Source organism: Reichenbachiella sp. MALMAid0571, assembly GCF_040151475.1.
Classification (GTDB): Bacteria; Bacteroidota; Bacteroidia; order Cytophagales; family Cyclobacteriaceae; genus CAXBNB01.
Window position 1 is genome coordinate 57,672 of record NZ_JBDKWG010000146.1, and the last position, 115,343, is coordinate 173,014.

The following is a 115,343-nucleotide window of genomic DNA, read 5'->3' on the forward strand; positions in this document are numbered from 1 at the left end:
CGTTGTATCTGGCCTGATTATAGTTGAGCTTGGCATTAAGTAAATTTAACTGAGCCTGACGAAATTCCAGCGATGTTATTTGTCCTAACGATTGTTGTTCGGAAGTTCGGCTAAAATTACGCTCGTTGGTTGAAAGGTTTTTTTCTTCTGCTTTTAACACAAACAATGCCGTTTGATAAACAGACCAGGCGTTGTTCACATCTCTGTTTAAATTCAGTTTAAGCCGATCCATACTCAGTTTTTGATTCTCAAGTGAAATTCGGCTGTTTTGTTTTCTTGTGCTGGTCAGGCCTCCATCAAAAATATTCCAACTTACAGATGCACCATAGGTCAAAGCCGTTTGATTTTGGGAATCAAAGATCGATGTTTTACCCAGATTGTTTTGATTCCATCCGTAAGAAGTATTTAAACCTACTGTCGGCAAGTTTGAAGCACTATTTATTTTAATATCGTATTCGGCATTTCTGTAAGCACCATTTTGTTGAAGAATAGCTACGTTGTTGGACATTGTATTGGCCAATATTTCTTCTAAAGATAAGTTTTCATCATAGGTCAATGTGGTGTCAACTGAAAAAGGGGTGTTGACATCTCTTCCCAAAAACAGGTTCAGGTTACGTTTTTGATTGTCCAGCTCCTGAATGATGTTGAGGTAATTGATGCTGTCATTGTTATAGTCCACTTCTGCGTTGAGTACATCCAGTTGAGTATTTTGCCCGTAATCGAAACTGTATTTTGCCCGTAGCAATCTTTCTCTGGAAATATCCAAAGTCTCTTTTTGATTGATTTCGTTTTGGGTCAAACGAGCTACTTCATAATACACATTGAAAATATTTAAGACAACATTTTCTATAATCGAACGAGATTGAAGTTCGCTTAAATTCAGGCTTTCCTGTAGCTTTTTAAAATTGAATTTTCTACTTTGACCATTATAAATGGTATAATTCACCCCTAAAGATGCACTGTACCTCTCCGTCTGAACACCCGTCACTGACTGTACCTCTCCGGTGTTTAAAATATTTTCTGAATTGGTTGAGGAAAAATTGGCACTTCCTGAAGCAGCGACAGTCGGCAAAAAACCACTATTTTTAATGTCAGCATTGTTTAAAGCTATCTCGCTGTTATTACCAGCCTCTCTGATATCAAAATTGTGTTCCAGCGCTAATGTAATGGCATCTGTTTTTCTTAATATCTCCTGTGCCAATAGTTGGTTACCACTTATTAATATTATTAATATTATTACAACTTTACATTTCATTCGTTACTCTTTTATATTTTTCTCAGAATAGAAAGGTTAAAAATGTGACTCTTCCAGTTCTGCTTTTTGTTCAATAATAGCGCGTTCTACTTCTTCTCTGGTCGGTTTTTCTCCGTTAACCAACCACTTCCAATACACCTTGATGATATTTCCGGTGGACAACATTAAAGGTAGCATTACCAATGTGAGAATAGTAGCCAATACGATTCCATAAGCGATAGAAATAGCCATTGGGATAAGAAACTGTGCCTGACGACTGGTCTCAAATATCAGTGGAGCGAGACCCGCAACAGTGGTTACACTTGTGAGAAATATGGCTCTGAACCTGGACTTCCCTGCTGCAAACAGGGCATCATCATATTTCATTCCTTCTTTCAAATATCCATTGAACTTGCTGATCAAAACCAATCCGTCGTTAACTACAATTCCTATAAGAGCAATAATACCGAGAAAAGAAAGCACATTAATTGAAAAACCGTGTATCCAATGACCCCATGCCACACCGATCAAACTAAACGGCACCATGAGCAATAACAATAGTGGTTGACTAAATGACCTAAAGGTAAATGCTATGATGACAAAGATCATAAATACGATTATCGGCAGTACTGCTTTGGCAGAATCCGTAGTTTTATTTGCTTCTCTGTTTTGCCCTTCAAAAACAGCAGTAACATTGGGAAATTGCTCTCTCATTAGGGGTAACATTTCCGTTTTTATGTCAGTCATTATCTCAGTGGCACTATTGTTTGGATCTTTGAGATCACCATCTACTCTTATCTCTCTTTTTCCATCTAAATGGTTGATGGCAATTTCTCCCCTTTGGATTTCATAATCTGCGATTTCCCGGAGGGGAACCCTTTCCCCGGTAGGACTGACTATTCGCATGTCGTCCAGATTTTTGATCGATGAACGCTGCTCTTTTTCATAGCGCACCCATACCCTGATTTCATCTCGTCTTCTTTGAAACCTTTGCGCCTGATTACCAAAAAAACCGCTTCTAACCTGACTGATTACATTGTTTAGTTGAAAACCCATAGCATAGGCACTTTCCTTCAATGTAATCTTAATCTCCTTTATTCCCGCAGGGTCATTATCGGTAATGTCCTTCAACAAAGAATTCTTAATCAGGTTACTTTTGAGAAACTGTTTGGCAGCTTTTAGTTCGCTGATGTCGTTGCTCAATAGTGAAACCGATATAGGGTTGCCTCCAAAGTTGCTCCCCGACCCAAACTCAATGCTCTCAGCTCCGGGAATATTACCTGCTTCTTCGTTGATGGCTGTAGAAATGGCAAATGAAGGAAAATCTCTTTCTTCACCGGGTAATAAATTGATAAATAATGAGGCTGCAGAGGATCCCGGGCCTATTCTCTTGGTTATGTTTTCAATCACACTTTTATTACCTGACTGTCGGGCAGTAAAATCTTCATTTACCTTCCAGGCTGCTTTTTCTATTTCCGAAATAATAGAATCTGTGATCGTCTCATGCGTACCTTGTGGCATTCTCAAAATAATAGATACCCTGTCACTAGCTACATTAGGAAAAAATGTAAAGCGGATTGTTCCTCCGCCTATTGCCCCAATGGTTAACACCAACAAAGTGATGGGTATAGCAAAACCCAGAAATTTGTTTTTGATGAAAAACTTTAGAAATGGTGCATAAACACGATCTCTCATCCATCCCATTAATCGGTCTGCATAGATATTAAACCAATACGATTTTTGTTTACTGGTAATGGCTTTGGAATGTGCCACATGAGCCGGCAGTATGATCAATGCTTCTATCAGTGAAATACTCAATGTCAGAATTACTATAATGGCCACCTCGCTAAAAAACTCACCTATCCTGCCATCAAGAAAAAAGAAAGTAGAGAATGCCACCAGAGTAGTCAATATAGCAGAGGTGATTGCTGGTAGCACTTCCATTGTTCCATCTATCGCTGCTCTCACGGGACTCTTCCCTTTTTGGTGCTGATCGTAAATATTTTCAGCTATTACAATCCCATCATCAACCAGAATTCCAATCACTATGATCATGCCAAACAGAGACAGCACATTGATAGTGACTCCCAGTTGTCCTGCAAAAATAAACATGCCCAAAAATGATATTGGAAGACCAAAAGCAACCCAAAATGCAAGTCTTGGTTTCAGAAAAAGTGCAAGAAAAAACATTACCAGGGCCATACCCTGAATACCATTTCTGATTAATAATTCCGTTCGCTGAACAATTACTATTGAAGCATCCCTGGTTATGCTTAGCTGCACATTGTCATGTGTTGCATTATATGTTTCTATGTACTCTTTTGTTTTGTCTGCTACATCAATAAGGTCTTCGGAATTGGTCGTATTTACCTGAATTCTGACTGAAGGTTTTCCATTAAAATATGATCGGTCGGGGGTTTCTGACCATCTGTCTCTTACCACAGCCAGATCTCTCAATCGGATTTTGTTACCGGACTCTTCCGCTTTTACAATAATATGATCCAATTCACTGCCATGATAAACCCTGTTGTTGACACGAATCAGGTACTCTTCATGCGCTGTTTTAATAGATCCTCCGGTTACAAGAATGTTGGTAGAGGCGACTGCATTGGCAACCTCCTGAAAAGTGAGATTATACGCCTTAAGCTTTTCTTCATCTACTGCTATTTCTATCTCCTCTGCCGGATATCCGGAAACTTCTACCTGTGAAATACCATCAATGGCTCTCAAATCAGTTTCAACTTCCCGAGCAATACCCTTCAAAGACAGGAGGGGAACATTATCCCCACTTACCACAAAGCTTACGGCTTCTGTCCTGAAGATTTCCTTAGATATGACAGGAGGCTCCATACCAACGGGAAAAGAAGGCACTTTATCAACAGCATTTTTGATGTCAGCCAAAACAGCATCAATGTCCTCGCCTTTCAATATTTCTACTAATATCGTTGCGGAATTTTCGCTGGATGTAGATGTGAAACGATCAATTCCAATCAGGCCTCTTAAATTGTCCTCTATTTTCAGGACAATACCTTCCTCCATTTCTTGAGGAGAAGCCCCCGGATAGGATACATTAATACTAACATTCCGAGATTCATTCAGTGGAAAATACGATGATTTCAAGGAATACATTCCTATGACACCAAACACAAAAAATCCAAGAATGACTATGTTTGCTAATACCGGGTACTTAATAAAATGCGCAATTATATTTTTCATATTGAATTACCCATTTATTATTGAAACAGCCATCCCGGAAAAAGCATTCGGAACTATTTTGGAAACCAGCTGTGTACCATCTTTCAAACCAGAGACAATTACCGTTTTTTGATTTTCATGTAAAATTTTTATAGGTATCAACTCCAATACTCCTCCTTTCACCACATAAACCTGTGACTCACCTACAACCAGACTTCTGGATATTTCTATCGCATTTGTTTCTGGTTTTCCTTCAATTTTTGCTTCCAGATACATTCCTTCTTTCAGTTCTTTTCCTTTCAAATCGATAAATATTTGAACTGTCTGAGTTGTAGTATTGACTTTTCCGTTAATTCTCGCAATCGTTCCTTTCCATATTTTGGTCATGTCTTTGGCATCAACCACTTCAACATCTTTTCCAACAGATATGGACGGTAATGTTGATTTGCTAATGGCTACTTCCAATTCAAAATTGGTAGGATCTATGAATTCACCCAGCTTCTGTCCGGGCCTTACTACAGTCCCCGGATTTACCACTGCATCTGTTAGTATTCCATCAAACGGTGCAGTCAAATTGTATTTTTGATATATGATCTCCAGGTTTTTGGTGTTGTAATACGTGGTGTAAATATTCTTACCAGTGATAAAATATTTTTCTTTATCAGAAGATGTTTTAGGCAAATCTGCTATTGGTTTGCTCATGTCAAAGTCTTGTAAATAACGATCCCATTTTTTATAGGCATCCGGATAATCGAGCCTCAAATCAGGGATAACACTCGTGATCAGATTCTGTAGTACACTTTTTTGTGCCTGAAGATTGGCATAATAATCATTACTTCGAACCCTGACCATTGTTTCTCCTTTTTTATATCTTGAACCTGGCTTAAATTCTTTTGCAGTACGTTCCATAACCCCCTGAACTTCAGAATATATTTCCATTCTGTTTTTGGCAACCAGCCGTCCACTTTCATAGATTCTGATAGGTATATCTTTGTTTTTCACGGGTTCAACAAAAACTGCCTGGACAATCTTTTCTTTCACGGGTTTCTTCTTTTCATTGCTTTCAATTACTGACTTGGCGATGAAAACTCCTCCTGCCAACAACAGCACTCCCAATACGATCGTAATGTAATTTCTCATGTATATTTAATGGTTCAATGGAGCAGTAAGCTCGTCTGCATTTACGTTTTTACTTATTTTTTTCAACACGCTGATAGTTTGTTCTATTTCTTCTTTTGTAATTCCTTTTTGTATTTCTTCCACCGCTTTTTTAACTATTGGAACAGCAGCTTTCAGCAAACCCTGTCCGTTTTGGGTAATATAGATATGATTAATTCTCTTGTCGTCTTTGGATTGCACCCGTGTGACTAATTTTTTCCTCTCCATAGTATTGATCAGCCGGGTCAGAGATGTTTTGTCTCTTTTGGCTAAAAAAGCCAGATTTTGTTGAGGTTGTCCGTCGTTTTTTGAAAGTATTCGCAGAATGATCAATTGAGTTTTAGTCAATTCCAATCCACAGGCATGAAAATAATCCAAGACGAAAAAATCAATGCTTTTCATAGCCCTACCCAGCCATGGCAGCATTGTATTCTCTAAATCTGCTAATACATCTTTCATTTATTTTTATTAATAAACTTTGAACAATACGGATAGCATAAAAATTAGTTGTATATGCAATTAATTTTTTTCAAAATCACTGAATCCTGCATCAGGGTTGTTACATCTATTGTTAAAAAAAACTGGAAACAAACGTATTATTTAATATAATTACTGATCAACATCACTTTCTTTAGGCTGTCTGGTCATTGAATGAAAGTTTACTTCGTATGATTTTTGTATATTCTATTGAAAATTGAAATAATGACAGAAGAATTGATCAAAACACAGGAAAAAACAGTTTGCTACCATTGTGGCGACCCATGCGATTCTGATGTCATCCGTTTTGAAGAAAAAGATTTTTGCTGTCATGGTTGCAAAACAGTCTTTCAAATTTTGGATGAAAACGGACTTTGCAATTATTATCACTTAGATGAATCCGCCGGAATATCCCTAAAATCCAAAGATTTCGGTGATAAATATAGTTTCTTGGACAATGTGCAGATTGTGGATCAACTTTTGGAATTCAAAAATGAAAAGTTCCAAAAAGTGACATTAACTATCCCCTCCATTCACTGTAGTTCATGTATTTGGTTACTTGAAAATCTGCACAAAATACAAGAAGAAATAAATTCATCAAGGGTAAATTTTGCCAAAAAGGAAATCAGCCTTATTTATAATGGAGACCGTATCAGCTTACGGAAAATTGTAGAATTACTTTCTACGCTGGGATATGAACCTCAGATCACACTTAAGTCCAAAGATCAGGCTGCACCGAATAAGTCAAACACGGTAATTATCAAGTTGGGAGTAGCCGGATTTTGTTTTGGAAATATTATGCTACTGAGTTTTCCCGAATATTTTGGAATAGAAGCATCTTCCGACGAAACATTCATTTTCCTCTTCAACTGGCTAAACCTGCTGTTAGTATTGCCTGTCATTTTTTATAGTGGACTGGATTATATCACCTCAGCATTCAAAAGCATCCAACAAAAATACCTCAATATAGACGTACCCATTACATTGGGTATTTTCGCCTTGTTTGTACAAAGCCTTTACGAAATATTCACCAAAACCGGAGCTGGCTACCTGGATTCCCTGTCAGGATTAATTTTCTTTTTATTGATTGGCAAATGGTTTCAATCCAAAACGTATGAGAACCTTGCTTTCAACCGTGATTACAAATCATATTTTCCACTAGGCATAATTAAACTCGTCAATGATGAAAGGATTCCAATTCCCATAAAAGAAGCCCAAAAAGGGGATCAATTACTTATTAGAAACAAGGAACTAATCCCAGTGGATTGTCTTTTGATTTCAGAAAATGCCGATATTGATTATAGCTTCGTAACGGGTGAAGCTACACTGGAGAAGAAAAAAAGTGGAGACACTTTATATGCCGGAGGTAAACAGATTGGTGGTTCCATTATTGTATTGGTAGAGGAAGAAGTTTCTCAAAGCAAACTGGTCAAGTTATGGAATCAAGATGCTTTTCAGCAAAATGAAAGTGTTTCCTTTCATTTTGTCGATAATATTTCCAGGTACTTTACACCTACTATTTTGGTGATTGCTGCTATTTCCAGTATCTACTGGATGCTTGCCGGATCTGATCTAGCCGTAAAAGTATTTGCATCTGTATTGATCGTGGCATGCCCTTGTGCCCTGGCACTTGCTTCTCCTTTTACTTACGGTTCGGTATTACGTGTATTGGGTCGTTCCAGTATGTACCTCAAAAATGCCAGCGTAGTTGAGAAGATTATGCCCCTACAACACATTGTATTTGACAAAACCGGAACCCTAACCAATAAAGAAAATACCGGCATTCGATTCTCAGGAGAATTGACAGAGAAGGAAAAAGCCATGGTTTGGTCTTGTTTGGGGAATTCCACGCACATTTTGAGTGTGAAAATTTACGATTACCTAAGTCAAAGTCATCCAGAACTTATGAAAATCAATGAGTTTGAAGAAAAAGAAGGAAAAGGAATTCAAGGAAAAATTGGTGGGCATGATGTAAAAATTGGTTCGGCTTCATTTCTAAATGTTGATACCAGCGAACAATTACATCATATTGGAACAAAGGTATTTGTTAAGATCAACGGACAGTTAAAAGGATATTTTACCATTGACCAACAATTCCGCTCTGAGCTCACGGCAGTGATTTCAAATTTGAGTAAAAAGTACAGTTTATCTCTCTTATCCGGTGACAATGACGATCAGAAAAAAAGCTGGGAAGAATTATTTCCACCTAAAACGGAATTATTATTTAACCAGTCTCCGGAGGATAAACTCAATTACATCCGGTCATTGCAAAATTCCGGAATGAGTGTAATGATGGTAGGAGACGGGCTCAATGATGCCGGTGCTTTGAAGCAGGCAAATGTAGGCATTGCTATTACAGACGACATTGCAACATTTACACCTTCCAGTGATGGCATATTGGCTGGAAGCAATTTCAACCGGTTACCAGAGCTTCTGAAATTTGCCAATGATTCTAAAAAAGTAGTGATAGGTGCTTTTGGCATTTCATTTTTGTACAATCTTGTTGGCTTGTCTTTGGCAGTAACGGGCAACCTGGAGCCAGTATATGCTGCGATTCTTATGCCATTAAGTAGCATTACTGTAGTTGGCTTTACCACAATAGCTGTAAATTTGATGGGAAGAAAAATCTGATAACTATGTCCGTAATCATCATATTAATTGGAATCAGCATTTTAGTTGCCTCAGCTTTCCTTATATCATTTATCTGGGCAATGAAAGACGGACAATACGACGATACCTATTCCCCTTCGATCAGGATGCTCTTTGAAGATGAGGTAAAAGAAACGAAATCAGAAAAAAGAGATAAGAACAAAAAGCAGTCTTAATTACCAACTAATCCGCTCTCCAATTTTTTACCGTATCAATAAAGCACTTGACTTTATCAGGTTCTATATCCGGATATACGCCATGGCCTAGGTTAGCAATATGTTTGTACCCACCAAATTTTGTGAGCATTTCTTTCGTTGCTTTTTCTATTTGGCTAAAAGAGCCATAAAGCGAACAAGGATCGAGGTTTCCCTGAAGTGTTTTGGTATTTCCAATCAACCTTCGTGATGCCTCAATACTCATATTCCAGTCCAACCCAATGGTTTCACAATTCAACTGACCCATTCCCCTTCTTGCAAAAAATGCACCTTTAGCAAATACAGTGACTGGTACTTCGTTGATGGCATCACAGATTTTAGAAATATATTTCAATCCAAACTCATCATATTGGTTGGGGGGTAATATCCCAGCCCAGGAGTCAAATACCTGCACCAAATCGGCTCCAGCCTTAATCTGCATTTTCAGATATTTGATGGTGCTCTCCGTGATCATATCCAGCAACTTATGAGATAACTCTGGTTGTGTATATAGCATTCTTCTAGCTTTGGAGAAAGTTTTGCTCCCAGATCCTTCAACCATGTATGAAAATATAGTCCATGGAGCTCCGGCAAATCCTATCAATGGCACTCTTCCATTCAATTCCCTTTTTGTGATTTTTATAGCATCATTAACATATGCAAGATCAGATTCAGGGTCAGCTATTTTGATTTTCTTTAAATCCGCCTCAGAATTTATTGTATTTTCAAACCAGGGCCCTTTTTGCTCAATCATCTGATAAGGTAGTCCCATGGCTTCAGGTATCACCAAAATATCCGAGAATATTATGGCAGCATCTACACCAAGTATGTCAACAGGCTGCAAGGTTACTTCTGCTGCCAACTCTGGTGTCGTACACAGCTCAATAAATCCACTCAATTTATTTCTTACAGCACGATACTCAGGTAAAATTCTACCTGCCTGCCTCATTACCCATACGGGCACTCTTTCTGTCTTTTCTCCTCTGGCTGCTTTTAGCAATAGATCATTTTTCAACATCATAAATGGATTTTTATATTGGGAAGCAAAGATAAGTTGGTGAAATATAAATAAGAGGTTCAGTCTATAATTAGATGCAAAAAATGAAAACAAAAGAGGCTGATCATAGATCAGCCTCTTCCAATTATTGAATTTTGCCTTTCAGCAAACAATTACTTCAAAAATTCATATACTCCTGCTACTCCCTGACCTCCACCAACACATGCAGTCACTACACCATATTTTTGTTTTCGCCTTCTCATTTCATTGATCAACTGAATGGAAAGCTTTGCACCTGTACATCCAAGTGGATGACCCAGTGCTACAGCACCTCCATTCACATTTACTATATCAGGATTAAGACCTGCTTCTTTTATCACTGCCAAGGCTTGTGTAGCAAATGCTTCATTCAATTCGAATTGTTCTATGTCATCAAGTTTCAATCCGGCTTGCTTCAGTGCTTTTGGAATAGCAGCCACAGGACCGATTCCCATAATTCGGGGACTCACACCAGCTGCAGCATAAGTAACTAATCTTGCTATTGGTTCCAGATTCAATTCTTTTACCATTTTTTCTGACATTACCATTACAAATGCCGCTCCGTCCGATGTTTGCGAAGAATTACCAGCTGTAACCATACCTCCCATTTTAAAAGCAGGTCTTAATTGAGAGAGACCTTCCATAGAAGTACCCGGTCTTGGCCCTTCATCCGTATCCACCAGATATTCTCGTACTTCCTTCTTACCCTTAGAATTCACAAATGTTTCACTCACCGTTATTGGTACGATTTCATCTTTGAATTTACCTTCCTTTATGGCTGCAATCGCCTTGTTGTGAGAATCCACCGAAAACTGATCTGCCTGTTCACGGGTGATACCATAATCGTTAGCTATTTCCTCCGCAGTAATACCCATAGACAAATAATACTCTGGGTTTTGCTCTGCTATTTTCCAGTTGAGGGCAGTTTTATAACCCATCATAGGAACCAATGACATTGATTCTGTTCCTCCAGCTATAATACACTCAGCCATTCCGGCTTTGATTTTTGCGGTAGCCATTGCTATCGTTTCAAGGCCAGAGCCACAATATCGGTTGACAATTAGACCAGGAACTTCCATCGGCAATGCCAATAGTGAGATCATTCGTCCCATTTGCATTCCTTGTTCTGCTTCAGGAATTGCATTTCCCACGATCAAATCGTCTATCCTTTTAGGATCCAATTCGGGAATATCGCTTACCAAATGTTTGATAACATCAGCAGCCAGGTCATCCGGTCTTGTAAACCGAAAACCTCCTTTTTTAGATTTACCTACTGCTGACCTATATCCTTTTACTATATATGCTTCCATTTTTTTGTAGATTAATGATTTTAAAAAATCAGTATTCAAAATATTTTAATTGAAAAAAACCTAGTTTCTGAGTGGTTTGCCCTTGAATAATATACTGTGAATTCTTTCCAAAGTTTTTGGTTCTCCGCACAAACTCAAAAAGCACTCCCGCTCCAGGTCAAGTAGATATTTTTCAGAAACCAAAGTCGGATAAGATAAATCACCTCCATTCATTACCCAGGATATTTTTCTGGCTATTTTCATATCATGTTCGGAAATATAATTTCCGTATTTCATGCCAACCAGACCAGCTTCAAACATTGCAAGGCCTACTTTTCCTTGAACTTTGATATCCGTTCTCTGTGTCTGTTCAGTATAACCGGAATTTGCCAACTCCAATGCTTTCGCTTTGGCATCTGCTAAGAGTCTTGACCTGTTTAAAGTAAATTCGTCAGACGGTCTGATAAAACCAATATTTTTTGCCTCTTGTGCTGAAGTACTCACTTTAGCTGTAGCTATGGTCATAAAATGATCCTGAAGTTTATTCAACTCCGAATCACCGGGAAAATATGAGTCTGATGCACGAAGTGTCATTTCTTTGGTTCCACCTCCACCTGGTATTAACCCAACACCAACTTCTACCAGACCCATATACGTTTCTGTATGTGCTTGTATAGCATCCGAATGTAATGACAGTTCACAGCCTCCCCCAAGTGCCATGCCTGAAGTGGCCACCACTACCGGAATTGATGAGTATCTTGCCCGCATCATCGTGTTTTGAAACTGAGCAATCATCATATTGATCTCATCAAATTCCTGATCTCCGGCGTACATAAAGAGCATTGCCAGATTTGCTCCGGCAGAAAAGTTTTGCCCTTCATTTCCAATTACCAATCCACGAAAATCTTTCTCTGCAGTACTGATACCAGTATTTATTCCTTCAAGAACTTCCTGACCAAGAGAGTTCATTTTTGAGTGAAATTCCAAGTTCAAAATGCCATCTCCAACATCATACAATGTAGCTCCAGAATTTTCCCAAACTTTATTGTTTTCTTTGAATGCATCCAGAATAATCAACCCTTCGGTTCCCGGAACTACTTTATACGTTTTTGACGGAATGTCATAATAAAGCTGTTTCCCCTTTTCGAATTTATAAAAGCTCTCGTTACCTCCGGAAAGCATTTCATCTACCCAAGGAGCTGGTGCTAATCCGGCATCTTTCATTTTCTGTGCCGTCTCTCGTACACCCAAAGCATCCCATGTTTCAAAAGGTCCCATTTCCCATGCGAACCCAGCAGCTACCGCCTGATCGATTCGAAACAGTTCATCTGCTATTTCCGGGATACGGTTAGTGCAATACCGGAACATGTCATAGAATGTGGCTCGGTAAAACTCGCCCGCTTTGTCATCATAGTTAACCAGAATGGAAATTCTTTCTTTTAGATTCTCTATGTCTTTAACTGCACCTACAGAATCAAAATTTGCCTTTGATCTTGAGCCATATTCATAGGTTTTCAAATCTATCTCCAGAATGTCTTTTTTCCCTTCAGGTGAAACCGTTTTTTTGAAATAACCCTGTTTGGTTTTATCACCAAGCCATTTCCTGTCATACATTTCTTTTACAATTCCCGGCAGTTTAAATCCTTCTCTGGACTCATCATCTGGCAAACCTTCATAAAGATTGTTAGCAACGTTCACTGTTGTATCCAAGCCAACAACATCCATTGTCCGAAAAGTTGCGGACTTTGCGTGCCCAACGATTGGGCCTGTTAGTTTATCAACTTCTCCGACAGTCAATCCCATTTTTTCTACGGTATGCATTGTAGAAAGAATGGAATAAATACCTATCCTATTGGCAATAAATGCCGGAGTATCTTTACAAAGCACTGTTTCTTTACCCAGAAAAAGGTCACCATAGTACATTAGAAATTCCACTATTTTCGGATCAGTAGATTCCGTAGGAATTATTTCCAATAAGCGCAAATACCTTGGAGGATTAAAAAAGTGGGTGCCACAAAAGTGTTTTTTAAAGTCCTCACTTCTTCCTTCGGCCATAAGATGAATAGGAATTCCAGAGGTATTTGAAGTAACCAATGTTCCAGGTTTTCTAAACTGCTCTACTTTATCATAAACCAATTTTTTGATTTTCAGATTTTCGACCACCACTTCGATTACCCAATCATAATCTGCAATTTTCGGGAAATCATCGTCAAAATTACCGAGGGTAATTAATGCTGAATCTTTGCTATTGTAAAGTGATGCCGGCTTTTGTTTCAATGTCGTTTGAAATGCGTTGTTCACAATTCTGTTTCTTACGGCCTTGTCATTAAGAGTTAATCCTTTCTGAGTTTCCTCCTCCGTCAACTCATTTGGCACTATATCTAAGAGCAAAACTTCAACTCCAATATTTGCGAAATGACATGCTATCCGGGAACCCATAATCCCCGAACCAAGTACTGCAATTTTTTTAATGGGTCTGTTCATTTTCTATAATTTCGATTTGATCCAAAACTTTATTTTCTTCAATTGTATTGTTGATAGTATTCATTACTTTAAAAAAGATATCCAGCTCCTGTTCGGATACATTTTCTCTTACTTTCTCATTAAAATATATAACGGCATTGCGAGAAAACCTTCTCTTTTTTTTACCTTCTTCCGTCAGGTGTATGAGAACTGATCTTTTATCCGACTTATCTTGTACTTTATATATGAACCCGTTGGCTTCCAGATTTTTCAACATTCTGGTCAGGCTTCTGGCTTCCATGCCAAGCATTGGTGCTATTTTAGTTGCAGGCGTACCGTTTTCCATGTCAATATTCAAAAGGACAAATCCAATAGAAGCGGTTATCCCTCTTGCAGATGCTCCCTGGTTGTACATTCTTGAAATTGCATGCCATACGGATTTAATGTGATAGTCAACAGTCTCTTCCTTTTTCATATAGAATAGTATTGGTTTTCAAATATACATAAATATGTTATGCGCGCATAACATATTTTGATTTTAAATTAGAACCTTGCAAAGCACAATTGAGTATCACACTACATAACGATTTACAGCAAACAAGGCTAATTCACTTTCAGTTATTCACTATATTTAAGGCCGTTATTACTCCAATTTGAAATCATCAAAAGACATATTATATCAGTCATTTCATCCCATAGTTTCCAAATGGTTTATTGATACATTTGGTAAACCTACAGAAGTACAGAATGAAGCCTGGCCCGCAATCAAGGAAGGAAGACATGCACTTATTTCTGCCCCAACAGGATCAGGAAAAACCCTTGCTGCTTTTTTCTCGGCAATTGATGAGTTGATAAAGGAATCCGAAAATGGTGGACTTCCTCAAGAAAACAGGGTGCTTTACATATCACCACTTAAAGCCCTGAGCAACGATATCCACAGAAATCTGGAAGTTCCATTACGGGAAATTCAACAAAATTTTGTGATGCAGGGCAAAAGTGTACCAGAAATAAAAGTTGCTGTACGTACTGGTGATACCCCTGCTTCTGCCCGAACGGCTATGGTAAAAAAACCTCCTCATATTTTAGTCACTACACCCGAATCATTGTATTTGCTGCTAACCAGCGACGGAGGAAGAAAAATGCTCAGCACTACGAAAACTATTATCATTGACGAAATCCACGCCATGTTGGGTGATAAGCGAGGATCTCATCTTTCTCTTTCCATAGAGCGGTTACAGTCATTGGTAGGTGGTAAGCTACAGCGTATAGGACTGAGTGCCACACAAAAGCCAATAGATATGGTAGCAAAATATTTAGTAGGAAACAACAACATCAAAAACGGTGTGCCCAATTGTACCATCATCAATACCGGAAACAAAAGAAATCTGGATTTAACCATTGAAGTACCGGAATCGCCACTTTCCGCTGTAATGGAAAATGAGGTTTGGGGGCAACTCTATGAGCGGTTGGTTAAGTTGGTAAAAAACCATACTACCACACTCATATTTGTCAACAATAGGCGTCTGGCAGAACGGCTTGCCGTTGCGTTAGGTGAAATGCTGGGAGAAGAACATGTGACTTCACACCACGGCAGCATGAGCAAGGAACACAGGCACCAGGCAGAACAAAAACTCAAAGCCGGATTACTGAAAGTATTGGTCGCCACCGCCAGCATGGAGTTGGGAATTGATATTGGTTCGGTTAGCCTGATCATCCAAATTGCATCTCCTAAAAGTATAGCAGCTTTTATCCAAAGAGTAGGACGGAGCAATCACCACGTAGGCGGTATTCCAAAGGGTATTATGTTTCCCTTGACCCGAGATGAGCTAGCAGAAAGTGTGGCATTGTTTGACAGCATTCGTAGAAATGAACTGGATAAAATCATTATGCCTGTTGCTCCACTGGATATCCTCAGCCAACAAATAGTGGCTGAAGTAGGCAATGCCGACTGGGAAGTAAATGAGCTTTTCGAACTCTTCAAAAATGCCTATCCCTACCGCAGTTTGACGAAAAATACCTTTATGGAAATCATCAAAATGCAATCGGAAGGGTTTTCAACCAGAAGAGGCAGAAGGGGTTCTCATATCCATTTTGATGCTATCAATGGTATAGTACGTGGCAGAAAAGGAGCAAGACTGATGGCTTTGACCAATGGCGGATCCATACCGGATATGTTTGAATACGACGTAATGCTTGATCCACAAAATATAAAAGTAGGCACTATCGGAGAAGATTATGCACTTGAATCCCTTCCTGGAGACACTATAACATTAGGAACCCATACGTGGCAAATATTAGGAATCGAAGGACTGACCATGAAGGTAAAGGATGCCACAGGCATGCCGCCAACTATTCCATTCTGGCTTGGCGAAGGACCAGGGAGAACATTGGAGTTGAGCGAATCTGTCTCAAGACTGAGGACAAAGCTGGATGAATTGCTGGAGCAAGACCCTTTGCCACGAATGAAAGAACAACAGACTCTCGATATTAGCGAGAACCTGGCATTGCGCTGGTTGATCGATGAGGTTGGAATTGGAGAGGCTCCTGCTGAACAACTGGTAAATTATTATTATGCCGGAAAAGTTGGTCTTGGGGTGATGCCCACAAGAGACACAATCGTATTAGAGCGGTTTTTTGACGATGTGGGTGATATGCATTTGGTCGTTCATTCTCCGTATGGAAGCCGGCTGAACAGAGGATGGGGCTTAAGTTTGAGGAAAAAATTCTGCCAAAGCTTCAACTTCGAACTACAAGCTGCCGCCAACGAAGATGCCATCATTCTTTCCTTGAGTAGCTCACATAGTTTTCCTCTTGAAGGCGTTTACAAATATTTGAACAGTAAAATTATACGGGAAACCTTAATTCAGGCGATGCTTGATGCGCCAATGTTTGAAGTACGCTGGAGGTGGAATGCCACCAGAGCTTTGGCAATCCAACGCAATAGAAACGGCAAGCGTGTGCCACCACAATTCCAGCGCATGAATGCCGAAGATTTAATTGCACAGGTGTTTCCGGATCAAATCGCCTGTTTTGAAAATATTGATGGGGAAAGAGAAGTCCCGGATCATCCTTTGGTGAACCAAGCCATCCATGATTGCCTCACTGAAGCAATGGACATAGATGAGCTGGAAGAATTGATGGGGAAAATCGAGCGCAAAGAACTGAGACTAGAAACCCGTGACTCACGGGAACCTTCACCTTTTGCCCAAGAGATTATCAATGCCAAACCTTATGCTTTTCTGGATGACACAGAATTTGCCGAAAGGCGTGTACAAGCAATAAGAAACAGAAGTTGGCTCGATCCAACAGAAGCCAATGATCTGAGCCGGCTTGACCCGGATGCCATCCAACGGGTGAAAGAGGAAGCTTGGCCTCATGCCGATTCCCCGGATGAATTACACGATGTATTGAGCATTCATGGTTTTGTAACAGCGATAGAGGGCAAGAAAAACAGCTGGGAAAAATACTTTGACCTATTGCGGATAGAAAACCGGGCAACATTTATCCCAGCTCAGAAATTATGGATTGCAGCAGAGCGAACACCGTATTTCAATGTCATTTTTCCAAATGGAAAATACGAGCCTAACATTCAACTTCCTGAAGTTTTCAAAAAAGAGGAATGGACTTTTGAAAATGCCTTAAAAGAAGTTGTGAGAGGAAGACTGGAAGCATTGTCAATAGTTACTTCCAAACGACTTTCTGAAGAAATTCAAATTCCTGTAAATCAAATAGAATTGGCACTGATCGCTCTTGAGGTCGAGGGGTTTGTCTTTAGAGGAAAGTTTACTCCCAACACAGAAACCGAAGAATGGTGTGAAAGGCGATTGCTGCACAGGATACATAAATATACAATCGAAAGCCTTCGCAAAAGCATAGAGCCTGCTTCAAAAGAAGACTACATGCGCTTCTTGTTTGACCACCATGGTTTGAACGAAAAGAAAGAAAGTGCACAAGCCCTGGAAAAAATGCTGGAAAAGCTGGAAGGTTTTGAAGCACCTGCCGCTGCTTGGGAAACGGACATCATTCCTGCCAGAATTGAAAACTATGACCCAATATGGCTGGATGTTTTATGCCTGTCTGGCAAGTTGATTTGGGGAAGATTTAATCAACCAAAAAATAGCAATAAAAAAACATCGGGAACTATAAAAAGTTCTCCTATCTGCCTTATAGAAAGAAACAACACAGATATGTGGCGAATTATGTCCACACATTATCCTACTGACCCAGAGCTCTCTTCGACTGCCGAAAAAATCTATCAGGTATTAAGAGACAAAGGTGCTTCTTTTTTTGCAGATATTTCTACCGAAACCAAGTTGCTCAACAATCAGGTAGAAAATGGCATTTCTGAATTGGTAGCCCATGGGCTGGTCAACTCTGATAGTTTTATCGGACTAAGAGCCTTACTTACACCAAATTACAATAAACCCTCAGAATCAAACCGTCGGAAAAAACAAACAACTTTTTCGATAGAACATGCCGGAAGGTGGGCAGTAATTCCTCCATTTACCGGCACGGATCAGGACAAGCTAAATTTTGAATACCTGGAAAAACTCATATTCATTTATGTAAAAAGATATGGAGTGATTTTTAGAAAAGTGTTGGAGAAAGAGGGTTTTGCTCCACCGTGGAGGGTTTTGATCAGGGTATTAAGACGGCTGGAATTGCAAGGAAAGCTTCGGGGAGGTAGATTTATTTCGGGTGTATCAGGAGAACAATTTGCAACCCCGGAAGTGGTAAAGGAACTTCGCAAAATCAAGAACAAACCCAAAACAGATCAGTTGGTGGTTTTAAGTGCAACAGACCCTGTTAATCTACTTGGCCTGATACTACCTACAGGAAAAGTCAGCAATATCACAAACAACAGGATACTGTTTTTAGATGGCATTCCTATTGCGGTTTTGGAAAATAAAGAGGTCAAATTTCTCAAGCAATTTGACAAAAAGACAGAATGGAAATTACAAAATGCCTTAATCCAGCGGTCATTCCCTCCCAAACTTAGGGCCTATTTGGGGAAGAATTATAAGTAAAAACACTTAATCAGAAGATGCATTTATGGCATATGCTGTTTTATTAAGCATATTTTACCGATCTTTGCAAACGAGTCAGGATTGTAAAAAAATAAATTATAAATAATTGACTGTTTTTGTCACAAAAGGCAATCGCACCTGTCTTAGTTATAAATAGAATCGTAAAAAAATTATGGAAATAGCAATTTTTATGTTCGTGCTGTGGTATGGCGGACTGTTCTTTCAGACTTTCTTTCTGCACAGGTACGCAGCGCATCAAGCGTTTACAATGTCAAAAACTACGGAAAAAGTGTTTTTCGTTTTAACATGGATATTTCAAGGATCAAACTATCTGAGTGCATACGGTTATGGCATCATGCACAGAATGCACCATGCATTTGCAGATACTCCTGAAGACCCTCACTCTCCAAAATATGACGAGAGTATCATGAAAATGATGTGGAAGACCAAAACAATATATTCCGGGATTACCAGCAAAACTATAGAGGTTGACAAGAGATTTACTCAAGATGTACCGGAATGGCCTGCATTCGACAAGTTTGCGAGATCATGGGTATCAAGATTGGCCTGGGGTGCTTCTTATTTTTTCTTTATCAATCATTTTGCAACTGCATGGTGGCAATACCTTTTGTTGCCAGTGGCCTGGTTGATGGCTCCTATTCATGGAGTAATAATCAATTGGTTTGCTCATATTTACGGATATGTTAATTATAAAGTAGGAGACACTTCTAAGAACCTGCTGCCATTCGATTTTTTGATGATGGGAGAAAGCTATCACAACAACCACCACAAACATGGTACACGTCCAAACTTTGGTGGTGTGAGATGGCACGAAATTGATCCTACCTATATCATAATCCTCTTGCTAGATAAAATTGGAGTAATTAAGTTGAAACCTCAAATGGCTGTAGCCAGAGATCAGGTCAAAAAAGCAGCATAAAAAAATACTATAGCATTATTAAAAAAAGGGTTGAAAACTTTTCAACCCTTTTTTATGCTTAAATTTTATCTTTATGGATTATAATTTAACTCTCAACAAATAGCTATGAGCAGTCATATACAAGTACTTGTAATCTGCTGAAAATGTACAGTTAGCAGTAGCCTGACCCGTTTTTATTTTCCCCAGCAACTTACCTTGTGGTGAAAATATCCAAACTCCTCCAGGCCCGGTAGCAAACAGGTTCCCAGATTTATCGACAGCCATTCCATCAGGCAATCCGGGTGATTCTGCTACACTGGTAGTAGCATCATAAAATATACGACCATTGGCGAAGCTTCCTTCTTCGGTTAAGTCAAACACGATCCAATATGCTTTTTTAGGGTCTGAATTGGCTACATATACGTACTTTTCGTCAGGAGAAAGTGCAATCCCGTTTGGCCGGGTCAAATCCTGAAACATCAACGTTGTGGTACTGTCTTTAGCAGACCAGCGATAAACACCCTGAAAGTCTATCTCCTTTAGTGGGTCTTTAACGTTAAACTCCAACCCATAAGGCGGATCAGTAAAATAGATATCCCCACCAGAGTGAACCGCAAGGTCATTTGGGCTGTTCAGTTTTTTGCCATCATACCCGTCCGACAATGTAATGAAGTCAGGCTTTGGATCTGACAATTCAGCATTCATAACCGCTATTTGCCGATTGCCATGTTGGCACAAAAACAATTGTTTTTCAGCATTTAGCATCAACCCGTTTGATCCCGTCTCCCCTCCTCTTTCTTTTTCGCCAGTATAACCGGATGGAGTCAGATACACACTTATACCTTCCCCCTCTTTCCATTTATGAATGGTATTTTTAGGAATGTCGCAAAAAAGCAAATAATCTTCTTCTGGTATCCAGACTGGCCCTTCTGTCCACATAAACCCTTCTCCCAACACGTCTATAGAAGCATCTTCATTGATCATCTTTTTAAAAGCCGGATCAATTATTTCAATACTGCCCTTTGAAGGGTGAAAAGTGTTTTCTTTCCCTGGCTCTTCTTTTTTGTTCTTAGCAGTAGGAGAACAATAAGTAAGAGCAATAATTGAGACTAAAGACAAAAAATAGTGAATGATTTTATTAGTAATCATGATTTGTATAGTTGAGTGACTTATTATCCCATTTGTAATTTAATCTTATTGTACAAATCATCTGGATCAAAAGGCTTAGTAATATAGTCATTCATCCCACAGCTGAATACTTTATCGCCTACATCCAACATCACAGATGCAGTAAGCGCAACTATTGGGGTCTTCAAACCTTGTTTTCTCAATTCCGATGAAGCATCATATCCGTCCATTACCGGCATTTGCAAATCCATTAGGATCAAATCATATTTAGAAGAGGCTGTTTTTTCAATGGCTTCCCTTCCGTTTTCTGCTACATCTACATTGATTTTCCATTTGGACAAAAACCTTTTGGCCACCATCACATTTACCGGATTATCTTCTACCAAAAGTACATTTTTGCCTGCTAAATCTACTTTTTCTTCTACTTCAGTAGCTGATGGCAGCACCTGAATTTCACTAATCTCAAACGCCTGTGTAAAATAAAATCGTGACCCTTTCGATTCCTGACTAAATAAGTTGATTTTGATGTTTTGTAAATCAAGTATCCGCTTGGTGATCGCCAGACCAAGACCTGTGCCACCAAACTCTCGTGTGGTAGAAGAAGATGCCTGAGAGAAACTATCAAAAATTGAAGATTGTTTATCTTTCGGAATACCAATACCAGTATCTTCTACCAAAAATTTTATAGCTACTTTTCTCATAGAACTGGTCACCCTGAGTAATGACAAAGTAACACCTCCTGTGCTCGTAAACTTTATTGCATTTCCTATTAAATTGGTCAGAATCTGGCTCAATCTCAAGCCATCTGTTATTATTCTATTTGGAATTTTATCGTCAAAATTCAATTTCAGATAAATTCCTTTTTCTATCGCTTTGGATTCAAATGCCCGAATAATATTCTCTGCCAATTGGCGGATATTAACGTCGCGCATTTCAAACTCAATTTTACCAGCATCGAGTTTGCTATAGTCAAGTACATCATTGATTAATACATGAAGGTGCTCTGCAGAAAATTTCAATGTTCTCAAATCCTCTACATGACCTTCTTTAGGTTTGTCACTTATTAAATAGTTGGTAAGCCCGATAACAGCATTTAAAGGGGTTCTGATTTCATGAGAAATCATGGACAAAAAGTCTGAGCGAGACTGAGCGGCTCTTTCGGCTTTCTTTTTAGCCAGCTCCAGATTTAATGTGTATCGGTAAAATAAAATAATAGACTGAAAAAAGAAGAACTGTTGAAAACCAATAAAATATAGTGTTCGTACAGGCTCTGTAATTCCCAAATATGCAAGTATGGTATGTGATATAGTCAGAAATAAAAACAATGTACTGACTAGAGAAAGTTTGGATCCTATTCTATGGTATGCCGTAGCGAGAACGTAAGTGTAAAACAAATATATAAATGAGAGTAAGACATAAATGCTATAAGGTGTAGCAAAATTGGTGAATACAGATGGTGGAAAGAATAAAGAAATTATTATCAGAGTCACTCCTAAACCCAAACTGACCTTCACAAACAGCCTTGAGGTTTCCGCCTTGTATAAGTGATACGAATAGAACACAAAAAAAACAGCACTCAGATACATGGTAATGTATTCCAACCGTAAAGTCAAAATCCAGGGAATATCCGGTACCAGATAGTGCAATGTATAAGTGTCCGAACCTATGGATCGGTAACTATAAAAAAGTGAAAAAAGGGAAAAGTATAATATTTGTTTTTCATGCCTGCCAAACCAATACAAAACCATGAAAAACAAGCCTATAAAAAACAAGCTGGATCCCATGATCAAATCAAAAGCCTGAGTTCTTTTGTTTACCGACTGAAGGAAATCTTTTGTTCCAATAGCAAGATTTTTTGAGGCTCCACCTTTGCTATGGCGAAAATTTGCTATTTGTAATATGATATCTAACGTATCGCTCGTTACACGCAGGTCATTCGTTTGGGGTTGCCAGTGAGGCAAGGATGTTTCTTTTGAGACACCCACATGTCCATTCGAAGTAACAAAGTCTCCATTGATAAACAAAAAATACGAACTATAAAGCTGTGGAATTGAAATAGATAATTCAGGAGTAATAGAACTGAGTATTACTTTTAACCTATGGGTAGCATATCCTTCTGGGGTAATAAGGTTTCCTCCTACAGAATCATTTTGCCACAATTTCGGAAATTGACGATAAACTTTGCTCTCTTGACGGCTTTCTATATCTTCCAGGCTCAGGTATTCTTTCCAGTAAAATTCCCATTCTCCTTCTAAGTTGATCGCCGGCTGCTCAGAAAAATTCCAACCCCTTAGATCCAAAATCCCTTTTTTTGCAATAGGGATTTCTTTTCCAAATGCATTGATGGTTACTCCCAAAGAAATGATCAATACGAAAGGAAGAGTAAAAAAAAATTTAAAAGATGAAGTCGAAATTCTGTTCATTAAGATACATTATCCAATGATTGAATATGATGAAAAAATAGATAGAATACAAGTCAGATTACTTCTCATTCCTACTAACCCGACAATAATTACTGATTTCTAAGAAAGCCGCAGTGCGGATGATTCTTTAATAAACCGTTCTTTATCTATAGGAACTACACCCAGATATTCACAAACAAGCCCTCCTCCAAGGTTGGCAAGTTCAGCGATGAGATTGTCCGAAAGCCCCAAAGCTAAACATAAGCCAGCAATACTTACCACTGTATCTCCTGCTCCCGATACATCTGCAATTTTACGCAGGTGAGCAGGAATAATATGGCTTTTAGACGACCCTTTGATATATATTCCTTTTTCCGAGAGTGTAATCATCACATTTCTGTGGCCATACTTTTCCATAAAAGATTCTATGGTTTTGTCCAAAGAGACCTGAGAAGTTGGGTCAACTTCTGTTTTCAAACCATCATTAAGCTCTTTCAGGTTTGGTTTGAATAATGTTGAATTACTATAATGCTTAAAGTTTTTCTTTTTCGGGTCAACTATGGTTGGTTTTCCCTGATCGTTAGCCAGTTTAATGGTTTCAGAAATTACCCTTTTGTTGAGCGTACCTTTGTCGTAATCTTCAAAAATTACCAGATCAACCTCTTTCAACAAATTAGTAATATGGTCGATTAGAGTATTTTCTTCTATTGTATTTAATGAGTTGTCTGATTCTTCATCGATTCTTAGCATTTGCTGAGAGCCAGCCAACACCCGATGTTTAATCGTTGTAATTCTATTTCCGCTTTGTATAATCCCTTTTGATGAAATGTTTTGCTTTTGCAAAAGCTTAACAAACTTCTTTCCATCTTCATCATCACCAATCACCGAACAAAGTATAGGTTCAGCACCCAGTGCCTGTATGTTTAAGGCAACATTAGCTGCTCCGCCAAGTCTTTTTTCTTTTCTTTTGACCCGGACAACAGGCACAGGTGCTTCAGGAGATATTCTTTCTGCAGAGCCATAGATATATGCGTCGATCATCACATCACCAATGATCAACACCTTTAATTTCTTAAAAGCTTCAAATACCTCCTCTATAGAATTATAAACCATTAATTAAATGCTGAAAGCGCATCAGTAATCCTGGTGATTGCTTCTCTCAAATTTTCTTCCGAGGCTGCATAGGACAACCTGATACAATTTGGATCTCCAAATGCATCTCCCGTTACCAGGGATACATGGGCTTTATCCAGCAAATACAAGCAAAGATCTGATGCATCGTTGATGGTTGTTTCGCCATTTGACTTTCCAAAATAAGAACTTACATCAGGGAAGAAATAAAATGCTCCTTCAGGCATATTGGTTTTAAATCCAGGTACTTTATTGAGCAGGTCATATACCAAATCCCTACGCCTTTTATACTCTTTGGTCATTTCTACAGTAGGCCCAAGGTCTGTGGTCAGAGCTGTCAATGTTGCACGTTGAGCAATAGAGCAGTTAGCTGAAGTCAACTGACCCTGAATTTTGTTACAAGCCTTAGCCACCCATGTTGGTGCTCCTATATATCCAACTCTCCAGCCTGTCATCGCAAATCCTTTTGCCATTCCGTTGATGGTAATGGTACGGTCTATCATGCCAGGTATTGCACCAATACTTGCGTGTGCTCCCGAGTAATTGATGTGTTCATAAATCTCATCCGACATTACCATAAGTCCTTCATGCGCCAATACTACCTCAGCTATTTTTTCCAATTCTTCTTTAGTAAAAACTGATCCCGTTGGGTTACATGGTGAAGAGAAAATTATGGCTTTAGTTTTAGGCGTAATCGCTTCTTTCAACTGCTCGGCGGTAGCTTTAAAATCATCCTCAATTGATCCTTTAATCAATACTGGTATTCCTTCTGCCAACTCTATTGCAGCTGTATAACTCACCCAATATGGTGAAAATACAATGACCTCATCTCCCGGGTTAATCAGAGAAAGCATCACATTTATAATAGACTGCTTGGCTCCATTGGACACCACAATCTGATCCGGAGTATAGTCCAGGTTGTTTTCTTTTTTAAACTTATCACATATCGCTTTTCTCAAATCCAAATATCCATTTACAGGAGGGTAAGCGAAATATTTGTTTTCATCAATTGCTGCCTTTGCACCTTCCTGAATATGTTTTGGTGTTTTGAAGTCAGGTTCGCCTAAGCTCAAGCTTATAACATCAATACCATTTTCTTTGAATTCTCTTGCTTTTGCAGCCATTGCCAGAGTTGCTGACTCTGACATGTTCTTAATCCTGTCTGATAAGTTTTCCATGTAAATATAGTTTTGAGCCGCAAAATTAAGAACTTCGCTCAATTTGTCTAAATTATTTAAAAATTAATACTTTGACTGAATCCAACTGATTACATCAATACATTGTCTTAGTATATGTTAAATTTATAATAGAAGGATAAATACTTTGAACTTATGAAAAACTACAAAATCACTATTGTTACCTTGATCCTGTTGATGCAACCTCTTTTTGTTTTTTCTCAAAAAAGTGAAAACTTCTCATGGATGGGATATTTGGACGCCTATTTCGCATATGACTTTAATAAGCCTGTAAGTCATGATCGGCAATATTCTAATATGGCAGCCAGACACAATGAATTCAATATCAATCAGGCTTATTTTTTAGGGTCTTTTGAAAATGAAAAAATCAGAAGTGAAATAGGATTGCAAATCGGCACTTATGCTGATTTTAACTATGCCGCCGAGCCCTCTGATCTTTACAGATTGATATATAAAGCTTATGCAGGAGTTAAACTTTCTGAAGGAATATGGTTGGATGTAGGTGTTTTCCCCGGACATACCGGATATGAATCGGTAGAATCTCTGAGCAATGAAATATATACCAGAGCATTATCTACAGAATACACTCCTTACTACGAAACAGGAGCAAGGTTAACTGCTGAACTCTCCGAAAAAATTACCTTAACAGGAGTGGTATTGAACGGCTGGCAAAACATTGGTGAAACCAATAAATCAAAAGCATTTGGAATGAACATCAACTTCAAACCCCGTAATGATATTGAATTAAACTATGGCAACTATTTTGGAGATGAGGGGACAAGGTTTACGAGTTCGAAATACAGGGTTTACAATCATTTTTATTTCAGGCATCAAACAACCGACAAGTTTCATTACATGACAGGTTTTGACTATGGTACGCAAGAGCCTATTTCTTCCAACCAAACAGAATCCTTTTATTTTCTTACTTTCATAGCACAACATCGGGTGTCAGAAAAATTCAGCATTGCATTCCGTTTTGAGCAAGTCGATGACAGCCATCAAATACTAATCCCAACCAATGCAGCCAGTGGCTTCAACGGTCAGGTATATGCCATCAATTTTAACTACCACGTTTCCGAAAATGCGATGTTTAGAATAGAAGGAAAATATTACGACACCAAAGACATAATATTTACCGAAGGCCCGGAAAACAAATCAAGTAACGAGCTGATTGTTGGAGCTCTTGCGGTAAGGTTTTAGGATCAAAGCAAACGCATTTAAAAACAAATCCTCCTTACCGCACCAGTTGCGGTATATTTTAAAGTCACCGTTTACCCTAAGAGACCCCTGAACTAGTCCGGGGATAACAGGAATTTTTAAATGCGTTTACTTTGGTTTTAAGGCTGAAGGTACTTTCAATTAACTTTTTCATTGTTAAATTACACTTTCAAAAAAATATCTATTATGGCAACTATAACACTAAAAGGAAATACTATACACACCATTGGTGACTTACCTTCTGTAGGATCAAAAGCACCAGGGTTTGAATTGATAAAATCTGATCTGTCAAAATCCTCTTTGAATGATTACGCCGGATCAAAAGTTATACTCAATATTTTTCCAAGTATAGATACAGGGACATGCGCTACTTCTGTTCGCAAATTCAATCAGGAAGCATCTTCTTTGGACAATGTAAAGGTACTCTGCATCTCCAGAGATTTGCCATTTGCACACGGACGTTTTTGTGGTGCGGAAGGAATCGAAAATGTAATTACCTTGTCTGATTTTGTGGATGGTTCATTCGGAAAATCATACAACTTGCTGTTTGCAGATGGTCCTTTAGCAGGGCTGGATTCCAGAGCGGTGATCGTATTGGATGAAAATCAAAACATAATCTATACGGAACAAGTAGCAGAAACTACAGAAGAACCTAACTATGAAGCAGCCCTTGCTTCATTGAAATAATATTTGAAAACACTTTGCTGGTACTAGCTATCAGCAAAGTGTTTTTCACTCTCCTAATTATCCTTTCTATTATCAGGGCAAACGCATTTAAAAATTCTACTCTCCCCAGACTGGTTCTGGGGTCTGTTAGAGTTGCCTGTAATTTCAAGGGATACCGTAACTGGTACGGTAAGGAGGATTTATTTTTAAATGCATTGCCCTGTATCTATTATTAGTTAATTTGTTTGTAATCAGATTTTGCCCTATTTTGTACGGTTTTAGTAGAGCTATACACTATACAAATGACTGAAAATAACCCTTATGTATTGAATTCCGATTCAATACAAGAACCTCCTGTTTCATTAATTGACAAACTCAAATACCTCGGACCCGGTTTTATCCTTTCTGCTTCTATTGTTGGATCCGGTGAACTAATTGCCACAACGAGCCTGGGTGCCAAAGCTGGTTTCGTTACTTTTTGGGTGATTATAGTAAGCTGTCTGGTGAAAGTAGCCATTCAGGTCGAGTTTGGAAAATATGCCATCTATTCAGGTGAGACGACAATGAAAGCATTCAACCGATTGCCCGGCTTTAAAATAGGGAAAGCTCACTGGACAATCTGGACATGGCTGGGCTTGATGATCATCAAGTTTTTACAAATGGGTGGTATTGTTGGAGGAGCAGCACTTATTTTGAATATAGCCTTTCCTGATGTCTCTGTAATAGTATGGAGTTTTCTTTCTGCTATCTCCGTTTCTTTATTGATCTACAAAGGATATTATAAATTCATAGAGCAAATTTCGGTAGTGTTGATTGCAGCATTTACAATATTAACACTTGTATCAGTTGGTTTTGTACAGTACACGCCTTATGCTATTTCTTTGGATGAGTTTTTGAGTGGGCTAACGTTTAGTTTGCCTAAAGAAATGGTAATCGTTGCTTTTGGAGCATTTGGCATCACTGGGATCGGGGGAGACGAAATAATGTCTTACAACTACTGGCTTATCGAAAAAGGATATGCTGCCTACACAGGACCCCGAGAGGAAACCGAAAACTGGCGAAACAGAGCAAAAGGCTGGATAAAAATAATGTATCTGGATGCAGTAGTTTCAATGATTATTTACACCCTATCCACTGCTGCCTTTTACCTGCTGGGAGCTACGATCCTCAACCGGCAAGGATTACTTCCTGAAGGGATGGAATTGATAAAAACCCTTACCAGCCTTTATACTGAAAGCCTTGGCCCCTGGGCAAATATCATTTTTCTAATCGCAGCATTTATCGTTTTATATTCTACGCTGTTTGGTGCTTTGGCTATTTGGACAAGGCTTTTTCCTGATGCCTTCAGTCAAATTGGTTGGATAGATTTTACAAATACAAAACAACGCAAAAAAATCATTGCCATACTCGCCTGGTCATTTCCCTTTATCTGGGCTTCTCTGTTTTTACTTATGAAAGCTCCGGCCTTGATGGTACTCATTGGCGGGCTTACAACCTCAGTAATTTTGCTTATTGTCGTATATGCTTCGCTTTATTTCAGGTATAAATTTTTACCCGACTTTTTAAAACCAGGTCTTGCATACGACATGCTGTTTTGGACAAGTGTACTGTCAATACTTATTGTAGGAGCATACGGCATTTATCAGATCATTTGATAGAAAATTCAATCAAATGAAGCTGCAAAATTTAGTCTTTCGCCAGAATTTTCAATAGAGTTGTCAACTTGGTTTTCAGGTTTCTTCTATCTACAATGAAATCCAAAAAGCCATGCTCCAATACAAACTCTGAGCTTTGAAATCCTTTTGGAAGGTCTTTGCCGATCGTTTCCCTGATTACCCTGGGGCCTGCAAAACCTATCAATGCTCCCGGTTCGGCAATATTGAAATCACCTAACATGGCATAAGATGCGGTGACTCCTCCCGTTGTAGGGTCAGTCAATAGTGAGATATAAGGAATTTTTGCTTCTGAAAGCAATGCCAGTTTCGCCGATGTTTTAGCCATTTGCATGAGTGAAAAACCAGCTTCCATCATTCTGGCTCCTCCGGATTTGGAGATCATCAAAAATGGAATATTATTTTTCAAAGAGTAATCAATAGCTCTGGCGATTTTTTCACCAACAACAGAACCCATAGAACCACCTATGAAACCAAAATCCATACATGACACCACCAGGCTTCTTCCATTCATTTTGCCTACAGCACTTCTTACAGCATCTTTCAATCCGGATTTAGCCTGCGAGGCTACAATTCTGTCTGGATACGCTTTGGTATCAACGAATTTCAATGGATCACCAGACGAAAGGTTGGCATCAAGCTCCTCAAACTTGTTGTTATCAAACAATATTTCGAAGTATTCTGCCGATCCGATTCTTACATGGTAGTCGTCCCCAGGGGAAACATAAGCATTACTTTTAAGCTCCCTCATGTGGACAATGTTTCCACTTGGTGTCTTATACCACAATCCGTCTGGTGCTTCTTTCTTCGATGATGTTGGCGTTTGAATGCCTTTGTCTTTTCGGTTAAACCAAGCCATGTAATGATTTCTGTTTTAAGGGGAGCAAAGATATTGAGAAAATTACCTTTAATTCAAGGATTAACATTTTTATGATTTGAAGTTCTGAATTAAACACCGTAATAATACGCTTTCTTATCTGTGTCTGAATTTATTCTTTGCCATCTACATAATCTTGTAAATAAGCATATTCAGGTCTCAATTGACCATTTTCAGCAATAGTAGCCCTTTTGATAATATCATCTTTATCCTCACCTACAAGGTTTGGCAGCACATTAGCTAACAACTCTTTTCCAAAATCTTCAGAAGCATTTCGTGGCAACTCACAAGGCAGATTGTCCACAGCCATGACTGTTATGTTACCTTCATCAGACAATGGAGGTGCCACTTTATCCTGTGTTGGGTCAAAATCATAAATAGGATCCTCAATGGTTGCCGGGCGTTTCGTACTGGGAATAGATCCCTCAATATCACAGGTAATATCTGCAATTACTTTTATTTTGAAATCCCTGCCCAACATTTCTTCTCTGGTGAATAACACCGGAGCGTTCGGATTCCAGAATGCTGCTGCAATTAATATGTCAGCACTTTGATAGAAGTCTTTGAAGTCAGATTCAAATGCTTCAGGGTTCGAGAAAAATTCTCCCCGATTAAATAATTTCCCGTCTCTGTGTTTGTTGTAATCACGATTGTTAAGTTGGGTATAAACCGGTTCGTCAAAATATTTTGAAATAAACTCAGCCGGACTTACATTTCGAATACCTATGCCGTTCAGCACTTCCATAGCACCTTTGGCTACCCTACCTCCTCCGGTTACTACTATCTTAATTTTAGGAAGCTTTACTTTTTTATATTCAGTCTGTAAGTCTTCCAGATCAAAACATTCACTGGCCCGCCTGATATGAAAAAGGTTGTACCTTTTGCCATACGTCCAGATACCATTGTATGCTCCTACTATTCCCGCATATCTTCCAAAAGCAATTATCCTTTGAGAATTGATATTGGTGAGGCATTCATAGTCTATAAGCCGGATATTGTTTTTGAGCACTGCCCTAAGCAATTCCCGGTTGTATTCTTGTTTTTTTATGGTATGAGAAAAAAAGAAATACGTCTTATCGGGAATGAGTTGTGCAATGGGTACTTCTTTCACTCCAAACAATACATCACATGAACTTACATCATCGGTAAGTTCTATTCCATGAGAACTATAGTTTTCATCTTCGAAACACCGGACATTACTTTTCTGGCACACTACATTTACATCAGGAAAGGAGGATGCTATGCTATTTGCCTGAGCAGGAGTGATGGGTACTCTATGATCTACAGGTACTTTCCCTTCTTTTAGGATTCCTATTTTTATCTTTGGCATGAAATTATTACAGACTAAAATATGTATGCAAATATAATAGTAACGGTGCTACTCTGGACAATCTATTTTTTCCTACATAGCTTTCTTGCTGCCAGCAAGGTGAAAAAATTTGTTTGTCAAAATAATCCTTTGATAGCAGACTATTACCGAATAATGTATAGCATAGTATCCATTCTGGGTTTGATCCCAATTTTCTATTTCCTTGCTGTTACCCGATCTGCGTTTTTGGTCAAACAGACAGAAGTGTTGAAATATGTTTCCATGGCATTAAGTACCTGGGGTGTTATTGTGATCAAGCAATCATTCAAAGGTTACTCTATCCAAGAATTTCTGGGTATAAAAAATCAAAAAGAACAACTTTTGATAAAATCAGGATTACTTAAATACGTTCGTCATCCATTATATTCCGGTACCATTCTGCTATGTTTGGGATTTTGGCTCTTCATTCCAAACACATTGAATCTGGTAAGTATTATTTCTATTTTTATCTACCTCTTTATTGGAATCAGACTGGAAGAAATAAAATTGGTGAAAGAGTTTGGTGAAGAATATATTGCATACAGGCAAGAAGTTCCATCAATTCTTCCGGATGTTAAGCGCATTTGGGATGCAAGCCAACACTCAAATTCTTAAGTCTGCCAACAAAATATGTCACCTCGTGGATTTACAATTTAAGTCTCGGTTTTAATGCAATAACCTTGTGTTGTATTTAAAATAAATAAACTATTTTCAAAATGACACAAAATACCAAAGCAGAATTCGGATTCTTGTTAGACATGGATGGGGTTCTATACCGAGGTAAAGAATTAATAGATGGAGCAGCAAATTTTATCAACAACTTATTGGATCAGGACATTCCGTTCCTATTTCTGACCAACAACAGCTCACCTACTCCAAAAGACCTTAAAGTAAAATTGAAAAAATATGGTCTGGAAGTAGATGAAAGTCATTTCTATACCTGTGCTATGGCCACTGTTGATTTTCTTTCACTGAACAAACCTGAGGGAACAGCCTATGTAATTGGTGAAGGAGGCATTTTGACAGCTCTTTATAAAGCCGGTTACGGAATCACAAGCCACGATCCTGACTATGTTATAGTAGCTGAAGGTCGTACCATCAACTACGAAAGTCTGGAAGTAGCTCAAAATATGATTCTAAATGGAGCACACCTGATAGCTACCAATATGGATGAAACCTGCCCTACATCAGATGGTCACAGGCCAGGTTGCGGTGCATTGGTAGCCTGTTTGGAAAAGGCCACTTTCAAAAAAGCATATTCTGTAGGGAAACCCAGTCCATTTATGATGAGAGCTGCCAGAAAAAAACTGAATTTACAAACGGCACAAACCATCATGATTGGTGACACGATGGAAACTGATATCAAAGGTGCTGTAGAATTAGGATTTAATTCCATATTGGTGCTCAGCGGAAATACCTCTGAAATAGATTTGATTCACTATCCTTACAAACCAAAGTTCGTATTTAAGAATCTGGGAGAAATAAATTTAGATAAATTATTTTACCAGCTAGGTGGAAAACCGAAAATGATGGAAGTGGTTAATGCCTAAAAGTAAACCAATTCCCATTTTCCGGTAATAAGGCTGTTTCAAATGAATAACTGAAGCAGCCTTTTTTCTTATTTTCAAGTAAAAATGAATCATTACATTACTGGTATTTTCTCCTTATTCACAACAATGGGAATATTAATGGAAAAATGTGTTCCTCGTTGATTCACTGAAGTATCCACTTCCAAATCCCCATGAATAAGGTTGGTTCTTGATCGGATGTTTTTCCAGCCATTTCCTTTGCTTTCCGTAAGCTTCGACAGTTCAAAACCCATTCCATCGTCTTCGATGGTTAGGGTCACTTCCTGCTCATCTTTTGTCAATTGAATAGTCACTCTTTGGGCATCACTATATTTCATTATATTGTTGACCCACTCTTGTACTATCCTGTAAATTGATATTTCCTGAAGCTCTGTCAATCTTTCGTTCAAATCAAAAACAAGGACTTCAACGATCAATTTTTCCGAAGCATTCACTTTCTCGGCAAACTCTTTGAGTGATGGTTCCAGACCAAATTTCACCAAACTTTGTGGCATTAGATTGAAACATATATTTTTCAACTCATTATACATTTCATTCAGTATGGAAATGGATTTATCATAAATAGTACTTCTCTTCTCCAGATCATTTTGTTTCTCAATGCTCTCCACATTGAGCTTTAGGATAGAAATGAGCTGACCAAACCCATCGTGCAAATCCGTAGCAAAACGACTTCTTTCTTTTTCCTGACTGTCTATTGCAGCATTCAATTGCAATTCTTTGTTTTCTATGTCTTTTTGTTGGAGCCTGAGAAGCTGCTTTTTTTCCATCCGATTTTTCAGCAACATCCCTATGACCACCAACAGCACCAAACTGATTACCAGACCAACTATGATCGCTAAATTTCTCCCATTAATAGCAGTTTGTTTATCCAAAGCTATTTTTTGCGTAGCTATCTGGTTTTCTTTCTTTTCTGTTTCGTATTGGGTCTGTAGCTCGAATATATTTTTAGTCTTGGTTTCTTCAAACAACTCATTTTGGAGGTCGATATACTTTTCTTTGAAAATGTAGGCTGATTTGTATGACCCTCTTGCAAATTCAATTTGAGCATTTGCATTATAAGCATCCTTCAACATTTCTTTCGCATCTATTTCTTGGGCAAGATTTATGGCCGTCAATGCGTATTCAGATGCTTTAGGATAATTTTTTAATTTAAGAAGTAGAAAAGCCAGGTTTTTGGCATTGTAAGCTGCTTCGTATTTATTATCAAAAGAAACGTGCCTGTTGTAAGCGTCTGTATAATACGACTTTGCTTCTTGCATATTTCCAAGGCTGTCGTAAGCTATACCAATATTACCCAGCGAATAAGGCACATACCTTAGGTATCCCAATTTTTCATATCCGGCAATGGCATTCAACGAATTTTCTATGGATTCATCATATGCACCGGTTTGCAGCATGACAGAGCCAATGTTGCCAGAAGTAACTGTGATGCCAAATTCATGGTCAAGTTTCTGATAGATTTCCAATGAGCGCTGGTAATATTCCAGTACTTTCTTTGGCTCCTTTTGTTTTTTATATACAATTCCAATGTTTCCCAAAATATGTGCCTGCAATCCCATCTGTGAGGTCGATTCAGCAACACGCAAGCCTAAAAAATAAAATTTGAGTGCTTCCTGATAACTCCCTTTTTCGTCGTAAATGATTCCAATGTTGTTATACACTCTGGACAATTCTGAAGAATCATTTTTTGATAAATAAATTTCTGCCGACTTGTTTAAGATCTGAAGTGCTGTATCGTATTCACCTTTTACACGATAGTTGTCACCATTGCTGTTAAGTGAGGCTGCTATCAATTGTTTGTTTCCCAATTTTTGAGCCAGGAGATAAGCCTGCTGAGAATATGCCAATGCAGAATCTATATTGCTGTTTTTGTAGTTCCAACTCAATTCATTTAGAACCAACACAGCGGTGGAATCTGGAGCTGACACCAGTACATGCTGCAGACTGTCTATTACATTCTGTTGAGCATAGGCTTTATCATTTTTTATAAGAAAGAAAAAGAAAAGAAAAGCAATCAGTAATATTCGCCTCATAAGTCACACTATAGATAGAAAACAGCAGTAAATATAAAATACTAATCATTAATGACCGGATTAATGAACTCACTCTTATTTTTTAGTTTTCCTCACATAACACTCGTAAGAAAAACCGAATTGATTTATCATTTGAATATTATGCTTTGAAATTAACATTTAACCTCTAACTTTGACCCATTATTAAGGGGTGCTCTATAAAACGGGCTGAGATTATACCCATTGAACCTGATCCGGGTAATGCCGGCGAAGGGAGGTATGGTAAAACTAAAAGACAGGGGTCGGCCCCTTGGTTTCTGTCATGTTTAACCAAATTATTACAAGTTTTTTTATGAAAAAGAATGTATTGCTGATATCAGCCGTTGCGCTGTTGTCACATGGACTGTTGGCGCAAACCAAACAACAGAAAGATTCCATTAAAACGATTGGTTTGAAAGAGATCATTGTATCTACTACTCGTGCCGGAGACAAAACTCCGGTAGCTTATTCAAATTTAAACAAGGAAGAAATTGAAACCCGGAATATTGGCCAGGATTTACCGTACCTGCTCAATTTCACTCCTTCTCTGGTTGCCACTTCCGATGCAGGTGCCGGCGTAGGTTATACAGGCATGCGCATCCGTGGTAGTGATGCATCCCGGGTGAACATTACCATCAACGGCATTCCTTTCAATGATCCGGAATCGCAGGGATCGTTTTTGGTAAACGTTCCTGACCTTTCTTCGTCAGTAAATTCAATCCAAATCCAACGAGGAGTGGGAACATCTACCAACGGATCAGGAGCTTTTGGTGCATCTGTCAATCTGGAAACCAGTGCTCCTTCTCAGGATGCTTTTGCCGAAATCAACAATTCTTTTGGTTCGTTTGGCACCAGAAAACACAATGTTATTTTGAATTCCGGATTGATAAATGACAAGTGGTCGTTTGAAGGCAGGCTTTCTAAAATAGCCTCGGATGGTTATGTGGACAGGTCAGCTTCTAACCTCAAATCATACTATTTATCCGGCTCTTACCTTGCAAATAAAACCACCATTAAAGCATTGGTTTTTGGAGGAAAAGAAATCACTCATCAGGCATGGTATGGCACTCCGGAGGCAATATTGAACAATGATGCCGATGGTATAGAAGCGGTGATTGCAAACAACGGCGTAACAGAAGAACAAGCCAACAACATGAGAAATGATGGCCGGACTTTCAACTGGTACACTTACGAAAACGAGGTGGACGATTACACACAAGATCATTATCAATTGCACCTTAATCAGGAAATAAGTGACAAATGGTCGTTAAATCTATCAGGACATTATACCTATGGACGAGGATACTTCGAACAGTTTAAAAATGATGATAATTTCTCGGACTATGGTTTGGACAACATTACTGTTGGTTCTGAAACCATCGAATCTTCGGACATTATTCGCAGAAGATGGTTGGACAATGATTTTTATGGCTTTACCTACGGACTAAACTTTAATACCTCAAAATTAAGCACCATACTCGGTGGCGGATATCATTACTTTTCGGGCGATCATTTTGGAGAAATAATATGGGCGCAATATGCAGCCAATATGAGCCTTGGTGACCGATATTATGACAATGTAGGTGTGAAAAAAGACTTTAATACTTTCCTTAAAGCCAATTACCAAATCAATGATAAATTCAATCTGTTTGGAGACCTCCAGCTAAGAAAGGTAAATTATCATACTGTTGGCATAGATAGTGATCAAAGGGTTATCGCTACCGGAGATAATTACTCTTTTTTCAACCCAAAATTTGGATTGACTTATCAGCTAAGTGACAATGCCAATTTGTATGCTTCATACGCCATTAGCAACAGAGAGCCTGAGAGAAATGATTTTATTGACAATTCTGAACTGCCAAAACATGAAAGCATGAGAGATCTGGAAGTAGGTTATAAAAGGAACACAAAAAACTATGCAGTAGAATTGAATTTTTACAACATGAGCTACGACAATCAGCTGGTATTGACCGGAGCACTCAATGATGTGGGCAGCAATGTCCGTACTAATGTGGCCAAAAGCTACCGCAGAGGAATAGAGTTGAATGGAGGAATAAAGTTGAGCCAACAGTTTGACTGGAATGCAAATGTTACTTTCAGCCAAAACAAGATTGAAAACTTCACGGAAGTGCTTTATGACTATGGTGCCGCATGGGATGAATACAATGTGGTTGAAAACGGGTACAAGGATTCTGATATCGCTTTTTCACCAAACGTAATTGCAGGATCCAATTTCAGCTATTCCCCAATTGAGGCGTTTAAGATATCGTTGCTATCAAAATATGTAGGCAAGCAATATCTGGACAATACATCAAACGATGACAGAACAATAGATGCATATTTTGTAAATAATCTTCAGTTTACCTTCAATTTCAAAACAAAATTGATCAAAGACATAGGACTTAACTTGTTGGTAAACAACCTACTGGATTATGAGTATGAGTCTAATGGATATACCTTTGGATATTCTGCCGGATCAGATTATGTAGTACGTGAGAATTATCTTTACCCTCAGGCTGGTAGAAATTTCCTGCTGGCATTGAAGTTAAGATTCTAAAATAAATAAATCAGGTCTGATGCACCTTTCATCAGGCCTGATTTTTCTAGAACAGTTGGAGGTATTTTTCGAAGTAAGCCTTACCAGAAATTTTGTCATTTCCTGCAATAGAAAGTTGAACGTCTGGAAACGGTAAAGAGAAAAAAGCAAAGGAAAAACGTTCCGAATTTCTGTTTTCTGAAAGTCTTACCCGATGGTTAAGGGCTTTGATTTTACCATCAGTAGCTAATTCCATGAGATACCCTGAAAAACCAACGATGTGATCTGTTGGAGTCATGGTTTTCCATGAGCCATCAGCCGTTTGATATTCCAAATCTCCATCTACTCCAAAAGGAAATATAGTGAGCAGGGATACATCGGGATGGGCTGATAATCGGGTGTTTTCTGCGGCGGAATGACGGAATTGCGTTTGAGCGGGGTAATAGTTGCAAGAAACCATGTGACCCATGTCCGAATGGATTTCTTTGATATTGGAATTATTTATTACTGAAATTATTTTCCGTTCGAGTTTGAAAATACATGTCAAGAGTTCTTTCCATTCTTGTTCCAAAAACGGAGAGAATTCCATAGGGTATTTTTCTTTTGGAAAAAAGTTCGAGAAAACGAAGGTTTCCAGCAGATCATCATAAGCCTGGTTACTGCTGTCTTTTTGACCATAATAGGAGTATCCATCGAATGCATAACCATAGTGTTTTTGAAGGTGTTTTTTTCGATATTCTTCTTTTTGGCTTAAAAATGTACGGAAACAACTTTTGAGCACATGATTGGAAAAAGCAGGTATATTGGTTTTGAAAATACCATCCTCTATCATGACTTTCACCTCTTCACTGATTTGATTCATGAGGCTAAATTATAATAAAGTTGAAAACCATTTAAATAAAGAAAACATTGACTTTTGACCTGACGACAAATAAGATCCTCGAAATATTAGGAATAAGCTTAAGCCTGGCTTACTCAGTAGGATTGATGTTTCAAAAAAAATGGGGGTGGCCGCTCGGGATTATAGGCTCATTCATCAGCATTTTCCTTTTCATAGATGTAAAACTGTACTCAGAAGCAATTTTGTACGGCTTCTATGTTCTTTTTGGTTTTTACGGTTGGTACAATTGGTCCAAAGGAAAAGGACAATCCGAACTAAAAGTAATTGTAAAAGGAGCAATATGGCATGTCTTGTTTTTTGCTATGGGAATAGTAGGGTCACTTGGCTTAGGATATTTCTTTCAATCCACTACTGATGCCAACAATCCATTCGAAGATGCCTTTTCAACCACTTTTAGTTTTATCGCTACTTACTTCGAAACTCAAAAAATATTATCCAGCTGGTTGTACTGGATGGTATTGAATGCTTTTTCGGTTTACCTTTATTACATCAGAGGATTGGAAATCTATGGCTCTTTAATGATTGTTTATTTCGCTCTTTCCATTTGGGGATTTCTGGAGTGGCGAAAGAGCTATCGGGCCTCATTAGAAGTGACGTAGAGTAAAAACTATTTTACAAAAGATGAAATACTCTTTCAAAAATTAACTCCTTATAGTCAGACATGATTAGCTTCGGTAGTATTAAGAAGGTGTTTTGAGATCTTTCGCTAAGCTCAAGATGACAACACCAACACAAGAGCAAAACACAAAAATTTCCTTGTCATTCTGAACGCAGTGAAGAATCTTTTACTGGAAACCAAAGTCATTAACTTAACAGTCTTCAACTTCATGATTTTGTGTCTTCTAAAATCATTGTTCCAACCCGTGAGGATATAGAACGGGGCGAGATAGAGATTTTGTTTTAAATTTGTAATGTTATGTGTTTTTCTAATAGGTCAAAAAAACAGAACACCTACCATTTCTTTTTAGACTTGTTTTGGTTTTTGTCTCCTCGTCTTTGAGGTTTTTTATACTTTTTGGCCAACTTTATCTTGTAGGATCCTCCGAGATTCTCTTTCCGGTTCTTTTCCTTTTTTTCCTCATCTACCGGAGCAGGGTTCTTTTTTTTCAAATTTCGGTTGTAATTACTTTCCGCTATTTTAGGCCTTTCTTCCGGAATCAATTCATTGGATATTTCAACCTCCTCCGGAAATGCAACCTGTGGAATTTGATATGACATCAAACCTTCTATAGCCGCTTTATATTCTCCTTCCTTTTCAGTGTAAAACAATATGGTTTTACCTGCCTGCTCTGCTCTACCAGTCCTTCCTATTCGGTGCATATAGTTTTCAGGATAATTGGGCGCATCGAAATTGATAACGTGTGAAATCTTATCCAAATCCAACCCACGAGCGATTACATCTGTAGCGATCAGTATTCTTTTCGCTCCTTCTTCAAACTCCTGAACAGATCGTATCCGATAGTTTTGAGATTTGTTGGAGTGAATGATACACATCGACAATCCATAGACCTCCTCCAAAGAATTGAAAAGCCGGTCTGCTATGCTTTTATTGGAAACAAAAACCAATACTTTGCTGAACTCTTTCCTATCTGAGAGCAGGTGAATCAGCAAATTGGCTTTAGTATGAAAATTCTTAACCGGATAACATTGCTGGGATATATTATCTAAAGGTGTACCACTGACTGCAATAGATATCTTTTCCGGTAACGTAAAAAAATCATCAATCAAAGCATCTACTTCCCCGGTCATTGTTGCTGAGAACATGATGTTTTGCCTGCGATCCGGCAACAGGTCAAAGATATTTGTCAGTTGAGAACGAAAGCCCAAATCCAACATCACATCTACTTCGTCTATCACCAATTTATTAATATCCCTAAGTAGCAATGCCTTGCTCACTGCCAAGTCATATAACCTGCCGGGAGTAGCCACTATTATGTCCTGCCCTTCCGCTATTTTTTGCTTTTGGATGGTAATGTTAGACTCTCCATATACACCAAGTACACGAACAGTAGCATATTTTGTAAAGGTTTCAATATTCGCCACCAACTGATCTACCAGTTCTCGCGTCGGTACCATCACTAAAATTCTGGGAGTTGTTTGCTTCGAAAATTTTAATTGCTGTAAGAGCGGAAGCATATATGCTAAGGTCTTTCCGGTACCTGTCTGTGCAATACCCACCACATCTTTACCCGAAAGTACAACGGAGAACGCTTCTTCTTGTATCGGTGTGGGGCTCTCAAAACCTAAGTCCTCAATGGCATTGAGTAATTGTCTCGACAGGTTGAAATTTTCAAAAGCATTCATTCAAAAAACATTTCTGCAAAAGTAGGTATATAATTGATAGGGGAAATGTGGTTTGGTTTTAGAAATTAGAACTCGGGGGAAAAGTGCTAACTCCAAAACTTTATATATAGAAAGAAAACTACTCCGTTTTATAGATCGTACGAGTCACGATACTTCGACCCAAGGTCACTTCATCAGCATATTCCAGTTCTCCCCCCATTGGGATTCCACGGGCGATAGATGAAACTTTTACGTCAAGACCTTCCAGTTTTCTAGAAATATAAAAAGCCGTGGTATCTCCTTCCATAGTAGGGCTAAGGGCAAAAATTACTTCCTGGATTTCTCCATCACTTTCTTTTATTCTTTTGATTAGTGTCTCAATATGCAAATCCTCTGGACCAAATCCGTCAATCGGAGAAATGATTCCTCCCAGTACATGAAACAACCCACTGAATTGCCCGGTGTTCTTTACCGCAATTACATCAGGAGTATCTTCTACAACGCAAATAATAGACAAATCTCTATTGATTGTCCTGCAAGTACAATCAGTGGTGTGGGAAATGATATGGCAAGTATTACAGTACTTAGTGTCTTTTCTTAGTTTTATCAATGCCTCAGACAACTGTTCTGTGGTAGATTCATTCTGTTTTAACAGATGCAAAGCCAGACGAAGTGCTGTCTTTTTACCAATGCCGGGAAGCTTTGAAATTTCCCTTACTGCCTCCTCTACCAACTCACTCGGAAATTCCATAAAAACCGAAAGGATTAAACTATAGTTGCATTGATGCCTGCATTGGTAATCCCTTCTTTCATTGGCTTCAAAAAAGAATAGGAACCTTCTTTGACCTTACATTTACCCTTGAAATGAATAAGCCAGGTACACTGCTCTGCCTGCATTTTTTCATGTTTGCACACTTTAATCAGCGTATTGGTCACATGGTCAAACGTGTTAAAATCATCATTAAATACGACAAGCCCTTTACCTTCTTCGGTCTCTTGATCCTCCAGTACTTCAACGAGCTCTTCTTCTTGATACTCAAAAGCCATAATTGAATTTATTGATTTGGGCTACAAAATTAACAATTTTTGCTTTAATTGAGAGCATTAACGATGCTTTTCACAAGAGTATCTATATTTCTCTGCTAAAAGGCTTTGTGTGTTTCTATTCTGTGATCGAAGAGAAATCTGTTTTGTCATTTCTGCTAAGGCAGAAATCTCATTACGGAGTGTTGCTTTGAAAACGGAGTGTTGCTTTGAAATAAGAATTCTGACGATTCTCTTTGTAGTTTAGTTAAATGGACAAATATTTGCGCCCGTTAAAATCAAAAGGGGAATTAGCTCAGTTGGCTAGAGCGCTTGGCTGGCAGCCAAGAGGTCATCGGTTCGAATCCGATATTCTCCACCATAGAAAAGCACCTCGATTGAGGTGCTTTTTTTGTTGCTATAATTCGAATAGATTTTACTAAAATGTTTTATGTTGATTGGTTAATAATAAAAAACCTGTAGGATCAAACATATTTCCGGGGATTATCTGAATAAAGTATAATTTATACCAACAAAAAAACTGTTGGAATCCTTATTGTTGAATTGTTTTACCAGAAAGCATACTTGCTTATTGACACTATTCTACCCTACTTGATGCATTTCAGATAATTTGGTTCTAATTATTCTACCATTTCGATTTAGATTTGCGTGATTTTAGAAAAGAGTATTAATGGCTCACGCTAAACAAACTAAATGAGGATGACTGTTGATTTAAACAAGAGGATTGAATTCCAATCCAGACATATTGGTCCAGGAGAAAAAGAAAGACAACTTATGCTGGACTCCATAGGAGTAAGCACACTGGATGAGCTAATTGAGCAAACTATACCTGACAAGATAAGGTTATCGTCAAAACTCAATCTTCCAAAGCCCGTTAATGAGTTTCGTTTTCTTCAATCATTCAAAGAAATTACAACTAAAAACAAGGTTTACAATTCGTTTCTTGGCATGGGTTATTACGGTTGTGTCGTTCCTTTAGTCATCCAAAGAAATATATTAGAAAATCCGGGATGGTACACCGCATACACTCCTTACCAAGCTGAAATAGCTCAGGGCAGGTTGGAAGCACTAGTGAATTTTCAAACTATGGTTTCTGACCTTACGGGGATGGAAATTGCCAATGCGTCGTTGCTGGATGAAGGCACGGCTGCTGCTGAGGCAATGTCCATGCTGTATAGTTTAAGAAAAAAAGAAAAGAAAAGTGCCAACAAATACTTCATCGATCAAAATATCTTTCCTCAAACATTATCGGTCTTAACCACTCGTGCCAAGCCAATGGGGATAGAGTTAGAAGTAGGAGACCTTAGTAAGATAAACTTATCTGATTCAGAATTATTCGGTTTGTTTGTTCAGTACCCTAACTCTGACGGAGCGGTTTGTGATCATTCCGAACTGATAAAAAATGCTAAAGCCAATAATATTGCTGTTACCGTTGCTGCTGATTTATTAAGCCTTACATTACTTACACCTCCGGGAGAAATGGGAGCAGATGTTGTAGTAGGTACAACCCAAAGATTAGGAGTTCCAAGAGGTTTTGGAGGGCCACATGCTGCTTATTTTGCCACAAGTGACACAAACAAAAGGCAGATCCCGGGTAGAGTTATAGGTGTATCGATTGATGCCAATGGTAACAAAGCCTATCGAATGGCACTTCAGACAAGAGAGCAGCACATTCGTAGAGAAAAAGCCACTTCAAACATTTGTACCGCTCAGGTATTGTTGGCAGTAATAGCCGGAATGTATGCCGTATATCATGGCCCTCAAGGACTTAAGCAAATTGCTTCAAGAATTCACGGGTTAGCTAAACTTACCACTGATGCTCTTGCCGAATTGGGTTTTGCGCAGTTGAATGATGTTTTCTTCGATACCATAAAAATCCAACTTGAGTCGGAAGTCCAAAAGCAACAGCTACATAAAATTGCAGAAAGCAAAGAAATAAATCTCCGGTATTTTGAAAATCAGTGTGTTGGTATTTCATTTGATGAAATTCACGAAGTAAAAGATGCATTAGATATCATTGAGATTTTTGAAGCACTATCCGGTAATAACATTAGTAAAGATAATATTGCGAAAAAGGCTGAAACAATTGAAATTTCTTTCCCTTCGTCGATCGCAAGAAAGTCTGATTTTTTGACACACGCTGTGTTTCAAAATTTTCATTCAGAGCATGAATTACTCCGATATTTAAAAAGGCTGGAAAACAAAGATTTGTCATTAACACATTCTATGATTTCCCTGGGTTCATGCACTATGAAACTGAATGCAACAGCTGAAATGATTCCCATTACCTGGCCGGAATTGTCCTTTATGCACCCGTTTGCACCAATAGATCAAACCCAAGGGTATATGGAGATGATTGCCCAACTGAGTGAATGGCTGTCCGAAATTACCGGTTTTCATTCCACTTCCTTACAACCAAACTCCGGTGCACAAGGAGAATATGCCGGATTGATGGTGATTAAAGCTTACCATGAAAGCCGAGGAGAAGGTCACCGTAATATTACCATTATACCGTCTTCAGCGCACGGCACAAATCCTGCCAGTGCTGTAATGGCAGGGAATGCAGTGATCATTACTGCATGTGATGAGTTCGGTAATATAGATGTTGAAGACCTTAGAAATAAAGCCATAGAATATAAAGACAATCTTTCCTCTTTGATGGTAACTTACCCCTCTACACATGGTGTATTTGAAGAAAGTATTATAGAAATATGTAACATTATCCATGAAAATGGAGGTCAGGTTTATATGGACGGGGCAAACATGAATGCTCAGGTAGGACTCACCAGCCCCGCAATGATTGGAGCAGATGTATGCCATCTAAATCTACACAAAACATTTTGTATTCCGCATGGTGGAGGTGGACCGGGAGTAGGTCCAATCGGTGTAGCTGAGCATCTGTCCCCATTCTTACCTGGAAATCCTGTAATAAAATCTGGTGGAAATCAGGCAATCTCAGCCATATCATCTGCACCTTACGGCAGTGCAGGCATTCTGGCCATACCCTACGCATATATAGCAATGATGGGAGCAGAAGGATTAACCAACGCAACCAAAACTGCTATTCTCAATGCCAACTACCTTAAGTCCCGTTTAGAAGGAGAATTCAAAATCTTGTACTCCGGGAAAAATGGAAGATGCGCTCATGAAATGATAGTAGATTGCAGGGAGTTTAAATCTGTCGGAATAGAGGTGGAAGACATAGCAAAAAGATTGATGGATTACGGTTATCACGCCCCCACCGTTTCCTTTCCGGTAGCAGGTACGTTGATGATAGAGCCAACAGAAAGCGAAACCAAAGAAGAAATAGACAGGTTTTGTGACACTCTACTCAATATAAAAGCAGAAATAGACGAAGTGGCTCGTGGAGAATATGATGCTTCTAACAATGTGTTGAAAAATGCTCCTCACACTTCAACAGTAGCTATCTCTGATAATTGGGATTACCCTTATAAAAGAGAAAAAGCCATTTATCCCCTGCCTTTCGTGAGAGCCAACAAATTTTGGCCTTCTGTAGGAAGAGTGGACAATGCTTATGGAGATCGGAATCTTTATTGTAGTTGTATTCCTGTTGAAGATTATCAGGAAAAGGAATTGGTTTAAATAATTTCTCAAATATTCTGAGCAACCTTTTGATGAAAAGTTACATTTAGAATAAAAAGAAATCTTTTATTCTATAAATCACCTTTTTGGCAAGATTTTGGATAAACGTATTTTCTAACTATTTATTACAAATGTCGCTTTCTACTATATTATTTCTTTTAACATTCCCTTTCAATATGGGAGCCACCCCAAGCGACAGCTTAGCGGAAAAGTCATCTTCCAGCATTGGAAACCCTTTCGACGTAGAAAGAAAAATTAGCTATAAAAAAGGTATATTGAACAACAGGCTTGATTACCAATTACTGCATGGAAAAAAAGGGAAGTTCATTCTCAAATTCACCAACAAACCTCAACATAGCATTGATATTAAGATTTACGATGTAATAGGCAATCTCATTAAGACGGATAGAATATTACAAGAAGAAGGTGACGAAAAGGAATACGATTTTTCTGATCGGGAAACCAAAATCTACGTGGTAAAAGTCAGCTCTGAAGAAGAAAACATAGTGAAAAAAATCAATATCTGAGATTTAGATTCATAGACTTCTTCTGTTTTCCAATTATTATCCTCATCAGATTCATAAAGTAATTCTTTTCCATTAAATTGTGTTCGAATATGATACACTCTGTGGTTCATTTTTGTTCACAAGTGATGCGTCAAAATAGCCTATTATTAGCTTAACACTTTCTAAAGTAAGATTTTGATGGTTGGCATCATATCTGATAGCCCCTTAATAAAAATAGATTTCGTGGAAAAAGAATTAGGAAACATATTAATAATCGATGATGATGAAGACGTGCTCTTCGCCGCTAAGATGCTACTTAAAAAGTATGCTCAGAATGTCATTATAGAAAAAGATCCAAGGAAAATACCTTTCCTGATGAACAATGGCTCTTATGATGTAATTCTTTTGGATATGAATTTCAGTAAGGACATTACCAGTGGCAAAGAAGGTTTTTACTGGCTGCAACAAATTTTGGAGCGGGATCCAAAAGCAGTTGTCATCCTCATCACAGCTTTTGGAGATGTAGAAATGGCTGTAAAAGCACTTAAAGAAGGTGCTACAGACTTTGTTTTGAAACCATGGCAGAATGAGAAACTCATTGCCACACTATCTACGGCCTCCAAGCTGAAAAAATCTTACCAGGAAGTTGATACTTTAAAAACTGCTAAAAAACAACTTGAGCATGACCTCAACCAACCATTTAAAGATATAATAGGGGAAAGCGAAGCAATCAAGAATGTTTTTAAAATAATAGATAAAGTTGCAAAGACCGATGCTAATGTTTTAATCCTTGGTGAAAATGGTACAGGAAAAGAATTGGTTGCCAGAGCTATTCACCAACGCTCCTTGCGAAAAGACAATGTGTTTGTGGGAGTAGATATGGGAGCTATTACAGAGACTCTGTTTGAGAGTGAGCTCTTTGGGCACAAAAAAGGATCTTTTACCGATGCTAAAGAAGACCGGGCAGGTCGATTTGAAGTAGCCCATAAAGGGAGTTTATTTTTAGACGAAATCGGCAATCTAAATCTGCCTCTACAGTCTAAGCTTCTTACAGCCATTCAGTCAAGAGAAGTAACAAGGATAGGATCCAATAAATCCATGACCGTTGATATCAGGTTAATTTGTGCTACCAATATGCACTTACATGAAATGGTAGAACAAAATACTTTTCGACAAGATTTGGTATATAGGATAAACACCGTAGAAATACACCTGCCGGCACTAAGAGAACGAACAGAGGACATCCCTTTATTGGCAAACCATTTTGTAAATATATATAGTGCCAAATACAGAAAATCCATAAAAAAGTTTGCTGTAGCTACAATGAAAAAGTTGCAAAAATACCGATGGCCTGGAAACATAAGGGAGTTGCAACATGCCATCGAGCGAGCGGTAATTATGAGTGACAATTCAAGCCTGACTCCTGAAGATTTCTTCTTTCTCTCTGACAAACCGGGCAATTCGTCCGAAGAATCTGAGAACACTTTCAATCTTGACGAGGTAGAACGAAATGTAATTCAAAAAGCAATAGACCGCAATGGTGGCAACATTTCAAAAGCAGCTAAGGAATTGGGGCTAACCAGAGCCTCTCTGTATAGAAGGCTGGAAAAACATGGAATTTAATAATTTCAAAGTCAATCTTGTAGTAAGGATCACTTTACTCATTTTCACAATAGTTTTGTTGGTCAATACCTTCTATACCAATTCTTATACCCTTACACAAATCCTGTTATTCGTTGCTCTTGGATTTGAGGTTCAACTTCTTATTAAATTTTTGGATAAAACAAATCAGGAGCTTTCAGGTTTTCTAAACTCAATAAAATACGACGATTTCTCGCATACTTATACTACGAAAAAAACTGGGACTTCTCAGGATCAGTTGTACGAAGAGTTCAACAATGTAATCAAGAAATTTCGTCAAATAAGGGCTGAAAAAGAAGCTCAACATCAATATTTGCGTACCATTGTACATCACGTGGCTATTGGTATTATCACATTTGATAAAACAGGAGAAGTACAAATCATCAACGCTGCGGCTAAAAATCTTCTGAATGTTGACATTTTGAAAAATATCAACCAGTTAAGAGAACTGAATGAAAATTTAGTAGCCAGTCTATTTGACTTGCAGACCGGGGGCAGGGACTTGATAAAAATAGAAAAGGATGGAGAAGAAGTCCAGCTTTCTATTTACGCCATCCAACTGGTTCAAATGAACAAAGAGTTTAAATTGATTTCCATCCAAAATATCAAAAGTGAATTGGATGAAAAAGAAATGGATGCATGGCAAAATCTGATTCGTGTCTTAACTCATGAAATAATGAATTCTGTAACACCTATTTCTTCTTTAGCTGCTACAGTTGAGACTGAGTTAGAAACTCAGTTGAAAGGGGGACTGGAAATAAGCAACATCAGCAGTGATGATGTTCAGGATTTTTATATGGCCGTCAAAACCATTCACAACAGAAGTGAGGGGCTTATAAAATTCGTTAGTGACTTCAGAAACCTTACCAGAATTCCAATTCCAAATCTGGAAAAAGTGGGAGTACGCACTTTAATTGATCATATCATCAACCTCATGAAATATGAGATAGAGAAAGAACACATTTGTTTGGAAACTAAAATACTCCCGGAAGACTTAGCCATTTGTGCCGATAAAGAACAAATCGAACAAGTGCTGATTAATTTAGTGAAAAATGCGATTCATGCTCTTGGAACCGAAGATGAAAAAAAAGAAGGCAAAATCCTGAGCATAAATGCTTTTGTAAATGAAGATGGTAAAACCCATATTAGCATCAGAGACAATGGATCAGGAATAGAAGAAGAGGCTCTTCATAAAATTTTTATTCCATTTTTTACTACTAAAAAATCAGGATCCGGCATAGGACTCAGTTTGTCCAAGCAAATAATGAGAAAACACAATGGGGTCATTTCTGTTCATTCGGAAATCAATAAAGGAACTGAATTTGTCTTAAAGTTTAAAAAACAAACCTAATTGGCTATCCGTCTGATAAATATCAGTATATATCCCGACTATTGATAATATTTTCAGCTTGCACGAGACTATTAAAACTACTACTTTTACCACTTATTTATAATTAATCTAAATAAAGGTGATATGCGTTCGTTGGCAGAACTGAAACCAGGTGAAATAGGAGTAGTAAAGAGCTTTAATGATGAATATTTGTCATTAAAGCTACTTGAAATGGGGGTGCTACCTGGCACAGAAGTAGAAATGAAATTTGCTGCTCCATTTGGCGATCCTATCTGCATCCGCGTATCAGGCTATAACCTTTCTCTTCGCCTGGATGAAGCTAAAACTATCTCGCTGACGTAAAAAAGAATTCATGAGTGAGAAAAAGCAGGGCCTGAAAATAGCACTTGTCGGCAATCCTAATGCAGGTAAAACATCACTATTTAACCAGTTAACTGGTTTAAAGCAGAAGGTAGGAAACTTCCCAGGGGTAACAATGGACAAAAATTTCGGTTTTTTCAAACTCCCTGATGGCAATTCCTCTATTATTATTGACCTGCCGGGTACCTACAGCATCTATCCCCGGTCTATGGATGAGCGGGTAGTATTTGATGTTCTGAGTGACAGCACTTCAGAAGACTATCCCGATATCATTATTGTGATTGTTGACGCTTCAAGCTTAGAAAGAAACCTGCTCCTTTTTACAGAAGTCATGGATTTGGGTATTCCTACCATCCTCGCATTGAATATGGTGGAAGTAGCCAAAAAAGAAAATAAAAGCATAAGCGTAAAAGCTCTGGAAAAAGAGTTTGAAACAAAAGTAGTTTCGATCAACGCCAGGCAAGGATTGGGTATAGAGAAATTGAAAAAGGCATTGACAGAAGAAATTAACAAACCGTCAAAAGCTTTTTTTGAAGCCACAAGCTTGTCTCCTGAAATCATTCCAGTCATTAAAGACAAGTTTAATCTGGAAAATGATTACCTGGCTTATCAATATGCCCAACAAACTTATAGCAAACAGTTTTTATCCAACGACGAAAAAAGATTCATTGCTGATGCCAAGGTAAAATACAACTTTTGTGACAGGCAGTTTCAGACACGAGAAACGGTAGAACGGTATCAAAAAATTCGTGAAAAATTAAAATCCGTTGTTGTTGACAATGGCATGGATTCCAATGAAACCAGATCAAACAAACTTGATAGAATCCTGACGCACAAGATCTATGGTTATTTGATCTTTATGGTTATCCTATTCTTATTATTTCAAACTATATTCAAATGGGCAGAACCATTCATGGATATGATTGATTACGGATTTGCCCAGCTGAGCTTTTTCACCAGACAATATTTACCGGAAGGAGCCCTCACCAACTTAATTGCCGAAGGCATAATCCCCGGTCTTGGAGGTGTATTGATATTTATTCCTCAAATCGCATTGCTTTTTTGTTTTATATCCATACTCGAAGAGTCAGGATATATGGCACGAGTCGTTTTCCTTATGGACAAAATCATGAGACGTTTTGGGCTCAATGGCAAAAGTGTGGTACCTCTAATATCAGGAGTAGCATGTGCCATTCCTGCAATTATGGCAACCAGAAATATTGAAAGCTGGAAGGACAGGTTGATTACCATTTTTGTGACCCCATTTATGAGTTGCTCTGCCCGGCTTCCGGTTTATGCTATTTTGATAGCACTGGTTGTTCCCAATAGAAATGTGCTGGGCTTTTTCAATTTACAAGGTGTGGTGTTGATGGGCATGTATCTGTTGGGTTTTTTAGCCGCTATATTATCCGCATTGGCAATGAAATATATTCTGAAAGCCAAAGACAGAAGTTATTTCATAATGGAACTACCCATTTACCGATGGCCCAAGTGGAAAAATGTGTGGTACACTATTTTTGGAAAAAGTAAAACTTTCGTTCTCGAAGCGGGTAAAATCATTTTGGCCATTTCCATTATTTTGTGGGTGCTTGCTTCATATGGACCAGGTGAAAAATTCAATAACGCAGAGGAGATTGTAAAAACAGAAATGCAAATCAACCATATTGATGACACTGAATACGAAAACCTGCTCTCTGCACACAAGCTTGAATATTCTTATGCGGGAATTCTAGGGAAATCTATCGAACCAGCTATTCGCCCACTTGGTTATGACTGGAAAATTGGTATTGCATTAATTACCTCGTTTGCAGCACGCGAAGTTTTTGTCGGTACCATAGCTACTATATACAGTGTGGGTGCAGATGTAGAAGACGAATCCACTATCAAAGACAAACTTAGAGCAGAAATCAACCCTAAAACTGGTAAACCGATGTACTCTCTTGCACTTGGTGTATCCCTACTTATCTTTTATGCGTTTGCAATGCAATGTATGAGTACCCTGGCAGTAGTTTATCGGGAAACAAAAACATGGAAATGGCCGATTCTACAGTTAATTTACATGTCGGGCGTGGCATACTTAGGAGCATTAATAGCATATCAGTTGCTCAAATAAAAGATCGATTACTTTATCGGGATTAACTTTGTTGAATCATATTATACAATACTAATGACACCAAACGAACTCAAGAGTGTTTTCACCAAGAGGATTCAACATTTTACAGAAGAATTTGAATCATTAAATTCCAAACATAAAACTCTATCACTACTACGAGTTGCCTTATTTATTTCATTGATTGGCTTAGTCGTCTATGCAGCCAACATCCGAAATCCATACCTCTTATCCGGAACAATAATTATTTTCTTTGTTGCCTTTGGTATTGTCATTCAGATTCACAATCGCATTAAATTCAAACGTCAAAGTACCCTTTTTGCAAAAAAATTAAATGAAGAAGAAATCCACCGATTAAATGGAAATTTATCAGGTTTATACGATGGATTAAAATACGAAGACAAAAATCATTTTTACGCTCCAGATTTAGACATTTTTGGGTCAAATTCTCTTTTTCAATTGGTGATTAGAAGCAGGGTTGAAGAAAGCAGACGACTTACTGCTGACTGGTTGCTTCATCATGCACCAAAAGCCGAGATACTCAAAAGACAACAGGCCATACTTGAACTCAAAAATGATATTGATTGGCGACAAAACTTCACTGCTCTGGGAATGCATACAGAAGAAGTCGATGAAAAAAAACAAACTGATTTAAATGCGTTTACCTCCTGGATCTCTGCTGGAAATAAGTTTATAGATAAGTCGAAATGGAAAATACTAAGTTGGGTAATGCCTCTCGTTGCACTATTGGCATCTACCCTGGTACTATTTTTCGATTTCCCCTATCAGATCATTTTCGTACCAATAATTATTAATTTCTTCCTCTTAAAAGTAACATTTGCCCCTCTTCTTGATTTAACCAAAAAATTTGATGCCGCAACAAAGGTTTTGAAATCTTACGAAAACCTTATTCTAGCGGTAGAAAACAAGTCTTTTACAAATGAAAAACTTTCTTCATTAAAATCAGTTTTTGACTCTAATGACAGCAAGGCATCTAAGTCTATTCAAACTTTAAGAAGAACTCTTTATCAATTGCTCAATCGGGCAAATATGCTTTACTTCCCATTAAATGTATTGTTTTTACTTGATTTGATTTGGCTGTTGAGAGCAGAGCAATGGAAGAAAAAACATGGAGGCGAAATAAAAAAATGGTTTGATGCCATCCATGAGATAGATGCATTGAATGACATGGCATCATTGACTTATTCCAGTCCTGATTTTGTTTTTCCAGAAATCACCGATAATGATTTCCAATTGGATGCCAAAAAAATGGGTCATCCGCTCATTCATGGAGACAGAGTAAAAAATGATTTTCAACTTAACAATCGGGGAAAGCTAGGATTGATTACTGGTTCAAACATGTCCGGTAAAAGTACATTTCTAAGAACAGTAGGTATAAATCTGGTGATGGCACAGGCAGGATTACCAGTATGTGCTCATTCATTTTCTTGTTCCCCCACCAGAGTCTTCACAAGTATGAGAACACAAGACAACCTGGAAGAACACATCAGTTCATTTTATGCCGAACTCAAAAGAATAAAACAGCTACTGGACTCAATAAATGAATCTCCCGTATTTTATCTTTTGGATGAAATATTGAAAGGAACAAACTCAGAAGACCGACACAAAGGGTCGATCTCACTTATCAATCAACTTTCTAAAAAAAATGCTACTGGTTTGATTTCCACACATGATTTAACGCTCTCTAACCTGGAAAATGAACAGGTGAAAAATTATAGCTTCAACAGTGAAATAGTGGGAGATGAAATCATTTTCGATTACAAACTTACAGAAGGCCCATGCCGCAGCTTTAACGCCAGCAAACTGATGGAAAAAATGGGTATAATAGTAAATTCATAAAAGCCTGTTGACATTGTTTTCTCCTTTTGTAAAAGGAAATTTCCATGGACTATTGACCATCCACAATCGACTATTTCCTACTTTTGTATCTTAATTTAAGAAAGTGAATAAATATGGGTTTTGATCCAAATATAAAAATTGGAGTTTTAGGTGGTGGCCAACTGGGCCGTATGATGATACAGTCAGGCATTGATTTTAACCTAAACATAGGGGTTCTCGACCCTGACCCCAATGCTCCTTGTAAAAACCTGGTAGAGAATTTTCAGGTTGGCAGTCTTACTGATTTTGATACCGTATATCAGTTTGGCCAACAATTCGACCTGATTACCATTGAGATCGAAAATGTAAACACAGAAGCCCTTAAAAAACTTCAGGAAGAAGGGAAGAAAGTGTATCCTCAACCAGAAATCATTGAAATAATCAAAGACAAAGGCATTCAAAAAGAGTTTTACAAAAACAATGGCATTCCCACTTCTGAGTATTTTTTGTTGGAAAATAAAGAAGAGCTTAAAGAACATATCCCTTTTTTACCTGCTGTACATAAACTCCGAACAGAAGGGTATGACGGAAGAGGAGTAAAAGTACTGCAATCAAAAGAGAGCATTTCAGATGGTTTTGATGCGCCAGCCGTTTTGGAAAAATACGTTGATTATACAAAAGAACTATCCGTACTTGTAGCAAGAAATGCAGACGGAGAAACCAAAACATATCCGGTAGTAGAGTTGGAATTTCATCCGGAAGCAAACCTCGTGGAATTTCTGTTTTCCCCTGCCAACATAGATACAGCAACGGAGATTAAAGCAAGCCAAATTGCCATCGAGGTAATTGAAAAGTTGGACATGATTGGCTTGTTGGCCGTAGAAATGTTTCTGACAAAAGACGGAGATATTTTGGTAAATGAATCTGCCCCGCGAACTCACAACAGCGGACACCATACCATTGAAGCTAATGTAACTTCTCAATTCGAACAACACCTCAGAGCAATACTTAACCTGCCTTTAGGAGACACTTCCATCAAAAGCAATGCGGTAATGATCAACTTGCTGGGTGCAGAAGGATATACAGGCAATGCCAAATATGAAGGAGCCGAAATGGTAATGTCAATGGATGAAGTACACTTACATTTGTATGGAAAAAAAACAACCAAGCCATTTCGGAAAATGGGACATGCCACCATTCTGGGAAAGAAAATGGAAAAAGTAAAAAATAAAGCCAAATTGGTAAAATCAACTCTGATCATAAAAGCATAAGCCATGGTAGGAATCATAATGGGAAGTAAGTCGGATCTGAATGTAATGCAGGAAGCTGCCGACATATTGAATGAATTAAACGTGCCTTTTGATATGACCATAGTATCGGCTCATCGCACTCCTCACCGCATGGTTAAATATGCCGAAGAGGCTCGCAACAAAGGCTTGAAAGTTATCATAGCAGGAGCTGGAGGAGCTGCACACCTTCCAGGAATGGTAGCTTCCATCACTACATTACCCGTAATTGGTGTACCGGTGAAATCCAGCAATTCCATAGACGGTTGGGATTCTGTATTGTCTATTCTTCAAATGCCGGGAGGAGTTCCAGTAGCCACAGTCGCACTCAATGGCGCAAAGAATGCTGGCATTCTGGCTGCTCAAATACTCGGAACAAGTGACGAAAAAATAGCCTCTAACCTACAGGCGTATAAAGATCAGCTACGAGAAAAAGTAGAAGCTTCTATCAAAGAGATGTAGTACAACAAGACCCTACTTTGTTCGTTGTTCCAAGAAATATTCTGATTGTTAATCTAAATATATGTAATTTAGAGCCTTAATCAGCTATATAAAAAGTATTGTTTATAGCATATTATATATTCAAATTGATGAATAGTTTTTTCAGAAGACACTCAATAGTAGTTGTTTTCATTGTTGGGTTAATTCAATATTCCTGCAATGTCGGCGATATAGATTTCGACAACATTGAAGATCCTGTTTTCACCCCGGAAATAGTAGCTCCAATTGGAGAAGTCACCTATACGGTAAAAGAACTCATTGAAGAGATTAACGACCCCAACATTGAAATTAGTGATGCCAAAAATTTATTGCTTGCAGTAACCTATCGGGATACTTCAGTATTTAAAGTACCTACAGAGTTGATTAGCATTGATGAAATCAGTCAACAAAAGGTCATGGAAACCGGAATTGTAGTCCTGGCTTCTCCCACTGATGTCACTGAAACATTTCAGGAAACACTATCCCTGGAATATCCTGCTCAAAATGGTGAGCAAATAGACTCAATAATATATTCAAATGGTGACCTGGAAATTATAGTAGATTCTCAGATCGCTGCAGATGTTGAGTTGGAAATTAAATTGGTAGATTTTGTACATTCCGATTCCAGAGATACTATTACTTTCAATGTCAGTTTACCTTACAATGGCTCTTTGCCAGTTTCCGATACACAAAATACCACACTACAGGATTACAGAACCGCACTCTCACGCATTGGAGGACAAAATGTCTTTAATGTTATCGTTAATGGAACAGTTAATATCAAGGCAGGTCAATCCGTAAATAGTTCAGATTATATCTTCCTCACTTTTAATACCAGCAATACGCAGTTTTCCTCAGTCATTGGCTATTTTGATGAAAAAGAAATAACCATTCAGGATCAAACCATAGACATTGATTTTTTCAATGACATTGAACCATTCGGGTTGGAATTTAAAAGTCCGGAAATTGTACTCCATATCGACAACTCTTTCGGTTTGCCCATCGGCATCTCTCTGGCAGGTATTTCTTCCTCCAATAGTGATGGTGATTTTAGAATGTTAACTGGTTTGGCAACTGAGAAACCAATAAAAATAAAATATCCTGCTTTATCTAAATTCGGGCAAACGAGCAGTTCACGCATCACGATATCAAACGACATCTCAAATCTAAGTGACTTGTTAGCCATTTCTCCTAATAAGATCACCATACCCATATCAGCTACTACGAATTATGAAAACGCAAGTCAGGAATCAAACTTTTATACAGATCAAAGCCAAATAACTACTGCGCTGGAAGTAAATATGCCCCTGGATGTTAAACTAGGAGGTTATAAACAAACTTTTCAGTTCGACATTGACGATGTAGATTTTGATGAGGCAGATTCTATAAAACTAAGGGTGAGAACAGTTAATGACTTGCCATTTAGTGGTTCGATGAACCTGTATCTTTTAGATGCCGATAGTGTAGTCATACATGAAGTACCGGACAACCTAATTCTTCAGTCACCCGAGCTTGGTGCCAACGGAAGGACAGACCAACCCAAAACACAGATTGCAGATGTGTTACTCAATTCAGCAGGTATTACAGCATTGAACAATGCAGATAAAATAGCTTTAGTCTTAACTGTAGATAGCTTTGAATCAGAAGACAATAGATTCGTAAAGATTTATTCTGATTATGCTTTGACCATAAAAATTGGTGTAATTGCTTATCTCAATTTTACTCCCTGAAAATGAATCGTGTCGTAAATATATTGTGCTTCATCCTCCTTCTGAGCGTTCCTGCCATAGTCAAGGGACAGTCTGGCATTTCAATGTATCACTTGCAAAACACCACCTTCCAAGGCAACAATTTCAACCCTTCGTTTATTCCTGAAGGAAAATTGTTTCTTGGTCTGCCACTTTTGTCAGGTATTGCGCTGGATTACAACAGCAGGGCTAGTTACAACGACATTGTAATAAAAGAAAACGGTAGAAAAATATGGAATACTGAAGGTTTTGCAAGCCTTATGAAAAAACGAAACTATGTAAGCCTTGAGGCTGATATCAGCACGTTTTACCTGGGAGTAAGGGCCAATGAAACTACTGCTTTTTCACTATTTGTCAACGAAAAAATGGCTGGTAGAGCATTCGGTTCAAAAGATATTATCACATTGGCTCTGGAAGGTAATGCCGGATTTATTGGAAAAGAAATTGACTTTAGTAAAGTAGCCGTTGATGCACGGTATTATAGGGAAATTGGAATAGGCTATTGGAAACACCTGCCTAAAAAGAAGCTCAGTATGGGTGTGAGGGTTAAGTACCTTATAGGAATTTTCAATGCTTCATCCGACAATAATTTTGATGGAAAAGCTACTCTGTCAGACGACAACTTCAATATGGCTTTCAACTTTAAGAATGCAACTTTCAATACTTCCGGAGTTGATTTGTTCAGTGACGGATCGTCAGCAGACATTCAATCTCACATGATTGGTAATGGAAATACAGGCTTTGGGATTGACCTGGGAGCCAATTGGAAAATAACCAAAGAACTATCAGCAGCTGTAGCATGGAACGATATCGGTTTTATCAACTGGAAGGTAGATCCTAAAAATTACACCTTGCAAGACACTACTTTTAACTATGGTGGACTGATACTAAAAGATATAGAAGATTTTCAGCAATCACTTGAAGATTCTATTTCAGAAAGATTTCAACGGCATGAAACCACCAACCCTTACAAAACAGCACTTAATTCAAGATTCTATTCGAGTCTATCGTATAAAATTGATCCAAAATCTACTTTGACTGCAACCATTGCCAATCACGGAGTATCCCGAAGACTCAGAATGCTCTATGGAGTTGGTTATTCCAGAAAATTCGGAAAAGTATTGACTGTTTCCGGAAATGTTGTTAAATCTCCCCAAAGGGGTTTAAACCTTGGCTTGGCATACGCCATTGACTTGGGTTCATTCCAATACTACATGGCTTCAGACAAGCTTTTAGGAGTAGCTGATGCCACTAACCTATCTGCTATGGACATTCGGTTTGGCATCAATTTTATTTTCGGAAGGAATAAGGTTAGTTCAGGAAATCCTGAAGACGGTAACAAACAAGACGGAGAAAAAATTTACCAGAAAATCCCATTGCAGAAACCCCGAGAAATTTACGAAAAGAAAACTTTTCAAGAGTATTAACTCCGACTACAATAGATCTGCGAAAAAATCATCTGTTTGTAAAACAACTTTTCCTTTTCTAAAACAAATCCTGCAGGATTCAAAGAAGTACTTAAATCCGTAAGTTTACTACTCTCCAGTCTGCTGACCTTTCCAAAAAAAACATGCATAACCCAGAGCAAAAGCCTTTGCCAAAATAGATTCTGTTTGTTTTGAAAATCCGTCACTATTAGTCTGCCCTCCGGACTTAACAACGATTTCAATCTCGGCAGAATGCACCCGTTTAGTTTTTCTTGTGTAAATACGTCAAGAAAAAAATTACAAATAACAACATCGAAATCCATTTCGGATTTCCAGTCTTCAAATGGACTATGGATAAAGTGAATATTCAATCGACTTTTTGAATCAAACTGAGAACGAGCCAATTCAATCATTTTAGAAGATTTTTCAACATAAAAAATCTCAGCACCTTTCTTTCTTTCAATAAGCTCTTGAAGAATCCACCCTGTTCCTCCTCCCAAAATTAATATTTTAGAAGCAGAGTCTAATAGATGCAAAAATTCTATCTGAGCTTTATGTATGGTATCACCAAAAACGAATTGAGCAAGTCGGTCATAATAAGGTGCTACCAGATCAAAATCGTTGGTTTTCATAGCAGCAACCAGAGAGTCGGAATAAAGAAAATACCATCACCAATCAATCTATAACGTTCATTTGCTCCAAAATAAACAGGCCATGCTTGTAAAGTCCACAAAACCATTGTCATTGCAATAAACAAAATATTGAAAGAGAGTATTTTGATATCCGCTCCAAAATCAACAATAGAATACAACTGAATTATCAGTAATACAGAGAATAACATTTTCAATAGCTGCCGTGTTTTCTCTTGCCCAATTCTTATCACAATTGAAGGGTTTTGATCTTTTTTATCCTGATGATATTCAAAATAAGAAAACAAAATAAGGTTAATGAGTGCCAGAAAAAAAGTTTGTAAAAACAACATCGTGATAACAGGTACAATCTGTCCGTTGTTGAGACTGACAGGACCCACAAAAACCCCTAAAGCATAGACGGCAGCTACAAAAATTTCTTTAAGATAAAACCACTTAAAAAAGTATATGATTCCGAAATACACCAGCACCAACATGGTAAGAATGATCCCATACACAAAAGTGATTGCGGGAAGTGAAAGAACAATATATAGGCCTCCAAATACCGTAACAACTAATGCCACAATCAGCAGCCTGGAATGTTGCCTGTGAAACAAATGCCTTTGGATTGTTGGTACTTTGTCAGACTTAAATGCATCAATAAGATGATCCAATGTGTAAATTATCCAAATAGCAATTCCCAGACACAAGGAAATAGAAAGAGGCATCTCAATTCCGATAAATTTGGCAATAACTATTGACAACACCACAGCACCCAACGCAATGTCTAGTGACAAAAACCTGATATATTTTAAAAGTAAAGCCATTTTATCAGGTGAAATTAGTGAAATTCATGACTCATAAAAAAACCGTAGCAAGAAATTCACTACGGTTTTCATTCTTATTTTTTCAAAACTATCAACTGCTTGCAGCCAGAGCTTCCGCTCCACCTACTATCTCCAGTATTTCTTTTGTAATAGCTGCCTGGCGTGTTCTGTTGTATGTCAATTTAAGAGCTTTAAGCAATTCCCCCGCATTGTCTGTTGCCTGATCCATGGCGGTCATTCTCGCTCCATGCTCCGAGGCATTAGATTCCAACAATGCTTTGTAAAATTGTATCTTCAAAGACTTAGGAATGATCTCGTTCACCACATAAGCCTGAGAAGGTTCAAACAAATAATCCACACTTGAAGTTAGGTCATCAGTTCCTTCATCTGAAGACACTATTGGCAAAAACTGCTCGTTTTTTAGAATCTGTGTCGCCACATTCTTAAACTCATTGTAGATCAGTTCTATTTGATCATAATCGCCTTTTACAAAAGCATCCATAGTACTTTCAGCAGCAACTTTTACGTTTTCAAAAGTCAAATCCTGAAATAACTGATAGTGATCACTTATTACCTGATACTTTCGTTTTGTGAAGTATTCATTCGAGCGTTTACCAATAGGAAGAATATAAAGACCTCCTTTGCTCTGTATGTCTGAATACTTTTTCTTAATTAATGCAACAGTATTTTTAAAAATATTACTATTAAAAGATCCGCAAAGCCCTCTATCAGAAGAAACCACTACCAACAACACCTTTTTTACATCTCTATTTGTGCTGTACACATTGTCACCACCATCATCCAGACCTGCAGATACATTTTTCAATATTCCCGTAAGTCTTTCAGAATAGGGTCTCATCTTAGTGATTTTATCCTGAGCCTTTCTCAACTTAGCTGCAGCCACCATTTTCATGGCACTCGTAATTTGCTGAGTGGATTGGATAGATACTATCCTGTTTTTTACTTCTTTTAAATTAGCCATACTTTATATCAGTAGCTTTTTAGTTTGCAAATCTTGAAGCCACGTCTTTAGCTACTTCTCCTAATTCTTTGGTAATTTCATCTGTAAATTTGCCCGCTGCAAGATCATCTATGATGTTTTTATGCTGCGTATTCAATGTTGACAAAAACTCTATCTCAAAAGCCTTTACTTTACCAACAGGCACGACATCAATAAATCCTTTGGTAGAAGCATAGATGATGGCTACCTGATCACCTACAGGTGATGGAGAATATTGTCCCTGTTTCAAAATTTCAAGGTTTTTTCTACCTCTATCGATTGTCAATTTAGTAGCTGCATCCAGATCAGATCCAAATTTGGCAAATGCTTCAAGTTCTCTAAACTGAGCCTGATCCAATTTCAGGGTACCAGCTACTTTTTTCATCGATTTTATCTGAGCATTACCTCCAACCCTTGATACTGAAATACCAACGTTAATCGCCGGACGAATACCAGAGTTGAAAAGGTTAGTTTCCAGAAAAATCTGACCATCCGTAATAGAAATAACGTTGGTTGGTATGTATGCTGAAACGTCACCAGCCTGTGTTTCAATAATAGGAAGTGCTGTCAAAGAACCTCCACCTTTTACTTTCCCTTTCAAAGAAGGAGGAAGATCGTTCATGTTTTCAGCTATTTCCTGACTATCATTGATCTTCGCTGCTCTTTCCAATAGTCTTGAGTGAAGATAGAATACGTCACCAGGATAAGCTTCACGTCCAGGAGGCCTTCTCAAAAGAAGTGAAACTTCTCTATATGCCACCGCTTGCTTAGACAAATCGTCATAAACGATCAAAGCAGGACGACCAGTATCTCTGAAATACTCTCCAATTGCAGCACCAGTAAAAGGAGCAAAAAACTGAAGTGGAGCAGGATCAGAAGCTGAGGCACTTACTACAACGGTATAGTCCATTGCTCCGCCTTTTTCCAAAGCTTGTACTATGCCGGCAACTGTGGATGCTTTTTGAGCAACAGCCACATAAATACAGAATACAGGCTCTCCTTTATCGTAAAATTCCTTTTGGTTGATGATGGTATCAATTGCCACCGCCGTTTTACCTGTTTGTCTGTCACCAATGATCAATTCTCTCTGACCTCTTCCAACAGGAATCATTGAATCAATCGCTTTGATACCAGTCTGAAGTGGCTCATTTACCGGCTGTCTGTAGATAACACCAGGAGCTTTTCTCTCCATAGGCATCTCAAACAACTCACCTTCGATTGGCCCTTTACCGTCAATTGGTTGTCCCAGGGTATCAACAACCCTTCCACACATACCATCTCCAACATTGACAGATGCAATTTTGTTGGTTCTTTTTACAGTATCACCTTCTTTGATACCTTTGGATTCACCCAAAAGTACTGCTCCTACATTGTCTTCCTCCAGGTTAAGAACCATCGCTTTAAGTCCGTTTTCGAACTCCAATAATTCACCTGATTGAGCTTTGGTTAATCCATAAATTCGGGCTACACCATCACCAACTTGTAATACAGTACCAATTTCTTCAAGTTCAGTTTCGGTTCTGAAATTTGAGAGTTGCTCTCTCAATATAGCTGATACTTCATCTGGTCTTACATCTGCCATTATTATTGCTTTTATTAATTTTTGAAATAATTAATGTAGGACAATCCTACATTTTATTTACATATAAATTTTGACTAAACTTTAATTTCAATTCGTTGAGTTTGCTACTGATGCTGTCATCAATTTGCCTGTCTCCTATTTTGAGAATAAAACCTCCAATAATTGATTCGTCAATTTTTTCAGTTAATTCTACCTCTTTTCCTGTGATTTTTTTCACTACAGCATTTACTTCCTTCTTCAGTTCAGCATTCAAAGGAACCACAGTAGTAATAGTCGCTTCTGCAATGCCTTTCATTACATTGTATTGTTTGTGAAATTCTTTAGCGATTGCAGGGAGATATTGCTCCCGATTTTTTCTGGAAATGATATCAAAAATAGAAAGCGTAAGGGCATTTACCTTGCCGGTAAAAATCTTCTTTAGGATGACCAACTTATTCAAATGCCCCAAAACAGGGTTTTTCAACATCAATGTAAAATCCCTGTTTGAATGACAAAGTGCAGTAAATGCAGTCATATCCTTTGCTACTTCTTCCAAGCAGTTTCTTTCAACTGCCAACTCTAAAAGCGGCTTGGCATAACGGGAAGCAATTCTGGTTTCCGACATGGGATTAGTTTACTTTAATGTCCTTTATTAAGTCTTTTACAAGCGCCTCTTGCGATTTTTTGTCATCAAGGTTTTTACGAAGTACTTTCTCCGCAATATCTAGGGACAATGCTGCTACAAGACTCTTTACGTCTGCCAATGCTGCTTTCTTTTCAGTTTCAATCACCGCTTTAGCATCAGCAATCATTTTTGAAGAAATTTTTGAAGTTTCCTCTTTAGCAGCTTCTTTTATATCACTGGCAATTTTGGTTGCTTCTTTGAGCATGTTGTCTCTTTCGATTCGGGCTTCTTTGAGCAAATACTCATTGTCAGCCTTCAACTGCTTCATTTCTTCCTTAGCAGCCTCAGCAGATTGAAGAGAATCACGGATAAAACCATCTCTTGATTTCAATGCTTCTGAGATTGGCTTCCAAACTTTGGCGGCCAAAATAGCAAACACTATTAAAAATACTACCGTCTGCCAAAATATGAGTCCTATGTCGGGGGTAACTAATTCCACTTTCTTGTCTTTTTGAATAAAAAATAATCCTGATCCTGAAACCTAATGTTCACAGGATCAGGAAATAATAAATTAAACTCCTGCTTGAACGGCCATAAATCCGATTACTGCAGCAAATAATGCAACTCCTTCTATCAAGGCCGCTGCAATAATCATTGCTGTTTGGATTTTACCTGCAGCTTCTGGTTGTCTTGCAATACCTTCAGTAGCACCTTTACCGATCAAACCGATACCGATACCTGCTCCTAATACTGCTAAACCTGCTCCAATTGCTCCCATTTTAAATTAATTTATATGGTTAAAAATAAAATTCTAATGATGATGTTCTTCCACTGCACTACCAAAATACATTGCTGACAGCAAGGTGAAAACATAAGCCTGTAATAATGCCACAAATAGCTCCAACAAATTCATTACTGACGCAAATACTGCTGCCAATACCCCAACGGCTAAACTTTGTGTTATAAACGTAAGACTCAAAATACTCAATATAATAATGTGCCCTGCTGTAATGTTGGCAAAAAGCCTGATCATTAATGAAAATGGCTTGGTAAATATACCGATGATTTCTATCGGCCAAAGGATTAAATACAAAGGTATTTTTTGACCCCAACTCATTGAGTTTCCAAGAGGATCCAGTATATGCATCCAATAGGTCTTTCTACCAGATACCAGTGTAACCACTAAAGTAGCTACTGCCAACATCATGGTTACAGCTATATTTCCCGTGAGGTTGGCTGCTGCCGGTAATAACCCAAGCAGGTTTCCAAACCAAATAAAGAAAAACAAAGACAACAAATAAGGAAGGTACTTTTCATATTTCGGACCAATGTTGGCTTTTACGATTTCGTCTCTGACATATACTATAATAGGCTCAAAAAACGACTGGATACCACTTGGAGCTTTCCCTGCATTTTTCTTGTAGCCACGAGCCACTGCAAAAAACACCAGTAGAAGTATCACGGCATTGATGAATAACAACGCTACATTTTTAGTGATAGATAAATCAAGTGGATGAGCATTGGTTATGTTTCCTTCTGCATCATAATTCAATTTACCTGAAGCATCTGTTTTGTATATATGCTCGTGAGCATTGAAATAGTGATTGCCATTGCTTTCTACTGCATCGTGTCCGTGATGGAATTTAGAAGAAGAAAAAATGTGCAACCCATTGTCCCAAAGTATAACCGGAAGTGGCACACTTACAGGATGCAGAACTCCATTTTCATCTTTCAAATCGAAAAAATGCCAATCGTGTGCATCCTTAATGTGATGGTCAATTAATTCGGATGGATTGAACGCTTCACCCTCGCTTTCTGACGCTTTTGTTGTCAAACTAAAAATAGAGATTAAAACGACAACTAACCCCGTGATTTTTAATTGTTTACAAATAAAATTTCTAACCATCTTTTGCCCTTATTTCAAATTCGTGCGCAAGTTAGACAATACCGTAATGATTTCAAATACAAAGTAAAATAAATAGATGGCAAAAAAAGTTATGACAAAATTTGTGATTTCATTTACCCCCATCACGATAAAAGTTGCCACAAACATCAAAGAGGTAAGCACCCGAATGGTCATGGTAGCCATTACTAACAAGGGCACGGATAATTCCAAATGTTCTTGCCCTAACCTGAAGAGTACATGAACAATAATCGATTGGATAAAAAAGAAGATAAGAACAGCGTAGAACTTTTCTCCAAAGGGAATAGAAATATCAGCCTGTGCCAACAGTAGATACACCAGCAAAATCGCAAGGGTAAGTGCAATAATCTTAATTATTCCTCTTATCATAATTAATCATCTTTGGGCAACCTGCGTATCACATTGAAAATCGAACCAATGCAGGAAACAACCGAAAACACAAGTAGAAAAACCGGAAATTCCAGTTCGAAATACTGGTCGAGCTTGTAGCCTGCCCAGACCCCAATAAAAATGAAGGCCAACATTTCGAATGCTATACCCGAATATTTCAAATATTGTCTGGGCTTGTCTTCTATGACTAATGGGCTTTAAGTATGCTTGGTGTTTCGTTGGCATTTTCACCGATCAGTATTTCTTTGATTGAGGCTCCCATCTTGGATCCGCCATTGAATGTAGCTCCTGACTCAACAATCAACTTATTAGTAGCTATGTCTCCGTTGATTTGGGCTGTGGCTTTTAAGGTAAGTATTTCGGATACTTCAATGTTTCCAATCACATGTCCTTCAATATCGGCATTTTGAGCAATGATATTGCCTTCAACATGCGAAGAATGTCCAATGATAAGCTTTGATTTGGTTTTTATATTGCCAATGATTTTGCCTTCTATGCGGATGTTTCCAAAGGTTTCAAGATCACCTCTTAGAGTTGTCCCTTTTCCAATAATATTTCTGGCATTGCTTAACTCTTCGTTTTGTTTTTGGTCTTGCTTGTTGAACATGTTTTTTTGTTTTAAAACCTTATAAAATCTTCAGGATCTACCGGATTGCCATTGTACCACAACTCAAAATGCAGGTGCGGCCCGGAAGTCAACTCTCCGGTATTTCCAATAATTGCAATTACCTCTCCGGCTGTCACAAAACTACCAACGTTTTTCAATAAATCCGAATTGTGTTTGTATAGGGAAATAATATTACCCCGATGCTGGATAGCAATCACATTTCCATGATCCAGAGTCCAGCCTGCAAACACTACAGTGCCGTCAGCCACTGCCATTACCGACTCATCTTCCTTGGCCGCAATATCTATGGCGTAGTGTTCTTCCTGTGGATTAAACTTGTTGAGTACCACTCCTTTATCCACCGGTTTGAATAAATAAAAATCCTGAAGCTCTTCTGAGATTTTTGCAGAGCCAAATTGTAGGTTCAACCCTTCTTTCTCAAATTCCTTTCTGAATTGAGAGTCAATGGGATTGAGTGATTCTGATATCTCTTCATTGGCTTGCAACAGTTCTGTTTCATTCAGCCCTGAGTTGTTTTCGGAATCCACATAGTTATTATCCTTACCCGACAATATCATTTTGATATTGTCTATAAACTGGTCTTTTTTATTTACCTCCACTATCAAAGAATCTATTTCCATAGAAAGGTTCATCAGTTGCCTGTTGGCTTGCATCTCTGCATGGCGAGGATCAAACCACTGCTTGAGCAATGTGGTGGCCATATAAAAACTCAGACCTGCAAGCACCAAAAAAATGGATACCAATCCAAGGATGATTTTGATGTAAGAAAAAGTAAAAGTGGTTTTCTCAGCAAAATTTTCCTCATTCCTGATGATCAATAAATATTTGGTCACCAGCCGATTCGAAAATGTCTTTTTTGTTTCCAAGCTTTTGATTTATGTGATGGGCAAAAGTATAGCCTTATCATTAAAAAAGCTTCACACCTAAAAGATATGTTGTTGGAATAGCCTTTTGAAAAGCCTTACTAAACCTTGAAGGTTTAGTAAAGCTTTTTACCTACCTCGAATAATTCGGTGCTTCTCTGGTAATGAAGATATCGTGTGGGTGGCTTTCCTTAGAACCAGAAGCTGTGATTTTTACAAACTTAGCCTTTTTCAGGTCTTCAATAGTTCCTGCTCCACAGTATCCCATTCCGGCCTTGAGCCCTCCTGCCAGTTGATACAACACTTCTGACACCAACCCTTTATAGGGTACTCGTCCGACTATCCCTTCTGGCACCAGCTTTTTTACATCGTCTTCTGCATCCTGAAAGTAGCGATCTTTCGATCCATCTTCCATCGCCTCTACAGAACCCATACCCCGGTAAGATTTGAATTTTCTGCCTTCGTATATAATTACCTCCCCGGGGGCTTCCTCTGTACCTGCCAATAAAGAACCAATCATGATGGAATCTGCTCCGGCAGCTATGGCCTTCACCAAATCTCCTGAAAATCTTACACCTCCATCAGCTATAATTGGCACGCCTCTTCCGGCAACAGCTTTTGCGGATTCATATACCGCAGATAACTGTGGCATTCCTACTCCTGCTATTATCCTGGTGGTACAAATACTGCCAGGCCCCACACCTACTTTTATGGCATCTGCTCCGGCATCCGCCAAAGCAACTGCTGCCTCTGCGGTAGCAATATTTCCTACAATCACATCCAGATCAGGAAAACGCTCTTTTACTTTTTTACAAGTATCAATTACTCCTTTCGAATGCCCATGTGCCGTATCAATAGAAATGACATCTACTCCGGCCTTCACCAAAAGAGCTACCCGATCCAATATATCTGGTGTAACACCTACTGCGGCTCCCGCTCTCAGTCTTCCAAATTGGTCTTTACAAGCATTTGGCTTATCTCTTTTCTTTAAAATATCTTTGTATGTGATCAGCCCGGTAAGCTTACCATTAGCATCTACAATAGGGAGTTTTTCGATTTTATGTTCCTGCAAAATATCTTCTGCTTCAGCCAGATCAACACCGTCCGATGCTGTGATCAGGTTGTCAATTGTCATAATCTCACTTACAGGTTGTTTCATGTTTTTCTGAAACCTCAAGTCCCTGTTGGTTACAATTCCCAATAGTTTATTGGTGTCATCTATTACAGGAATACCACCAATGTTAAACTCACGCATTACTTTCAGCGCATCACCCACATTAGCTTTCACTTTGAGTGTAATAGGATCAAGGATCATTCCACTTTGAGACCTCTTTACTTTTCTCACCTCAGCCGCCTGTTTTTCGGCGGTCATATTTTTGTGAATAAAGCCAAGCCCTCCCTCAAGTGCCATAGAAATAGCCAGTTCAGATTCTGTCACCGTATCCATAGCTGCAGATACCAAAGGGATATTCAGCGTAATGTTTTTAGTGAGTTGCGTTGATGTACTGGTGTCTCTGGGAAGAACCTCAGAATAGCCTGGAAGCAACAACACATCGTCGTAAGTGAGGGCTTCAAAAAGTAGTTTGGAATTGTCGAAATGCATGTGCAAATAAGTATGATTATTTGCAGGGCAAAATTATGAAAGTTAGTTGGATAATTAACTACACGATGAATAAATATTTTCTACAGTCATTAAGTTTCTACTATTTGAGAATTTCAAGACCGGAAATCTACGCTTTCAAAGTAAGCCCTGAAATAATGGGAGATAAAAAAAAAATGCCTCAACTTGCGCAGAAATTTTGAAACGAAATATTGAGATGAAAAAATACGATATATACGGAATAGGAAATGCCCTAGTAGATTTGGTTTTCGAAGTAGATGAACAGTTTTTGGCAAATCAAAAAGTGGAAAAAGGATTGATGACATTGGTAGAAGAAGACCGTCAAAACGCCCTGATTTCAGCCATCAACATACATGAAAATATGATGAAAGGTGGTGGGTCTGCAGCCAACACTGTAGTAGCTGCCAGCCAGTTCGGAAGTAACTGTTACTATTCTTGTAAAGTATCCAACGACCGCTTTGGGCAGTTTTACCTCAAAGACCTGGAATCCAATGGAGTAGATACCAAACTAACACCAGCCAGTGCTCCTGAAGGGATTACTGGCAAGTGCCTGGTAATGACCACTCCTGATGCGGAAAGAACAATGAATACCTTTCTTGGCATTACATCAAATTTTTCTGTGGAAGAAATAGATGAAAACGCAATCAAAGAATCTAGCTACATTTATTCGGAAGGATATCTGGTACCCTCTCCATCAGGTAGGGCAGCAATGGTGAAAGCCAAAGAAATAGCAGAGGCAAACGGTGTGAAAACAGCCTTGTCTTTTTCTGATCCAAGTATGGTAAAGTATTTCAAAAACGAAATGACCGAAGTAGTTGGCAGTGGTGTTGACCTGTTGTTCTGTAATGAAGAAGAAGCTATGCTTTTTACCGAAACCAATTCGCTTTTAAAAGCTCGTGAGGCACTCAAGAATATCGCCAAAAGATTTGCCATAACGCTTGGTAAAAATGGTGCTACCATATTTGATGGTGATACCTTCGTAGATATCGAATCTTACTCTGTTAATGCTATTGACACCAATGGTGCAGGTGATATGTTCGCAGGAGCGTTCTTATTCGGAATCACTCATGGACACAGCTATGCAGAAGCTGGAAAAATAGCCAGTCTTGCATCTTCTAAAGTAGTCTCTCAATTTGGGCCAAGGCTGGAATGGCATCAGGCAAAAGAAATATTAAACCATTTGTTTGAAGATTGATTTTTTCGTGGTATTTTTTGTATTTGCTGAAACTACCATCTAATTATACAAATGGAATTAGTTCGTTCTCAGTAAATATTCAGAATCCAGATCTTCGGCTTTATTTTTGCTGTGCGATAGTAATTTTAAAACCTATATTATCACTGCAACTACTTCTAACTTAATGCAAATCAAACTCCTTTTTCTATTACTGACTACTTGCCTAAGCTTAAACACTCTGGCTCAAAAGTCTCAATCTTCAATATTAGTTCAAGGTAAGGTAGTTGATAAATCAACAAGTAAGCCTCTTGATTATGCAACCATTGCACTTGTGAATAAAGAGGACAAGAGTATATTAGCCGGAGGAATTACCGATTCAGAAGGAACATTCTCGATTAAAAGTCCACATACCAACATCTATATTGAAGTGTCTTTTTTAGGCTACAATACCGTAGTAATTAATGATTTTAAGATTACTGGATCAATAATAAGCCTACCAAATATTGAGGTTCAGCCGGATCAGGAGATGTTGACCGAAGTAACTGTAACTGCAGAAAAATCAAAAACGACCTTCGAGTTAGACAAACGGGTGTTCAATGTAGGCAAAGACCTGACCAGCGCCGGAGGCAATGCCCTGGATGTGCTCAACAATGTACCTTCTGTAGATGTCAATATTGAAGGACAAATCAGTCTGAGAGGAAATACCAATGTACAGATTTTGATCAATGGAAAACCTTCTGTAATGGCTAGTGCCAATACCATTGGTACCATTGCAGCAGATATGATCGAGAAAGTAGAAGTGATTACCAATCCATCTGCCAAATACGATGCAGAAGGAACCACGGGAATCATTAATATCGTACTTAAAAAAGAAGATCAGGAAGGGTTAAATGGTTCTGTTACTTTGAATGTGGGTCATCCTACTAATCGTAGTGTAGGACTGAGTTTGAATCGACGCACTAATAAATTCAACCTCTTTAGTCAGCTTGGTGTTGGTAAGCGATCGCTTTTATCGACTTACAATGGTGAAACCATTGATCGTCAAAAAACCGATCCAAAACCTTTGTTTAATTCCGGTTCCGGAGGAAGGGATGAGCAATTTTATAATGTGATCTTGGGAACTGACTACAACATCAATCCTTTGAACGTGATTACTTTGTCCGGGCATTTTGCTTATGAAATTGAAGACGAGTATGCTGACACTCACTATGACAGACGTGACGCAAACAATCAATCTATAGGGGCTTCTGACAGAAATGAAGCAACTGAAGCAACCAATCCCAAATATCAATACGATTTGAGCTATAAAAAGTCATTTGAAGGCAATAAGGACAGAAGCTTCACAGCCAGTTTTGTGGGGTCTTATTTTGGTAAAGATCAATCTTCCGAATACACAAATACCGCTGTTTTTGGTGATTTTAATGATTTGTTTCAGAGAACAACCAACGACTATTCTCAAGCCAACTATTCCTTTCAGACGGACTATGTGCATCCATTTTCCAAAATATCAGAACTGGAATCTGGTATCAAATATGAAATAAACGACATTTCTAACGACTATGAACTTTTGGATCAAACCAACAATGGGTGGGTAAGCAACCCGGACTTTACCAACCTTTTTAATTATGACCAAAGGGTATTGGCTGCCTACACTACTTATGCTTATGAATTACAAAAGTTCGGTTTGAAAGTGGGACTTAGGATAGAAAATACAAATTTGAACACCTTCTTACAAACCACTGGTGAAGATAATAATATCAACTATAACAATGTATTTCCAAGTGTACATAGTTCGTATAAAATATCCGATGAACTTTCTCTTCAAATGGGGTATTCTAAAAGAATCCATCGACCAAACATGTGGGATTTGAATCCTTTTACTTCTATAAGTGATAATTTAAACAGACGTTCAGGAAACCCTGAATTACAACCGGAATTTACCGACGTGGTAGAGTTGAGTGCCATACAAATTTGGGGTTTAGCTACGCTAAGTGCATCGCTTTATCATAGCAAAACAGATGATGTAGTAACGAGAGTGATTTCAGTTCAGGATAGCCTGACCATAACTAAACCTTACAACCTTGGAACCAGTAACAATACAGGCTTGGAATTGAATGCCAGTGTTGATCCATTGAAATGGTGGTCTATTGCTCTGGATGGTAATTGGGTTTCTTTCAGTCGTACTGGTACTCTCGAAAGCAATGATTTTGATTTCAGCAATACCAGTTGGTCAAGCCAACTGACTAATAAATTTAAATTCCCTTTTGACATAGAAGCAGAAGTTCGGGTTGATTACCAATCAAAAGTAGAAGGAGTTCAAGGCATTTCCGACGATAGAATTTATGCGGATTTTGGCGTCAAAAAGAAATTTATGAAAGGAAGGGCTGTTGTCAACTTTAGCGTAAGAGATGTGTTTAAATCTCGTAAATACATTAACATTTCAGATCAAGACACTTTTTACAGATACAATGAAAGGCTCAGAGGTGCACAGCAGGCAGTACTGGGCTTTAGTTATGGTTTCGGTAAAGGAGATGCCATGGAATTCTCAGGTCATAAGATGTTTTGATAGTTCTATAATAGGAAGATTATTGCCAAAATCCTTAACTCATTATTTCCAAAATGATTTCTTAATTTTTTCAATGCTGCAAATGAGGTATTTTTCACAGATTGGTATTTGATGTCAAGCAGTTCAGCAATTTCTTCATTATTAGCCCCAGTAAAATACTTCAGGTAAAGTATTTCCTGTTCTCGTTTTGAGAGATTTTCAAGGGCATTTTTTATTTTCGACTGTAGTTCGTCGTTACTTTCACCATCAATTATTTCCCTTTCTCTTGAGGTGTAAACAATAGCATGATCTTCCAGCTTGTATTCTGAATTTCTTTCAGTTTTTTTTAATTCTTTAATGATAATGGTTCTTAAGGCTTTTATCAAATAGAACTTCACTGATGCTGTTTCACCTAAATGAGATCGCCTTGTCCACAAATAAGTAAACAACTCCTGAACTGCATCTGCGATCAATTGACGATCATTATGAACCCTTCGTCCATAGGCAAGCAATACTTTGGAATATGTATTGTATAAAGCGGAAAAAGCACCAGTATCACCACTGCGCAAGGCTTCCCAATTAATTTGATCCGATGAAATATCCTCCTTCATGTAAGGTCAAATATAGGATTTTATTCCTTGATGATTATTTTTTTCATAGGCATCTCTTTCAATTGCATTACTTTGTTCTACTTTACGAAGATGACAAAATCAACCTGTTTTACCCCAATCCTAAAGGGAGGCAGGCCTGCCTGATCCGGCAGGCAGGTTGATTTTCTCCTTCTTCCCTTTAGGTGAAGGGTGAAAAGAAGGTGAAAATCAATAGATTACCCAACTTCGTAAAGTAGAATTACATATTTCTTCTGTATTGACCTCCTACTTCAAACAGTGCATTGGTGATTTGTCCCAAAGAGCAATATTTCACTGTTTCCATCAACATTTCAAAAATGTTTTTATTCTGAATGGCTGTGTTTTGAAGGTTTTTGAGCATTTGTGGAGCTACTTCTTCATTTGTCTTGTGTAGATTTTGAAGCATCTTTATTTGATGGTCTTTTTCCTCTTTTGTGGCTCTGATCACTTCACCAGGAATGATGGTTGGAGAGCCTTTGGAAGACAAAAAAGTATTGACACCTATGATGGGAAATTGACCTGAATGTTTCAGGGTTTCATAGTACAAGCTTTCTTCCTGAATTTTCGTTCGTTGATACATAGTTTCCATAGCACCCAATACACCTCCCCGTTCATTTATGCGATCAAATTCCAACAATACTGCCTCTTCTACCAGGTCAGTTAATTCTTCGATGATAAATGATCCCTGCAATGGATTTTCATTTTTGGACAAACCCAACTCCCGGTTGATGATCAACTGAATAGCCATAGCACGCCGGACAGATTCTTCGGTTGGTGTGGTAATGGCCTCATCATAGGCATTGGTGTGCAGAGAATTGCAATTGTCGTATATGGCATACAAGGCCTGCAGGGTAGTACGAATGTCGTTGAAATCTATTTCCTGTGCATGAAGCGACCTGCCACTGGTTTGAATGTGGTACTTGAGTTTTTGAGACCTTTCGTTTGCTTTGTACTTGAGCTTCATGGCCTTGGCCCATATTCTTCTTGCCACACGACCTATTACAGCATATTCCGGGTCAATTCCATTGGAAAAAAAGAAAGAAAGATTCGGTGCAAAATCATCAATATCCATCCCTCTACTTACATAGTATTCTACAAATGTAAATCCATTGGACAAGGTCAACGCCAGTTGGGTGATGGGGTTGGCACCTGCCTCCGCAATGTGGTATCCGGAGATGGATACCGAATAGAAATTTCTGATTTTTTGGTCTATAAAATACTGCTGTACATCTCCCATTATTCGCAGCGAAAATTCCGTAGAAAAGATACAGGTATTCTGTGCCTGATCTTCTTTCAATATATCTGCTTGCACTGTTCCCCTTACCTTTGCCAGGGTTTTAGATTTGATTTTTTGATAGACATCTTCCGGTAATACCTGATCTCCGGTAACTCCGAGTAGCATAAGTCCAAGTCCATCATTGCCATCGGGAAGTATTCCGGCATATTGTGGTCTTTGAGTTCCCTTTTTGGCATAAATAGCAGCTATTTTCTTTTCTACTTCATCTTCCAGGCCATTTTCTTTGATATACAATTCACATTGCTGATCAATGGCAGCATTCATAAAAAAGGCGCAGACAGTGGCTGCCGGGCCATTGATGGTCATTGATACTGAAGTGGTTGGTTTACATAAGTCAAAACCGGAGTACAATTTTTTTGCATCATCCAGACAGCAAATATTCACTCCGGAGTTTCCGGTTTTGCCATAAATATCCGGACGGAAATCCGGATCTTCACCATAGAGTGTTACTGAATCGAAAGCTGTGGATAGTCGTGCAGACGGTAAATCTTTGGATACGTAATGAAACCGTTTGTTTGTCCTTTCTGGAGCCCCTTCTCCAGCAAACATTCTGGTTGGGTCTTCTCCTCGTCTCTTAAAAGGAAACACCCCCGCAGTATATGGAAATTCGCCTGGTACATTTTCCTGCAAAGTCCATTTGAGAATGTCGCCCCAGCCTTCATATTTTGGTAAGCAGACTTTTGGTATTTTAGAGTGAGACAAGGATTCTGAAAACAGATTGACATGAATGTCTTTGCCCCTAACCTGATATGTAAAGTCGTTGGAATTGTACGCATTAAGCTTTTCTTTCCATGTCTCAATGATTTTGAGATTGTGTGGATCAAGGTCAAGTCCTTTTTCTTTGTAAAGGGCATCCAGTTTGGTTTGTAGTTCCTGATCTTCGGTAAGGGCAATAGTTTTTTTGATGCTGTACAGGTTTTGCGCAATCTCTTGTTGTCTTTCTACCCATTGGCCATAATTCCTGATACTGTCTGTGATTTCTGATAAGTATCGAATACGTTTTGGTGGAATGATTAAATTTTTCTCAGACAATTCACTTGATGAAGGAAAAGAGGATTTTAGGTTCCATTCGGGATTTTCACCCAGCCTATTCAGAATTGCCCGATACAGCGTATTCATCCCCGGATCGTTGAACTGCGACGCAATAGTGCCATATACTGGCAAATCAGAGTCAGGTGAATCCCACAATTGATGGTTGCGCTGGTATTGCTTTTTGACATCACGGAGTGCATCCAATGCACCTCTTTTGTCAAATTTATTTAAGGCTATAATGTCAGCGAAATCGAGCATATCAATTTTTTCCAGCTGTGTAGCTGCGCCATATTCAGGCGTCATGACATAAAGTGATAAGTCTGAATGCTCTACGATTTCTGTATCCGATTGACCAATTCCAGATGTCTCCAGAATGATGAGGCCGAAGTTGGCAGCTTTTACTATGTCAACAGCCTGTTGCACATATTTTGAAAGTGCCAGGTTAGATTGCCTGGTAGCAAGCGAGCGCATATATACCCGGGGATTGTTGATAGAGTTCATGCGTATCCTGTCTCCAAGTAAGGCTCCCCCTGTTTTTCTTTTGGAAGGATCTACAGAAATAATGGCTATGGTTTTGTCCTCAAAATCAGCCAAAAACCGACGTACCAGTTCATCTACCAGAGAAGACTTGCCCGATCCTCCGGTTCCTGTTATGCCCAGTACAGGTGGGAGTGATTTTTTTTGGTCATTGTATATTTTGGATAAAACAGGGGTTGACTTTTCCGGAAAGTTTTCTGCTGCAGAAATAAGTCGGGCGATAGATTTGGTATTCTTTTTAATAAGACCGTCAGTTTCCTCATTCAATTTATCGCCTATGGGAAAATCACTGGCAGCTACCATGTCGTTGATCATTCCCTGTAAGCCCATTGCCCGTCCGTCATCCGGAGAATATATCCGGGCTATTCCGTAATCATGTAATTCTTTTATTTCACTGGGTAAGATTGTACCTCCTCCTCCACCAAATATTTTGATATCTCCACTGTTGTTTTCCAAAAGCATGTCATACATGTATTTGAAATATTCAACATGGCCACCCTGATAAGATGTGATGGCAATGGCTTGCGCATCTTCCTGAATCGCACAATTGACTATTTCACTGACAGACCTGTTATGCCCCAGGTGTATCACCTCTACACCTGTGGACTGAATGATTCTCCTCATGATGTTGATGGCAACATCATGGCCGTCAAATAAGGATGCGGCTGTTACTATGCGGATATGATTTTTGGGAATATAGGGGGGTATTATGGTTTGACTCATTTCATTTGGCAATCAAGGTCACAAAAATACCTAATGTTTGGAATTTTCGGTTCCAACGGCAGTTTGTGTTTCATTTTCAGAACCTTCAGATTCTGAAAATTCAACCAATTCTTTCAGCCTCCTCAGTGATTCCTGATTGGATGGCTGATGGATGTTGTTGATAATATTGGTCTTTTCTTTTTTCGTCAAATGCCAGCTCAATGACGCCCGTTCCAATTCTTTTTGCCAGATTTCCTGAGCTTTATTTATAAATGCTTTTTTCTCAAAAATACTGAGCGTATTGTATTCCAGGCCTATTAAATCTATTTCTCCACCGAACCATTCATTGGCAAAAGTCAGTTTATAATCGTTACTGATGTCCTGTGAATTGCCCAAATTGTTATAAACGCTGCTGATAGGTACGGAAATTCGTTCAAGAATAGAAAGGTTGCTCCTTTCCTGAATAGGTGCGTCTTTTCGGGTATCTCTTACGGAAAGGATGATGACACCACTGGTGTTGTCTGCAATCCAGTCTTTAAAATTGTACAGGAATTTTAAAGCATCAGAAATCCCGAAATTATCCGAAACCCCTGCATCCATGATTTCTATTACCGGTTTGCTTGGCAAGGTCAGGTTTGGAGTGACATAAGGAAATGATGCATTCATTCTCAAAGCCGTCAGTATTTTTAAATTCTCTGCCTTTTGGTCTTTGAAAAACTGGAGAAAATCAACGCTGCTATTCTTGTATATAATGTGTCCTTCTCTGTCTTTGGCGAAAATATTCATGTAAGTGACCGGCTGTGGAGACATGTAGAGCTTGCGTCCATCCAATGAAACAGTTGGCCCTAAAATCATCATGGGTATGCGGGACTGAAATTCGGCCTGTTTGTAATCAATCAGTTTCTTGTCCAGTACAAAATCGGTATTGGAATTCAGTTGATTTTCAAATTCATATCCCCGGTCTTTTAGGTATTTTTTCCCTTCATAAGTATAAAATTGATTTCGAAGGATCAGGTCATTGACCACCAGGCTAAAGATGATCGGATTAAGGTTGTCTTTTGAAATATTATTTAAGGCAGCATGTTTGTCGAATTGAGGAGTACTCAACTTTAATTCTCTAAAATAGGCTGCACCGAAAGCCCCACCGGAGGCACCAGTGATCAGTATGGTATGATCCATCAACTTACCGTGGAGTAAACTGTCTGCATGGAGGAGGGAATTAAAAGTCCAAAGTGCTGCCCTTTGTCCACCACCGCTTACACACAGGAAGATCATTTTTTGCTTTTTGCCTTCGGGCCATTTTGCCTTCCAGTTTTCCAGAATTTGCAGCGTATGGATTTTGTCTTTTTCGATATTCTCATAAGAATTTTTTTGCTTCAGGGTTTCTATCGAGTAGTCTGCTTTTTGCACGTCATAATCCAATCCCGGAGTTTCATAAACAGCATTGATAACACCTGACTTCATTAGCATATTGATCAAAAAGAAAATCACCAGCGAGACGGCAATTGACCACTTGTGAAACCAATAGGAAACCGCTCCTGTGAGCATTGTAAAAATAGTAAGCATAAGCAGTACACTGGCGGCTGCCGGAATCTGAAAATAAGGAATATCTATGAAGAACCTAAGTAGAAAAATAAAAGCAATCAGCGTTGTTTCTATTACTACAGAATTAAAATGGTTTTGGTTAAAAACTTTTAATATGGCATCCTTGTCATAGAAATAAAAAAGGTCGCTCGTAGGGTTTACCTTCAGTTTGAGGTCAAGGTAAGACTCTACCTGATGGGTTTTAGTTTTACTCTCTTTGAGTTGATTGAGTGCTTTTTGACGGTGTAGCTTGTTTTTCTTTAAGGTACGATCCACTTCTCCGGCCAGATATTTAAAGATGTCTTTGTTGGTCCAGCTGAAGTAGAGGTAGAGCAAAATAAAAATGCTGGTGATCCCAAGCATTAGTCCCACAATCATGGAAATGATATTCCAGGTGCTCGAGTATTCATTGTCTATTTGAAACCTGATAATCGCAACTACATATACTATAAGAGTAATTAGGGGAATCAAGCTGTTGTTGATGGAAAATTTGCTGAATGGCTTTTCTAAAATGCCAATAAATGAATAATCGGAACCATATAATATGTAACACGAAATGTGAAAGGCAACAATAAAACCACCGAAAGTGATGCCTACCATATAGAAGCTCAAAAAACCCACATGATCCAAATACTCAGGATCCAGAAATAAATATGGTATGCCGTAAACCCTCCCGAAATTTTGAGTTGTAACCAATACAATCATGATCCAACTACCCAGAATCAGCTGATTGCTTTTGAGATGTCTGACAAAAAGCTGGACAGGAAATGAATAATATAGTTGTTTGAGTGCTTTCAATTTTGTCCTTTTTTAATCGGTTTCAATTTAGACAAGAAAGGTGAAATAACCCGAGTCTCACAAGTTTGTTATTTGGTTTATTGGAAAAGAGAAAGAGCAATATCGTGTTTGTGATGGATTTTGAGTCATGAAAATATCAAAATACAAAACTAACCTCCTGGGGCAAACGCATTTAAAAATTCTTACTATCCCCAGACTCCTGTCTCGGCAGGCGAGTGTTCTGGGGTCTGTTAGAGTTGCCTATAACTCTAACAGATACCGTAACTGGTACGGTAAGGAGGTTTTGTTTTTAAATGCGCTTGCCCTGACCAATCCCCCATCAAGGCAGATTATTGAATTTAACCCACTTACTTGCGGAGTTTAATTGTAATTATACAATGTTATTTATTGTAATAATATATTATGTGTTTTTTGATATACCAACTTTAATTATAATTATTCAAACAAAATAGCTGCTATTTTTATTTTATTGAATGTTATATTATGGATAATAATATTTATTCTATAAATTTTCTACTACCAGCTATTCATAACTAGTTTATTACCAACCTAAACTTTGGTTTATGAGTATTTTCAGTAATATTCTTGGAACAGGTGCTTCTGAAATCCTGAATGGTGTGAACAGCATCATTGGAAAATTTAAGATAAGCCCTGTCGAAAAGGAATCCTTTAAGCTCCAACTCGAAAGCCTGCTCCAAAAGCGTGATCAGGAAATCGAAGAAACCTACCGACAGGAAATTCTTGCCAAATCCGAAGTTATCAAAGCGGAACTCGCCCAGGGTGACAACTTTACCAAAAGGGCCCGACCCAGTGTGGTCTATCTGGGTTTGATTTTTATATTCCTTGTACATGTACTCCTACCCATAGTAAGCCACTTATCCGGTAAGGCCGTGCCTGACATAAGCCTGCCCGAAGAGTTTTGGTGGGCATGGGGCAGTGTGGTAAGTGTATATGGCATAGGCCGCTCTTTTGAAAAGACGGGGGTTAGGAACCGACTGACCGGGATCATTACAGGCAGTGGTGCTGATAAAGTGGAGGAAGCGAAAGGATGATTAGTATCAGCGACCATAGGATCGAAGGAGCGAAATGGCAGGAAAGCCCTAATACAAGCGACCTTTTCAATGCAGGCCTTCCCGACACCATAGTAGTGCATTTTACCGGGGGCAGGAGCGCCCAAAGCTCTGCCGACTGGCTTTGTAATCCTGAAGCCAAGGCTTCTGCCCATATCATTATAGCCAAAGACGGCAGCATTATTCAATTGGCCGGGTTTGATACCATTGCATGGCATGCAGGCATTAGCAAATGGCAAGATCGAACAGGGCTTAACAAATACAGCATAGGCATAGAGATAGACAATGCCGGACGACTGGAGGAGCGGGTGGACGGCTACTACACCTGGTTTAAAACGAAAGTAGCCGATAAGGACGTAGTGAAAGGAATACACCGCAATGAAAGCACCCCCTCCTACTGGCAAGCTTTCACGGACAAGCAAGTAGAAACGACCGAAGCTATCTGCCTTGCCTTGATGCAGGCTTACCCGATCACAACCATACTGGGGCATGAAGAGATCAGCCCGGGGAGAAAGATAGACCCGGGACCGGCCTTTCCCCTGGACAACATGAGAAGCCGCCTCCTGGGAAGAAAAGATGAGGGAGAAGGAAAGGCCCTGATCACTGAAGAATCTGGGGAAAACAGGCGCATGGGCATAGTGACCGCCAACAAACTAAACGTACGCACCATGCCCTCTGCCACCAGCAGCAAAGTAACTGAGCCCCTAACCAAAGGCAGTTTGGTGAAGATACTGGAAGAGCAGGAAGGTTGGTACAAAGTAAAAATAGAAGAAGAGGGATGGGTGAGTAGGGAGTATGTAAAAGTATAAATGGTATGATGAATTTTTTTGGTAAAAAAACTGAGCCTGGAAAATGGATGAGAAGATACACCATATACTTGGTTCTGGTCACTATTGCGTATTTAATAGTACATTTTTCAAGTAATATCCCAAAAAGACAACTGGTTAATTTCAATCAAGCAGAGGTTGATTTCATTGTAGCTGTAAAAGTGGATACAACAAACAAGAATGCACAGAAAGAGATAATTCAAAGTTATCTTTTCCATACTGGTTATCCAAAGAGTTTAGATTTTGAGGAGCTTTGGTTGATAATTGAAGAATTAGACTCAACGGAACTAAGACAATTTTTAACAAAATATGAAATAGAAGAATCTTCGCCATTCTGGTTGACGGGTAATATGGTATTTTTCGAGATCATATTTTGGTCATGGTTTGGAGTATTAGCCAGTTTACTTTTTCACGGTACAGAAGCCATACGAAAGGGAGAGTTTGACATTAAGGAAGAATCAGTCCATTGGGCCAAATTGTTGTATTCCCCCCTAGTGACCATTGTGCTGATATTAAGTCTTGATGCTCTATCCAACAATGATCACATCAGTATTGATGGATTTGATTACTGGCTGATAGTTTTATCATTTGTATTGGGCTATTACTCAAGAAGGGCAATCGATCTCTTGGATAGGGTTAAGGATATCGTTTTTAGGTCTAGCAGTCCCAAAGACACAACCAACGTTTCAAATCACCAACTCGACAATTTCCAATCGCTTTCCATTGAAGAAAAAAAAAGAATTCTCAGGTTGTGCAAAACTAATTTACAGAAAGAATGGATAGGTAAATATGATGGATTGCATAGTGTTAAAGTAGCTGAAAAGAATCCTTCCGATTGGCGATTGATTTTTATTGTGGATGAGAAAAAAGAGTTGGTAGACGTACAAAATTTAGTACCAGACTTTATTCCATTTACTGTGGACAACAATAAATACAAACTACCAACGGCTGTCAAAGGCTCAGGTAAGGCAAGCAATGATGTATATAATCCAAATCAACCCAAAACTATTTGCAGTCAAAATCCCAAGAAACCGGGATGTAGTATTAGCAGACTCAAAACTGATTTAAATGATACCGGAAGTATTGGTTTGAAAGTATGGAGGGAGGTAAATGGGCAAAAGAAATATTTCTTGTTGAGTTGTTACCATGTGCTTTGCTCTATTGAGTTTAAACAAGGAATTTATGATTTTGATAAATCCAAGGAAACAAACTTCGATATTATTTCACCAAGTAAAAAAGATGGTGGAAGCCAAGTTTTAGCAAAAGTATCTGAAGGAAGATATACTGATTTTTTGGATGCTGCGATCGCAGAACTTATTAATCCATCTGACTTAGAAGAAAACATTTCCGGTGTAACATCTGCGCCAATTGGCAAAATAAGCGTAACCACTGAACATGAAGAAATGTACATCATTATGAGTGGTCGAACCTCAGGCAAACAATATGGCGAAATCATAGAATACTCAACGTTTGTGACAATTGACGGCCATACTACATACGATGTGATCATGACATCAAAAATGTCTAAAGGAGGTGATTCAGGAGCCATTGTTGTCGATACACTTGGACGGCTTGTTGGAATGGTGAAGGCCGGGGATAATGAGCACACCTATTTAATCCCAATAGAAAGAATTCTCAACTACTTAAATATAAACCCATGCTACGTTTAATAGTATTACTCTTGTTTTCTTGCTGTACAATAGCAGTTCTCATCGCTCAGCCCAAAAAAATTACTAACAAACTCATTGACTATTCTGATCTTAAGAAAGCGGGAACAGGTTTTTTAATTGAATTCGAATATGACAAAAAAAATCCGGCTGAAGTTGCAGATAAGGCTAGCTTTAGTATTAATGGAATCTCTAGTGCTGATGTTGGTTTGATAGAAGTTAAAAATGATAAGGGAATCCCCTTAAAACCAGGTTCACATGCAACAGACAAACTACCTTATTCCATAACTAAGAATATCTTGGTTCTTGACAAAGGCACATCAAGTCATAAATTCACGATCACCTATTCTCCAACTGGTGGTACTGCCATTGACCATGACTTAGAAATAAAAGCAACTGAAAAAAGCACCGAGAAGCCTATAACTGGTGCTACTATAACTACTGAAATAAATAGCTATATAGCCAAAGCCAACGAATATATTCGTCAAAATGAAATTAAGGAAGATAGGAAAAGAAACATCTACATGAAAGGCAATCAAGTATATATTTTTTTAAGTGAGGATGGTAGCATACTCAAATCAGATTTGCCAACTACAGCAATCCAAGAATATGTATATCATTTCATTGTCATTTCATGCAAAAACTGTAAACATACCAGCAAGCTCAAACTTGAAGTGGAAGGAAGTTACAACCCTTCTTATTTGAACTTTGTGCTAAACGAGGACAAAGAACTCCAATCTGAAAAAGAAAATAATAAACATGACCCTCCAATTTATGAAGCCATCCATTATGGTAGCTACGGCCCATTTACAGATAGTTTTAAAGTTAAAGTATCCAAGATTGACGTTGAGGATCAGAAAAAGGATCAAGTAATTTTTGAAAGATCAGTAAAAATTGCCAAACTCTATCATGTGTCCATATCCACAGGTCTATTTAATACAACTCTCAAAAATCCTCAGAACATTGAAATAGCTGATCGAATTCAAAGCGGAGTAGCTATGGGTGATTCTACATTAATTGCTGATGATCCTAAAATGAGAGGTGTTATCACAATAATGGCTACATATTATCCAGGAGGGAGAAGCTTCTTATTCCCTCCAACAGGAAATATTTTTGACCCAAGTAGAATTGGAGTGTTGGTTGGTGCTCAATTGAACGACAACCTACAAGAAAACTTCTTTTTAGGCTTATCTTCTGATTTTGCCAGAGGTGGGTCTTTTGCCATCGGCATACACTGTGGCCGAAGAAATTTTATTACGGGAGGTGATTACAGCGATTTTAATTACGGAACCGACAAGTTCATTGGTGAACTAAAAGTGAAAAAAGAATGGGATATAGGCATATTCTTTGGAGCTGTCATTGATGCCAGGGTAGCACTTCAATTATTTAAGGGTATTGGAGGAGGTGACAATTAAAATAGTTGGTTATGAGCAATAGATTATTAAAATATGCTGTGTGTTTGCTTCCCCTTTTAATTAGTTGCAATCGTAGTACAAATGTTGTGGTTTACCCTTCCAAGGTCAGTACTTCAGTAGTTTCGTCTACATGGATGAGCGAATCAAGTTATAACTCCTCTGTAATAAGGGCTGAATCATCATTGAGCGGAACAGAACTTACAACAGAAATTAGGAGTATTTTATCTAGGCTTTCTTTCGAGATTCAATCGGATAAAGATGACACTATAATTACAAAACCTTATAAGATTGATGGCAGAGAAATGAGATTGAATATTCGTTACCAAGGTAATATTGTATTGGTCTCAGGAGACCAAGGTTCAAATTCTTATGGCGGTGGCGTTAATTGGAAACCGATTATTAGAGATACGCATCCGTGGGGCTCACCATGGTGGGAGCGCATGAATGTATTTGCGAAGGTCATTGGAGATCTTAGCTTAGGCTATAAATGAAGGGGTAGAAAATTTGTTGTTTGTAATATTATAATAGTGATAGGTCAAAATTGTTATACAATCCCCAGACTAGTCAATGCCGTCCTCTGGATCTCGACAATCTATTCAATGGCCTGCTGGCATCAGAAAATCACTACAAATCCCAGCGGGATAGCTTTTCATACACATATGAAAAGAAGGAATTGCATTCAAAAAACAACAGCTACCGACCCACAAGTCAAAGCTACCAACTAAACTATGACAGCTACCACGAAAAATTCGCAGCTACCATCCAAAGCATGATATCTACCAGACCATATACGACAGCTACCAACCTAAATGTAATATCTACCACTATAGACATGCCAGCTACCAGGAATATGCCATTTTTTAACCATCAAATACTATAAAGACGATGAAAACGAACACAATCGATGCGAGAATGCTGAATGCGCAGGTTGCAATCGACAATGCGCTGGGCAATGACACGATCAAAGCAGCCCTTGCCCTCTTCGGCTATGATGAAGCCAAACTCAATGAAGGGCAAGCCCTGTATGAAGATGCCTCTGGCAAACAAAACAAGCAAAAACAGGAATACGGTGAGCAGTACCAGGCCACCGACGCACTAGATGCTGCCATGTCTGCGGCAAATGCGGTGTATATGCGACATGTTAAAATTGCCCGAATTGCGCTAAGGGCACAAAGGGGTGTCGCTCAGGCTTTGGATCTGGACGGACGGAGAAAGCAAACCTATTCCGGCTGGATCAATCAGGCATCCGTCTTCTATACCAACGCCCTGGCAGATGCTGGCATAAAAACCGCACTGGCACAATTTGGTATCACCGACCAAGCCCTCACAGACGCTTTGGCAGCAATAAAAGACGTAGAAGCCAAACTTGCTGCACAGCTCAAAGAAAAAGGGGAAGCGCAGGATGCCACCAAAGTACGAGATGAGGCTTTTGAAGAGCTACAGGACTGGATGAGCGATTTTGTGGCTATCAGTAGGATCGCTTTGGAAAACGACCCGCAGTTGTTGGAAGTATTAGGAATTGTAGAACCCAGTTAAAACCAAAAACTTATGAATAGAGTTGCTTTTTCTCTAATTACCTCATTTTTAATATTGATGTCTTGTAATCGTCAGGTTAGTTCAGGAAGAACGAATGTATCTGTAATCACACACCAAACTGCCCCCGCTATTTGGTCAACAACTCCTCTTTCTACTTCGTCACGTATAAAAGTGGCAACTAATCAACCATCATCTGTATTACAGAACATTCTTGTTACGGGACTCCCTCGCATGGGCTTTCCTATAGTTCAAAACACGGGTTCATACCTTGAAACCAAATCATATCAAGCGGAAACACAATCCGTGAGAGTCAAAGCATGGATTGAAGAACAAAGCGTTATCCTGAGCTCTGAAGTGGAGACTTTCTCCCAGTCAAATTATGGCTTGCCAGAATCGACTGGTTTTATCCCATGTAGTAAAGGAAATAGTACATATGGTTCAGAGTGCTGGAGAACCATATTAGTTTTAGCCAATCATATAGAAGGCACACAATATTACCAGTAGTAATTAGAGTCTGTCTATAAAGTACGATCCATGCTTTACTAAGCTTTTAAAGATTGGTAAAGCTGTTAAAACAGTAAGCTTTAAGAATCCTGAAAGGCTTCTCAAAGCACATTATAGACAGACTCTAATTAATGGTAGAAACATCAGGCAATCAAAATCATTATGGCTAAAGAAAAAAAGAATACCTACTTGAATGTGTTACTTTCTGCTGGACTCCTTGGGTTTACTTAATCCTTCAAATGAAAGAATAGGCAGTTCATTCAAGCACTGTAAGAACAAACATTATTCTAACTAACACTAAACCAACAAAACCATGGAAACAATACCAGAATGGCTGGGGATATTCATCGTCCTGGCTCCAATTATCATCTTTGTGCTTACCATGCTGGCGATCAAAAACCGCCTGACCGATCAGAACGTAAATCTGACAGACTTACTGGCTGAAACGGAAGTAGAAATAAAAAACCAGGCGGATGCTCAGGCTGCCAGGGCAAACAATGAGGCTGCCCCTCCTGTCCCAGTGTCAACCAAACGAAGTGCCAGCAGGTTAATCCTCTTCCTTTCGGGAGTTACAAGCCTGGTTTTGGCTGTGTGTATCACTACCTTTTATTTCTACATGAATATCTACTGCATCAATTGCGCTGTGGGATTAGACCTGTCTGACTTCACCAATGTATTGCTGGCGTTGGGTATCGGCGTGGTACCTTATTCTGTGAATCAGGTGAAAAAGATCAGGTTATGAAAGCACTGGCAATGGGAATATTGCTGCTGCTTTCAGTTGCAATGCAAGCCCAGTACCTGGAGTCGTATCGAAATACGAGCTTGAAGAAAGAACCAAATAGTTCATCTGGCCAGGTGCTTGGATCAGATATAGCGAAAGGGGATTGGTTGCACCTGTTGGATAGTGGCAAGCAAGCCAACGGCTACTATAAAGTGAAAATCCATGGTACCAATACAAAGGGGTGGATTTACCGCTCTCTGGTCAAGCGTAAACAAGGCAAAATCCCCACTTTTTTAAAAGACTTTACCGGAGTAGAAGTCACCGTGATAGATGTTGGTGCGGGTCTGAGTTGCCTTATCAAACTGCCTGACAACAGGTATTTTGTATATGATGGCGGACGAGGCTACAATGCCTGGAGGTACATTACCGGAGTGGTAGATAGCAGCATACCCATCGAAAAACTTTTTTTGAGCCACACCGATGACGACCACTGGGGCAGTGTGGCAAAGCTCGCTGAAAGCTACCAAATCAAAGAAGCACTTTACACCTCCTACAGAACAGAACCTTTACCACAATATGCAGAAGCTGGTGTTGCGGCACTGAAGACGGAGGAAGGCATCAACAGAATTGACCTAAAGAGCCATCCACTAAAACCAGGACATGTACTTTTCTCTGAAGGAGAAACCAGGCTCACCTTTGTTTCCGGCTTTGGCAAGCTGCCGGAGTACTGGGACTTAGGGTCAGACCACTCAAAAGCCAACAATGGGGTGAGCATCGTGTTGCGGTTAGATTATTACGATATGTCCGTCCTGTTGACAGGCGATGCAGTTGGGCTTGACGATTGCAAAACCAACTGTGATTGCCCTGCAGAGTGCATTGCTACCGAGCGGTTCATGCTCGACTCAGCCAGAAACCTGCTCGATGTGGATGTACTGATAGCTGCCCATCATGGAGCATACAACGCCAACTGTTCGGATTTTATAGAAGCAACATCTCCGGAATATGTCGCTTTTTCAGCCGGGGGGATGTACCGTCATCCGAGAAAACTCACCGTAGATCGTTTTATTGAATTTGGAGTGGATGAACAGCATATATTCCGAACCGACAAAGGAAAAAAACAAAAGGACGGTAGCAAAGATTGTGCTGACGAATGGGATGGCTGGGATTCCACAGATACCGGATCAGACGACTCACTCGACGACCATATCAAAATCCAGATGTCTAACAGAGGGAGGTTGATTGTGGATTATTTGGAGTAAATTTTCTACTTAAATATCATAACTTGGTAGCATGGCTAAACTCGCATATACTCCAGCAGCATTATTCCTGCTTCGCTACTTAAATTACAATAAAACTCTCGGTAAATCTGGCTACCATAACGCATCAAACCTTGTTGAAGAATTTTTTCCAAACTACCTTAGTTCGGAATTAGAATATGATCTGTATCGCCTAGAAAAAAATGAACTAATTAACGTTGATAGACAAAATTCTGAGTTTTCAGCAATAATTACAGATGCAGGGAGAGAATATTTCGAAACTAATCGTCGAGATTTTGAAAGTTTTGATAATTTTTTTCTGGAAAAGGACTTCTTTCCCGAAGGCAATCCTTCTCCCATTCCACTAAAAAAACCTAATTCTAGATCGAATCTTAAAAAGAAGGATGATTCATCTGAAAAGAGAAACGATGAAATCATTCTAAAGCATGCACTATCACATCAACTAGAGGACATTGAGTTACATGAAGAGGGTTATAAATACCAAGGTTTAATAGGATATATAAATAATAAAGAGAGTGATGAGGTCAAAATGACGATTCTTAACGAAGTGTATTTAATAGATGAAGATGATTATTTATACTCTACGAACCTATCAAAAGAATCACTTCAGGGACATCAATGGACTCCCAAAAATGGAGAAGAGATTGGTTTGGTAAATTTGGAGCAAAAGGATGGTTGTATTAAGTTATTTAGATTCTTCAAGCAAAGCAATCAGGAAAAAGGATCAGATCACTTTTATTGTACTAAGCCTATTTCGAGTAATATAACTGCTAATGGCTATGTTGACGAAACTCAAAATTTTGAGGAAGTATTTCTATGGAAAGAATCAGGTGAAAATAGATGGCCTGTATATGTGTATTCAAAGACTCCTGATATTAAACTTTTTGAACCATTAAAGGAGCCGGATGACATTAATGGAAAATTCGATTATGAAGCCTTCCTGTGGTCGGATGCTCCTACTGAAACAGACGAATTGGGAAGGGAAAAATTAACAAATGAAGTGATAGGGCTGGTGAGGGAACTTTTCGCTAAGAAAGACTCTACAGGAGCATACACTATCTTGCTCAAGGGTGAATGGGGATCAGGTAAATCATCCATGCTAAATTTTCTGCGAAAGAAACTTGGGAAAGAGGAGTGGAAAATTATAGACTATAATGCATGGGAAAACCAGCAATTCAAAGATCCCTGGTGGATACTTATTAACGCCATAAGTGAAAAAGCTTCAAAGGAAAGTTTCAAAGGTGACTTTGCATCCCATACACGCTGGAAAATGGGTATGCAATATCGAAATAGCTTATGGGCATTAGCATTGATAGCTATCTTTATAGTTAGTGGAATTATTCTTTTCAATTCCAATCCTAACCAAACAACGGGACCCGGTGTAGGTTTTTATGCCAGCATTATTGGCTTAGTTGGTTCTCTTATCAGTGTAATCACAGGTTTAATCAATAATTTCTTCTTTAAAAGTGTGTCTAATGAAGATTTAAAAGAGCGCTTCACCGAGCATCCATTTAAAAAAATCAGGCAAAGGTTTAATGATATTTCCAAAGAAAATGACCTTGCCATATTCATTGATGACTTGGACAGGTGCGAATCAGAACCTACAGTTAAACTCCTGGAAGGTATTCAAACATTATTCAAAGACAATCGGGTGCTGTATATAATTGCTGCGGATGGGCATTGGCTTATAAAATGCTTCGACCAACACTACAAAGAGTTCAGCTCTATAGCTGCACCGGGTCATTCGATTGGTGAAAAATTTCTCGAAAAATCTTTCCAGCTAAAAGTGACAGTGCCTATTCCTGGCAAAAATGCTTTAGATAAATTCTATAATAAACTGATCGGATCGGATTCGAAAGCGGAAATTGAAAACGAAGAAAGTCCTGGCAATCAACAACCCGCAAACCCAGTTATTCAGGAAGACAATTCTGTCGATCAAAATCCACAGGAATCGACTGAAGATATAGATAAAAGTGAAAAAGATAAGGTTATAGAAAACTTGCCTCAATTCTTAAGGGAATTTAGAAATGTCGTTCCAAAAAATCCTCGCCAATTGAAACGCTTTATCAATCAGTACATCATTACCCGAGCTACATTAAAGGTAGAAGGAGTTCCCTTAGATGACAACCCTGAGTTGAATAGAAAAGTGGTTCGTTTTCTTATTTTCTCAATGGAATTTCCATCATTAGCTGACCAATTAAAAAAAGGAGAGATAACCAAAAATGAACTATTTGAAAAAGACAAAGATGACATCAAGAAACTTCTGGAAAATATCGATGAGGAATTGATCAAAGGGGATTTTTATTCCATTTAAATCCTAAGAAGCTTTGAATGAGACTTCTCCCTGCGAATGGCGGAATAAGTTGTTTTTAGTATCAACCAACCGAAGATTATTATAACATGACAAAGTAGGATTAGGTTGAAAAACCCAATTCCAAATCCAAGGAAGTTCCCCCTAAATATATATTTTTGAATTTCTTTAAGAAATTTACCCAGATGCTCTAATGCTCACTAAATTATCCATTCAAAACTATGCATTGATTCGGGAATTGGAGATCGCTCCATCCTCCGGGCTCAATATCATTACAGGAGAGACGGGTGCAGGAAAATCCATTGTGCTCGGTGCAGTCGGGTTACTGCTGGGCAATAGAGCCGACACCAAAGCCCTTTTGCTCAAAGAGAAAAAATGCATCATTGAGGGAGAATTCAATATTGGAAATTATGCGTTGGAAGAGGTGTTTGAAGAGGCTGATTTGGATTATGAAGAGCTGACTATTGTAAGGCGGGAGATTAACCTCAATGGCAAATCCAGGGCATTCATCAACGATGTGCCTACTACTCTTGATGTATTGAAGCAGGTAGGCTTGAAGCTCCTGGACATCCATTCTCAAAACGAAAGTATAGAAATAGTAAAGAAGGATGCGAGGTTAAAAATCATAGATGATTATGCCCAGACGTCCGCTTTGATTGCCGTGTATAAAAAGGCACACTCGGAGTTTAAAGTATCTGAGAAGCGATTGAACGATTTGCTGACCCAACAGGCCAATCTGAGCAAGGAGGAAGACTATAATAACTTTCTTTTAGATGAATTAGTCAAAGCTTCTTTTCAGGCTGATGAACAGGAAACACTCGAAAGTGAACTGAAAGTCCTTGACAATTCGGAAGATATTAAACTAAAACTTTCGCAGGTAGTAGGGGAATTTAAAGAAAACGAATATTCCATTTCTGACAAACTAGCAGAAATGAATCAGCTGCTCCGCAGTACGGCTTCATTTTCCGACAAACTGGAAAATCTCAACGAGAGGTTTGCGTCTTCTCTTACCGAGCTGAAAGATATTGTAGATGAACTGAGTGACGTGCTGGAGTCTGTGGAGCATAACCCACAGCGTATTGAGGAAATCAACTTGCGGTTGGGGTTGTTGTACCAGTTGCAACAAAAGCATCAGGTTTTGGACATAGAGGGGTTGTTGAAAATCCAAAATGATTTGGAGTCAAAAGTAATGGCTACTCAAAATCTGGAAGAAGAGTTGGCGCAAGAGCAACAAGCATTTGAAAAGAGACAAAAAGCCATGCTTGAAGCGGCTGAAAAGCTTTCAGGCAAGAGGACGGCAGTGTTGGATAAATTTTCTGATGACATCAATCAATTGCTCAGCTATGTGGGCATTCCCGATGGCAGGCTGGAAATGACTCATAAAGAAACCGATCCTACCAATACAGGAACTGACGAGGTGGAGATGTTGTTTTCTGCCAATAAGGGGATCGCACCACAACCTGTAGGTCAGGTAGCATCAGGAGGTGAATTTTCGAGGTTGATGCTTTGCATTAAGTATTTGCTGGCGACTAAAACGTCTATGCCAACCATTATTTTCGATGAAATAGATACAGGAGTTTCCGGAGAAATAGCCAAAAAGATGGCTGTGATGATGAAGAGAATGTCTGAAAAACATCAGGTGATTGCGATCAGTCATTTGCCTCAGATTGCCGCTAAAGGTGATGCTCATTATTTTGTTTATAAAAATCAAAATACGGATACCACAGAAAGTTTTATGCGAAAGCTGGATGCTAATGATCATGTACTGGAAGTAGCCAAAATGATCGGTGGGGACAATCCTTCTGAAGCTGCATTGAAAAATGCGAAGGAACTGATTGAGGGGTAGCCTCGTTTGCGGATTTATTCCGCAATCCCTCTGTTTTCAATGCTTTTACCCTTAAATCCTGCCTGAAGTGTCTGGCTTTCAGCTGTACTTTCATTAATTTACTCCCCAGAGTAAACGAAACATATCTGTATGAAAAAGCTTTTAATTTCATCAATCCTGATAGTCCTGTCATTTTTTGTAGTAGCACAAGAGCAAAAACTCAATATAATTGTGTTCGGAGCACACCCCGACGATTGCGATATTGATGCTGGTGGTACTTCTATTTTGTTTTCTAAATTGGGACACAATGTAAAATTCGTTTCACTAACCAATGGAGATGCCGGGCACCAGGAAATGGGTGGAGGCGAATTGGCAAGAATAAGAATGGCTGAAGCGCAGGAAGCCGGAAAACGCTTTGGCGTGACTTACACCGTGCTGGACAATCACGATGGAGAGCTGATGCCAACTTTGGAAAACCGGCTTAAAGTGATTCGTGAAATCAGAAAATGGAATGCCGATGTTGTGATTGCACCCCGGCCAAATGATTACCATCCTGACCATAGATATACGGGAATTCTGGTACAGGATGCAGCTTATATGGTGATAGTACCAAATGTTGCTCCGGATGTACCTCCGTTAAAGAAGAACCCTGTATTTATTTATTCTGAAGATGGATTTCAAAAGCCAAATCCATTTGATCCGGACATAGCGGTGATCATTGATGAGGTATATGATCAAAAGATCTATGCCATGGCAGCACATAAATCACAGTTTTTCGAGTGGCTGCCCTGGACAAGCGGAGCTCTGGACAAAGTACCTGAAGGAGAAAAGGCAAGACTGGAGTATTTGGCAAACTGGCGACTCAATACACCCAATGAAAAAACCAGAGCATGTTTGAAAAAATGGTATGGTGATAAAGCGGCAAGTGCCACTAGAGTTGAAGGATTTGAAATCTGTGAGTATGGGAAACAACCTGCTGATGAAGAAATAAAAAGGCTTTTTCCAATGTTGAAATAAATAATAATCTGAACCCGGTTAATACCAGAGCTGTGATCAAAAGGAACTACGCTGCTACAGCAGGCGAAATTTCTACTACAATTAAAATTTTTGAATTCATTTGTGGTTGTAATGATTTGCCATGCTGTCACTTTTCCAATCCTCATCAACTGAAGTAAGTGATGATCTCGTTTAGACTTTATATAAAAGCAACGATCGAAGGGCTTCTTACGGACATCAATTCCATAAGTTACTTTGATTACTTACTGCTGTTTGCAGGATATTATACTTTGCTAATATCTTAGATTGATTACATTTGTTAAACCGACAACTTAAGATTTAAAGCTGTCAAGATTTAAATTCAATCAGTTAATAAAAAATCGATCAAGATGAAATTTGGGACTAAAGCAATACATGCTGGTATCAAGCCAGACCCTGCAACGGGAGCTATTATGACACCAATTTACCAAACGTCAACTTATGCCCAAACATCCCCTGGAAAACACAAGGGATACGAATATTCCAGAACTCATAATCCTACAAGAACTGCCTTGCAGGAGAATATTGCAGCACTGGAAAACGGAAAGCATGGATTGTGTTTCGCTTCAGGTATGGCAGCTACTGATGCCGTAATGAAATTATTGAAACCGGGTGATGAAGTGCTTTGCTGCAATGACTTGTATGGCGGAACGTATCGCATTTTCACGGAAATATATCAGGAACTTGGCATCAGGTTTAATTTTGTTGACATGCGAGACCTTACGAGGATTTCAAAGCACTTCAATAAAAACGTAAAATTGGTGTGGGTAGAAAGCCCTACCAACCCAATGCTGAACATCATAGATATCAAAGGACTGGCAGGAGTGGCGAAAGACTGGAACGCCCTATTCGTAGTGGATAATACATTTGCCACCCCATACCTTCAAAACCCACTGAATCTTGGTGCAGATGTAGTAATGCACTCTGTAACAAAATACCTTTCCGGTCACTCCGATGTGGTAATGGGTGCCTTGGTATTGAACAAAGACAGCTTGCAAGAAAAATTGGCCTTTATCCAAAATTCTACAGGAGCTATTCCCGGTCCGATGGATTGCTTTTTGGTATTGAGAGGTCTCAAAACACTGCACGTAAGGATGCAGCGTCATTGCGAAAATGGCAGGAGAATCGCTTTCTTTTTAAAATCACATCCGAAGGTGGAAAACGTTTACTGGCCCGGGTTTGATGAGCATCCAAACCACGACATTGCTAAAAAACAAATGAAAGATTTTGGAGGTATGGTTTCATTTGAGTTGGTAGAAGACAGCATAGATGAAGCGATCCGTTTATTGGAAAAATTTAAATTGTTTGCTTTGGCCGAATCTCTTGGTGGAGTTGAATCTCTTTCAGGCCATCCTGCAAGTATGACACATGCCAGTGTCCCCAGAGAAGAACGGCTCAAATCAGGCCTGAAAGATTCATTGATCCGGCTCAGTGTCGGAATCGAAGATGTAGAAGATTTGATAGAAGATCTGGAGCGATCGTTGGCTTAAGTAAATCAGTACTTATGCTTTTTCAAACTAGTGACATGTTTGAAGGATCAGTTTGTGAAGATGGAGTAGCATCGGTAGGATAAAACTCATCAAGCTCTTCAAAAAACAGTTCTTTCTTGATTCTGTTTCTTAAAGCCTCACTGATTGGTCTGTAGTTATTGGATTCAAATTTCCTTATTGATTTTAAGTATGCATCAATATGAGGTTTGGCTTCCTTAAAATTTGGTAAGCCAAGCTCTCTGTAAATTTTTTCAACTTCTGCTTCCGGATGTTCAAGAAGGTCATGGTAGCTTAGTTCTACCAGATTTTCTTCAGGAATTAAATGGCGCTCTTTAAGGTATTTCCCTATTACCTTTTTGTAATAGTCAAAAACCATCTCATCCACTTCTTTTTGTGTAATGTTCTGTAAATATTGAGTACTCACCATGGATTTATACAGATGTCTGGTGGAAAGAAACACATCAATAGGATCCCTATGAATAAAAATAAATTTGGCATTGGGAAAAAGCTCCAACAATTCCTTAACCCTGCTCGTATTGTATGGGTTTTTTAATACCAGCTTTCTCTCATTGTTGTAAAATGAAATAGTCTGGAGACATTTCATATAATCTTTTTGCCACGCTTTTTTTTCTTTTTCACTAATTCCCTGAAACAAATTGTATTTTTTGAAATAAGAATTGTTTTTAGGAAAATGCCAGGAATGCATCCCGGTTCTGGTTGACATGGTGCAAAAGGGTTGTTCTTCTTCGGCCGGTTTATTTAAGTCTATATAAGTATTGTCTTGTGGGCGGGTAGGTGGAACAAGGGGGCTTAATATCCACTTTAGAGAGGTTCTACTCAACAAGGCAACATTAAAAAGAAAAGCCTGATAGTTACTCAAAGTACCAAATTGTGGATCTTCGTGCAAGATATAGTGCAAATGAGTAGTACCACTTCTCCAATGCCCCAAAACAAAAACGGGAGGGTTGTCTTTTAAATTGACTTGCCTGATTTTCTTCTTGTATAAAAACCCCTGAATCCATTGAAGGGGATAAATTATAACACTGATGATTGATATTAAAACAAATTTATGCCAGTACTTCTTATCGAATTGGTTTCTCTTCAGGAGAGAAAACCAAACCCTTGGCCTGGCGAAAAATAGTTGGTGTCCCTGAATTCTGCTGCTTTTTTTACCCATATAATGTATGCAAATTAAACGAACATCGGGCTAACGGGTTCCATAATCCTGACATTTATAAAATATTAAGCAAGCGTAATTAGAAAGGCTTAAATAAATCCAATAATATATAACTATTTTCCTATTTATTGCGTTGTAGTTAAAATCATACAAACCAATACAATGTCACAAGGAAGCGATTGGTACTATAGTCAGCATGAACCGGAAAGGGAAAGAAACAATAAATTTATTGGTTTCTTAATCCTTGTAGGGTTCATCCTCATTTGTATTTTTTCCCTCACATTTATTGCAGAGCATTTTGCTAAAACCTGAAACTGTACAAGAATAATTTTTTTCTGGCTAATTTAGGGCATGACTGATATTGCCATAGTTGGAGGAGGGCTTGCCGGATTGATCAATGCTATATTGTTGGCTAGAAAAGGGGTTTCTGTTGTTTTGTTTGAGAAAAAAAACTACCCCTTTCACAGAGTCTGTGGAGAGTACATCTCCAATGAGGTAGTTCCGTTCCTTAAGCAAAATGGCCTTTATCCTGATCACCTTGCAGTTGCTCAAATAAATAAATTTTTGCTGACCTCTACGAATGGAAGGCACTCCGATTTAGATCTGGATTTAGGTGGTTTTGGAATCAGCAGGTACGAGTTGGATCATTTTTTATTCCAAAAGGCGATAGATTCCGGAGTGGATTGCAGGACGGGTATCTCCGTAGAAAATGTGGAATTTTCTGAAAATCATTTTAATATTCAACTAAAATCGGAAACAGTTCAAAGCAAATTGGTAATTGGAGCCTTTGGAAAAAGATCTAAGCTGGACAAAAAACTCAATCGATCCTTTATACAAAGAAAGTCTCCTTACCTCGCAGTAAAGTATCATATCAAAACAGACTTTCCTGACGACACGATTGCTCTCCACAACTTTAAAGGAGGGTATTGTGGTATGAGTAAGGTTGAAAATGATACTTATAATTTATGCTATTTGAGTGCCAGTAGTGTTCTAAAAGAAAGTGGTAACATTCCTGAAATGGAAGAGCAAATTTTACATAAAAATCCATTTTTAAAGTCCATTTTCAAAAATTCGAAATTCGTTTTTGATGTCCCATTGGTTATAAACGAAATATCATTTGAAAATAAACTTCCTGTGGAAAACCATATCCTGATGAGTGGAGATTCTGCGGGAATGATCGTGCCACTCTGTGGAAATGGTATGGCTATGGCGATACACTCTGCTAAAATTTTATCTGAAACGATTATTAATCATTGGAGCAATGGAGAATTTGACAGAGAAAAACTGGAAAGTGAATATGTCAAAATGTGGAATAAACTTTTCTATTTCAGGCTTTGGTCGGGCAGAAAAATACAAGCACTGTTTGGTTCTACCACTGCATCAAATCTTGCTGTAAACCTTGCCCGAATAAAACCTGTCGCCAATTCTTTGCTTGGATTGACCCACGGCAAGGAGTTTTGATAAACTCTCATTACTTTTGCCCAAATTTTATTAGCAACGCATGTTTGACAAAGTAGAAAAATTCAAATCGGAGCTTAAAGCCCTTGAAGTAAAAACCAAAGATGAGCTGGAACAATTCAGGATAAAATTTATCAGTAAAAAAAGTGTGGTTTCGGAGTTGTTCAACGACTTTAAAAACGTGCCTAATGAGCAAAAAAAGCAATTTGGTGTTGCACTTAACGAATTGAAAAACTTAGCTCAGGAAAAACTCAAAGAGATGTCTTCATCTTTGGAAAGGGACGGTTCTACCAGTGAAAACACCGGAACGTTGGATTTGACTTTACCAGGTGTAGCTAATGATTTGGGCAGCATACATCCATTAACCCTTACAAAAAACAAAATTATTGAAATCTTTGAAAGGATGGGTTTCAACGTAGTTGATGGCCCTGAAATCGAAGATGATTTTTACAATTTCACAGCACTTAATTTTCCGGAAAATCATCCGGCAAGAGAAATGCAGGATACTTTTTTCATAGAAAAAAATCCTGATAAAGTGCTCAGAACCCATACTTCAAATGTTCAAATCAGGTTGATGGAAAACCAGAAGCCCCCTTTCAGGTCTATCATGCCGGGAAGGGTATATAGAAATGAGGCCATATCAGCACGTGCTCATTGTTTCTTTCATCAGGTCGAGGGGCTTTATGTTGATAAAAATGTAGGCTTCAAGGATTTGAAACAAACCGTTTACCACTTTGCTAAAGAGATGTTTGGCAAGGATACTAAAATACGTTTTCGTCCTTCGTATTTCCCATTTACAGAACCGAGTGCAGAAATTGACATCAGTTGTTTTATTTGCCAGGGTAAAGGTTGCAATGTATGTAAATACACCAATTGGGTGGAAATAGCAGGATCCGGAATGGTCGATCCGAATGTCCTGGCCAATTGCGGTATTGATCCGGAAGAATATACCGGCTTTGCTTTTGGCATGGGAATAGAAAGGATTGCAATGCTCAAATATCAAATCGATGATTTGAGATTATTCTCAGAAAATGATGTCAGATTTTTGAGGCAGTTTCAAGGCAGTTTCTAATTGTCAGTCTTCATCAATGATGTCAATATCCTTAATAAAGACTCGTTTTGAAATGGCTTTTCCTGTTTTGGTGACGGCAAGGCCACCCAGAGCAGTTTCTTTGTAGCGTTCTTCCATGCTTTGTCCAACCTCGCCCATCGCATCGGCACATTCATCTACAGGAATCACGCTATCTACATCCGATATGGCAATTTGTGCTGATGAATTGGCAATGGCAGCCGCACTGGCGTTGCGTACCACACAGGGCACTTCTACCAAACCCGCTACCGGATCACATACCAAACCAAGCATACATTGGATGGTGATCGCAACCGCATTGAATACCTGATCTATCGAACCGCCTAAACAGTAAACAATAGCTCCGGCAGCCATTGCTGCTGCACTTCCTGTCTCTGCCTGACACCCTCCAACAGCTCCTGAAATAGATGCTTTTTGTTCCAGGATTAAAGCAATACCTGCACTTACCAGTAAAGCTTCGTGGATTTTTTCATCTTTTATATGGTGGATGTCTTGCAGGGTAACAAGCACTCCGGGGATAATGCCTGAAGCACCCGCAGTAGGAGCGGCAACAACTCTACCCATACAGGAATTCACTTCCTTGGCAGCTAGTGCCCGGGATATTAACTTTTGAAATTCCGGAGACAATACAACGATCGAATTGTTGAACACCTTTTTTGCACCGTTGTTGATCATGCCCGAACTGGAAGTCATGTCTTCAGTCAATCCGGTATGCACTGCCTCCTTCATCACCTGATATGCCTGAGAAAGGCCAGACCAAATTTCTGTTTCTGAGCTTCCTTTTTGTTCTGTTTCATAAGACAAAACAGGTTGGAAAAGATTGGTGTTGTTCTTTTCACAATAGGCTTTCCAACCACTGAAACTATCAAATAAGAATGCCATTTTTCGGGTTGCCCAATAGGGCTTTATTGAAAAACAAAGCTAACGATAATCCTATCCTCTTTCAAAGAGAGAATTTAAAATTCGGCATTCCCTGGTGTACGAGGGAAAGGTATGACATCACGGATGTTTGTCATTCCTGTAACAAAGAGGATCATCCTTTCAAACCCAAGGCCATAGCCACTGTGTGGTGCGGTACCAAACTTTCTGGTATCCAGATACCACCAAAGTTCATCTTTTGGTACGTTCATTTCGTCCATTCTGGCTACCAGCTTTTCATAGCGCTCTTCCCGTTGTGATCCTCCTACAATTTCTCCAATACCGGGAAATAGAATGTCCATAGCAGCAACTGTTTTGCCATCATCATTCATTCGCATATAGAATGATTTGATATCCTTTGGATAGTCGGAAAGGATTACTGGTTTTTTAAAATGCTTTTCAACCAAAAATCTTTCATGCTCAGATTGCAAATCTGCTCCCCAACCATCTATCAGGTACTGAAATTTTTTCTTTTTGTTTGGCTTGGAATTCCTTAAAATATCAATGGCTTCTGTGTAGGTAATCCTTACGAAATCATTGTCCACCACAAATTTGAGTCTGTCAAGAAGGCACAATTCATTTCTGTCTTCTGCTTTTTTATTCTTATCCTCATCGATTTCTCGTTGATTGAGGAATGCCAAATCGTCTGCACAATTTTCCAAGGCATAGGACACAAGGTATTTAAGCATTTCCTCAGCAAGGTCCATGTTGTCTTCCAGGTCAGCAAAAGCTACTTCGGGTTCGATCATCCAAAACTCTGCCAGGTGTCTGGTGGTATTAGAGTTTTCAGCACGGAAAGTAGGGCCGAAGGTATAAATTTCTGATAACGCCATTGCCGCCAATTCACCTTCCAGCTGTCCTGAAACGGTAAGATTGGTTTCTTTATCGAAAAAGTCTTTTTTGAAGTCTATTTCTCCTGCTTCATTTTTTGGGATATTCTCTAGGTCTAAAGAAGTTACTCTAAATGTTTCACCTGCACCTTCTGCATCAGATCCTGTGATGATTGGAGTATGGATATTTAAAAATCCTTTGTCATTGAAGAACTTATGAATGGCAAAAATCATGGCATGCCTGATTCTATAAATTGCCCCGAAAGTATTGGTACGGGGACGCAAATAAGCGATTTCCCTCAAAAACTCCATGGAATGCTTTTTAGGCTGCAATGGGTATTTTTCTGGATCAGCCGATCCTAATACTTCGAGCGTGCTTACATTCATCTCCACACTTTGCCCTGAGCCCTGAGATGCTACTATTTGCCCCTCAGCCGAGATACAAGCACCTGTAGTCACCAGTTTAAGCAAGTCCTCTCCAATCGTACTGGGGTCAGCCACCAATTGTAAATTATGAATGGTTGAGCCATCATTTAAGGCAATAAATGCAACATTCTTATTTTGCCTTTTAGTACGTACCCATCCTTTTACAACAGCTTTGTCTGATACTCCAACCGACAACACTTCCTTGATCTTTGTGCGTTTTTGCTTGCTCACATCTATAAATTTATAAATCTCTGTTTCAAATAGAATATTCGAAAGCGCAAAAAAAGCACTTTTTAGGCTCTTATTCAAAGCTTGATGAAGTTATTCGATATTTGCCCTTCTAGTTTAGTAAATGATGATTCAAACATCCAGTGTAGAATATAAAAACTGAATTTCGAGTACCCTGTTTTAGACGCTTTGAAAAGATTCTACTTTCCGAAGTTCAAAATACTCAAGTCCTTCCTTCTGCTTTCAGGAGATACCTTTAGTTCTATCAATTTGCCATCTTTCAATTTGCCTTCAACTGTAGTATTTTTTGGAGCATGAAGTTTGAAATTTACATCCCATGCTTTTGGCCATGAAGGAAACAACAAGATTTGATCGTCAAAGCATTGCATCAGCATTTCCTGCAAGCCAATCATACCTGAACCACCCCAGTTGTGGTCAGGCACCCAATCATGACCTGGTCCCCAGAAAGTTGGAAACCGGCGATTCGAATTCATTAGTTTTCGGGTATTGTATTCGGAAGCCTTTTCTGTCATTCCCATTCTGGCATAGAAAATACCATCCTGATGCCAGCTTATTACCATGTCTTTAGGAAACGCACCATGTTTCCAGGTGTTTCGAAACAATGACATATCGTCTTTTCCCAGATGGAATCGGTTGAACGGAAACGTAGGATAAAATTGAGGGCATTCTACATTTTGATAAAATTTCCAGCTTTCTGCGGGTTTCAGTATGGTGTCGTTTTCTACTTCATCATAGAAATATCCGGATAAAGTAGATAAAAATTCACGGTAGTAATTTTTATCTTTTTTTGAAATATACTTTTCATCTAAAGCCAGCAACTCCGTAAGGCAAGCCTGAAGTCCTGCAATTACGTCACTCGGGTTTTTGGCTCCCCTATACGATTCACAGGAAGTTGATGGGAAGATCACCAATTTTCCAGTTTCATCCAGTTCTTTTCCACTTCTCATTTTTTGGCGTAAGCGGTAGTGTTCATTGAAAAAGATCAGGGCTTCTTCGATAAATGGCATGTATTTGCTAATGTCCGTCCCCGAATAGCGATGATACTCCAGGATCATATAAGCATGCTCTATTTGTGACTCCCAGTGATAGGATACATATTGATTGGCCATAATACCCTTTTCCACCACACTGTTGTATCCATTGGTACCATCGGCTCTTTCATCGCCAAATTCTATTTCTGTACCTCTTGCTCTTACTCCTTCCGACCAGCCATATCCTGCACCAACAGCTAACCCCGGTACACTGATGTACTCGCTGTACATGGCACCTTCATGACCAAAATTTGCCTTGACCCTGGCTAATGCCCCCGGCAATGCCTTTCGATACAATTCAAACTGAGGTAGGACGGCATCAAAATCTCCGGCTTTCAGCATTGGCCAATACACCAGTCTTTGATTTTGGGCAGTAAAAACCCCACCGCCCCAGGCTCTGAAGTCTGGCCCATACGCTCTTTTCTCATCAATTAACCCTGCATCTACGGTAAAGTTTCCTCCATTGAACTTTGTCGGATATTCTCCAAATGCGTTGCACCCTAGCTGATACCTGAACAATTGGTAGTTGCGGGCAGCAACCCAGGCACTGTCACTAACATCAGGATGGTTCGGGTTTATCTGGATGTAGCTTCTTGACCAGAAGTCATTCCACCACTTTCTGGTATTTTCAAATGCTTTTTTTCCATCTTGGCCTTGTACTTTTGAAACAACACCAGCCAATCCACTTTCCCATTCTTTCTGGGTCTGGGTTTGTGCAATATGAGTCACCAGTTGAATGTGGTGGTACTTTTTGGGGTTCTTAGAAACAATATGTTTCGCAGTAAATGGTGTTTTCTGATACAGCCCTTTTGTTTCAGGAGCAGGAATGAAACCATTTCCAAATAACATTCCTCCAAATGTCCGACCAAGCAAATCATCGGTAATTTCATCTTTATACTTTTCTAGTCCCTGTTGTACAATCAACATGTCAGGCACTAATTTTTCATCCGTGTTTCTATGGAAAAATACAATGCCATGCCCATCTTGTCTTACAGAGTCTTTATGAAGTATAACTTCTCCCGGATAACGATCCAGGTTGTAGGTAGATGCCCGTCTGGTATTATCAGGAATCAGTTGATCATCAAATCTCCAGTTTTCATAGGCAACATTTACTTTGATTTTACTACTTGCTTCCACCTCAAAATGAACTACAGGATTATGAACATCTACCCATAATTTTATTTTGGCATAAAGTGTGTCCTGGCCATGAGCCTTCTTTCCTTCTATCACAATGTATCCATCCTGCAGTTCTAACTTTTGGCTAAATTTAACGTCCGAAACGTGCTGAGCAAACAAGTTGGGGCTCAGTGTCAATCGAACACGGCCGAGCTTCAGGTACTCGTTTGTTTCTGCCAGGCTACCACTTCTCTGCACATACATCAGTACATCGCCATTTTCTACCCAGACATTGCAGCCAATATCACCTCCACCCAATGGCATAGATTCGCTGCTATTTTTGCTTTGTTCCGTCCAGGTGATGTTGTAATCAGTGAAGTCTTTTGGTTGAGATTTCACCGATTCTATTCCCAGAATTGTTAAAAAACAGATCAGTAATATTTCCCGTTTCATATTCATAAGTTTTTACAAAAAAGCACAAAAAATGAGACTCGAAATAATTGAGTCTCATTTTTACTATTAAATTTCTGCTTCTTTAGGGTTAAAAATACCCCAGATTCTGGGAAAGATCTGCTTCGGTATTCCTTTCTATTTCACCATTTGGAATGGGCCAAAAATTCTGAGTGTCATTTATTTTATTCGAGGCATATTGTCCATTGTGCATAGGATTATATGTTCTTACCCTATCCACGATATTCCCCATTCTCATCAGCGTAAGTAACCTAAATTCTTCCACAAAAAGTTCACGGGCTCTTTCATCCAATAAATAATCCATATCTACATCTGCCGCCATTACAGGATCTGCTTTTGAGCGTGACCTTACCTCATTGATATCTATGGCTGCATTGCCTTGATCACCCTTAAGTAAGTATGCTTCTGCTCTTAACAAGTATGTTTCGGCCAATCTCATCAAATATCGGTCACGATAAGAATGATTTGCAGAGCTGGTTGTAAGTCCTGTTACAGGGTCAGCAATCAATTCGTCCGGAAAGTTGCCGATTGGGGAGCTTTTTGCAAAAATAGCACTCCACCATTTATTTAAAGGGTTATTAAAATTAGATATTGCACCACTGGCGACCATTTTTTGCCCATAATAAGCTGATGATGGATTGTTGACTACAGCATCCCTAAGAATGTTATGTTCAGAATTTCTGATATCATTGTTGGCATTTTGCCATACCTCATTAAGCATGTAGTCGGATGCCGCCCACCAACCTATTCCTCGCCCACCAAGGTGACTCATAGGGCCTAGAAACACATTTTCACCATCATTGTCCCGTAACTGCCAATATAATGGACCCAGAAAGCGGGGTAAATTATCATCAGCTCCACCACCAGGGGTATTGTACTCATACTGGCTTACCCAGATTGCTTCGGTATTCCCAGAACCCCTGTTTTGGTTTCCCCGCCTGAACAAGTCCCAATAGACATCCCCTGCCTCGCTGTTTCTCGTACCAAACCGGTTTTTCATTAAAGCATAATTTGAATTGTTAATTACTGCTGTGGCAGCTGCAATGGCTTTATCATATTCCTGAGTGATAATGTATAGCTCAGCAAGAAGATGATTAGCAGCACCTTTGGAAATCCGACCATCTTGCTCCACTGCATCAGCATCTGGTAAATCCTGAACTGCATCAGTAAGGTCACTAATCACCTGTTCCCATACTTGAGTTTGAGTTGCTCTCACAAAGTCTCTTTTTGGAGAAGTAATTTCTTCCAATACCAAAGGCACACCTCCATACATAATCCCCAACCCTCTGTACGCAAAAGCGCGAAAAAATTTTGCTTCAGCTATTTTTGCCTGTCTATCACCTTCAGAATTATATTCTACAGCGTTAATCCTTGATAAGATTGCATTGGCATTAAAGATGATTTTATAGAAGCTGTTCCAAACCCATGCTACTTCACCCGTTTCAGGAGTAATCTTATCGGACCAGGAATTCAATTGATGCGTTGGGGAAGTACAATCATAACCTATATCTGTGGTATAGAAAAAAGCCCATCCGTAACCATTAGCCCCAGATCCAAAAAGCATACTATGTATATTCTGGTATAGATTAACGACCGCAATATCTATCTGGTCGGGTGTGGAGTATGAATTTTCCGGTGAGTAAAAGTCATAAGGAACTTCTTCCAACCATTTCTCTTCGTTGCATGACAATAATGTTGTAGCAATGAAGAATACTGTTAATATATATTTTATGTTTTTCATTTTGATAAGCTTAAAATTGAACATTAAGACCCATGGTATAACTTTTCAACAATGGTCTGCTTGGATTGAATCCCACACCAGTTTCAGGATCGCTACCTTTCCATTTTGTCCCTGTAATTAAGTTTTTTCCACTTACAAATATCTTGAGATTGGTAATATTAATTTTCTCTATGATTCCAATAGGAAAGGTATATGCTAGCGACACATCTTGAAGTCTGACAAAACTACGTTGATTGTAAGGGGTTCCTCCAAACTGAGACGAAGTGTCTAATCGTCGGTATTTGGCATCCGGATTTTCCGGCATCCAATAATCCCAAGCTCCTTTAGGAAAGTTGTTATAACTCAACTGATCTCTTTGTACCCAATTACCATAGGCATGAGGTGCATCATTGCCCATATAATAATTCTTGCCTCCTTGTATGGAATTGATAAAAACATATAAGCTTAAGTTTTTATATGATACCGTGTTCGCCACTCCAAATCTATATGATGGATCCGAATAACCCAGTATTTTTCTATCCTCTAGTGAAGAAATGCCATCATCCCCATTAAGATCATTTAACTTGTAAGTACCGGGTAAAAAACCATTCCAAATTGACCCATCTTCCTTATCAGCCAACTGCCACATCCCAACAACTTCATAATCATACACCACATTTTGAGGCTCTCCGATAAACAATCTATTACCAGTTAAGTCATCCTCTCTTCCGTCATTATCATTGTCTGCTCCCAAAATCGATTCAATATTGTTCCGTACTCTATTGAAGTTAACAGAGGCTTCCCATCTCAAATTTCCTTTACCGATAACAGTACCAGTCAAAGACAGTTCTACACCATTGTTAGATACACTAGCTATATTATCGTTGATGGTACCAAAGCCTGTAATGGCTGGCAAAGCAATCGCAAAAAGAATATTTTCTGTTTTATTTTTATAGTACTCGATACCTCCTCGCAACCTTGTGTTAATCAATTCAAAATCTAATCCAATATTCGTTCCTGTAGTCGTTTCCCAACCTAAACTTATATTAGATAAGGATTGAATTGACTGACCCTGAAAAGTTTGACCTCCATCTCCAAATACCACCCTTGGTCCTGAGTTTACAACAGCTGCCGTAGCATAACGACCCACACCTCTCCTACCAGATTTCCCGTACGACGCTCGTAGTTTCAAGAAGTTTATCCATGAAATATCATCAGCAAAGGATTCTTCACTTATCACCCAAGCAAGAGCCATTGTAGGAAAAATTGCCGTTTTGTCATTTTTGCCAAAACCAGAAAAACCATCACGCCTGATTGTGCCCGTGAAATAGTACCGATGACTGTAGTTGTAAAGCAATCTCCCCATCTGATATAGACTGGATTCCTTTTCCTTGGTAGAAGACACATTATTAAGTGAAGGGTCTCCAGCTTGTAGCCTGTTGTATCCTAAAAGATCAACCGAAAAATTTTGTGCTCCAGCAAAAACAGAACTTAAATCCCTTTCTTCCACACCATAGACAAAAGTAGCATTGAAATTGTGTACATCATTAAATGTCCTTTTGTAACTAATGATGTTGTCAAGAGTCCAATCCCTGCTTTTCGAATTGTCTTGATAAGCTGACCCTGTAAAATTCGCCGCATTTGGGTCAAAACGCCTGTGGTCTCTCGTCCGGTAATTATTGGCATAGTTTATTCTGTAGCTTAATCCTTCTAAAGGTAGTTTAACTTCTGCAAACATATTGCTGGATAGGTTCAACCTCACATCAGAATCTTCAATGCTCAGAGTAAGAAAAGGGTTTAACCAACTTCCCTCAGGTTTTGGTATTAATATTCCATCTACACCATGTATGGGTGCCCAGGGTTGCAACAAAAAAGGAGCCTCAGATCCGGCATCTTGCCCTGAATAATCACTAATCGCTATAAATGTCTGGGTGCCCAATCTAAGCCAATCGTTAATTTTCGCATCGATATTTACACGAAAATTGTATTTTTTGTAAGTATCATTTTTGATAAATGCGGCCTGATCGGTAAACCCGCCTGACATAAAATAATTTAGAGATTCACTTTTGCCCCCTACGCTGAGGTTATGGGTACTGATATGTCCATTGTTTGTAAGCAAATCGTACCATGGTGTATCTAGCCCATTATTGTAACCTTCAGTTATGTCAAGAGTTTTAAAATTATTTTGCCAAACATAAGAAGGATTTACCTCTAGATAATCTGGAGCTAATCTCCCGCCCTCTTCCCAAAAGATATCGGGATAAACCTCTTCCAACTCAGCAGCATCCATGGGCTCAAATTTATTGGAAGGCGTCTGCATCGTGTAACTTGATGAGTAGTTGAAAATTGGCTTACTGAAAGATGCTCCACTTTTGCTCGTAATCACAATGACTCCATTGGAAGCCTGAGATCCGTATATAGCTGCTGAACTGGCATCTTTAAGCACATCTATAGATTCGATATCCGCACTGTTGATATCTATAATACTTCCTCTATAAATAATTCCATCCAAAACGATAAGGGGAGCATTGTCACCACCGGAACTTGATAATGTGCTTTGACCTCTGATTGATAATGATGGGTCTTGCCCAGCATTGGTCACCGCCCCTACATTTAAGCCAGCAATAGCACCCTGAAGTGCCTGAACAATCGATACGTTAGATGATTCCAGTGCTCTGTTTAAATCCGCACTGGCTACTGCTCCAGTCAGGTCTTTTTTGTCAACAACGCCACCATAACCAATCACGACTACTTCTTTAAGTTGCTCTGCATCCAATTCCATCTCAATATCTACAGTGCTTCTTCCTGCAATAGAAACCTCCTGAGTCTTATATCCAACAAATGAAATAGTCAATACAACATCTTCCGGAACATTCAATTTATAATTTCCTTCTATGTCGGAGGTAGTGCCCGTTGCAGTACCCTTCACTACAATACTAGTACCAGGCAGGCTTTCCCCATTTTCGTCAGTAATTTTACCTGAAATTTCCACATCAGCAGCCAGGATAATTTCTATTCCCTTATTATTAATACCTTTCCGCTTATCCACATTGATGGATTGGTTTACCTGCCGAAATTTGAGCCCTGTCTGAGCGGATATATCCATTAAAACTTCAGCAACAGAATTGTTTTTTGAGCTGATGTTTATTTGGAGCTTTTTGTCCAGTTCGGGTTTATTATAATTAAACCTGTAATTGGTTTTGGATTCTATAGCATTGAATACTTTTACAATACTCGCATTGCTAAGTTGTAAATCGATAAAAACTTCTTTTACACTTTGGTTTTTCTGTCCGATGGCACTGCCGGCCATCAGGACATTCAGTAAAACAAGTTGCAAGGCAAAGCCGTAAAACGACAACTTCATAATCTTTAAGATTAGTTGTAACAATCTAATTTTCATATCTTTGAAAAGTTTTATTAATGAAATATTTATTAAAACTGGTCTGTAGTAACCGGAGGCTTGGGAAAAAATCTGGATTACTAAAGACGAACTTAAAAACGGTGCTTCCTTGAAGCATCGTTTTTTATTTCAGGTAGTGATTCAAGTCATATTATTTTATTTAGTTGAACATTATTTTTATATTTTTTTCTTCAATCCTGTAATCAAAGTTTAGTGAAAAGCTCATTGCCTTCAATACATTGCTCATGCTTTGGTTGTTGAATATACCGTCATAATCTACCACAGATTTTGGTTGAACGGACACATCAACAGACACTCCATACCAACGTTCCAGTTTTTGAGTAATCTGAGCTAAATCAGCCTGATTAAAAGATAAAATGCCGTCTTTCCATAAAAAAGCCTCATCATCCTTGTTTCGGGATTTAATAAATGAGTGTGTACTTTTTTGATATTTGATTTGTTCACCGGGAGTTAGAAAATAGGAATCTATTTTAGAATTGGTATTGTTTACCTTCACCTTACCAGTGGCTAATGAAACTGTGACCGTTTGACACTCAGGATAACTGCTAATGTTAAATGAAGTACCTAGTGCAGTAGTGGAAATATTTCCGGTTTTTACAATAAATGGTTTGTTTGGGTTTTTTGCAACTTCAAAAAAAGCTTCACCAACCAAAGTAATTTCACGAATGCTGTCGCCATAGTTGGAGTGGTAACTGATGGTACTTTCTGAATTGAGCACAACGGTAGAACCATCTTTAAGTGTAACTGTCGATTTTACTCCTTTTGGAGTGGATTTTTCAATGCCACTGGTATGATTTAAAACAACAGGGTCTTTTTTTTGTAAGTCTAAAGTCCACAAAGAAAGGCCTATGATCAGTACTACACTGGCTGCAATCTTCCACAAAAGCGAAAGTTTAGATTGTTTTGGTTCTACTGATTTTCTATTAGTCTGGCTCAGAGTTTCTCCTCTTACTATTGGTTGTAAATTGGACCAAATGTTTTTGGCATCCTCGTCAATTTCATTGTCTTCGTTTTTGTTTCTCAGAGTCAGAATGAGATTTCTGGCAGTCTCTATGTTTTCCGGATTCTCCTTTTGCAAAGCACGCCACTTAACTTCCAATTCCGCATTGGGTGCTATTACCCATTGTAAAAAACTTTCATCTTGAACCAGATCTTCTATTTCGAAATTATTATCCATTGAAATTACTATTTTGGGATACTATATATTGGTAATAGCAGGATTTAGTTCTTGAGTACTTATTTTATTTGAATTATTTTTTAAATAATATTCTTTCTAATTCTACTTTTCGAAGTTGGGTAATCTATTGATTTTCACCTTCTTTTTACCCTTCACCCTAAAGGGAAGAAGGAGAAAATCAACCTGCCTGCCTACCCTTTAGGCCTTATGATTGTAAACAGGTTGATTTTGACACCTTCGTAAAGTAGAAGTAATTACCGACCTAATTTGTTCAACTCACAGACCGTTTGCTATATTTGATTATGTTTAAAAATCCATTCAAAAAGGAAAGAAAAATCATCATTGGCATACATGGTTTGAGCAACAAACCACCAAGGAAATTACTCGCCAAATGGTGGAGAAAATCGATTATGGATGGACTTTACAGGCACCAGCATTTCCGAACATTCTTTCGGTTTAGAATGGTTTATTGGGCGGATGTTATTTATGAAAAACCGGAAGACCCAACAATAAAAGACAGCAAACACCCCAGATACATTGATGAGCCTTATGTACCCATGCAGTCGTTTCAACGACCCAGCAAAGGGAGTTGGGGCAAGAAACTATTTGACAAATTTGAAACCATAATTGATGGTATATTTTTAAGTAAAAACAGTTTTATCAACCTCAATTATTTTGCAGATTTAGTTATAAGAAGAAAATACAAAGATCTGGACATCTACTACCGTGAAGACCTTTTGACCGATGAGGTAGAACATGAAAGTCTGGCAAGAGAAATCATTCGTCAAAGGCTCAAAAGTATGCTGCTTAAAAATAAAGGTAACAAAATCATGCTTATTGCCCATTCTATGGGATCGATTATCGCTTATGACGTCCTGTTTGCTTTACAGGACGAGATAGAAATTGACACTTTTGTGACCATAGGATCTCCCTTAGGTTTGCCCATGGTAATCTCCAAGTTTTTTGATGAGCATAGCATTGCCTATACGTCTAAAACCCGACGTAAAACGCCTGACAATATAAAACACTGGTACAATTTTGCCGATATAGATGATGGCATTGCTGCCAATGACGACTTGAGCGATGAGTTCCTTCCCAACAAACATGGTGTGCTGCCAACAGATAAAAACATCTACAACGATTATAAAAACTGGACAACTGAAAATGCCCACAAATCGTATGGGTATCTGCGTACTCCCGAAATGTCTAAAGTCGTTTATGAATTTTTGCTGAAGCTGCCATTCTGGAAAAAGTATAAGCTCTAGGATTCTGTTTTAGAAACTAAGCTGAATGATTAGTTTTGCTCACAAATTATAAAAAGAAGAAATGGCTATCAAATTAAATTATAAAGAGGACAAAAAATATGAAGCGATCAATGAGTCAGGTAATATTTTACCCATAGATATGCTCGCTGTTGAAGACAAAGAAGCTTTTTCTCCCATGCAGCTTTTATTAGCAGGTGTAGCCAGTTGTGCCGCAGTTGATTTGGTATCGATGATCAAAAAAAGAAGAAAAACATTTATCGACCTGAAAGCAGAAATATCGGGAGTAAGGAGGGAAAAAGACCCTAAAAGCTATACAGATATAAATCTGAAATATATCATCACGTCACCAGATTTAACAGAAAAGGAAACTGAACGTCTGGTGTCTCTGGCAGTTAACAATTACTGTTCTGTCTCTGATTCTTTGAGAAAAGATATCAATCTGGTACACAGTTTTGAACTGGTGAGGGAGTAATTTTTATAGTACCTCCCATTCAATGGAGTACCTTGCCATATTATTTTTGTGAGTTGGTTTCATATCTACCATGTACGGCCCTGCTCCGGGTTGATCCGGTATCATTCTCATTTTTCCCAATAAGTCATTTGGACTAAATGTATCATGATCCCAAATTTCCAAAACCATTTCTTCATTGGGTTTTACTCCGGAAATGTCCACATCAAGGTTGTATTTGCCAATAGAAACATCTTCATGTTTTTTGTCGGTAGGCCATATCGACTTGCCCTTGTACTTGATGAAAATGTCATCATATTTTTCTTCATCAATTTGATAACACATCAGGGTCTTCAACTTGACTGTTAAGGTATTCGCACTCATTGGATTCATTATTTAGAATACATTATTGTTTAAAAATAATAAATAAATTACATTCTTTCCTCAATCAAATTGAAAGTACTCTATATCCATCAATATTTTCGGACCCCTGATGAAGGAGGAGGTGTCAGGTCTTATTATCTCACCAAAGAGTTGGTGAAAAAGGGAATTGATGTAGAAGTGATAAGTGCTCACAACAAGGATTATTATGAAACCAAAAATATTGATGGGGTAACCGTCCATTTTCTTCCCGTACTTTATGACAATGCTTTTAGTTTTAAGAAAAGAATCATAGCCTTTTTAAGATTTGCATTGTTGGCATGTAAAAAATCTAGGTCTGTAAAAAGAATAGATCTCTGCTATGTCATGACCACTCCCCTTACTACCGGGCTTATCGCACTTTGGATTAAATGGACAAGGAATATTCCTTATATTTTCGAAGTAGGTGATTTGTGGCCACTTATTCCAGTGGAGGTAGGAGCTATAAAAAGCACTTTTCTTAAATCTATCTTGTTTCGGTTTGAAAAGGTATGCTACAGTAATGCATCCGGAGTAGTGGCTTTATCTCCGGGAATTGCTGAGTATATCCAGGCCATAGTTCCGAAAAAACCGATAAAAGTAATACCCAACATTGCTGATATCGACTTCTTTCAACCTGAAGAAAAACAGGAATCGCTCAAACAGAAATACAGCATTAACAATAAATTTGTAATCAGCTACACCGGAACATTTGGCATTGCCAACCATTTAGAATATTTACTGGAAGCAGCAAAAGCATCTTTACTATTACCTGTTAAATTTCTGCTGGTCGGTGAAGGAGCAGAAAAGGAAAAGCTCTTGAAATTGAAAAAAGAATCCAATCTGGAAAATGTAGATTTCCAGCCTCATACCGATAGGAAGGGGATCAAAGAAATCCTCAATGTTTCTGATGCCATTTACATCTCTTTCATCAATATCAAGTCCATCAATACAGGTAGCCCAAATAAGTTGTTTGATGGGTTAGCATCAGGTAAACTGATTATTACAAATTTTGATGGATGGATAAAGAAACTCATAGAATCAAATGATGCAGGGTTTTCTTACCCAACAGAGAATACTCCGCTATTTACTGAAAAACTTCTCACTTTTATTGACAACAAAGAGATATTAAAATCATTTCAAAAAAACTCAAGGCAATTGGCGGAAAATAGTTTTTCGTTGGAAATGTTATCTCAGAGGCAGTTTGATTTTATTAGGATTCTCATAAATCCTATTCAAAATTCTTTGGCCGATACTTAGCCATCTGAAATATTTTATGTGCATCGGTTTCAGCCATTAACTCTGTGATAGTCACATCACTATTTCTTTCCATGTACTTTTTCACTATTTCCCAGCCCAACCATGCGCCTACCCTTCCCGGACAGTTTTCACTGATCTCACTCACGTTGGGCCTTTCCCCGATGAACTTATTTTTCATGTAGTCATTTCTTTCATATAGCAACTCATTCTCTATCAGGTTAGCCCAAATAATTTCCTGATTTTCATTTACTAGTTTTATCTCTTCAGCAGTGTAGCCAATGATCAACGAATCGGGTGTGCAAGGCAAGACTTGAGAAGTAAAATAAAATGATTTTCCTATGTTGACCATATCAGAAAGCAGTGTATTATGCGTTTGATCAATTTGATTGAATTCATTAGACACAAAATTCATAATAGTAGGGACAAGGCTTTCTTTCTTAAACCGCTTCAAAATGTACTGGTGTTCATCGGGCCTGAAAGTGGCTTCAGTACCTAAAAAATAGTCTAACCCTACAATAATCAAAGAGTCAGATATATACAGGTCGTTGTAAAAAGCAGTAACCACTGTAGCCAATTTTGGTACCGGGGTATTGGGATAATGATAGTTAATGATTTGGTATGCTTGCCTGTAGTCTGCCAGAATATCATCCATATTAGCAAAGACTTGCTTACTCTCCATAAACAATGTATCGACCGAAGGAGCTTTCAATAACCTATACACCCTCTTTGCCAGAATGGAATCGTGTGGGTATTGGTTTGCATGAAGAAAATAGTCTGCAAACACCCTATTTTCTGATAAAAAGGCTTCCACTTCCTCCCAGCTATTCGCACCCATCAACTCATCTTCCAAAGTGATTTTCTCGACACTTACATCTATTGAAGAGATATCAGGAATATCCCTACATAATTTATCCTCACAAGCTAAAAAAGTAATGCTACAGATTGTAAAAATAATAATTGGGAATAGTGCTTTAAGAGTGTATTTATTATCCACTTTTTCAATAAATTTTAAAATGTAATACCACACAAAAATATGAATCTTCTGTCCTTAAAAAAGTGCTTTGATTTTTATTTCAAAATAGTATTTTGACTGTTTTTTTAATCAATTAATCCATAGTCAAACGAATCGTTTAATGAATTATTCTTAAACTTGTATTCATTCAATTATTTACAATGGGTATTCTAATAAAATCCTAATTTGATCGCAAATGAAAAAATCCACCATCATATTTTTTTTGCTTGTATTAGGGACATCTGCTGTTGCCCAACCTAAAATTGGCTTGACATTTTCTCCATCTCTTGTATTAAACAGAGTCAAATTCGATTCAGATCAGGCTAAAATCACCAACAATGGTTCAGGAATTAAATTCAAATTTGGTCTCAATGCAGATTTTGAGATTACAGATACATATTCATTCAGTACCGGGATAATCTATGCCCCAAAAAGGGTTGGACTTACAATTGAACCTACAGGCTCTTCGGTATCCAAAGAGGTTTATAAGTCACAATATTTGCAGATTCCCTTAACCATCAAACTGTTTACCAGTGAAGTAGCACCTGATGTAAAAGGATTTTTTCAGCTTGGTGTATTGGCTGAAGTGAAAATATTTAGTGAAGCACTTGATGACAGCTATACATTGGTTGAAAAATTTAAACCTTATGATGCTTCCTTTGTTTTCGGCATTGGTGCAGAACATGATTCCGGGGCAAGTTCTGTATTGTATGCAGCTATTGTTTACAACAGAGGCCTGATCAATACGATTAGCAAAGTAGAATCAGGAATAACAGATAACTTGATTACAAAACTGGATATGATAAGCCTCCAGTTAGGAATCAAGTTCTGATTTTAAATTTCTATTTCTTCCCCCATAGCATTGATAATGCTATATTCGGTAAAAGGAAGTGATGAATCTTCCACCAGGTTTATCCACCGCTTATAAGTGAAAAACCATTTTATTTGCTGCGAAATCAATCCTTTGGTGAAATAAGCAAACAAATAAGGATGAAGTGTAATGGCCAGCTTCTTTTCATTTTGTTTCACCATCAGGTGTTCGATGTTCTTTTCAATCTGATCTGCAACAAGTATGGAAGCAGTAATTTTACCCGTTCCATTACATGTAGGGCAAACTTCACCAGTTTTAATGTTCATCTCCGGTCTTACCCTTTGACGCGTTATTTGCATCAATCCAAATTTAGACAAAGGAAGTATGGTAAACTTAGACCTGTCGGTAGCCATTTCTTCTTTCATCTTTTGGAAAAGTAGCTTTTTGTTTTCTACTTTCCTCATATCGATAAAATCGACCACTATAATACCTCCCATATCCCTAAGCCTAAGCTGACGGGCAATTTCTTTGGCTGCATCAAGGTTTACCTTGAGCGCAGTATTTTCCTGATTATCCTCAGCATTGGATTTGTTTCCGCTGTTAACATCAATGACATGAAGTGCCTCTGTGTGCTCTATGATCAAATACCCACCCCCATCTATACTCACAGATTGGCCAAACAACCCTTTAAGCTGCTTTTCGATTCCAAAAGCTTCGAATATTTTAGCCTTGCCATTGTGCATTTTGACAAGTTTTTCTCTTCCCGGGGCAATCTTGGTGATAAACGACCGAATGTCGTTATACATGTCTTTATCATCAACAGTAACGCTATCGAAAGATTCATTAAGAACGTCTCTTAATATGCTGTTTGCCCGGTTCATTTCCCCTATTATCTTGTCAGAAGGTTTGGCCTTCTTTAAGGCGAGCATACCGTCCTGCCAGGTTTTTACAAGATTTCTAAGGTCTTTATCAAGCTCTGCTACAT

General features: G+C 38.6%; 89 protein-coding genes, 1 tRNA gene, 1 pseudogene and 1 riboswitch (2 of these 92 cut by a window edge). Of the genes and pseudogenes, 45 read left to right on the plus strand and 46 right to left on the minus strand.

Annotated elements, in window-relative coordinates:
- The 4 genes in view from AAOP42_RS18470 to AAOP42_RS18485 are tightly spaced (at most 36 nt apart) and all read right to left on the minus strand, a layout consistent with a single transcriptional unit that may run on beyond the window.
- A protein-coding gene (locus AAOP42_RS18470; RefSeq protein WP_349530055.1) for a TolC family protein crosses the window boundary here: on the minus strand, nucleotides 1–1,255 show its 5' portion. 62 nt of this gene lie to the left of the window's left edge; 1,255 of the gene's 1,317 nt are visible here — the first part of the coding sequence; the start codon lies at nucleotides 1,253–1,255; its stop codon lies off the left edge, out of view.
- A gap of 36 nt (nucleotides 1,256–1,291) precedes the next feature.
- Nucleotides 1,292–4,450, minus strand: coding sequence for an efflux RND transporter permease subunit (locus AAOP42_RS18475; protein WP_349530056.1), 3,159 nt, complete (start codon nucleotides 4,448–4,450; stop codon nucleotides 1,292–1,294).
- A gap of 6 nt (nucleotides 4,451–4,456) precedes the next feature.
- Nucleotides 4,457–5,569, minus strand: a complete 1,113-nt coding sequence (locus tag AAOP42_RS18480; protein WP_349530057.1) for an efflux RND transporter periplasmic adaptor subunit — start codon at nucleotides 5,567–5,569, stop codon at nucleotides 4,457–4,459.
- Between the two features lie 6 nt (nucleotides 5,570–5,575).
- Nucleotides 5,576–6,046 carry a MarR family winged helix-turn-helix transcriptional regulator gene (locus AAOP42_RS18485; RefSeq protein ID WP_349530058.1) on the minus strand — a complete coding sequence of 157 codons (471 nt, stop codon included), beginning with the start codon at nucleotides 6,044–6,046 and terminating at the stop codon, nucleotides 5,576–5,578.
- 243 nt (nucleotides 6,047–6,289) lie between these two features.
- Between AAOP42_RS18485 and AAOP42_RS18490 the strand changes: the two genes are divergently transcribed.
- Nucleotides 6,290–8,695, plus strand: a complete 2,406-nt coding sequence (locus tag AAOP42_RS18490; protein WP_349530059.1) for a heavy metal translocating P-type ATPase — start codon at nucleotides 6,290–6,292, stop codon at nucleotides 8,693–8,695.
- A 5-nt stretch (nucleotides 8,696–8,700) separates the two neighbouring features.
- Complete coding sequence (gene ccoS, locus AAOP42_RS18495) at nucleotides 8,701–8,889, plus strand: cbb3-type cytochrome oxidase assembly protein CcoS (protein WP_349530060.1); 189 nt, start codon at nucleotides 8,701–8,703, stop codon at nucleotides 8,887–8,889.
- A 7-nt stretch (nucleotides 8,890–8,896) separates the two neighbouring features.
- Here the strand turns inward: ccoS and hemE are convergent, their stop codons facing one another.
- The 4 genes from hemE to AAOP42_RS18515 all read right to left on the minus strand — a co-directional run bounded on the left by hemE (nucleotide 8,897) and on the right by AAOP42_RS18515 (nucleotide 14,170).
- The gene (hemE, locus tag AAOP42_RS18500; RefSeq protein WP_349530061.1) at nucleotides 8,897–9,928 is read right to left on the minus strand and encodes a uroporphyrinogen decarboxylase; all 1,032 of its coding nucleotides are present in this window, start codon (nucleotides 9,926–9,928) and stop codon (nucleotides 8,897–8,899) included.
- 149 nt (nucleotides 9,929–10,077) lie between these two features.
- Nucleotides 10,078–11,253, minus strand: a complete 1,176-nt coding sequence (locus tag AAOP42_RS18505; RefSeq protein WP_349530062.1) for a thiolase family protein — start codon at nucleotides 11,251–11,253, stop codon at nucleotides 10,078–10,080.
- A 60-nt stretch (nucleotides 11,254–11,313) separates the two neighbouring features.
- Nucleotides 11,314–13,716, minus strand: coding sequence for a 3-hydroxyacyl-CoA dehydrogenase/enoyl-CoA hydratase family protein (locus tag AAOP42_RS18510; protein WP_349530063.1), 2,403 nt, complete (start codon nucleotides 13,714–13,716; stop codon nucleotides 11,314–11,316).
- Complete coding sequence (locus AAOP42_RS18515) at nucleotides 13,700–14,170, minus strand: MarR family winged helix-turn-helix transcriptional regulator (RefSeq protein ID WP_349530064.1); 471 nt, start codon at nucleotides 14,168–14,170, stop codon at nucleotides 13,700–13,702. Before AAOP42_RS18515 ends, AAOP42_RS18510 begins: the two co-directional genes overlap by 17 nt.
- A 178-nt stretch (nucleotides 14,171–14,348) precedes the next feature.
- Between AAOP42_RS18515 and AAOP42_RS18520 the strand changes: the two genes are divergently transcribed.
- Nucleotides 14,349–18,722, plus strand: coding sequence for a DEAD/DEAH box helicase (locus AAOP42_RS18520; protein ID WP_349530065.1), 4,374 nt, complete (start codon nucleotides 14,349–14,351; stop codon nucleotides 18,720–18,722).
- Between the two features lie 172 nt (nucleotides 18,723–18,894).
- Entirely contained in the window at nucleotides 18,895–19,662 is a 768-nt protein-coding gene (locus AAOP42_RS18525) for an acyl-CoA desaturase (RefSeq protein ID WP_349530066.1), read from the plus strand.
- A gap of 78 nt (nucleotides 19,663–19,740) precedes the next feature.
- Here AAOP42_RS18525 and AAOP42_RS18530 read toward each other — a convergent pair whose 3' ends face one another.
- The 4 genes from AAOP42_RS18530 to AAOP42_RS18545 form a co-directional block, all read right to left on the minus strand.
- Nucleotides 19,741–20,790 carry an SMP-30/gluconolactonase/LRE family protein gene (locus tag AAOP42_RS18530; protein WP_349530067.1) on the minus strand — a complete coding sequence of 350 codons (1,050 nt, stop codon included), beginning with the start codon at nucleotides 20,788–20,790 and terminating at the stop codon, nucleotides 19,741–19,743.
- 23 nt (nucleotides 20,791–20,813) lie between these two features.
- Nucleotides 20,814–23,192, minus strand: a complete 2,379-nt coding sequence (locus AAOP42_RS18535) for a response regulator (protein ID WP_349530068.1) — start codon at nucleotides 23,190–23,192, stop codon at nucleotides 20,814–20,816.
- Nucleotides 23,193–23,291: 99 nt separating this feature from the next.
- Nucleotides 23,292–24,284 (minus strand): bifunctional heptose 7-phosphate kinase/heptose 1-phosphate adenyltransferase, encoded by a 993-nt coding sequence (locus tag AAOP42_RS18540; RefSeq protein WP_349530069.1) that lies wholly within the window; start codon nucleotides 24,282–24,284, stop codon nucleotides 23,292–23,294.
- Nucleotides 24,284–25,480: a pyridoxal phosphate-dependent aminotransferase gene (locus tag AAOP42_RS18545; protein ID WP_349530070.1), complete on the minus strand. Its 1,197-nt coding sequence runs from the start codon at nucleotides 25,478–25,480 to the stop codon at nucleotides 24,284–24,286. The genes AAOP42_RS18540 and AAOP42_RS18545 overlap by 1 nt, the downstream gene beginning before the upstream one ends.
- A gap of 153 nt (nucleotides 25,481–25,633) precedes the next feature.
- Here AAOP42_RS18545 and AAOP42_RS18550 point away from each other — a divergent pair, with 153 nt between their 5' ends.
- The 3 genes from AAOP42_RS18550 to AAOP42_RS18560 all read left to right on the plus strand — a co-directional run bounded on the left by AAOP42_RS18550 (nucleotide 25,634) and on the right by AAOP42_RS18560 (nucleotide 29,037).
- Entirely contained in the window at nucleotides 25,634–26,698 is a 1,065-nt protein-coding gene (locus AAOP42_RS18550; RefSeq protein ID WP_349530071.1) for an outer membrane beta-barrel protein, read from the plus strand.
- 204 nt (nucleotides 26,699–26,902) lie between these two features.
- On the plus strand, nucleotides 26,903–27,403 hold the full coding sequence (gene tpx, locus AAOP42_RS18555) for a thiol peroxidase (RefSeq protein ID WP_349530072.1): 501 nt from the start codon (nucleotides 26,903–26,905) through the stop codon (nucleotides 27,401–27,403).
- A gap of 281 nt (nucleotides 27,404–27,684) precedes the next feature.
- On the plus strand, nucleotides 27,685–29,037 hold the full coding sequence (locus AAOP42_RS18560) for an Nramp family divalent metal transporter (RefSeq protein ID WP_349530073.1): 1,353 nt from the start codon (nucleotides 27,685–27,687) through the stop codon (nucleotides 29,035–29,037).
- Between the two features lie 31 nt (nucleotides 29,038–29,068).
- Here AAOP42_RS18560 and accD read toward each other — a convergent pair whose 3' ends face one another.
- Complete coding sequence (accD, locus tag AAOP42_RS18565) at nucleotides 29,069–29,914, minus strand: acetyl-CoA carboxylase, carboxyltransferase subunit beta (protein WP_349530074.1); 846 nt, start codon at nucleotides 29,912–29,914, stop codon at nucleotides 29,069–29,071.
- A 130-nt stretch (nucleotides 29,915–30,044) separates the two neighbouring features.
- On the minus strand, nucleotides 30,045–31,262 hold the full coding sequence (locus tag AAOP42_RS18570) for an NAD(P)-dependent oxidoreductase (protein ID WP_349530075.1): 1,218 nt from the start codon (nucleotides 31,260–31,262) through the stop codon (nucleotides 30,045–30,047).
- Nucleotides 31,263–31,283: 21 nt separating this feature from the next.
- On the opposite strand from AAOP42_RS18570, the gene AAOP42_RS18575 reads away from it, so the two are divergent.
- Both AAOP42_RS18575 and AAOP42_RS18580 read left to right on the plus strand, forming a co-directional pair.
- Nucleotides 31,284–31,895 (plus strand): methyltransferase family protein, encoded by a 612-nt coding sequence (locus tag AAOP42_RS18575; protein WP_349530076.1) that lies wholly within the window; start codon nucleotides 31,284–31,286, stop codon nucleotides 31,893–31,895.
- 101 nt (nucleotides 31,896–31,996) lie between these two features.
- Entirely contained in the window at nucleotides 31,997–32,830 is an 834-nt protein-coding gene (locus AAOP42_RS18580; protein ID WP_349530077.1) for an HAD-IIA family hydrolase, read from the plus strand.
- Nucleotides 32,831–32,922: 92 nt separating this feature from the next.
- Here the strand turns inward: AAOP42_RS18580 and AAOP42_RS18585 are convergent, their stop codons facing one another.
- Nucleotides 32,923–34,902, minus strand: coding sequence for a tetratricopeptide repeat-containing sensor histidine kinase (locus tag AAOP42_RS18585; RefSeq protein ID WP_349530078.1), 1,980 nt, complete (start codon nucleotides 34,900–34,902; stop codon nucleotides 32,923–32,925).
- A gap of 176 nt (nucleotides 34,903–35,078) precedes the next feature.
- Nucleotides 35,079–35,175: riboswitch (TPP riboswitch) on the plus strand.
- 58 nt (nucleotides 35,176–35,233) lie between these two features.
- On the opposite strand from AAOP42_RS18585, the gene AAOP42_RS18590 reads away from it, so the two are divergent.
- Nucleotides 35,234–37,477: a TonB-dependent receptor gene (locus tag AAOP42_RS18590; RefSeq protein WP_349530079.1), complete on the plus strand. Its 2,244-nt coding sequence runs from the start codon at nucleotides 35,234–35,236 to the stop codon at nucleotides 37,475–37,477.
- Nucleotides 37,478–37,523: 46 nt separating this feature from the next.
- Here the strand turns inward: AAOP42_RS18590 and AAOP42_RS18595 are convergent, their stop codons facing one another.
- The gene (locus AAOP42_RS18595) at nucleotides 37,524–38,318 is read right to left on the minus strand and encodes a 2OG-Fe(II) oxygenase family protein (protein ID WP_349530080.1); all 795 of its coding nucleotides are present in this window, start codon (nucleotides 38,316–38,318) and stop codon (nucleotides 37,524–37,526) included.
- A 47-nt stretch (nucleotides 38,319–38,365) separates the two neighbouring features.
- Here AAOP42_RS18595 and pnuC point away from each other — a divergent pair, with 47 nt between their 5' ends.
- The gene (gene pnuC, locus AAOP42_RS18600; protein ID WP_349530081.1) at nucleotides 38,366–38,956 is read left to right on the plus strand and encodes a nicotinamide riboside transporter PnuC; all 591 of its coding nucleotides are present in this window, start codon (nucleotides 38,366–38,368) and stop codon (nucleotides 38,954–38,956) included.
- A 352-nt stretch (nucleotides 38,957–39,308) separates the two neighbouring features.
- Here the strand turns inward: pnuC and AAOP42_RS18605 are convergent, their stop codons facing one another.
- The 3 genes from AAOP42_RS18605 to AAOP42_RS18615 all read right to left on the minus strand — a co-directional run bounded on the left by AAOP42_RS18605 (nucleotide 39,309) and on the right by AAOP42_RS18615 (nucleotide 41,687).
- Complete coding sequence (locus tag AAOP42_RS18605; protein WP_349530082.1) at nucleotides 39,309–40,661, minus strand: DEAD/DEAH box helicase; 1,353 nt, start codon at nucleotides 40,659–40,661, stop codon at nucleotides 39,309–39,311.
- A gap of 118 nt (nucleotides 40,662–40,779) precedes the next feature.
- A complete protein-coding gene (gene recR, locus AAOP42_RS18610) occupies nucleotides 40,780–41,391 on the minus strand; it encodes a recombination mediator RecR (RefSeq protein ID WP_349530083.1) in 612 nt (203 codons plus the stop codon).
- 14 nt (nucleotides 41,392–41,405) lie between these two features.
- A complete protein-coding gene (locus AAOP42_RS18615; protein WP_349530084.1) occupies nucleotides 41,406–41,687 on the minus strand; it encodes an ATP-dependent Clp protease adaptor ClpS in 282 nt (93 codons plus the stop codon).
- Between the two features lie 281 nt (nucleotides 41,688–41,968).
- On the opposite strand from AAOP42_RS18615, the gene AAOP42_RS18620 reads away from it, so the two are divergent.
- The 12 genes from AAOP42_RS18620 (at nucleotide 41,969) to AAOP42_RS18675 (ending at nucleotide 58,035) form a co-directional block, all read left to right on the plus strand.
- Nucleotides 41,969–42,045, plus strand: a tRNA-Ala gene (locus tag AAOP42_RS18620).
- 338 nt (nucleotides 42,046–42,383) lie between these two features.
- Nucleotides 42,384–45,287, plus strand: coding sequence for an aminomethyl-transferring glycine dehydrogenase (gene gcvP / locus AAOP42_RS18625; protein WP_349530085.1), 2,904 nt, complete (start codon nucleotides 42,384–42,386; stop codon nucleotides 45,285–45,287).
- Nucleotides 45,288–45,463: 176 nt separating this feature from the next.
- Nucleotides 45,464–45,814 (plus strand): T9SS type A sorting domain-containing protein, encoded by a 351-nt coding sequence (locus tag AAOP42_RS18630; RefSeq protein ID WP_349530086.1) that lies wholly within the window; start codon nucleotides 45,464–45,466, stop codon nucleotides 45,812–45,814.
- Nucleotides 45,815–45,991: 177 nt separating this feature from the next.
- Nucleotides 45,992–47,416: a sigma-54-dependent transcriptional regulator gene (locus tag AAOP42_RS18635; protein WP_349530087.1), complete on the plus strand. Its 1,425-nt coding sequence runs from the start codon at nucleotides 45,992–45,994 to the stop codon at nucleotides 47,414–47,416.
- Nucleotides 47,406–48,785: a sensor histidine kinase gene (locus AAOP42_RS18640; protein WP_349530088.1), complete on the plus strand. Its 1,380-nt coding sequence runs from the start codon at nucleotides 47,406–47,408 to the stop codon at nucleotides 48,783–48,785. The genes AAOP42_RS18635 and AAOP42_RS18640 overlap by 11 nt, the downstream gene beginning before the upstream one ends.
- 123 nt (nucleotides 48,786–48,908) lie before the next feature.
- On the plus strand, nucleotides 48,909–49,127 hold the full coding sequence (locus AAOP42_RS18645) for a FeoA family protein (RefSeq protein WP_349530089.1): 219 nt from the start codon (nucleotides 48,909–48,911) through the stop codon (nucleotides 49,125–49,127).
- A gap of 10 nt (nucleotides 49,128–49,137) precedes the next feature.
- On the plus strand, nucleotides 49,138–51,258 hold the full coding sequence (feoB, locus tag AAOP42_RS18650) for a ferrous iron transport protein B (protein ID WP_349530090.1): 2,121 nt from the start codon (nucleotides 49,138–49,140) through the stop codon (nucleotides 51,256–51,258).
- A 54-nt stretch (nucleotides 51,259–51,312) separates the two neighbouring features.
- Entirely contained in the window at nucleotides 51,313–53,115 is a 1,803-nt protein-coding gene (locus AAOP42_RS18655) for a MutS-related protein (protein ID WP_349530091.1), read from the plus strand.
- A 113-nt stretch (nucleotides 53,116–53,228) separates the two neighbouring features.
- Entirely contained in the window at nucleotides 53,229–54,365 is a 1,137-nt protein-coding gene (locus AAOP42_RS18660; RefSeq protein WP_349530092.1) for a 5-(carboxyamino)imidazole ribonucleotide synthase, read from the plus strand.
- 3 nt (nucleotides 54,366–54,368) lie between these two features.
- Nucleotides 54,369–54,842, plus strand: a complete 474-nt coding sequence (gene purE / locus AAOP42_RS18665) for a 5-(carboxyamino)imidazole ribonucleotide mutase (RefSeq protein ID WP_349530093.1) — start codon at nucleotides 54,369–54,371, stop codon at nucleotides 54,840–54,842.
- A 128-nt stretch (nucleotides 54,843–54,970) separates the two neighbouring features.
- Nucleotides 54,971–56,590 (plus strand): hypothetical protein, encoded by a 1,620-nt coding sequence (locus AAOP42_RS18670; RefSeq protein WP_349530094.1) that lies wholly within the window; start codon nucleotides 54,971–54,973, stop codon nucleotides 56,588–56,590.
- Between the two features lie 2 nt (nucleotides 56,591–56,592).
- Nucleotides 56,593–58,035 carry a DUF5723 family protein gene (locus AAOP42_RS18675; protein ID WP_349530095.1) on the plus strand — a complete coding sequence of 481 codons (1,443 nt, stop codon included), beginning with the start codon at nucleotides 56,593–56,595 and terminating at the stop codon, nucleotides 58,033–58,035.
- Here AAOP42_RS18675 and AAOP42_RS18680 read toward each other — a convergent pair.
- From AAOP42_RS18680 to guaB, 13 genes are all read right to left on the minus strand, one after another.
- Nucleotides 58,032–58,667, minus strand: a complete 636-nt coding sequence (locus AAOP42_RS18680) for a class I SAM-dependent methyltransferase (RefSeq protein WP_349530096.1) — start codon at nucleotides 58,665–58,667, stop codon at nucleotides 58,032–58,034. The two genes, AAOP42_RS18675 and AAOP42_RS18680, sit on opposite strands and share 4 nt — an antisense overlap.
- The gene (locus AAOP42_RS18685; RefSeq protein WP_349530097.1) at nucleotides 58,664–59,491 is read right to left on the minus strand and encodes a UbiA prenyltransferase family protein; all 828 of its coding nucleotides are present in this window, start codon (nucleotides 59,489–59,491) and stop codon (nucleotides 58,664–58,666) included. Before AAOP42_RS18685 ends, AAOP42_RS18680 begins: the two co-directional genes overlap by 4 nt.
- Nucleotides 59,492–59,582: 91 nt before the next feature.
- The gene (atpG, locus tag AAOP42_RS18690; protein ID WP_349530098.1) at nucleotides 59,583–60,473 is read right to left on the minus strand and encodes an ATP synthase F1 subunit gamma; all 891 of its coding nucleotides are present in this window, start codon (nucleotides 60,471–60,473) and stop codon (nucleotides 59,583–59,585) included.
- 19 nt (nucleotides 60,474–60,492) lie between these two features.
- On the minus strand, nucleotides 60,493–62,073 hold the full coding sequence (gene atpA / locus AAOP42_RS18695) for a F0F1 ATP synthase subunit alpha (RefSeq protein ID WP_349530099.1): 1,581 nt from the start codon (nucleotides 62,071–62,073) through the stop codon (nucleotides 60,493–60,495).
- A 46-nt stretch (nucleotides 62,074–62,119) separates the two neighbouring features.
- Complete coding sequence (gene atpH, locus AAOP42_RS18700; protein WP_349530100.1) at nucleotides 62,120–62,677, minus strand: ATP synthase F1 subunit delta; 558 nt, start codon at nucleotides 62,675–62,677, stop codon at nucleotides 62,120–62,122.
- A gap of 4 nt (nucleotides 62,678–62,681) precedes the next feature.
- Nucleotides 62,682–63,176 (minus strand): F0F1 ATP synthase subunit B, encoded by a 495-nt coding sequence (gene atpF / locus AAOP42_RS18705; RefSeq protein WP_349530101.1) that lies wholly within the window; start codon nucleotides 63,174–63,176, stop codon nucleotides 62,682–62,684.
- 72 nt (nucleotides 63,177–63,248) lie between these two features.
- The gene (gene atpE, locus AAOP42_RS18710) at nucleotides 63,249–63,455 is read right to left on the minus strand and encodes an ATP synthase F0 subunit C (protein WP_349530102.1); all 207 of its coding nucleotides are present in this window, start codon (nucleotides 63,453–63,455) and stop codon (nucleotides 63,249–63,251) included.
- Nucleotides 63,456–63,488: 33 nt separating this feature from the next.
- Nucleotides 63,489–64,511, minus strand: a complete 1,023-nt coding sequence (gene atpB / locus AAOP42_RS18715) for a F0F1 ATP synthase subunit A (protein ID WP_349530103.1) — start codon at nucleotides 64,509–64,511, stop codon at nucleotides 63,489–63,491.
- 81 nt (nucleotides 64,512–64,592) lie between these two features.
- Entirely contained in the window at nucleotides 64,593–64,970 is a 378-nt protein-coding gene (locus tag AAOP42_RS18720) for a hypothetical protein (protein WP_349530104.1), read from the minus strand.
- Nucleotides 64,971–64,972: 2 nt separating this feature from the next.
- Entirely contained in the window at nucleotides 64,973–65,152 is a 180-nt protein-coding gene (locus AAOP42_RS18725) for an AtpZ/AtpI family protein (protein ID WP_349530105.1), read from the minus strand.
- A 26-nt stretch (nucleotides 65,153–65,178) separates the two neighbouring features.
- Nucleotides 65,179–65,598 carry a bactofilin family protein gene (locus tag AAOP42_RS18730; protein ID WP_349530106.1) on the minus strand — a complete coding sequence of 140 codons (420 nt, stop codon included), beginning with the start codon at nucleotides 65,596–65,598 and terminating at the stop codon, nucleotides 65,179–65,181.
- An 11-nt stretch (nucleotides 65,599–65,609) separates the two neighbouring features.
- Complete coding sequence (locus tag AAOP42_RS18735; RefSeq protein ID WP_349530107.1) at nucleotides 65,610–66,485, minus strand: M23 family metallopeptidase; 876 nt, start codon at nucleotides 66,483–66,485, stop codon at nucleotides 65,610–65,612.
- A gap of 130 nt (nucleotides 66,486–66,615) precedes the next feature.
- Entirely contained in the window at nucleotides 66,616–68,085 is a 1,470-nt protein-coding gene (gene guaB / locus AAOP42_RS18740; RefSeq protein ID WP_349530108.1) for an IMP dehydrogenase, read from the minus strand.
- A 214-nt stretch (nucleotides 68,086–68,299) separates the two neighbouring features.
- On the opposite strand from guaB, the gene AAOP42_RS18745 reads away from it, so the two are divergent.
- Nucleotides 68,300–69,298, plus strand: a complete 999-nt coding sequence (locus AAOP42_RS18745; protein ID WP_349530109.1) for an adenosine kinase — start codon at nucleotides 68,300–68,302, stop codon at nucleotides 69,296–69,298.
- Between the two features lie 163 nt (nucleotides 69,299–69,461).
- A complete protein-coding gene (locus AAOP42_RS18750) occupies nucleotides 69,462–71,843 on the plus strand; it encodes a TonB-dependent receptor (protein WP_349530110.1) in 2,382 nt (793 codons plus the stop codon).
- Nucleotides 71,844–71,848: 5 nt separating this feature from the next.
- Here AAOP42_RS18750 and AAOP42_RS18755 read toward each other — a convergent pair whose 3' ends face one another.
- From AAOP42_RS18755 to AAOP42_RS18765, 3 genes are all read right to left on the minus strand, one after another.
- On the minus strand, nucleotides 71,849–72,433 hold the full coding sequence (locus AAOP42_RS18755; protein ID WP_349530111.1) for an RNA polymerase sigma factor: 585 nt from the start codon (nucleotides 72,431–72,433) through the stop codon (nucleotides 71,849–71,851).
- 238 nt (nucleotides 72,434–72,671) lie between these two features.
- Complete coding sequence (locus AAOP42_RS18760) at nucleotides 72,672–76,040, minus strand: methylmalonyl-CoA mutase family protein (RefSeq protein WP_349530112.1); 3,369 nt, start codon at nucleotides 76,038–76,040, stop codon at nucleotides 72,672–72,674.
- A 30-nt stretch (nucleotides 76,041–76,070) separates the two neighbouring features.
- The gene (locus AAOP42_RS18765; protein WP_349530113.1) at nucleotides 76,071–78,401 is read right to left on the minus strand and encodes a patatin-like phospholipase family protein; all 2,331 of its coding nucleotides are present in this window, start codon (nucleotides 78,399–78,401) and stop codon (nucleotides 76,071–76,073) included.
- A gap of 563 nt (nucleotides 78,402–78,964) precedes the next feature.
- On the opposite strand from AAOP42_RS18765, the gene AAOP42_RS18770 reads away from it, so the two are divergent.
- The 13 genes from AAOP42_RS18770 to AAOP42_RS18830 all read left to right on the plus strand — a co-directional run bounded on the left by AAOP42_RS18770 (nucleotide 78,965) and on the right by AAOP42_RS18830 (nucleotide 92,571).
- A complete protein-coding gene (locus tag AAOP42_RS18770) occupies nucleotides 78,965–79,453 on the plus strand; it encodes a holin family protein (protein ID WP_349530114.1) in 489 nt (162 codons plus the stop codon).
- Nucleotides 79,450–80,280 carry an N-acetylmuramoyl-L-alanine amidase gene (locus tag AAOP42_RS18775; protein WP_349530115.1) on the plus strand — a complete coding sequence of 277 codons (831 nt, stop codon included), beginning with the start codon at nucleotides 79,450–79,452 and terminating at the stop codon, nucleotides 80,278–80,280. The genes AAOP42_RS18770 and AAOP42_RS18775 overlap by 4 nt, the downstream gene beginning before the upstream one ends.
- A gap of 5 nt (nucleotides 80,281–80,285) precedes the next feature.
- Nucleotides 80,286–81,968 (plus strand): chymotrypsin family serine protease, encoded by a 1,683-nt coding sequence (locus AAOP42_RS18780; RefSeq protein ID WP_349530116.1) that lies wholly within the window; start codon nucleotides 80,286–80,288, stop codon nucleotides 81,966–81,968.
- Nucleotides 81,956–83,380 (plus strand): hypothetical protein, encoded by a 1,425-nt coding sequence (locus AAOP42_RS18785; protein WP_349530117.1) that lies wholly within the window; start codon nucleotides 81,956–81,958, stop codon nucleotides 83,378–83,380. The genes AAOP42_RS18780 and AAOP42_RS18785 overlap by 13 nt, the downstream gene beginning before the upstream one ends.
- A gap of 11 nt (nucleotides 83,381–83,391) precedes the next feature.
- Nucleotides 83,392–83,871 carry a hypothetical protein gene (locus tag AAOP42_RS18790; protein ID WP_349530118.1) on the plus strand — a complete coding sequence of 160 codons (480 nt, stop codon included), beginning with the start codon at nucleotides 83,392–83,394 and terminating at the stop codon, nucleotides 83,869–83,871.
- A gap of 50 nt (nucleotides 83,872–83,921) precedes the next feature.
- Nucleotides 83,922–84,260 (plus strand): hypothetical protein, encoded by a 339-nt coding sequence (locus AAOP42_RS18795; protein WP_349530119.1) that lies wholly within the window; start codon nucleotides 83,922–83,924, stop codon nucleotides 84,258–84,260.
- 5 nt (nucleotides 84,261–84,265) lie between these two features.
- Nucleotides 84,266–84,916, plus strand: coding sequence for a PQLLE family protein (locus tag AAOP42_RS18800; RefSeq protein ID WP_349530120.1), 651 nt, complete (start codon nucleotides 84,266–84,268; stop codon nucleotides 84,914–84,916).
- 12 nt (nucleotides 84,917–84,928) lie between these two features.
- Nucleotides 84,929–85,420 (plus strand): hypothetical protein, encoded by a 492-nt coding sequence (locus AAOP42_RS18805; protein WP_349530121.1) that lies wholly within the window; start codon nucleotides 84,929–84,931, stop codon nucleotides 85,418–85,420.
- A gap of 313 nt (nucleotides 85,421–85,733) precedes the next feature.
- Nucleotides 85,734–86,162 carry a hypothetical protein gene (locus AAOP42_RS18810; RefSeq protein WP_349530122.1) on the plus strand — a complete coding sequence of 143 codons (429 nt, stop codon included), beginning with the start codon at nucleotides 85,734–85,736 and terminating at the stop codon, nucleotides 86,160–86,162.
- A complete protein-coding gene (locus tag AAOP42_RS18815) occupies nucleotides 86,159–87,400 on the plus strand; it encodes a ComEC/Rec2 family competence protein (protein WP_349530123.1) in 1,242 nt (413 codons plus the stop codon). Before AAOP42_RS18810 ends, AAOP42_RS18815 begins: the two co-directional genes overlap by 4 nt.
- A 31-nt stretch (nucleotides 87,401–87,431) precedes the next feature.
- Nucleotides 87,432–89,732, plus strand: coding sequence for a P-loop NTPase fold protein (locus AAOP42_RS18820; RefSeq protein WP_349530124.1), 2,301 nt, complete (start codon nucleotides 87,432–87,434; stop codon nucleotides 89,730–89,732).
- A gap of 190 nt (nucleotides 89,733–89,922) precedes the next feature.
- Nucleotides 89,923–91,575: a DNA repair protein RecN gene (gene recN / locus AAOP42_RS18825; protein ID WP_349530125.1), complete on the plus strand. Its 1,653-nt coding sequence runs from the start codon at nucleotides 89,923–89,925 to the stop codon at nucleotides 91,573–91,575.
- Between the two features lie 129 nt (nucleotides 91,576–91,704).
- Nucleotides 91,705–92,571 (plus strand): PIG-L deacetylase family protein, encoded by an 867-nt coding sequence (locus AAOP42_RS18830; protein ID WP_349530126.1) that lies wholly within the window; start codon nucleotides 91,705–91,707, stop codon nucleotides 92,569–92,571.
- A 29-nt stretch (nucleotides 92,572–92,600) separates the two neighbouring features.
- Here the strand turns inward: AAOP42_RS18830 and AAOP42_RS18835 are convergent.
- Nucleotides 92,601–92,810: pseudogene (locus AAOP42_RS18835) on the minus strand (transposase); the annotation flags it as partial.
- Between the two features lie 99 nt (nucleotides 92,811–92,909).
- Here AAOP42_RS18835 and AAOP42_RS18840 point away from each other — a divergent pair.
- Complete coding sequence (locus AAOP42_RS18840) at nucleotides 92,910–94,079, plus strand: cystathionine gamma-synthase (protein WP_349530233.1); 1,170 nt, start codon at nucleotides 92,910–92,912, stop codon at nucleotides 94,077–94,079.
- Between the two features lie 22 nt (nucleotides 94,080–94,101).
- Here AAOP42_RS18840 and AAOP42_RS18845 read toward each other — a convergent pair whose 3' ends face one another.
- Nucleotides 94,102–95,256, minus strand: a complete 1,155-nt coding sequence (locus tag AAOP42_RS18845; protein WP_349530127.1) for a sulfotransferase — start codon at nucleotides 95,254–95,256, stop codon at nucleotides 94,102–94,104.
- Between the two features lie 351 nt (nucleotides 95,257–95,607).
- Here AAOP42_RS18845 and AAOP42_RS18850 point away from each other — a divergent pair, with 351 nt between their 5' ends.
- A complete protein-coding gene (locus AAOP42_RS18850) occupies nucleotides 95,608–96,717 on the plus strand; it encodes an NAD(P)/FAD-dependent oxidoreductase (protein ID WP_349530128.1) in 1,110 nt (369 codons plus the stop codon).
- A 40-nt stretch (nucleotides 96,718–96,757) separates the two neighbouring features.
- Nucleotides 96,758–97,786 (plus strand): phenylalanine--tRNA ligase subunit alpha, encoded by a 1,029-nt coding sequence (gene pheS, locus AAOP42_RS18855; protein WP_349530129.1) that lies wholly within the window; start codon nucleotides 96,758–96,760, stop codon nucleotides 97,784–97,786.
- 3 nt (nucleotides 97,787–97,789) lie between these two features.
- On the opposite strand, the gene sdaAA is transcribed toward pheS, so the two are convergent.
- From sdaAA to AAOP42_RS18885, 6 genes are all read right to left on the minus strand, one after another.
- Nucleotides 97,790–98,686: an L-serine ammonia-lyase, iron-sulfur-dependent, subunit alpha gene (gene sdaAA, locus AAOP42_RS18860; RefSeq protein ID WP_349530130.1), complete on the minus strand. Its 897-nt coding sequence runs from the start codon at nucleotides 98,684–98,686 to the stop codon at nucleotides 97,790–97,792.
- A 74-nt stretch (nucleotides 98,687–98,760) separates the two neighbouring features.
- Nucleotides 98,761–100,209 (minus strand): asparagine--tRNA ligase, encoded by a 1,449-nt coding sequence (gene asnS / locus AAOP42_RS18865; protein ID WP_349530234.1) that lies wholly within the window; start codon nucleotides 100,207–100,209, stop codon nucleotides 98,761–98,763.
- Nucleotides 100,210–100,406: 197 nt separating this feature from the next.
- Nucleotides 100,407–102,827, minus strand: coding sequence for a DUF5703 domain-containing protein (locus AAOP42_RS18870; protein ID WP_349530131.1), 2,421 nt, complete (start codon nucleotides 102,825–102,827; stop codon nucleotides 100,407–100,409).
- 88 nt (nucleotides 102,828–102,915) lie between these two features.
- Nucleotides 102,916–104,586, minus strand: a complete 1,671-nt coding sequence (locus tag AAOP42_RS18875) for a RagB/SusD family nutrient uptake outer membrane protein (protein WP_349530132.1) — start codon at nucleotides 104,584–104,586, stop codon at nucleotides 102,916–102,918.
- 10 nt (nucleotides 104,587–104,596) lie between these two features.
- On the minus strand, nucleotides 104,597–107,965 hold the full coding sequence (locus tag AAOP42_RS18880) for a SusC/RagA family TonB-linked outer membrane protein (RefSeq protein ID WP_349530133.1): 3,369 nt from the start codon (nucleotides 107,963–107,965) through the stop codon (nucleotides 104,597–104,599).
- Between the two features lie 160 nt (nucleotides 107,966–108,125).
- Nucleotides 108,126–109,163 carry a FecR family protein gene (locus AAOP42_RS18885; RefSeq protein ID WP_349530134.1) on the minus strand — a complete coding sequence of 346 codons (1,038 nt, stop codon included), beginning with the start codon at nucleotides 109,161–109,163 and terminating at the stop codon, nucleotides 108,126–108,128.
- Nucleotides 109,164–109,465: 302 nt separating this feature from the next.
- On the opposite strand from AAOP42_RS18885, the gene AAOP42_RS18890 reads away from it, so the two are divergent.
- Together AAOP42_RS18890 and AAOP42_RS18895 are read left to right on the plus strand one after the other, a co-directional pair.
- Nucleotides 109,466–110,428, plus strand: coding sequence for a PGAP1-like alpha/beta domain-containing protein (locus AAOP42_RS18890; protein ID WP_349530135.1), 963 nt, complete (start codon nucleotides 109,466–109,468; stop codon nucleotides 110,426–110,428).
- 61 nt (nucleotides 110,429–110,489) lie between these two features.
- On the plus strand, nucleotides 110,490–110,900 hold the full coding sequence (locus AAOP42_RS18895) for an OsmC family protein (RefSeq protein WP_349530136.1): 411 nt from the start codon (nucleotides 110,490–110,492) through the stop codon (nucleotides 110,898–110,900).
- 3 nt (nucleotides 110,901–110,903) lie between these two features.
- Here AAOP42_RS18895 and AAOP42_RS18900 read toward each other — a convergent pair whose 3' ends face one another.
- The gene (locus AAOP42_RS18900) at nucleotides 110,904–111,260 is read right to left on the minus strand and encodes a hypothetical protein (protein WP_349530137.1); all 357 of its coding nucleotides are present in this window, start codon (nucleotides 111,258–111,260) and stop codon (nucleotides 110,904–110,906) included.
- Nucleotides 111,261–111,329: 69 nt separating this feature from the next.
- Here AAOP42_RS18900 and AAOP42_RS18905 point away from each other — a divergent pair, with 69 nt between their 5' ends.
- On the plus strand, nucleotides 111,330–112,535 hold the full coding sequence (locus AAOP42_RS18905) for a glycosyltransferase family 4 protein (protein WP_349530138.1): 1,206 nt from the start codon (nucleotides 111,330–111,332) through the stop codon (nucleotides 112,533–112,535).
- On the opposite strand, the gene gldB is transcribed toward AAOP42_RS18905, so the two are convergent.
- Nucleotides 112,507–113,529, minus strand: coding sequence for a gliding motility lipoprotein GldB (gene gldB / locus AAOP42_RS18910; protein WP_349530139.1), 1,023 nt, complete (start codon nucleotides 113,527–113,529; stop codon nucleotides 112,507–112,509). The two genes, AAOP42_RS18905 and gldB, sit on opposite strands and share 29 nt — an antisense overlap.
- A 214-nt stretch (nucleotides 113,530–113,743) precedes the next feature.
- Here gldB and AAOP42_RS18915 point away from each other — a divergent pair, with 214 nt between their 5' ends.
- Entirely contained in the window at nucleotides 113,744–114,379 is a 636-nt protein-coding gene (locus AAOP42_RS18915) for a porin family protein (RefSeq protein WP_349530140.1), read from the plus strand.
- 2 nt (nucleotides 114,380–114,381) lie between these two features.
- On the opposite strand, the gene AAOP42_RS18920 is transcribed toward AAOP42_RS18915, so the two are convergent.
- A protein-coding gene (locus AAOP42_RS18920) for an Rne/Rng family ribonuclease (protein WP_349530141.1) crosses the window boundary here: on the minus strand, nucleotides 114,382–115,343 show its 3' portion. Its footprint extends 589 nt past the window's final position; 962 of the gene's 1,551 nt are visible here — the last part of the coding sequence; its start codon lies beyond the right edge, outside the window — the gene reads right to left on this strand; it ends in the stop codon at nucleotides 114,382–114,384.

Coding starts and splice junctions, on each gene's coding strand:
- AAOP42_RS18480 (WP_349530057.1), bottom strand. CDS start 5,569: ATGAGAAATTACATTACGATCGTATTGGGAGTGCTGTTGTTGGCAGGA.
- atpH (WP_349530100.1), bottom strand. CDS start 62,677: ATGTCGGAAACCAGAATTGCTTCCCGTTATGCCAAGCCGCTTTTAGAG.
- AAOP42_RS18790 (WP_349530118.1), top strand. CDS start 83,392: ATGAGCAATAGATTATTAAAATATGCTGTGTGTTTGCTTCCCCTTTTA.
- accD (WP_349530074.1), bottom strand. CDS start 29,914: ATGGCTTGGTTTAACCGAAAAGACAAAGGCATTCAAACGCCAACATCA.
- AAOP42_RS18885 (WP_349530134.1), bottom strand. CDS start 109,163: ATGGATAATAATTTCGAAATAGAAGATCTGGTTCAAGATGAAAGTTTT.
- AAOP42_RS18745 (WP_349530109.1), top strand. CDS start 68,300: ATGAAAAAATACGATATATACGGAATAGGAAATGCCCTAGTAGATTTG.
- AAOP42_RS18590 (WP_349530079.1), top strand. CDS start 35,234: ATGAAAAAGAATGTATTGCTGATATCAGCCGTTGCGCTGTTGTCACAT.
- AAOP42_RS18525 (WP_349530066.1), top strand. CDS start 18,895: ATGGAAATAGCAATTTTTATGTTCGTGCTGTGGTATGGCGGACTGTTC.
- AAOP42_RS18645 (WP_349530089.1), top strand. CDS start 48,909: ATGCGTTCGTTGGCAGAACTGAAACCAGGTGAAATAGGAGTAGTAAAG.
- AAOP42_RS18580 (WP_349530077.1), top strand. CDS start 31,997: ATGACACAAAATACCAAAGCAGAATTCGGATTCTTGTTAGACATGGAT.
- AAOP42_RS18635 (WP_349530087.1), top strand. CDS start 45,992: ATGGTTGGCATCATATCTGATAGCCCCTTAATAAAAATAGATTTCGTG.
- AAOP42_RS18875 (WP_349530132.1), bottom strand. CDS start 104,586: ATGAAAAACATAAAATATATATTAACAGTATTCTTCATTGCTACAACA.
- AAOP42_RS18545 (WP_349530070.1), bottom strand. CDS start 25,480: ATGGAAAACTTATCAGACAGGATTAAGAACATGTCAGAGTCAGCAACT.
- AAOP42_RS18630 (WP_349530086.1), top strand. CDS start 45,464: ATGGGAGCCACCCCAAGCGACAGCTTAGCGGAAAAGTCATCTTCCAGC.
- AAOP42_RS18805 (WP_349530121.1), top strand. CDS start 84,929: ATGAATAGAGTTGCTTTTTCTCTAATTACCTCATTTTTAATATTGATG.
- AAOP42_RS18490 (WP_349530059.1), top strand. CDS start 6,290: ATGACAGAAGAATTGATCAAAACACAGGAAAAAACAGTTTGCTACCAT.
- atpE (WP_349530102.1), bottom strand. CDS start 63,455: ATGGGAGCAATTGGAGCAGGTTTAGCAGTATTAGGAGCAGGTATCGGT.
- atpG (WP_349530098.1), bottom strand. CDS start 60,473: ATGGCTAATTTAAAAGAAGTAAAAAACAGGATAGTATCTATCCAATCC.
- AAOP42_RS18800 (WP_349530120.1), top strand. CDS start 84,266: ATGAAAACGAACACAATCGATGCGAGAATGCTGAATGCGCAGGTTGCA.
- gcvP (WP_349530085.1), top strand. CDS start 42,384: ATGACTGTTGATTTAAACAAGAGGATTGAATTCCAATCCAGACATATT.
- AAOP42_RS18870 (WP_349530131.1), bottom strand. CDS start 102,827: ATGAAACGGGAAATATTACTGATCTGTTTTTTAACAATTCTGGGAATA.
- AAOP42_RS18595 (WP_349530080.1), bottom strand. CDS start 38,318: ATGAATCAAATCAGTGAAGAGGTGAAAGTCATGATAGAGGATGGTATT.
- AAOP42_RS18570 (WP_349530075.1), bottom strand. CDS start 31,262: ATGCCAAAGATAAAAATAGGAATCCTAAAAGAAGGGAAAGTACCTGTA.
- AAOP42_RS18895 (WP_349530136.1), top strand. CDS start 110,490: ATGGCTATCAAATTAAATTATAAAGAGGACAAAAAATATGAAGCGATC.
- AAOP42_RS18535 (WP_349530068.1), bottom strand. CDS start 23,192: ATGAACAGAATTTCGACTTCATCTTTTAAATTTTTTTTTACTCTTCCT.
- AAOP42_RS18685 (WP_349530097.1), bottom strand. CDS start 59,491: ATGGCTTTACTTTTAAAATATATCAGGTTTTTGTCACTAGACATTGCG.
- AAOP42_RS18485 (WP_349530058.1), bottom strand. CDS start 6,046: ATGAAAGATGTATTAGCAGATTTAGAGAATACAATGCTGCCATGGCTG.
- AAOP42_RS18770 (WP_349530114.1), top strand. CDS start 78,965: ATGAGTATTTTCAGTAATATTCTTGGAACAGGTGCTTCTGAAATCCTG.
- AAOP42_RS18720 (WP_349530104.1), bottom strand. CDS start 64,970: ATGATAAGAGGAATAATTAAGATTATTGCACTTACCCTTGCGATTTTG.
- AAOP42_RS18785 (WP_349530117.1), top strand. CDS start 81,956: ATGCTACGTTTAATAGTATTACTCTTGTTTTCTTGCTGTACAATAGCA.
- ccoS (WP_349530060.1), top strand. CDS start 8,701: ATGTCCGTAATCATCATATTAATTGGAATCAGCATTTTAGTTGCCTCA.
- tpx (WP_349530072.1), top strand. CDS start 26,903: ATGGCAACTATAACACTAAAAGGAAATACTATACACACCATTGGTGAC.
- AAOP42_RS18475 (WP_349530056.1), bottom strand. CDS start 4,450: ATGAAAAATATAATTGCGCATTTTATTAAGTACCCGGTATTAGCAAAC.
- AAOP42_RS18850 (WP_349530128.1), top strand. CDS start 95,608: ATGACTGATATTGCCATAGTTGGAGGAGGGCTTGCCGGATTGATCAAT.
- guaB (WP_349530108.1), bottom strand. CDS start 68,085: ATGCATTTCGACAATTCCAAACTACTTTTTGAAGCCCTCACTTACGAC.
- AAOP42_RS18670 (WP_349530094.1), top strand. CDS start 54,971: ATGAATAGTTTTTTCAGAAGACACTCAATAGTAGTTGTTTTCATTGTT.
- AAOP42_RS18810 (WP_349530122.1), top strand. CDS start 85,734: ATGGAAACAATACCAGAATGGCTGGGGATATTCATCGTCCTGGCTCCA.
- AAOP42_RS18660 (WP_349530092.1), top strand. CDS start 53,229: ATGGGTTTTGATCCAAATATAAAAATTGGAGTTTTAGGTGGTGGCCAA.
- AAOP42_RS18815 (WP_349530123.1), top strand. CDS start 86,159: ATGAAAGCACTGGCAATGGGAATATTGCTGCTGCTTTCAGTTGCAATG.
- AAOP42_RS18515 (WP_349530064.1), bottom strand. CDS start 14,170: ATGAAAAAGGAAGAGACTGTTGACTATCACATTAAATCCGTATGGCAT.
- AAOP42_RS18675 (WP_349530095.1), top strand. CDS start 56,593: ATGAATCGTGTCGTAAATATATTGTGCTTCATCCTCCTTCTGAGCGTT.
- AAOP42_RS18830 (WP_349530126.1), top strand. CDS start 91,705: ATGAAAAAGCTTTTAATTTCATCAATCCTGATAGTCCTGTCATTTTTT.
- AAOP42_RS18655 (WP_349530091.1), top strand. CDS start 51,313: ATGACACCAAACGAACTCAAGAGTGTTTTCACCAAGAGGATTCAACAT.
- AAOP42_RS18780 (WP_349530116.1), top strand. CDS start 80,286: ATGATGAATTTTTTTGGTAAAAAAACTGAGCCTGGAAAATGGATGAGA.
- AAOP42_RS18615 (WP_349530084.1), bottom strand. CDS start 41,687: ATGGCTTTTGAGTATCAAGAAGAAGAGCTCGTTGAAGTACTGGAGGAT.
- AAOP42_RS18755 (WP_349530111.1), bottom strand. CDS start 72,433: ATGAAGGAGGATATTTCATCGGATCAAATTAATTGGGAAGCCTTGCGC.
- AAOP42_RS18845 (WP_349530127.1), bottom strand. CDS start 95,256: ATGGGTAAAAAAAGCAGCAGAATTCAGGGACACCAACTATTTTTCGCC.
- sdaAA (WP_349530130.1), bottom strand. CDS start 98,686: ATGGCATTCTTATTTGATAGTTTCAGTGGTTGGAAAGCCTATTGTGAA.
- pheS (WP_349530129.1), top strand. CDS start 96,758: ATGTTTGACAAAGTAGAAAAATTCAAATCGGAGCTTAAAGCCCTTGAA.
- AAOP42_RS18915 (WP_349530140.1), top strand. CDS start 113,744: ATGAAAAAATCCACCATCATATTTTTTTTGCTTGTATTAGGGACATCT.
- AAOP42_RS18505 (WP_349530062.1), bottom strand. CDS start 11,253: ATGGAAGCATATATAGTAAAAGGATATAGGTCAGCAGTAGGTAAATCT.
- AAOP42_RS18585 (WP_349530078.1), bottom strand. CDS start 34,902: ATGAGGCGAATATTACTGATTGCTTTTCTTTTCTTTTTCTTTCTTATA.
- AAOP42_RS18640 (WP_349530088.1), top strand. CDS start 47,406: ATGGAATTTAATAATTTCAAAGTCAATCTTGTAGTAAGGATCACTTTA.
- purE (WP_349530093.1), top strand. CDS start 54,369: ATGGTAGGAATCATAATGGGAAGTAAGTCGGATCTGAATGTAATGCAG.
- AAOP42_RS18530 (WP_349530067.1), bottom strand. CDS start 20,790: ATGATTACTAATAAAATCATTCACTATTTTTTGTCTTTAGTCTCAATT.
- AAOP42_RS18890 (WP_349530135.1), top strand. CDS start 109,466: ATGTTTAAAAATCCATTCAAAAAGGAAAGAAAAATCATCATTGGCATA.
- AAOP42_RS18550 (WP_349530071.1), top strand. CDS start 25,634: ATGAAAAACTACAAAATCACTATTGTTACCTTGATCCTGTTGATGCAA.
- AAOP42_RS18760 (WP_349530112.1), bottom strand. CDS start 76,040: ATGAGTCAAACCATAATACCCCCCTATATTCCCAAAAATCATATCCGC.
- recN (WP_349530125.1), top strand. CDS start 89,923: ATGCTCACTAAATTATCCATTCAAAACTATGCATTGATTCGGGAATTG.
- AAOP42_RS18680 (WP_349530096.1), bottom strand. CDS start 58,667: ATGAAAACCAACGATTTTGATCTGGTAGCACCTTATTATGACCGACTT.
- atpA (WP_349530099.1), bottom strand. CDS start 62,073: ATGGCAGATGTAAGACCAGATGAAGTATCAGCTATATTGAGAGAGCAA.
- recR (WP_349530083.1), bottom strand. CDS start 41,391: ATGGAATTTCCGAGTGAGTTGGTAGAGGAGGCAGTAAGGGAAATTTCA.
- AAOP42_RS18900 (WP_349530137.1), bottom strand. CDS start 111,260: ATGAGTGCGAATACCTTAACAGTCAAGTTGAAGACCCTGATGTGTTAT.
- AAOP42_RS18540 (WP_349530069.1), bottom strand. CDS start 24,284: ATGGTTTATAATTCTATAGAGGAGGTATTTGAAGCTTTTAAGAAATTA.
- AAOP42_RS18820 (WP_349530124.1), top strand. CDS start 87,432: ATGGCTAAACTCGCATATACTCCAGCAGCATTATTCCTGCTTCGCTAC.
- AAOP42_RS18750 (WP_349530110.1), top strand. CDS start 69,462: ATGCAAATCAAACTCCTTTTTCTATTACTGACTACTTGCCTAAGCTTA.
- AAOP42_RS18510 (WP_349530063.1), bottom strand. CDS start 13,716: ATGAACAGACCCATTAAAAAAATTGCAGTACTTGGTTCGGGGATTATG.
- feoB (WP_349530090.1), top strand. CDS start 49,138: ATGAGTGAGAAAAAGCAGGGCCTGAAAATAGCACTTGTCGGCAATCCT.
- AAOP42_RS18605 (WP_349530082.1), bottom strand. CDS start 40,661: ATGAATGCTTTTGAAAATTTCAACCTGTCGAGACAATTACTCAATGCC.
- AAOP42_RS18880 (WP_349530133.1), bottom strand. CDS start 107,965: ATGAAAATTAGATTGTTACAACTAATCTTAAAGATTATGAAGTTGTCG.
- hemE (WP_349530061.1), bottom strand. CDS start 9,928: ATGATGTTGAAAAATGATCTATTGCTAAAAGCAGCCAGAGGAGAAAAG.
- AAOP42_RS18575 (WP_349530076.1), top strand. CDS start 31,284: ATGTATGCAAATATAATAGTAACGGTGCTACTCTGGACAATCTATTTT.
- AAOP42_RS18730 (WP_349530106.1), bottom strand. CDS start 65,598: ATGTTCAACAAGCAAGACCAAAAACAAAACGAAGAGTTAAGCAATGCC.
- AAOP42_RS18775 (WP_349530115.1), top strand. CDS start 79,450: ATGATTAGTATCAGCGACCATAGGATCGAAGGAGCGAAATGGCAGGAA.
- AAOP42_RS18560 (WP_349530073.1), top strand. CDS start 27,685: ATGACTGAAAATAACCCTTATGTATTGAATTCCGATTCAATACAAGAA.